This window comes from Joostella sp., from assembly GCF_048266025.1.
Classification (GTDB): Bacteria; Bacteroidota; Bacteroidia; order Flavobacteriales; family Flavobacteriaceae; genus Galbibacter; species Galbibacter atrarenae.
The window spans coordinates 425,460-540,802 of sequence record NZ_JBLXAF010000001.1; the positions used below are offsets into that span (position 1 = coordinate 425,460).

The window sequence follows — 115,343 nt, forward strand, 5'->3', positions numbered from 1 at the left end:
TTTATTTTCTGTAGTTCCGATTTCAACTTCATTACCTTCAATACTGATACGTTTGTTTAAATCTTTCCTTTTATCTTCTGATACTTTAAGATTTTCAGCAACAATCTCCTCATATTGTTCTGGAGTTATATCACTTAAATCTTCATTGTACTTCTCTTTTAGCTGACTCACTAAACCAGCCATTCTTTTGCGGTATTTTTTTTGAGTCTCTAATGTCTCCACCTCATTAACATACTTATCTAAAAACTGAGGTACATTAACTTGTGATGCAGATGGAGTATCTGTTTCAGGAATTATAATATCTACAATATTTGTAAGCGCAACTCCTTCTTCAGCAGTAAAAAACTCAGGTACCCAAGTTGCTTTATCTGCAGTACAGCTTTGCAACATACTCAAAAGTGTAGGTGTTGCTACCACAAAACCGGCTGTTAAACCTATATTTCTAAGTGCTTTTCTTCTATCCATGATATGTTTATTACAAATTCATTTTTTTAAGTTCTTCTACTGCATGATTAGCAGCTCTCGCCGTGAATGCCATATATCCTAAAGATGGATTATGACATGCAGAAGAGGTCATAAAAGCTCCATCGGTTACGTATACATTTGGCACCGCATGTACTTGATTGTATTTATTAAGTACAGAAGTTTTAGGATCTCTACCCATACGAGCAGTTCCCATTTCATGAATTCCTAATCCCATACCTCCAATATCATCGTAAGTTGAAACATCTTTAAACCCAGCAGCTTCTAACATCTCTGCAGCTTGATTTTTCATATCTACACGCATTGCTAGTTCATTTTTACCAAAATCAGCATCAAAAGTTACTGTTGGCAATCCCCACTCATCAAGGATATCATAATTATGATACATACGGTTACTATGCTCTGGAAGTGTTTCTCCAAAAGCTGTCATTCCCATAGTCCATCCACCTGGTTCTAATAAAGCCTTTTTAAGATCTTTACCATAAGAAAGCTCACGGATAGATTCAGACCAATCTCCTCTACTTGCTCCTCCTTGATACCCGTATCCTCTTATAAAATCTTTTTGATCGGTAGAACCTCCTAAGTTTCTAAAACGTGGTATGTAAACTCCGTTAGGTCTTCTTCCTTTATAATATTTATCATGGAATCCATCAAACTTACCGCTAGCACCTACTCTAAAGTGGTGATCCATTAAGTTATGTCCTAATTCGCCACTATCATTCCCCATTCCATCAGGGAATCTATCTGATTTAGATTGCATTAAGATTGATGCAGAGGCAACAGCAGAAGCACATAAGAAAATTACTTTTGCTTTAAACTCCATTGTCTCTTTAGTTTCCGCATCTATAACACGTACTCCTGTTGCTTTTCCAGTTTCAGCATCATACATTACTTCATGTACAATAGAATTTGGACGAAGCGTCATATTTCCTGTTGCTTCTGCAGTTGGCAATGTAGATGAGTTACTGCTAAAGTAAGCCCCAAAAGGACATCCTCTAATACATCTATTTCTATATTGACAAGGACCTCTCCCGTCTCCTTCTTTTGTTCCTTTTGTAATATGAGCTACACGGCCGATAGTGATTTTACGATCTCCGAACTTCTCTTCAATAGAATCTTTAAAGTGATCTTCCACACAGTTTAAATCCATTGGAGGTAAAAACTTTCCATCAGGAAGGATATCCAATCCTAAATTTGTTCCACTTACCCCAATAAACTCTTCAACTTTATCGTACCATGGTTTTATTTCATCGTAACGTATTGGCCAATCTACGGCAATCCCATCTTTAAGGTTTGCTTCAAAATCGATATCTCCCATACGGTAACTCTGTCTACCCCACATAAGAGAACGTCCTCCTACATGATATCCACGCATCCAATCGAAGCGGCGGTCTTCATTGTATGGATGTTTAATGTCATCAACAAAAAAGTGTTCACTAGCTCCACCTACGGTATAACCAGTTCTGTTTTGTTTAAATTTTCTTTCTTTAGTTTCTCTGGAAGCTGCACCTCCATTTGGCATATCCCACGAATCTAAATTAGCAGTTGGATAATCTTCCACATGTTTTACCATACGGCCTCGTTCCAAAACCAATGTTTTTAATCCATTTTCGCAAAGTTCTTTTGCTGCCCATCCACCAGAAACTCCAGTTCCGACAACAATAGCATCGTACTCTTCTTGTGGGGAATTGTAATAAAATGTACTCATTATTTTAGCTTGTTTACAATAGTAGTTCTTCAAATATAAAAATTAATTTTTTACATTAGACGAATATTTTAATTATCAATAAAGCATTTTAACAACATTAACATTATTGATTTAATAATTATTCACACAAATAAATACGAATATGGAGAGAAGAAAGTTTATAACAAATTCAAGCAAAGCAGGACTAGCCATCTCATTTTTAGGCATGTACGCCTGTAAAGAAACTTCCTCCGAAAAGAAAGAATTGAAACAAAATACTCCAGTTTTCGAACCTTTTTTTAAGCTATCGTTAGCACAGTGGTCTCTTCATAAAATGATTCGAGAAGAAAAGTTAAATCCGATGGATTTTGCAAAAAAAGCTAAAGAATTAGGTTTTGAAGGTTTAGAATATGTGAACCAACTTTATAACAAAGAAATCGAAAAACGTGGAAATAATAACAAAGCTATTATCTCTTTAGCCGAAGACTTAAAAAAAATAAGTGATAAAGAAGGGATGCTAAATCAAATTATGATGGTAGATCTTCAAGGAGAAGAAAACCTCCTTTCTACAGCTGATGAAAAGTTAAGAAAGCAAGCTGTTGAAAATCATAAAATATGGATTGATGCTACCGCTATTTTAGAATGTCATTCTATGCGAATTAATTTATTTGGTTCGAATGATGAAAAAATTTGGAAAGAAAAATCTGTAGCTTCTTTAAATGAGCTTTCTGAATATGCATCAGAAAAAAATGTAAATGTTATTGTTGAAAATCACGGAGCTCTTTCTTCTAACGGTGCTTTAATGGCAGAAGTCATGAAAACCGTAAATAGAGATAACTGCGGTACACTTCCTGATTTCGGAAACTTCTGTGTAAGAAGAGAAGATGATAAATTATGGGACGCTCCATGTATTGATCAATATGACATCTATAAAGGAGTGGAAGAATTAATGCCATTTGCAAAAGGAATTAGTGCAAAAACTTTTAACTTTGATGAAAATGGAGACGAAACAACTATCGATTTCTATCGAATGATGAAAATCATTAAAGATGCAGGATTCAAAGGTTTTGTCGGTGTAGAATATGAAGGCGACACGCTATCCGAAGAGAAGGGAATCATTGCCTCAAAAGCACTTTTACTGAAGGTTGCAAAAAAACTAAGCGACACTTCGGTTTCCACAGAAGCATAATTAAATTTAAAATACAATCTCAATATGCAAGCATTGGGATTACTAATAATTACTAACTATAACTATTTAAACGCAAGCTAACATGAACAAAAAAACTCAATTTCAGCTATCCTTTATGATGTTCTTAGAATTCTTCATATGGGGAGGCTGGTTTGTAACGCTAGGAACTTTTCTTGGCAATAACTTAGAAGCTACTGGGGCACAATCTGCCATGGCTTTTTCTACTCAATCTTGGGGTGCAATCATTGCTCCTTTTATAATCGGACTTATTGCAGACCGCTACTTTAATGCTGAAAAAATACTGGGAATACTACACATCATAGGAGCTGTACTTATGTATTTAATGTATCAAAGTACAGATTTTGGAACATTTTATCCGTTTGTACTAGCATATATGATTGCCTATATGCCAACATTAGCACTTGTAAACTCTATTTCCTTTAACCAAATGACCGACCCAGGAAAACAATTCTCTTTCGTTAGAGTTTTTGGGACTATCGGTTGGATTGTAGCTGGAAGTGTTATTAGTTTCTTAGCTTGGGATTCTACAGAGAATATTGCTCAAGGGATGCTTAAAAACACTTTTTTAATGGTAGCAGGAGCTTCAGCTTTACTAGGAATATTCAGTTTTACACTTCCTAAAACGCCACCAACAGCAGACAGAAGTAAAAAGGCAAATGTTTCTGAAATCTTAGGCTTGGATGCCCTTAAACTTTTAAAAGATAGAAACTTTCTGTTATTCTTTATTTCATCGGTACTTATCTGCATTCCATTAGCATTTTATTACCAAAATGCTAGTCCATTTTTAACAGAAATCGAAGTTAAAAACTCAACCTTCAAAATGTCTTTCGGACAAATGTCAGAAGTATTATTTATGTTGTTACTTCCATTTTTCTTTAAAAAATTCGGATTCAAAAAAACAATCTTAGCAGGTATGCTTGCATGGACTATCCGTTATTTATTATTTGCATATGGAGACTCTGGAGAATTAGTATTTATGTTAATCCTCGGAATTGCTCTACACGGATTGTGTTATGACTTCTTCTTTGTATCTGGACAAATATATACTGACTCTAAGGCTGGTGCTAAAAACAAAAGTGCTGCTCAAGGCCTTATTACTTTAGCTACATATGGTATCGGAATGTTAATCGGTTTTGAAATTGCAGGAATGATTTCAGATAAATTCTTAATTGCTGAAGGAACTCACGACTGGTATAGCATCTGGATTTTCCCAGCTGGTTTTGCATTTGCAGTAGCCATTTTATTTGCTATTTTCTTTAAAGACGAAAAAATAGAATATAAAGAACAGTAAAAAGATTTATAACATTTTTTTATATGTTCTTTTCTGAATAGAAAACTATATTACAACCTATTGAAAAAATTAAAAATGAGTAAAAAAATAAGATTAGGAATTTTAGGAGGTGGAGGCGATTCACTTATCGGTGTGCTTCACCGTATCGCTTCTTCAATGTATGATAGCTATCAATTAGTTGGTGGTGTTTTTAATCCGAATTACGATGAAAATATAGGATTTGCCGAACAAATTGGAATTCCAACAAATAGAATTTATAAAGATTTTGATGCCTTAATTGAAGGAGAATTGAAACTTCCAGAAGAAGAGCGCATCCAAGTAGTTTCTATTCTTACACCAAACTTTTTACATTTTCCGATGGCAAAAAAGCTATTAGAATCTGGATTTAATGTTATTTGTGAGAAACCAATGACTACCACTTTTGAAGAGGCTAAAATTCTTCAAGAAACATTAGAAAAAGCGAATACTATTTTTGCTGTAACTTATACATATACTGGTTACCCGATGGTGCGTCAAATGAAAGAAATGATCGCCTCTGGTATTATCGGTAAAGTTCAAAAAGTAGACGTTCAATATTATCAAGGATGGATTAATTCAATCATTCATGATAAAGAAAAAAGAGCAAATACATGGCGTTTAAATCCTGAGAAATCTGGAATTAGCTGTTGTGTTGGAGATATTGGTACGCATGGTTTCGATATGATTGAATATGTAACAGGAATGGAAGTGAAAACCATTCTGGCAGATCTCAATTATTTATATGCAGATAACAAAATGGATATCGACGGAACCATTTTACTTCGCTTAGCGGAAAACGTAAAAGGAGTTCTTAGAACTAGTCAGATTGCTACTGGTGAAGAAAACAACTTTACTGTAAATATATATGGTGAAAAAGGAGGTTTAAAATGGGAACAAGAAAACCCAAATTACCTATACCACCTAACTGATGATGAGCCATTAAGAGTTTTAAAACCAGGACACGCTTACAACAGTGAATTCTCTTTAGATGGAACAAAATTGCCTCCAGGTCACCCAGAAGGGATTTTCGATTCTATGGGGAATATCTATAAAGGTGTTGCTAAAGCCATCAGAAAAGAAAAATACCATCCTGGAGAGTTTCCTACTATGAAGGATGGAGTACGAGGAATGAATTTTATTGAGCGTGCAGTAGCTTCTCATCAACAAGGAAATGTTTGGGTAGAAGTATAAAAACTCCTACACATTCTATTGTTATATTAAGGCTGTGCGTATTTTACTCACAGCCTTATTCATTAAAAAAATCATTTAACGAATAATTTATATCTAAAAAAATCAAAATGAGAAAACTTAGAATGGGAATGGTTGGCGGAGGCATCGGCTCTTTTATGGGAGATGTACACCGTAAAGCCTCTGGATTAGATGGAATGATAGAACTTGTTTGTGGTGCTTTTAATAGTACTTTAGAAAAAACTATCGAATCTGGAAAATCACTATACCTACCTAAAGAAAAATGTTACGGAAGCTTCCAAGAAATGATTCTTGAAGAAAAGAAACTTCCGGAAGGAGAACGTATGGATTTTGTTACCATTGTCACTCCAAACCACTTACATTTTGAGCCCGCAAAAATGGCACTAGAAAATGGATTTCATGTGGTTTGCGACAAACCTATGACACTTACTATCCAAGAAGCACAAATACTAGAGAAACTAGCAAAAGAATCTGGTTTACTATTTGCTTTGACTCATAATTATACCGGAAACGCAATGGTAAAACAAGCCAGAGCTATGGTAACAAATGGAGATCTTGGAGAAATTAGAAAAGTGCAGGTACAATACCTACAAGGATGGATGGCTGCAGAAATTAATAAGGAAGCCAAAATTAAACCATGGCGAGCAGACCCTAAAAAATCTGGAATTGGAGGTTCTTTAGCAGACATTGGAACACATGCAGAAAACTTGGTTTCTTATATTACAAATCAAGAAATTGTAGAAATAGCAGCAGATTTAGGGAGAATTGGAAAAGACCGTGTTTTAGATAACGACGGGAATTTATTGCTAAGAATGGAAGGCGGAGCAAAAGGAACTATGTCTATTTCTCAAGTTGCAACAGGAGAAGAAAATGCACTTATTGTTAAAGTTTACGGTAGTAAAGGAAGCATTGAATGGAACCAAGAAGAAAGCACCAAACTTATAGCAAAATGGATAGATAAGCCACAACAAACCTTCACTCCTGATGGAATTGATATTTATGATAGCGTAAGAGCTACCTCTAGAATCCCAAAAGGGCATCCTGAAGGTTATTTAGAAGCTTTTGGGAACATCTATCGTGCCTTTGCGACACACTTAATGAGTGTATTGGAAAATAAACCTATAGAAAAACCTGATTATCCATCTGTTAGCGATGGTGTAAGAGGAGTACAATTTATTTATGCTGCAGTAAAAAGTGATCAAGAAAATTCAGCATGGACTAAATTAAAACAATAGCTTATATGGTTGATAATTTCTAATTTTAATACATTAAATTTTTTATCAACCTTTTTTCTGGATAAATTGCTTATCCATTAACTAAATCGATTTTATAACATTCAACTAAATACTTCAACAAATGAAAACCATAAAAGGCCCTGCCGTATTCCTAGCGCAGTTTGTAGATAGTAAAGCTCCATTTAATTCATTAGATGGAATTTGTAAATGGGCAGCAGACTTAGGATATAAAGGAATTCAAATTCCTACTACAGAAAAATTCTTAATTGATCTTGATAAAGCCGCGGAAAGCAAAACTTATTGTGATGATTTAAAAGGAAAAATTAATTCTTATGGATTAGAAATCACGGAACTTTCCACGCATTTACAAGGACAATTAGTAGCTGTAAATCCTGCCTACGATATTATGTTTGATAATTTCGCTCCTGATAATGTTAAAAACAATCCTAAGGCGCGTACAGAATGGGCTGTAGACCAAATGAAAAAAGCAGCAAAAGCAAGTAATCATTTAGGGCTAAATGCTCATGCAACATTTTCAGGATCGCTACTTTGGCATACCTTCCATCCATGGCCACAAAGACCACCAGGATTAGTAGAAATGGGATTTGAAGAGCTTGCTAAACGTTGGCTTCCTATTCTTAATGAATTTGACGAACAAGGAGTAGATGTTTGTTACGAAGTGCATCCGGGGGAAGATATTCATGATGGTGACACTTTTGAACGTTTCTTAGAAGCAACTGGAAAGCATAAGCGTGTAAACATACTATATGATCCATCACACTTTGTTCTTCAGCAGTTAGATTACATAGAATACATAGACCACTACCATGAGTTTATAAAGGCATTCCATGTAAAAGATTCCGAATTTAATCCTACAGGAAAAAAAGGAGCTTTTGGAGGTTATAATAACTGGGGAGATCGTGCTGGAAGATATCGCTCTTTAGGGGACGGACAAATAGATTTTAAAAAGATATTTTCTAAACTTACACAATACGGATGTGACGTTTGGGCAGTAATGGAATGGGAATGCTGTATAAAAAGCCCTGAGCAAGGTGCAAGAGAAGGAGCCCCATTTATTCAAAGTCACATTATAGAAGCTACAGAAAAAGTTTTTGATGATTTTGCTGGTGGTGATGTCGATGAAGCTAAACTAAAAAAAATATTAGGAATATAAACACAACTATTTTAAACAAAACGTAATGAAAACTATTAACTATTTATTTATGGCATCTCTCGCAATGATGTCTTGCAAGCAACAAAATAATGAAAAAGCTACTTCTGATACGGTAGCTACTCAAAAAGAAGAAGTCACTAAAGAATCTGATGCTAACAAAGAAGAATGGGTTTCTTTATTCGATGGAAAAAATTACGATTCTTGGCATATGTTCAATGGTGGTGAAGTGAATGATACTTGGTCTATCAAAGATGGTGCAATGGTATTTACACCTGGAGAAAATGCAGGAAATATTGTTACTAATAATGATTACACTAATTTTGAACTTTCTTTAGATTGGAAGATTTCTGAAGGAGGAAACAGTGGTATTTTCTGGGGAGTACAAGAGGGTGAAAAATACAAAGAACCATACCAAACGGGGCCTGAAATTCAGGTATTAGACAATGAAAGACATCCAGATGCTAAAGCAGGAGAAACACACCAAGCGGGTGCTTTATATGATATGATTGCACCAAGTGAAAACGTAGTAAAACCAGCTGGAGAGTGGAACAACTGCGTATTAACAATCAACCATAAAACAAATCAAGGTTCTGTAACTTTAAACGGAACTAAAATCGTAGAATTCCCAGTACATGGTGAGAAATGGGAAGAAATGATAGCGAATTCCAAGTTTAAAGGCTGGGATGGCTTTGGAGTTTCCAAAACTGGAAAAATTGGACTTCAAAACCATGGAAACATCGTTTCATACAGAAATATTAAAATAAAAGAATTAAAATAATGATTAGAAAAATAATCTTAAGCGCTTTAGTTCTTACTGCTATAGCTTCTTGTAATACACCTAAAGAAGAGGAACAGAAAGGAGAAATTCCAGTTACAAAAGAAGAGTCTGAAGTAATTACTTATGAAGAATATTCTGGACAAGAACCAACTACTCCTGAGGAAACAGAGTTCTATGAGCCTATTGTTTCTACAGTAGATCCTACTTCTAAAAGTGGTGCTCCAAGCGATGCCATTATTCTTTTTGATGGAGAAAATTTAGACAACTGGATCAGTTCAAAAGATAGTACAGCAGCAGCATGGACTATTAATAAAGATGGTAGTATGACTGTAAAAGATAAATCTGGAGACATACAAACAAAACAAAACTTTGGAAGCATTCAACTACATATTGAATGGAAGTCGCCTTCAGACATACAAGGTGAGGGGCAACATAGAGCGAACAGTGGTGTATTCCTTCAAAATCTTTACGAAGTTCAGGTGTTAGACAATAATGACAATGACACCTACACAAACGGTCAAGTAGGTTCTATCTATAAGCAAGGAGTTCCCTTAGCAAAAGCATCTGCCCCTACTGGAGATTGGAATAGTTATGACATTATTTACCATGAGCCAGAATTCAACGAAGAAGGTGGTAAAATAAAATCTGCTACGATTACCGTATTACATAATAATGTGCTAATTCAAGATCATACAGAGATAAAAGGAACAACCCCTTATATTGGATGGCCTAAAAATGAAGCACATGGAAAAGGCCCTATCCGTCTTCAAGATCATGGGGATAATAGCCGTGTGAGCTATAGAAATATCTGGGTAAGAGAGTTAAAGTAAATCCATTAGATATTTAAGATAAAACATCTTGTATGGATTTAAATGTTATTATTAAAGTAAAGATCCTCGTAGATTTATTTACGAGGATCTTTATTTTTAAATATCCACAAAAAACTAATTAACAATTAGTTAAGATAAGCACTGAGTTATCGTTTAAAAAACTTAACAACATCATCATTTATCTTTATAAAATAAATTCCTGATCCCAACAAAGAAATATCATATGAAAGAGAATCATCTTCTATTTTATTGATTAGCTTCACACTACTTGTAATATTATTACCTGATATGTCATAAAAGCCAACACTTTCATTATTATATACTGTATCGTTAAATTTCAATGAAATATTTGATTCAGCTGGGTTTGGAAACACAATAAACGAAAGTTTTTCCTTTTCTGCTACTCTATTACTAGATTCGACAACTGATACATTTGTAATAACAAGACTCGCCACTCCGTCATCTCCTATGTTTTCAGTAGTGTAAATAAAATCCTCCTGAACATTATGAACTGTATGATCATCTCCGAAAGTGATATTTTCACCACGTTCAACAGAAGTGAATACAACATCTGCATCTACTTTATGATCATTGAAACCTAACAACTCCATTTTCCTCAATTTACCATCATATGGTAATTTAGAAAAGAAATATGGATCACTTGTTATTTTCTGTACATTATTTCTATTCCTCACTAAGAAAACGGGATAAGAGTTTTTATAGGGTTGTGCCTTTAACTCTAGTCCATCATCTCCTTCAACTTTTTGATAGCTAATAATATTATTTACATTTTTATGAAATTCGTATTTTACAGTTACAGCTTCTTCCTTTTCCCAATTGTCAACAGTATCTACAGTTTTCTCCAATAACTTCTTAGCTAGTATTCGACTTCTAGCATTATTATATGATGATCCTAAAACAAAGAAAATTCTAAAATTAGCAGATTCACCAAAAGAAATAGCATCTTCACCAGAGAGTCTTCTTATATATGTCATTGCGGTATAATCTCTATCAGTAAACCCGTATCTCCATAAATTTTCCTGATCCCTACCATTATTATCATTCCCAACTACTAAAGCAAGCGTTGGCCCTTGACCTTTTTCTCCACTTTTAGAGAAAGCTCCCCATCCACCAGTATTACTAGCTATTCTTTTTCTCCCCAATTTAAAATCAGCAGTAAAACGTGCCCTACCATGATTTGGCTTAGAGAAAAAAGCATATTTTAATCTACTTGTACGAGCTCCTCCCCATGGTACATTTGCCCAGGTTATTTCATCATCTCCAAAATTGTATATTTTATAATCAACCTGTATGATTCCTTCTCCAATATTTTTATATCTGGCATAATACAGTATGTTTGAAGTAAAATTTCTTAACCGAGCGACTTTAGTATGAGCCTGTTGCCCCCAATTAACTACAGTATATGCTTGATTAGCTTCGTCATAATATTCTGCTAGTAATGGTGAAAAAAAAGGCCTTTTCTGTATATTCTGCTGATGAAGATAAACTCCAGATTGATGAATAAACCATTTTTGACCAGTACTATTTTTTTGATTTAAATCTACAGTTACTAATTGCCATACTTCATCTACCCATGGCGCATAATATTGACCAAAATAGCTTGGTTCACGGGGTCCGTCTCTATGCTGTGGAGGAATAGCTTCTCCTATCCCTCTATTTCTTAGTGAGTATATTTGTCCTCCTTTTCCTATCCTCATAGAATAAGATAATGAAGGATACTCTGATGTATATTTTAACTCTGCATGAAATACTGTTTTTTCAGAAAACTTCTTCTCAACAAACCAACTCGAAGGATTATTATAATATTGTTTTGTGAAATTAAATCCATTATCATCAATTTGATCCATCCCTAAATCTGGAAAGACAGACACCAATTCTTCATTTTGATTCTGAGCAATTAATGGTAGTGTCAAAAATAAAACTGTCAGGAAGATTATTAGACGAAAGATTACTAATGAAGGTTTTAAAAATAAATTAGGTTGCTTTAAATACATAATATATTGATTTACAGTGTATGAATGTAAATTTAACTTAAGAAAATAATCACTTCCAATACAATATAGTCTTTATACTATATAATTTTTGCTTAACAACTTATTTTCAATAGAAAGTATTATAAGTTAATTGAAATCGACTACTTTTTTGAGATTTTAATATAGTAAGCTCCTACATTTTTACCCTCAAGATTTGTAAACCAAGTATTAAATCTAATTCGCCCTTTATTTAAACTTCTTTCAAATTTAATAGATATTGAATTATCAGCTATAGGTTTTCTCTCTGAATAGTCCCCTAAAGAAATTCCACCACTTTTAAAATTAAAAGCTTTTCCATTAAAAATTTCATCTCGAATTTGTGTCGCCTCAATTCCGTCTTGTAGCCCAGCATTGATTGGTTTTTTTATATCTAAAGGCCATCTACTAATTTCAATTTCATATGTTCCCTCATCAGCAACATCCAATTCAAAATACCCTTCATAAGCATTTCTTTCTCCTTTTCTTATAAAATTTTGATTCCAAGCAATATGACTATCATGAACATGACTATCGTGGCAAGTAAACTCAACTGGATTTTGATTTTCAGTTCCAACTTTTATTACAGGTACATCATCAAATGATGATGAAATATTAGACCACCATTCTTCATAATACTCTTGAAATTTAGCCACCTTTTCTGGATATTTATCCGATATATCATGCTCTTGTCCTGCATCTTCGGCTATGTTATATAATTCTTCCCTGTTTACCAATCGCCAAGATCCTGACATAACTGAACTATTCTTCCACTTCTCGGGTGTTTGTATCCGTTGGGTATCCGTAATCAAGTAATCTCGACTCAAAGACTTTTCATTTCCATTCAACAAACCTGTAATATTCGTTCCATCCAAATCCCTTTTAGAGATATCTACATTACACAAACTAGCAATTGTTGGTAAAACATCTATATGTGCAGTAAGCTCATTTACATCTTTTCCTCCTTTTATATTTCCATTTGGATATTTTATAAAAAATGGTACTCGATGTCCTCCTTCATACTCACTTGCCTTTGTTCCCCTCATATTAGCATTATACCCATACACTTTCCCATTTTTTACAGTATATCCAGCACTTGTTCCATTATCTGTCATAAAAACAATAATAGTGTTATCCTCTATATTTAAACGTTCTAGCTGATCTTCAAGCCTCTTTAAATTATCGTCTACATTAGTTATCATTCCATAAAAACGCTTCATGCTTTCTGGAATTGGAGCTTCTTTATACAAATCGTAATACTCTTGAGGGACATTAAAGGGTGAATGAGGCGCATTAAGTGCCAAATAACAAAAGAATGGCTTTTCTTTATTATTTTCGATAAAACTCATTGCTTCATTAAACCAAACATCTGTACAATACCCTTCAAATTTTTTCGGTTTCCCATTAACAAAATAAGTGTCATCAAAATAATCATTCTTCCAAATATCTGGTGTTTGCCCAATTCCACCTCCACCATGGTATGCTGCATATTGAAAACCTTTATCCATAGGTCTAGATGGATATGTGTCTCCTAAATGCCATTTCCCAAAGAGTGCTGTTTGATAACCAGCATCGTTCAATACATTTGCCAATGTTTCTTCTTCCTCTCTAAGTAAAGAGTATCCTCCTACAGTATGCCAAACACCAGTTCTATTAGAGTACTTTCCAGTTAATAATCCTGCTCTCGTAGGTGCACACGTAGTTCCTACATGAAAATTTGTTAAGTGTACAGATTCCTCATGAAGTTGATCTATATTTGGTGTTTGTATTATTTCATTTCCATGTGCACCAATATCACCATATCCCTGATCATCTGTCATTACAATAATAACATTGGGTTGCTTTACTGATGTTACTTCTTTTTTTACTTCTGCAGTTTGTTCTTTCTTACATCCAAAACTTACTACAAAAGTAATAACCGCTAAATAGTTGATAAATTTCATATAAAAGTTGGTTTATTCTAAAAATCTATAGGAGTGATTATTAATTTTTTCAAACTTATTTTTTCTGAATCCCCTTCAGCAAACTTAATAGTAATAGTATGTTTTCCTGGTTTATCAAACTTTAACCAACCAAAAGGATATGTTGTATATACTGATGAAGCACTTTGTTCGTTCTGAACAATATACCTTTCACTATTAGCGATATTCCACACTACACGACCTGTTCCTTTGTAATTTAATTCTGTTTGATAGAATCCTGGTTCAAGAACCTCAACTTCAAAAGTTAATTTACTATCATTTACTTTCCAGTCGGTAGCATGTGTGATATGCTTCCACTCTCCAAATTTCTCCATCCATCGTATATCATCAATAGTAGCATTTTCTGCTTCCGCAAACGCTACCGAAATATCTGTTTCCGTAGTAGGATCTATCCCTATAGTTTTGTTTACTTCAATTTCTCCATCGAGATTCAATGAAATAACAGATACAAGTTTACTAGGAGCAGTTGAAGGCAAATTAAAAATTGTCCAATCATTATTTTTACTAAAGGAAATGGACTCTCTCTTATCATCAAAAAGCAGTGTGGCATCTTTTATTTTACTTTTCAACCCAGGTAATGCCAATTTCCCATTTGAAGGCCAGTTATATACTAATAAATTCACTGAACCATCTTTAGCAATCGTTACGTCTCCCCATGGCAATTCATGATTCCATGGAGATGCCTCAGCATTATAAATTACTTGAGGATACTTTTTTAACCAATCTCCTGACTTTCTAAGTGATAAAACCGCCTGCTCTTTTACATTTCCTGTAGGATCTGGACCTATATTTAACATATATGTCCCTCCTCTAGCTACTGTACTTATAATGTTTTCTAAAATCTTTTTTGGAGATTTCCAGTTATTGTCATACCAAGCATAACCCCAAGAATCGTTGGTAACATCTACTGTTTCCCATAGACCATCTATATTCTCTTTAGGAATATTCATGTCCCCTAATGATAAATAATCCCCTAAACCATGTCCAACACGGCCTGAAACCATCGCTTTTGGCTGATTTTTTCTAACTACATCTACTAATTGATCTGCATACTCTTTTTTCATATCTCCTGGAGTATCAAACCAAACAAGTGCGATATCACCATATTCTGTTGTAATTTCTTCTACCTGTGGAAGGCATTTAGTTTTAAAATAATAATCAAACCCTACCTCTTTTCCTTCTGGAGTAGTTTCAGGTCCTCCATTTCCGCCCGGGTAGGTCCAATCTTGATTGTGCGAGTAATAAAAACCAAATCCAATTCCTTCCTTTTTACAGGCTTCAGCTAGCTCTTTCATAGGATCTCTACCAAAAGGTGTAGCATCTACAATATTAAAATCATTCGCTTTAGAATCGTACATTGCGAATCCATCATGGTGCTTACTAGTTACAATAATATATTTCATCCCTGCATCCTTAGCCAATTGTACAATAGCTTCTGCATTAAAATCAACAGGATTAAAAGTCTTCGCTTCTTTCATATAATCTTCAGGAGCGATATCTGCTACTCTAGGATTCATTAGCCATTCACTAATTCCGTAGTAGGTTTTATCATTCCATACGCCTCCCAATTTGGAATACAATCCCCAATGAATAAACATAGCATAATTTCCATCTTTAAATAAAGGAGATACGACTGTTGTTTTATTAGTCTGATTGTCTCCCCACATTTTGTCCATACTTTTTTCTTTTTCCTGAGAAAAAGAAAGACTATACATTAATGTAAATGACAAAAACAATACTTTTCTTAATACTTTCATTCTTTCCAATCTATTTTAGCAGTTCTATTCTCGAGGTTTACCCAAACTTTTGCATACTCAAAATCTCTAGTTAAAACCCATCCATTTTTTTTATAATCTGAGAGCGGTTTACCTAATTTTTTATGATATTCTGGATAATCTATAAAAAATCCATGCTCTGCTTGATAACCCCATGAATAAGAGAAATATGCATATTCTTGAGCTCCTATTAAAAAACAGGCAAGAGGAAATACTATTTCTCTTTTAGCTATAGCTTCTTTCTCTTCCTTTGAGTGTGCCATAAACTCTTTATTAATCCACAAACCTTTTTCACCAGGCCAGCCCTTAAAAATGACCATCTTACCTTTTTTACCAGCAGCTTGCATTGCTTGTATGTCTGCCAACATAGCTTCTTTAGTAGCACTTTTAATAACTCCAAAATGCTCCATCATCGGTGCATCTCCATGCTCATAAAAAGAAGTTCCAAATGTTCCTGCGTCTGTTGTTCTTATTCCATTAAACAGTATCAATTTATCTTGCCCTAATCGCTCCCGAGTTTCTTTCACTAAATAATGAAGTCCTTGATTTATTGCATCATACTTTTCTTGCCCCCATAAATCTATATTAGCAGAAGCATTTACTTGAGGGAAAGCATCCATAAAAACACCATCACAGTTATAATCTGTAACTCCTTTGTATGCAATATCTACCCACCATTTTCTTACTGCAGGATTAGATAAATCATAACGCTTTAAATCTTTACTTTTATAATCTAAATTTCCATTTTTATCTTTTAACCACCATTCTGGATGTTGATTATATGTTTTACTCGCTTTATACATCTTGTAATCTAAAAAAGCATTCCAATAGAATATTACTTTCATATCAGGCTTCGCTAATTTTAAACGTGACGCATCTGTAGCTATCCCTTTTTCCGTATATCCCATCTCTCCTATACCATGTGCTTTTTCTAAACAAATAATATTAGAATGATCAGTTATGAAACTTATTTCATCATCAGATAATAAGCGATTATTGTTTCCAAAATGGAAACAAAGTTGTATCTGATCCCAGGAAAAATCAGGATACTTTTTTTCATTAAACTGACCAATTACCATGCTACTATATAGTAACATGGTAAAGAAAATCAGTCTCAGTTTTAAGGGAAATTTATTACTCATCCAAATATCCTGCATTTTGAACCCAACCACTTTCTTGATTCAAATTAACCTCAGAAGTTGGAATAGGCAACAACCATTCATGATCAGGCCATGGAGCTACTCCATATGCTATATGAGAGTTTCTAAAATCAACCCCATATCCATCTGAATCTTCAGAACTCCAATCTGTTTCAATATCATCAGTTTCTGTTTTCAATCTGTTCGTTCTAATTAGATCAAAACGTCTTTTACACTCACCATGAAACTCTGCTCTTCTTTCTTGCCAAACTGCTTTTCTGAAATCATCCTGAGATAAACTTGATGATAAATCTGCTAGTCCTGCTCTATTTCTAATTTCATTTACAGCACTATATGCCAATGCATCTGCCGCTCCAGCTTCATTAGCAGCTTCTGCATATATTAGCAATGCATCTGCATATCTATAAACTAAAAAGTTATTATTAGTATTTCTAAAACTCGTTCCTGCTTCACCTAAAACAAAGGCCATATCCATGTATTTTCTAAAAGTAGGTTGTAACAAAAATGTGTCTCCATTTGGTGTTGTATATCTTGTTAATAAACCCCAATCTCTTCTTTCATCACCATCTTCAAAAGATCTCCATAAATCTGGTGTTGGAATGAACATTCCTACTCCTGGTGTATTTGGAAATTTCATTTCTGCAATAGTTAAGTCTATTCCTTCATCAGTAAAAGGCATATCACCTGTAGCCGCTCCAAAGAAATTAACTCCATTAGGGTTAGGAAAACACTCTCTTGTTAAGAAAGAACCAAATCCTTCAACATTTACACTAGAAAGCTCTAACATAGATTCTTGAGTAAAAGAATTTTTTTCGTTCCAAGCTACCCCACATGCAGGCACAACGGATGCTCCGTCTACAAAATCTTCCGTAATTAATTCATGAGGCGAATTCATTAAAATCTCCCTAGCTTTATCTCTAGCTAAAGTCCAATTTGAAGCATCTCCTTGCACAAACTCTCCAGCAGAAGTACGTCTCCATCCGGCCCTTGTTTGGTAGACATCTGCAAGGATTACCTTTGCTGTCCATTTTGTAATTCTACCATTATGTAACGCATCTTCACAATTCTCTTCAGCAAACTGAAGGTCAGGAATAATTACATTATTATAAATTTCATCAACATCAGTACGAGGTAATACTATATCATCTTTAGATTCAATCTCTTTCACGATCATCGGAACATCACCATAAGCTCTTACTAAATGAAAGTAAAACAAGGCTCTAAGCGCTCTGGCTTCACCTAGCATCTGCTGCTTTAATACTTCCTCCATTTCAATATCTCCGATATTGTCTATTACTGTATTTGCTCTAGCTATACCCTCCCAGAAATTATTATACTGATCCCAATCATTTAACCATATATGAGATCCATTCAAGGTATGGGTCATAAAATCTCTAAAATTATTTCTATTGGTCTTACTTGCAACATCATCAGTCCCAATATCTACTGCTGGCCACCAACGTCCGTAAGTCGAAAACCCACCTCCATCAGCTAAACTCTTATAAATCCCATCTGTTGCAGTTCTCGCATCAGATTCTGTTTTGAAAAAATTACTCTTTGATATAAACGTAGGTGGATTTTCTTCTAATGAACACGAACTTATCAATACACATATAGCAATTACTAATCCTTTTGTTATTTGTATTTTCATAATTGTCTTTTTTAACTCTTAAAACTTAACATTAACTCCAAACATAAATGTTCTTGGAACTGGATACCCTGCATTATCATGCCCTATGGTTTGTGTACTAGAGCCTGTTAATGAAACATCTGGAGTATACCCTGTATAATCTGATACTATAAAAAGATTATTCCCAGAAGCATAGAATCTCATTCCACTTATCCCCAACTTATCAGTTATATTTCTAGATAAATTATATCCAACTGTTATGTTTTGAAATCTAAAGAATGATGCATCTTCAATATAACGATCACTAAAACGAAAGCTTTGTGCTCCTCTATTACTTGAATCAGGTCTAGGATAAATACTGCTAGGATTTTCTGGAGTCCATGCTTCTGTTACACGCTGTAATTGCTGACCGTCATCAAAAGATAATAGTTGAAAGTTTGTAACATTGGCTATTTCTCCACCGAACTGTGCGTCAAAATATGCACTAATATCAAATTGTTTAAACCTAAATGATGTTTTAAACCCAACCATACCATCTGCTTGAGCTCTACCTATAACATCTTGATCTAATTCATTAATTATCCCATCTCCATTTAAATCCTCATACATTTGCTCTCCTGGTCTAGCTGCAATAGCTCCATTTCCATCTGCATCTGTAATAGGTGTATATGTAGCATTTAAATCTGAGTTGTATAATGTTATTTGCTCTTCTGTAGATAAGCCTTGAAACTCTTCGAAGTCACTAAATTGAGAAATTCCAGCTCTTGAATATCCATAAAAAGCTCCTAGTTCTTCTCCTATAATTAAACGCTGACTTCCTCCTGAAATCCATCCTTGATTATATCCACTTTCAATATAATCTTGATTTAAATCATCGATTTTTGTTTTTCCTGTAGAATAGTTAACCCCAATGTCCCAGCTCACATTGTCTGTTCTTATTAAAGATGCATTTAAAGCTACTTCTATTCCATTCGTTTTCAACTTACCAAAATTTTCAGTATAAACTGTAAAGCCAGAATGTGCAGGTATTTTATTCCCTACAACCAGTAAATTATCTGTCACTTTGTTATAATAATCAAACGTACCAGTTAATCTAGAATTCCAGAAACCAAAATCCAATCCTACATTAAGCTGTGAAGTTCTTTCCCACTGTAAATCATTATTTGGTAATTGACTTACATAAAAAACTGGACTTAATGTCTCTGTTCCCCCTAAATTAAAAGGATATTGATCTGCGCTTAATTGATTTAATGATTGATATGGCTGAATTGCCTGATTACCAGATTCTCCATAACTCAATCTCAATTTCATTGTTGAGACTACTTCTGAATCTTTTAAGAAATCCTCTTGATCTAACTTATATGCTAATGCAGCTGCTGGAAAAAATCCGTATTTGTTGTTTGCTGCAAATTTTGAAGATCCATCATACCTACCAGTTAGCGTTAGCAATATTTTGCTTTTATAATTTAAATTTACCCTTCCAAAAAAAGACAACAGCTTAGAATCTGTGTATCCTACTTGGTCTGGGTCATTAAATGCTGCTGTATGTGGCGCATAAAACGTTAAGATATCATTTGAAAATCCAGCATTAGATATACGTAAGGAATTATTCTCTCTATATTCGTAAGACTGCCCTAATAAAGCTGAAAACTGAAAGTTATCACCAAAGTTATAATCAAAATTAAGCGTATTCGTATTTGTAAGGAAGTCTAAGCTTGACCTCATTGATCTAGCAACTCCACCTCTACTAATGTTAGGTGGAAAAATATCTTTTTGATAAAAATCTTGATCTGCATTTCTTCCTTGATAAGACAATACTGTTTTAAAAGAAATATTATCATTGAAATTAAACTTTCCAAATACATTACCATTGAACTCACTTACTTTATTGAAGTAATTATTTCCTTCAATGGCTGTTTGTGGTGTATATGACTCTACTCCATCAACATCCAACGCTGCATCTTCTCCAACCGTAGGCGCTGTTCTTAAAGCACGCATAATAACACTATTAGTTCCGTTTACGGTATTAAAATTTGTATTTGTACTTTGTTGGTTAGATTCTAATCTCGAAAAACTTAAACGTGCACCAAACTCTAGTGACTTACTAACTTTAGCGTCTAAGTTTAATCTTGCAGAAATTCTATCAAAATCTGTTTCCCTAACAATTCCATCAACATCATAATAGTTTAATGAGAATAAGTAACGTAAGTTCTCTTTTCCCCCACTTATTTTTAAATTATTATTAATCGTTTGTCCTTGCTGAAACACATAATCTTGCCAATCGTATGTTTCATGTTCACCTTGAAGTGCTATTTGATAGTTAAGTTCTTCATCCTCTGTTACAGAATTAGAATTTCTTTTTGCAGTATACCTATTAATCCAATATTCATTGGCATTCATCAAATCAATCTTTCTAGGAAGATTAGATACCCCATATTCTGTTTCAAATTCAACAACTCCTTGCCCAGTTTTACCTCTTTTGGTAGTAATAATAATAACTCCATTGGCTCCTCTAGACCCATATACAGCAGTAGCTGATGCATCTTTTAAAACCTCCATAGATGCAATATCTGATGGGTTTATGGTAGATAATGGACTAATCTGCCCACCTTGTTCTGTATCAGAATCCAAAGCACCTAAAGCTGTATTATCCATTGGCACTCCATCTATTACATATAAAGGAGCAGAACCTCTCAAAGAGCTAATTCCTCGAATCCTAACATTCGCTCCAGCTCCTGGAACACCAGAACTTTGCGTTACTAAAACCCCAGATGCTCTTCCTGCTAATGCTTGATCCACAGATACTGTAGATGCATTGGTTATATCTTCTGCTTTTACCGTAGAAACAGACCCTGTTAAGTCACTCTTTTTTACAGACCCGTATCCGATAACAACAACTTCATCTAACTCATTTAAATCTTCTTCTAAAACAATAGTTACCTTTTGAGTTCCAGAAACAGACACCTCTTTTGTAATATATGATATATAGGATACAACTAAAGTACCACTCCCGTTAGGGACATTAATACTGAAGTTTCCATCAAAATCCGTAACAACTCCATTTTTAGTCCCTTTTAAATGAACTGTAGCTCCTGGCAATGGTGTATTGTTAACGTCAAGAACAACTCCTTGAACTTGATTTTGTAGGTTAATTACTAAATCCTCTTCTATCTCTATTGATTTCATGGCTGTATTCGCTGATCCCTTACTATAAAATAGTAACATACAAGCAATTAGCAACACATGTAAAAACGAATTATTTCGCTTCACTCTTGCTGTAGTTTCTCTCATAATTTAGTTATATAGTTTTGTTTGATTTTGATTTTATCACTATAAAAAATCAGTCATAAAATGATCTCTTGAAAAATAAAAGTCTTAAGTACTGAAAATAAATAACAATAATTAAGTAAACTTACTCAAGAACAAAGGCTGTTTCCACCAAAAAAATAACATAATGTTGTACTTTTTTTGCTCTTTATGAGTTTAAATAAATTAAAAAAGCACAAATAACGATTTCGTAGTTAAGTAACAACATTCATTTAAGTAGGACGAAGAGATAGATTTTAACCTGAAACAGGTTCCAAATTGAAAAGCAAAAAAAAGCAACCCATGATGGATTGCTTTTAATTAAAATTTAATACCTATTCTATCAAATTGATTAGGTTGTATATTATATTCGCTTAGTCGTAATTCTACTACTTTTTTAAATGATTTGGTAGATTATTAATTTCACCGCAACAGACCTGTTCCATCACTTGCCTTAATTCTGTTTTTAAAAGAGATATAGCGTGGTCTCCTCCTTCTTCTCCCATTGCTGCTACACTATACATAAAGAGCCTTCCTAAGAAAGTAAAAGATGCACCACTAGCTATTGTTCTAGCGATATCAGGACCTGAACGAATTCCACTATCCATCATTACAGTAATCTGGTCGCCATACTTTTCTGCAATTCTTGTAAGAGGCCTAATAGTAGATTCCCCTGCATCGAGTTGTCTCCCGCCATGATTAGAAACAATAATACCATCAAAGCCCATTTTAATGGCTAACTCAGCATCAGACTCTGTAGCTACACCCTTTAAAACCAACTTCCCTTTCCACATATCTCGGATTGGTTTAATTTTCTCTTCATTCAATCTCCCTGAAAAGGTTTTATCCATAAACTTCCCAAGTTGTTTCAGATTTAATCCTTCAGGTGTATAAGGCTTTAAAGTCTCAAAAGTTGGCTGTCCATGCTTCAATGTTTCAAATGCCCAACGAGGTTTTTTAAATACTTCAATTATATTTTTAACAGACATTTTTGGTGGCATTGCTAAGCCATTTCTAATATCGCGAGGTCGAAATCCAAAAGTTGGCACATCACATAAAACAACTAGAACAGGACACTCTGCATCTGCTGCTCTTTTAATTATATCATCCCTCAAGGCATCTTCAGCAGGATGATAAAGTTGAAACCATGCTTGTCCTTCCGTAAGCTCTGCTATTCTTTCAATACTAGCGGTAGTTACCGTACTTAAAATAAAAGGAATATTATGTTTGAACGCAGATTTCGCCAAGATTTCAGGAGCATTTGGCCACATAAGTCCTTGCAGGCCTACTGGAGAAATCCCGAAGGGAGCATCATATTCATGGCCAAATAATGTTGTTTTTAATGTTGAATCTGTATAATTATCGAGATAATAGGGTTGCAATTCAATATCTCTAATTTGAGAAGTGTTTTTATGCAGGTTTACATCTTCATTACATCCGCCATCTAAGTATTCAAAAGCAAATTTTGGCATTCGCTTTTTTGCTCTATTTCTAAGATCATCTGCAGAAGGGTATCTACTATCTACTTTAATTTCTACTTTTTTCATTTCTACTATAATTTAAAAATGTGATCCATTAGTCTCCATTTCTCATTCGGTTTAGAATTAGGTAGAGCCTTTTGGTATTTCCACATCAAATCTTCCCACTTCTTTACAATCGCTTTTGGCTCTTTCAGTTTAGATTCTTCATAAGCAACCTCATCGACCACTTCCATAATCATAAAAAGTCTGTTTTCTACTGAATAGATATCCATAGTAGAAATTCCAGATTCTTTAATATCATCTAGTATTTCTGGCCATACTTCCTTATGATAAGCCTTATATTCTTCTATTAAATTAGGATCTTCATTTAAGTCTAAAGCAAAACAATATCTTTTCATAACTCATTAATTATTACTGATGAATCTTTTTCCGTAGAAACAAATTACTAAAAAGCATATTAAAGGGAGTACAAATGAAAAGTTCACCTCAGAAACACCCATTATTGTTGTGTCATTAACCCCATTTCCAGCGATATCAATTATCATCCCTTGAAACTTAGGCATCAACGCACCTCCTACAATAGCCATTACTAATCCTGCCGCGCCAATTTTGGAACTTTCTTCATCCAAACCATCTAATGCAATTCCATATATTGTAGGGAACATAACAGACATAAAAAATGAAAGCGACACTAAGCAATATAATCCAATAATTCCTTCAATATAGATGGTTCCTAAAGAAGCTATTATTGCAAACAAAGCAAATAACATTAATAATTTTCCAGCTGAGATATATTTGAGCATATATGTTCCTACGGCTCTACCCACTAAGAAAAGTATGAATGCAATAAACTGATAATTTGCTGCATCACTAGAGCTTATACCAATTGCTTCTGCATATTGATATATATAAGTCCAACACATTATTTGTGCTCCCACATAAAATACTTGTGCTATAACTCCAAATACATATTTTTTATTCTTAGAAAGCGATATAAATGTTTTTCTAAGACTTAATTTACCTTCTTCATTATTTACTTGCGGCATTTTAACTGCCAACAATAAAATAAAAAGGAACAAAACAACAAGTCCTAAAATTACATATGGATTTCTTATTACAATCAGATCGGCTGTTCTAATTTGAGTTTTCTCTAGCACATCTAAAGCTGAGAAATTATCGATATCATCTGATTTCAATTTTTTAAGCACAAAATGTTGTGCTACCAAGAGTCCTCCAATTAAACCAACAGGATTAAATGCCTGCGCCAAGTTTAACCGCTGGGTTGCCGTTCTTGGATCTCCCATTGATAAAATATAAGGATTGGCAGTAGTTTCTAAGAATGCTAATCCGAAAGTAAGCACATATAGTCCTAAACAAAAAAACCAAAATTGCTCCGTAATTGCAGCTGGATAAAATAGAAGTGCTCCAACTCCATAAAGAAAAAGGCCTAATAAAACTCCCGATTTATAAGAGTACTTCCTTACAAAAATAGCCGCAGGCAATGCCATACAAAAGTAACCTCCGTAAAAAGCCATTTGCACCCAAGCTGCTTCAGAATTAGTTAATTCTAAAACTTTTTTGAACGCCTGAACCATTGGATCTGTAACCGCATTCGCAAAACCCCATAAGGCAAATAAAGAAGTAATTAGTATAAATGGAACTAACACTTCTTTGGAAACAACCTTAGGTTTGTTATTATCTTTATCGCTCATATATTTTATTTAATGTAATGCTCTATCTAAATGTGTATAACCTCCATCAACATGGAAAATCTGACCTGTAGTATGGCTAGATTTTGATGAAATTAAAAATACAACTGCATTTGCAATCTCTTCAGTTGTTGTCATTCTATTTTCCAACGGTATTTTTCGTGTAATAGATTCTATTTTCTCCTTCGGTTTATCAAAAGTATTAATCCACTTTTCATACAAAGGTGTATAGCATTCTGCCACTACAACGGCATTTACCCTTATTTTATATGGAAGTAATTCTACTGCCCATTCTCTTGTTAAAGCATTTCTCCCTCCATTTGCCGCAGCATACCCCGAAGTTCCTCCTTGGCCTGTCTCAGCAGTTTTTGAACCTATATTTACAATAGCTCCAAAAGATTCTTTTAAATAAGGTAATGCATATTGAGCCATTAAATAATAATGAACAACGTTGCGCTTTAAAGATGTTATAAACTCCTCATGAGACCCATTCTCCAAACCTATACTATCATTCACTCCAGCATTATTGACCAAGCCATCAATTCTACCGAACTTTTCTACAGTTCTCTCTACAGCAAGTTTACACTGTTCAGGATCCGTCAATTCAGCAAATGCATAATAGGCTTTCCCCCCAGCCTTTTCTATTCGCTCTACAGCAGATAAAACATTCTCTTTATTTCTACCTACAATAACTGGAATTGCTCCCTCTTCTGCCAACACATTACAGATACCGTTACCGATACCTTTTGAGCCTCCAGTAACAATTATTACTTTATTTTCAAGATTCAAATCCATAATAAACTTTTATTATTATTCTTTCCACATTGCTCCATCTGGAAAAGTATAAGCTTCCAACGAATCTTCTTTCATTGTGATACTATATCCTGGCATTTTTGGCGGCATATAAGCTCCATCCTTAATAACTACAGGTTCTAAAAAATGCTCATGTAAATGATCTACAAACTCTATAATTCTATCTTCTAAAGAACCGCTAATCGAAATAAAATCTAACATTGACAAATGCTGCACATACTCACACAAACCTACTCCTCCAGCATGTGGACATACAGGAATCTTAAATTTAGCTGCCATTAACATAATAGCCAAATTCTCGTTTACTCCTCCAACTCTACAACTATCAATTTGGCAAATTCCAATTGCCGATGCCTGCATAAGCTGCTTGAATATAACTCTATTTTGACAATGCTCACCTGTAGCAACTTTTATTGGACTGACTGCTTTTGCTATTTTTGCATGACCTAAAATATCATCTGGACTTGTTGGTTCTTCAATCCACCAAGGGTTAAATACCTTTAAAGATTCCATATTAGTTATAGCTTCATCTACATCCCATTTTTGGTTTGCATCCATCATCAGCTTTAAATCGTCTCCAATTTCTTCTCGAATAATTTTAGCTCTACGCATATCATCTTGAAGATTAGATCCTACTTTTATTTTCATATGCTTAAAGCCTTCTTCTTTAGCTTCCTTGCACAATTTTCGCATCTTTTCATCAGAATACCCCAACCATCCTGCTGATGTTGTATAAGCAGGATAACCTTCCTTTAATAAGTAATCTATTCTTTCTTGCTTCGTTGCTTCTTTTTCTTTCAGTAATGCTAATCCTTCTTCTGGAGAGATAGCATCTGAGATATATGTAAAATCAATACATTTTATTAATTCTTCTGGAGACATATCTGCAAGCAATTTCCATAACGGTTTCTCTGCCGCTTTTGCATATAAGTCCCAAACGGCATTTACAATTGCTCCAGTAGCTAAATGAATAACTCCTTTTTCTGGCCCTAACCATCTTAACTGACTATCTCCAGTAATCATTCTCCAAAAACCAGCCATATCATCTGTAAACTCTTTTAGTTCTTTACCTTTTACTAAAGGAGCTAAAGAGTTTATTGCAGCAGCACAGAGTTCGTTCCCTCTACCTATGGTAAAGGTTAGTCCGTGCCCTTCTATTTCTTTATTGGTTTTTAAGATTACGTAAGCAGCCGAATAATCTGGATCTGGATTCATTGCATCCGATCCGTCTAAAGATTTACTTGTTGGAAAACGAACGTCTTTTACTATTACATCTGAAATATAAATACCTTTATACATAACTCTAAATATTCATTTAAAACAAATGTAGTAAGCTATCTATATGCTATCAACTTAACAAATCGCAAGTAATGATACTTTTTTTGCCTAAATAAGAAAATCATCGGTGTTTCTTAACAAATTCTGAAGGAGACATTTTTTTAATCTTTTTAAATTGTCTGTTAAAATTAGAAATATTACTAAAACCACTTTCATAGCATACCGATATTACCTTGTGTTTTTCTTCTATCAACAATTTACATGCATAACCAATACGAATCTCATTTAAATAAGTAGTAAAAGTTTTTCTATGAATCCTTTTAAAATACCTACTAAATGCTGAAGAATTCATATAAGCGACTTCAGCAACATCCTTGGAACTAATCGGTTTATTAAAATTATTAAATATATATTCATATATTTTTTTAAGGTTTTGGTTTTCTCTTTCATTAAAAGAACTTAAAAAACCCCTACTTGATAAGGATTTCGCATCATCTTCATTTGAAAGATTATTTAATATTTCTAATAGTTTTAATAATTTACAAAATAAGGTTAATTCCTTATTTTCATCAAGTTCCTTTATTAATGAAAGTGTCTTTGTATTAACACTAGAAAATACCAATCCAGATTCTGCCCTTTCAATTAGATCATGAATCTGTTTTATCTCTGAAGCCTCTAGGAAAGCATCACCTAAAAAATCTTTTTTAAAGTGTATCGATATTGCATCTGCAAACATTTCTGAATCTTCATTGTAATACTCTTCATCATTTAACCACATATGCGGCAAGTTTTTCCCTATTAAAACCACTTCCCCTTCTTGAAATTTATCAATACTATCCCCTATAAAACGAGTACCTGTACTTTTTAAAATTAAAACCAGTTCTAGTTCTGGATGGTAATGCCACACTTTTAAGAAATGCTTATGAGTATTTCTCGTTACAGAAAATGATTGATATTGTGTACTCGCCCTATTTAAAAAATGCAACTTCATAATGATAATATTCTATAAGTAAGCTTTAAATATAGCAAAAAATATACAATATTATTTGTAAGTTACTGTGGTGAGCAAAAAAAATACAAACGCAAGTATATTATAATGTAGAATAACGGAAACACACCAACTAATTTTGGATACTTTATAAATCAGTTGCCAATTTAAAACATCATGGAAATAAAAAAAATTCTTGTAGCGAATAGAGGAGAAATTGCCATCCGAATTTTCAGAGCTTGTGTAGAAATAGGCATAAAGACTGTTGGAGTTTTTACCTTTGAAGATAGGTACTCCTTACATAGATACAAGGCAGATGAATGTTACCAAATAGGAAGTAATACAGAGCCTTTAAAGCCTTATCTAAATATAAATGAAATTATAAGAGTTGCATTAGAAAATGATGTAGATGCCATTCATCCAGGATATGGTTTTCTGTCTGAAAACTCAACGTTTGCAGAAAAATGCAAAGAAAATGGGATTATTTTTATTGGCCCAGATGTTTCTGTTTTAAAATCACTTGGCGACAAAATTGCTGCAAAAAAAATCGCAATTGATAATGATGTCCCAATAATTAAAAGTAATGTAGCTCCATTAGAATCTATTGAAATTGCTAAAGACGAAGCAAAAAAAATAGGATACCCAATTATGCTAAAGGCTGCTTCTGGAGGAGGAGGAAGAGGAATGCGAGTAATCCGTGATGAATTATCTCTCTCTGCAGCTTTTAAAGAAGCAAAAAGAGAATCGTTAAATGCCTTTGGAGATGACACTGTCTTTTTAGAAAAATATGTTGAAAACCCTAAGCATATTGAAGTACAAATTGTAGCGGATAACCATGGTAACATGATACACTTATATGAGAGAGATTGCTCTGTACAACGACGGTACCAAAAGGTTATAGAGTTTGCCCCTTCTTATGGATTAAGTGAAAGCACAAAAAATAGTTTATACACATATGCCCTTAAAATCTGTAAAGCAGTTAACTACAACAATATAGGTACCGTAGAATTTCTAGTTGATGACGATGGTAGCATCTACTTTATTGAAGTAAACCCTAGAGTTCAGGTAGAACATACTGTTACCGAAATGGTAACAAATATTGACCTTATAAAGACTCAAATTTTTGTAGCAGGAGGCTATAAATTATCTGATAAACAAATAAAAATTAAAGATCAAAACGCTGTAAATATAAGTGGATTTGCCCTACAGTGTAGAATTACTACAGAAGATCCAACAAATGATTTTAAACCAGATTATGGAGTAGTAACGACTTTTAGAAGTGCTGGTGGATTCGGAATCAGGTTAGATTCTGGTAGCATCTATCAAGGAGTTAATATTTCTCCATTTTTCGACTCCATGCTTGTAAAAGTTTCTGCGAGGAGCAGAACACTAGATGGTGCTTGTAGAAAAATGCGTAGAACGCTCGCTGAGTTTAGAATAAGAGGTGTTAAAACTAACATCGCTTTTTTAGATAATATACTTACACACCCTACCTTCCGAAGGGGAGAAGTTACCGTAAACTTTATAAAAAGCGAGCCTTCATTATTAGAGTTCAAAGAACCTAGAAATAGAGCTAATAAATTACTAAACTTTTTAGGGGAAGTTACTGTAAATGGGAATCCAGATATTAAAAGAAAAGATGATAATATAGTATTTAGCGAACCTATAATTCCCGAATATCAGAAGGGAAAAACATTTCCAAAAGGAACGAAGAACCTATTAACAGAATTGGGACCAGAAAAGTTCTCTACGTGGTTGAAAAACGAAAAAAAGATCCATTATACGGATACTACTATGCGAGATGCGCATCAAAGCTTATTAGCAACAAGGATGCGTACCCTAGACATGATGAAAGTTGCAGAAGGATACGCTAAAAACAATCCTGAAATTTTCAGTATGGAAGTATGGGGAGGCGCTACTTTTGATGTTTCGATGAGGTTTTTAAATGAAAATCCTTGGGAACGCCTAAAGTTATTGAGAGAAGCAATGCCAAATCATTTACTTCAAATGCTATTAAGAGGGTCTAATGCAGTTGGATATACCGCATATCCAGATAACTTAATTGCTAAATTTGTTGAGCAGTCATGGGAAACAGGAATTGATATTTTTAGAATTTTCGATTCATTAAACTGGATGAAGTCTATGGCACCATGTATAGAACATGTAAGAACTCGAACCAAGGGCTTAGCAGAAGGTACTATTTGTTACACTGGAGATATTTTAGATGTCGAAAAAACAAAATACAATCTTGCTTACTACATCCAATTAGCAAAAGATATTGAAAATGCAGGAGCACATATATTAGCCATCAAAGATATGGCTGGATTACTTAAACCGTATGCGGCTTACGAGCTAGTTAGCGCTTTAAAAACAGAGATTTCTATCCCAATCCATCTACACACACATGACACCTCATCAATTCAATCTTCAACATACTTAAAAGCAATTGAAGCAGGCGTAGATATTATAGATGTTGCATTAGGAAGTATGTCTGGATTAACCTCCCAACCAAACTTTAATTCTGTTGTAGAAATGTTGAAATTCCATGAGAGGGAGAATAAAATGAATACTGAAAAGTTAGCAGAATACTCTAATTATTGGGAGGCTGTAAGAAAATATTATTATCCATTTGAAGCAGGGCTTAAAGCAGGAAGTGGAGATGTATATACCCATGAAATTCCTGGTGGTCAATATTCCAATTTAAAGGGACAAGCAACTTCACTAGGGCTGGAAAACAAATTTACTGAAGTTACAGACATGTATGCCAAAGTAAATACACTCTTTGGCGATATTATAAAAGTTACTCCTAGCTCAAAAGTAGTTGGAGACATGGCTCAATTTATGATAAGCAACAATCTCCAGCCAGCAGATATTTTAGAAAAAGGAGATTCATTAGCTTTTCCTGCATCTGTAATTGGCTTTTTTAAAGGAGATTTAGGACAACCACTAGGAGGTTTTCCTAAAAAGCTACAGGATATCATCTTAAAAGGGCAAAAACCAATAGTTGATAGACCCAATACTCACTTAGCCCCAATTGATTTTGATAAAGAGTTTACTGCCTTTAAAAATCTCTACGGAAAAGGGATGGGAAGAGAGCTTGAAATTACAGATTTCCTATCGTTTCTATTATACCCTAAAGTATTTATAGAAGCTTATAATAAGCATATTAAATATGGAAATGTAAAGAATATCCCAACAAAAAATTTCTTCTACGGAATGGAAGAAGGAGAAGAGATTTTAATAGAACTAGATAGAGGAAAAACCATTCTTGTTTCTTTAATGATAAAAAGTAAACCTGATGAATCTGGAAATGTAAATTTATATTTCAAGGTAAACGGTCAACTTCGAAATATTCTAATAAAAAACAATAGTATTAAGGTTGATAAAAAAGAAAATATTAAGGCTATTAAAGATAATGAAATAGGAGCACCATTACAGGGAATGCTATCCACTATACTTGTAAAAAAAGGAGATAAAGTAACAAAAAATCAACCTCTGTTTATTATAGAAGCAATGAAAATGGAAACAACTACAATTGCTCCATTTGATGGAACTATTAAAGAGATTGTCTTAGATGATGCTAGCTTAGTTAATTCAGACGATCTAGTATTAATTATAGAATAATTTAATCAAGAAAATTATTCCTTAAAATAAAAGCGACTAACACTATAAAATATGTTAGTCGCTTTTTATAGAAAATAATTATACTACCAATTTGGATTCTGTTCAATCTCCGGATTGGTATTAATTTATCCCTGTGGAATAGGAAAATACTCATGCTTAGGCAACACTAAAAATTCTTTCCCTACTTTCTTTTAACAATTCAACATAATCATTTTTGCCAAGGAACTTGTCCTTCAAGTTGAATATTCTTCATCAATAGAATATTTAGCTCTTTAAATTTTTCAAATTCTGTCTCAATTACATTGTTTGACTCTAAAGGATCATTTGCTAAGTTATATAACTCATAAGATTGAAATGGATTATTTTGTAATAACTTCCAATCCCCTTTTCTTATTGCAACAATAGTTTGCCCTCCATAGCTTGTCCCTCCTTCTCTTCTACTAAAATAAAACTCTCGATTTCGATCAACTTTGTATTCTTCATTAATCAATTCCTCAAAAAATCCTACTCCTTCAATTCCCTCAATATCATATGTTACCCCTGCGGCTCTTAGTATAGTAGGGAATAGATCCATTGACATGTGATTTGTTCTTGAGACTCTCCCTGATCGTATCTTACCTTTCCAACTTATACCTGTTGGAACTTTCAATCCTCCTTCATACATACTCTGTTTACCTCCTCTTAAAGGGCCATTGTTAGCTTTACTTGGCAAATGTCCTCCATTATCACTTGTAAAAACTATTATTGTATTAGAAAATAATTCATTAGTCTTTAAAGATTCTATTACTTTACCAATACCATGATCCATGTGTTCAATAAAAGCGACAAGTTTTGCTCTAGCATTATCAATATTCCCTTCACGCTCATATACTCTATTTAACCAACTATCTGGAGGTTGAACTGGAAAATGAGGCGCATTATATGCTAAGTATAAAAAAAATGGTTTCTTTTTGTTTTGTCTTCCTATATAATCAATAGCCCAGTCTGTAAAAAGTTCCGTAGCATGACCTTTTGGGTCGATAACATTATTATTTTCATACATATAGTTAATACCATGTCTACGATGTTTCCAATAATCATCCATCATATCACCTAACCATCCCTTAAAATAGTCAAAACCCCTTTCGTTAGGCAAATTAGGACTCTCTAGCCCTAAATGCCATTTCCCCACTATAGCAGTATTATACCCCTCATCTTTTAATCTTTGAGATAATAATGTTGCTTTCGGAGATAAGTAACCCCAATTATCATCTTCACTTGTCCTAATAACACCAGGTACACCTACATTCCCTTGGTACCTCCCTGTCAATAAAGCTGCTCGAGTAGGAGAACAAACTGAACTATTTGCATAAAAGTTGTCAAACCTAATTCCATTATATATAATACTATCTATATTAGGCGTTCTAAGATCCTTTGTTCCATAATAAGAAACATCATGATATCCTTGATCATCCGTGCAAATAAGCAAAATATTAGGCCTTGCTTGTGAATAAAGCACATTCATACCACTCAGTACAAATAGGAAAGAAAATAATTTAAATAGTATCATTTTATCTCCCTTCCCTATCCTTAAGTTGATCATCTCCAATAATTAAATTAGATTGATGCTCTTTGACAACATTTTTAATAATATTTATAATCTCCATATTCTGGGAGGCAATATTATACTTTTCTGATGGATCATGACTCAGATTATACAATAACGGTGGATTGTGCATTTCCCTCTCTCCAAACTGCCCATATTCTCCTTCTGTTATAAAGTGAGCTTTATAATCTCCATGTCTTACAGCATATAATTCGGTACCGCGATAATAAAAAACATCTTCCCGCTCTGAGGGAAATCTATTAAAAAGCGTTTTTGATAGGTCTACACCATCCATAACCCTATCTTGAGGAATTGGTATACCTGCGATGCTACTGAATGTATTAAAAAGGTCCATTGTAGTTCCAATAGATTGAATAACACCAGGTTTAATATTGCTTGGTCCCCAAAACACACAAGGCTCTCTCATTCCTCCTTCCCAAGTCATTCCCTTCCCTCCTTTAAGCAATCCTGCACTTCCTCCATTTTCATCAAAAACTAACCATGGTCCATTATCTGAAGTAAAAACAACAATGGTGTTTTCATCAAGTCCTTCTTCTTTTAATGTTTTTATAATCTCACCTATTCCATTATCTATTTCTTCAACAACATCACCATATAAACCCCTACTACTTGTTCCTAAAAACTCTTCTGATGCAAATAAGGGAATGTGCGGCAAATTATGTGCTAAGTATATAAAAAAAGGATTGTCTTTATTTTTCTTTATAAATGAAATTGCTTCCTCTGAGTAACGTTTTGTAATGGTATGCTGATTCGCTGGACGTTCAATAATCTCTTCATTTCTCATTAGAGGAACATTAAAATTCTCTATTTCTGAATTTTTAGAACCTGCCAAAACAGCTCTCTGCTCTTCTTTTGAAGTAAACGTTCCTTCAAAATTCATATCATTAGAATATGGAATTCCAAAATAATAGTCAAAACCATTATTTGTTGGTAAATACTGTTTTTTATGACCTAAGTGCCACTTCCCAATGCAAGCTGTTGCATAGTCAGCATTTTTAAGTTGCTCTGCCAATGTTATTTCAGAAGCAGGTAATCCGTTTTTAGAATCTGGAAATAAAACACGTTCAGGTCTGCTTGTCATTCCACTACGTATTGGCAATCTTCCTGTAAGTAATGCTGCTCTACTGGGTGTACATACACTAGAACCAACATAAAAATTTGTCCACTTTTGACCTTCCAAAGCCATTTGATCTAAATTTGGAGTCTGTATTGTTGGGTGTCCATATATTCCTAAATCACCATAACCTAAATCATCGGCAAAAATAATGATGAAATTTGTTTTAGTGTTTACAGATGATTGTGCAGCAAGCTGCCCATATACAAATAATGATAATACAAAAAATTTGAAAATATATCTTGTCATTCTAAATGTCTTAAAAATATTAGTATCCTTCATTTTGCGTGATTTGTGGGTTTGAGTCTATTTCTATTTGTGGAATTGCAAAAATCTTATGAAAATCTTGCGCACTCTTTCCTCGTTTTTGTGCTTCTGATATAAACACTCCATGGCGTATCTGATCCTCTCTTCTTTTCCCTTCAAAGAAAAATTCCTTTTGTCTTTCGATTAAAATAAATTCCCTTAAACTCTCTTTACTGAAATTTCCTAACTCAATAGAACTTACTTTTGATCTATTTCTGATTTGATTTAATAAATCTATTGATTCTTGATTTGGTCCATTAACTTCATTTAATGCCTCTGCTCTTGACAATAAAATGTCAGCATATCTTACAACAGGAATGTCATTACTTGCAGCTGCTCCAGCTGAGTTGGGATCAAATTCATACTTTAGTGGTAAAGATTGATCATTTCCTAGTAATGAAATAAAGCTACCACTTACATTAGTATATTCGGTAACTATAAGTTCTCTTCTCTCATCACTTTGATCAAAAGACTCAACAAAATCATCAAACATATATGTCTTCGCTGCAAATACATTATTATTAGAGTAAGGTAAAGGATAATCTGTAGGAAATATTAACGCATTAATATTCTGACTCGCAGCAGGCGCTACTTTGGGCATTGCCCATAAAATTTCACTATTCCCTTCATTACTTAAACTAAATACATCTCTATAATTAGCTTCTAATTTATATGTCCCTAATTTCATTATATCATCAGTTATATCTAAAACATCATTCCATCTTTTAGTATTTAGATAAAACTTAGTCAAAATAGCTAAAGCAGCTCCTTTTGTTGCTTTTCCATAAGCATCAGATTTTATTGGTAATTTTTCAGATGCAGCAATTAATTCGCTTTCAATAAACTCTTTAAGTTCTTTCTCTGAAGCTCTTGGAATCAAAACAGGATCTGAGGATGATTTATACAAAGGAACTGTTCCAAACAAATTATATAATTCAGAGTAACTCCACCCCCTTATGAAATTTGCCTGTGCTGTGATGGACTCTTTGAAGCTTAAAGTGAATATGTCGTTATTAATATTATCCAAAACAATATTAGCATCTCTGTTAGCCTGATATAAATCGGTCCATATCCCTAAAACATATCTATGATTACTATCCCAAGAAAAATCTGTCAATGCAGTAAACCAAACCTCTATACTTCCTCCTCTATTCCAAACCTCACCGGATGTCATGCCAGATAGATAGTGATACGCTACATAACCATCGAAACTCTCAAGGTTAGCATTAGAATATGCTGCATTTAAAGAAGATTGTATTCCACTTTCGCTTGTTAAAACTGTATCCGGGGTTAGTTCAGAATATACAGTTTCATCAAGTGTGTCTTCACAGGCTAAAATGAAAAAGAATCCCATTAAAGCAATAATTTTATATATATTATTTTTCATATTTATTAATTTAAAATCCAACATTTATTCCAAACAAGAAGGTTCTTGATATTGGATAGCTACTATAATCTACTTTTACATTGCTACCTCCTAACGAATTGGCTTCAGGATCAAATCCAGAATAATCAGTTATAGTTGCTAAATTCTGACCAGTTACATATACTCTAAGAGATTTAAAAACATCTATACTATCCATTGAAAAACTATATGCTATTTGCACACTTTTTAATCTAAAATAAGAGGCGTTCTGTAGTACCAAACTATTTACCTTACCTCCCCCGTATGCGAATGGATCAACTCCAGACGGCCATTTTGTATCTGTATTTTCTGGAGTCCATCTATCTATAACTTGCTCTGTTATTCTATTCCTTCTAAAATTTGCGGGATACATACTTTCAATAACATTTATATTTAATAAATCTGCTTTTTCTTGACCCAGCATAAAAACATCTAACTGCCAATTCTTAAATGAAAATGAATTTTGAATCCCATATGTAAAATCAGGAAAAGGATCTCCTATAATTGTCTGATCTGCTGGAGAAATAACATCATCACCATTAATATCTACAAATTTTGGATACCCTGGTTGAGCATTTGGTTGTGCAGAGCTAGCTATGTCGTCTCCTTGTTGAAATAATCCATCAACTTCATATCCGTAATAAGATGCAAGTGGCGATCCTACCTTTATAATTGATGTATTCCCTACATCTTGAATATTACCAGTAACTATTTCTTCTAATCCACCTAAATCTTTCACTTCATTTTTTATTGCTGAAAAGTTTAAAGATGTACTCCATTTAAAATTATCCGACAAGATGTTTGTTGTATTTAAAAGAACTTCTACTCCTTTATTTTCCATCTCTCCAATATTTGTTAAAATGGATTCATATCCAGAGGCTACTGGCAAAGGAAGATTGAAAAGCATATCTTTTGTAGTCTTTATAAAATAATCTAAGGTAGCGGATACCCTATTATTAAACATCCCAACATCTAGCCCTACATTAAATTGAGAAGTAGTTTCCCATTTCAAATCAGGATTTGCAATTCTAGATGGAATTACGCTACTAACAACTGTATTATTATACACTGCATTTGGCCCTGTTGTGAAAGTTGACTGAGAAGCATAGTTTCCAATTTCTTGATTTCCTGTTTCTCCCCAACTTGCTCTTAGTTTTAAGTTATTAAAAACTTCAGGAATAAACTCTTCTTCTGCTAATTTCCAACCTAGAGCAAATGAAGGAAAATATCCATATTTATTATTTTTTCCAAATCTAGATGAGCCATCCGCCCTAAGAGAAGCAGTGATTAAAAATTTATTATATAGACTATAATTCACACGCCCTAGATAGGATAATAGACTGTTATTATTTTTATAACTTGTTAATTCATCATTCCCTGTATCTCCTAAGCCTAAATTATCAGTTCCTATAACATCAGAAGGAAAAGAACTAATAGTCCCTGAAAACATCCTTGAGGTAAAATTTTGATATGTAACACCTCCAAGAGCATTAATTATATGATTCTCATTAAACTCCTTACTATAACTCATCGTAAACTCTATAAGTTCATTAGAACGTTCCAATGTTGATATATTAGCAATCCCATCTAATGATTCTCCTCTAAGGGTTTGAGTCGAATTATACAAATCTCTTCGGGATGTCTGCCTATCTGAACCTACATTTATCTTAGCACTTAAATCACCTGTTAATTGAAAATTTAAATATATGTTACCAAAGGTTCTGTTTGTCTCATTCAAGCTACTAACACCATCTATTATACTGAGAGGATTATTAATCGTTAAGTTAGATGATTGATTGTAGTTACCCTCAGAATCATATATTGGTTCAGTTGGATCATAAAGCAATGCACTATAAATCGGACCTCCTTCCTCATTATTATTAATACCATCCAAACTACTATTATCTTTAACTAAACTTGTATTAAAATTAACACCCATTTTGATATACTCTCCGAAGTTTCTCTCTAAATTGAATCGAGCTATATATTTTTCTATACCTGTGTTTTTGACTACTCCATCTTGATCGTAGTAATTTAATGAAGTGAAAAATGTAGTTTTTTCATCTCCTCCAGATGCTGATATGTCGTGATTCATCACAAAAGCAGTTCGATATATCTCATCTTGCCAATCAGTCCCTTTTCCTATCTTCTGAATATCTTCATCAGTAAAAATAATTCCATCTCCTGACGCAACTGAAATATCATTCATACCATTAATGTAATCTGTAGTATTCAATACATCTATTTTCTTGGCTATGTCTTGAAAACCTGTATATTGACTGTAATTAACATTAACACGTCCTTCTCTTCCTTTTTTTGTTGTAATTAAGATTACTCCATTTGCTCCTCTAGAACCATAAATAGCAGTAGATGATGCATCTTTCAAAATCTCAATAGATTCAATGTCATTAGGATTAATAGAGTTCAATGGATTTCTGGGGCTTTCATTTGAACCAAGTTGAACATCTCCTGATGAACCTGATAACGGTGGACTATTATCAATCGGAAAACCATCAATAACATACAACGGCTCATTACCCGCATTAATGGAACTTGCACCCCTTACTCTTATTGATAATCCTCCTCCAGGCTCTGCGCTACTCTGTGTAATCTGAACACCTGCCGCACGCCCTTGCATCATTTGATCTACTGATGCATTAGCACCTGGATTTAAGTCTTTTGCTTTTAAAGAAGATACGGCTCCTGTTAAGTCAGTCTTTTTTTGCGTTCCGTAACCAATTACCACGACCTCATCTAGAGCGGCTGCACTTTCCTCTATGGTGATTGTTATACTATTTTGTCCATTTAACGGAACCTCTTTTGTAGTAAATCCAATATATGAAACTACCAAAGTAGCATCTCCACTAGATACATTTAAAGAAAAGTTACCATCAAAATCTGTTTGTGTTCCATTTGAAGTTCCCTTTTCTAAAACATTCGCTCCTGGTAAAGGCGTTCCATTATTATCGAGTATTTGTCCTAAAACCTCAAACTCTTGTTCAAACTTTACTCCAATGTTATTAGAAATATTATTTTGAGTGGTTGTTTTTTTAAGTAGTATTTTACGATCTAGTATTTCGAATTTCACATTCTGTCCAATAAAAATTTTCTTTAATACATCTTCTATAGATACCTTTTTAAGCTTAATAGATACTTTCTTATTCAAGTCTACTACATCGGAATTAAAAATGAATTTGAACTCTGTTCTAGCTTCAACCTCATGAATAGCTGCTCCTACGCTACTATTCTCTATGTCTAAGGTTATTTTTGTCTTTTGAGAATAAGTATTATTTGCCTGCAAAGTGAAAATCATTGCAAAAAGAAACAAAATAGATAGCTTCATTTTTAAATCAAGGTTGTAAGTCCGAGAGTTTAAAACCCTCAACTTTAATAGTTTTTTCATAATTTTGAATTGTTAGCGTTGATTAATAATTTATTAGTCACGTAATTAAATCGGGGGATGTGGCCGCATTCCCTGATTTTTAATAGTAAAGTGACTAACTTTAAAAAAATGGTTTTTGATTAGTTTTTCTTCATAAAAGCATCGTTAATTAATTACTATTTTATTTTCAATTACTTTATATTCTATACTATATACTTTGCTGAAATAGTTGAACACCTGTTCTATAGATTCATACTCAGTCTCAATTGTTGCATTAAAATGTTCTTCATCTAAAACCTTATTATTATTAATAATTACCACATTATAACTTCGCTCTAAAGCCTTAATTATATTTTTAAAAGGTTCTTTCTTGAAAATTAAATTACCCTGTACCCAAGAAGTATATATAGAAGTATCAACTTTATCTTTAACAATTGCTTTATCTGTTCTATCAAAAGATCCTCTTTCTCCAGGCTGCAATTTAAATTCATCCTTTTTACTTGTACTATTATTTTGAGCAAGGCTTACAGATCCACTAACTAATACCACTTCAGTTGTTTTATTCTCAGTATAGTTTTTAACATTAAATTCTGTACCGTAGACCTTAATATCAACTCCATTGGCTTGCACATAAAATGGTTTTTGGTGATTATGACTAACTACAAAAAAAGCTTCACCTTCTAAGAAAACACGACGCTCATTAGTATTATTAAACTTGGTAGGAAACTTTATCGAGCTCCCTGAATTTAACTTTACACGAGTACCATCTGCTAATATTAAGTCATATTTTTTTCCGTATGGAATAGTTAATTTATTGTAAACTAACGTTTCGTCATATTCAACCTTATTGCTATACGAGAGTTTATTACCATCACTATTTGCAAGCGTTTGCCCTTTATTACCTTTAATATCTATTTGAGCTCCATTTTTTATGCTTTTCACCTCACCATTTGCTAACTGGAGTGTGATTTCTCCTTCTCTAGGAGATATTGTTTGTTCTAAATCATCTGAATAAAAATTACTTTTAAACATAAGTCCAGCACCAATTATAAATATTACTACAGCAGCATATTTAAGAAAGGACGTCATGTTCAAAAAGCGCTGCTTTCTTTTTTCCTTTCGTACATCACTTAAAAAATTATTTTTTATTTTCTTTAAATCAGGTTGATTCATTGCTACAGCTATTGCAAAATGTGTTTCCACATATGTTTTAAATACATTAACATTATTACCCTTTTCAATCCATTCATGAAGCATATCCAATTCTATAGAGTTTGCAGAATTGTTAAGGAATTTTGAAATAATATCTTCTATATCCGAAGGAATCATTTTAAGTATTTATTTATTATTACAGCTAAAAAATTAAATACCCTTACTTTTTTCACATAAAAATTATCAAATTCACTTTTATTAACGTAGATTTATTTCTCCAAACTAAATAAACAATGATTTATAATAACTATAGTCTTTTTATAAAAGGATTAAAAAAAGGAGATGAAAAGGCTTATGAATTTTTAATTGATAACTATTACCGAAAAATATATGCATATGCTGTAAGCTTAATTAACGATAAAACTATTGCTGAGGATATTGTACAAAATGTATTATTAAAGACCTGGCAATACCGAAAAAAGCTAGATGCCTCTTTGTCTATTCAAAGTTTTTTATATAAATCTGTTTATAATGAATTTGTTAATACATATCAGAAAAGTAAAGCAACTACTTATTTACATTATAAATATTTAGAAAACTTAGAAGAAATTACAACAAGTGTTGACGATAATAAGATTGAATATTTCTTTAAAATAGTAACGAAGGAAATTGAAAAACTACCTCCAAAATGCAAAAACATTTTCATGTTAAGTAAAGTCGATGGTCTTACAAATATCGAAATCGCAGAATATTTAGATATATCTATAAAAACAGTGGAAGCACAAATAACAAAGGCTTATTGTGTGCTTAGAGGAAAGCTAGGGGATCAATATAAGTCTGTTCTGTTTATATATATTCCAAAAAAATAAACCGCTTATAATTAGATATAAGCGGTTTAAAATATTACAATATGTTTTAAGAATTATATCTCTGTAACTCTCAAAGTATTTACCATTCCTTTTTCTTTAATTGGCATTGCTGCAAGGCTAATCATCATATCTCCTTTATCTAGGAATCCTTTTTCGCAAGCTATCTTATTCACATCTTCAATAGTTTGATCTGTACTTACAAACTTATCATAATAGAAAGCTTTAACCCCCCATAGAAGACTAAGTTGAGTTACAATTCTAGTATTCGATGTAAATACTAAAATATGCGCTTTTGGTCTCCAAGCAGAAATTTGAAAAGCTGTATATCCACTATTTGTTAATGTAGAAATAACTTTTGCATTAATTTCATTTGCCATAGTTGCTGCATGGAAACAAACAGATTTTGTAATATATCTTTTTGTTTTGATATGTGGTGGCTCTTGAGGCACCTTAATTAATGGAGAATGCTCTACACTATCAATAATACTTGACATTTTCTCAATTACTTGAACAGGATACGCTCCTACAGAAGTCTCTCCAGAAAGCATTACAGCATCTGCTCCATCCATTACTGAATTGGCAACATCATTAACCTCTGCTCTAGTTGGAGTCAAGCTAGAAATCATTGTCTCCATCATTTGGGTAGCAATAATTACTGGAATTCTCGCTTTCTTAGCTCTAAGCACTAATTGTTTCTGTACTAATGGAACTTCTTGAGCAGGAATTTCTACACCAAGGTCACCACGTGCAACCATTAATCCGTCACAATAAGCAACAATTTTATCTATATTTTCTACAGCTTCAGGTTTTTCAATCTTAGCTATAATCGGAATTTTTTGATCTGTATGTTCAGCAATCAACTTCTTAAGATCCATCAAATCTTCGCTATTACGAACAAAAGATAAAGCCAGCCAATCTACATCTTGCTTTACTGCAAAAATAGCGTCCTCAATATCCTTTTTTGTAAGTGCTGGTAAAGAGATATCTGTATTAGGAAGATTAACTCCTTTTTTAGATCTCAATGGCCCTCCTTGAATAACTTTTGCTGTTACCTCTGCTTTTTTATCAGTAGCTATAACTTCAAACATTAATTTCCCGTCATCAAGTAAAATACGTTCTCCTGGTTTTACATCTCTAGGAAATTCTTTATAATTCATATAAACACGCTTCGCATCTCCTTCAAAAGCTTTTCCTGTAACGAAAGTCAATTCATCTCCAGGAGATACAATTACGTCTTCTTTCATCACCCCAACACGAAGTTTAGGTCCTTGAAGATCAGCAAGAATAGCGGTGTTATAATTAAATTCTTTATTTAAAGAGCGAATCATATCGATACGTTCTTTTACATCGTCATAGTTGGCATGTGAAAAGTTAATTCTGAAAACATTAACCCCTGCTTCAATCATGTCTTTTAAGACCTCCTTGGTACTTGTGGCGGGACCAAGCGTTGCTACAATTTTTGTCTTTTTTCTATTAGGCATTCGTTAGAAAAATTAAGTTATTTTTAGATTTTAGTTGTTGTGCTTCTACTTTATAAGCGGTAATAATTCCTGGTATTTTTTTGAGCTTCACCAATACCTTTATTTCATCCCTATAGGGTCCATCTTCATCAATCTTAAGGAAATAATCCGCTTTACTATATTCTGGAATGAAAAAGAAACGCTTCACTGATTTTTTTTCAGCAAAAAGACTTACTTCAGTCCCAATTTGTTCTATATTAATTCTATTTTTTATTAAACTCCAAGACACTTCATTTACATCATCATACGATTTAAATACAGAAGTATTTACTCGTTCTGCTATGTTCACATCAGTTTTAAGTCTGCGTAAATTTATTTTAAATTCAGAATTTAAAAAATAAGCAAGCCTATAATCGTCTAAGGAACCGTGGATAGCGATTAAAGTATATGAGTGTTCATAAAAATCATCTAAAAGTTTATAGATAGCCATAAATGAGTTTACACGGAATTGTAAATATATAATTATAACTCTGACTTAGCAACTTTTAAGTACTTGATTGCATTGATTTTAAAACGAAAACGTTATAGTACTGCTTATGAAGTTTCCTCAATTTTATGCTGTAAAGCATAATAAGCTCTTTTTGATGCACTTTCTTCCGCTTTTTTCTTAGAAGTTGCTCTAGCTTTAGAAATTATTTTTTTGTCGATATAGAGTTTTACAGCAAAATGTTTTAAGTCATCATTTCCATTATCTTCATATGTATCAAAAAGAAATACTTTCTTTTCTTTCTGACACCACTCAATAATTAAACTCTTATAACTTATTATTTTACCCTCTAAATTTTCGATATCAACATAGGGTTTTACAACACATTTTTTTATAAAACGTTCGCAATAATGATACCCTCTATCTAGGAAAATAGCACCTACCAATGCTTCAAAAACATTCCCATGGATATTATCCCCGAAGTGTTCGTTTGGAATCTTACTTTTTACGAATTTAATAAGGTTTAAATCCTTTCCTAATTCGTTAAGATGCTCTCTGCTGACAATTTTAGAACGCATTTTGGTAAGATATCCCTCATCTCCTTCTGGAACCTCATTGTATAGATAATGAGATATGATAGAACCGAGCATAGTATCCCCTAGAAACTCTAAACGTTCGTAATTAAGAGGCAATCCCTTATCGTCTTTTAAATTAATAGAACGATGTGTAAAAGCTTTTTTATAAAGCGCTATATTTTTGGGTTTGAAACCTAATATCCGATGAATTTCTAAAAAAAAATCCCCGTCATCTTGTGATCGGGAATTTAATATTTTTCGAATGATTTTCATTCAGTAGGATTGATATCTAATCTAGCTTTTTAAATACTACACAAGCATTGTGTCCACCAAAACCAAAAGTATTACTCATTGCAACTTTAACTTCTCTCTTCTGTGCTTTATTTAAAGTTAAATTAAGCTTAGGATCGATGTTCTCATCTACTGTTGAGTGATTTATTGTAGGAGGAACTACGCTGTTTTCAATTGCTAAAATAGAGGCAATAGCTTCTACAGCTCCAGCAGCACCCAATAAGTGTCCTGTCATAGATTTTGTAGAGTTGATGTTTATATCGTAAGCATATTCTCCAAATACTTTACCAATCGCTTTAAGTTCTGCAACATCGCCTAGCGGCGTTGAAGTACCATGCGTATTAATTGCATCGACATCCTCTGGTTTTAAACCAGCATTCTCCAAGCAATTTTTCATAACAGCTACAACTCCAATACCTTCTGGATGTGGTGCTGTCATGTGGTAAGCATCAGAAGATAAACCTCCACCAACAACTTCTGCATAAATTTTTGCTCCACGAGCAATTGCGTGTTCATATTCTTCAAGTACTAACGCTCCAGATCCTTCTCCTAGCACAAAACCATCTCGATTTGCATCGAAAGGTCTAGATGCCGCCTGAGGGTCATCGTTTCTAGTACTCATTGCATGCATCGCATTAAATCCTCCCATTCCGGCTGCTGTAACAGCTGCCTCAGAACCTCCAGTTATAACAACATCGGTTGTTCCTAAACGAATAGAATTAAGCGCATCGATAATAGCATTTGCCGACGACGCACATGCAGATACAGTAGTATAATTAGGCCCCATGAAACCATGTTTTATGGAAATTAATCCGGGCGCAATGTCTGCAATCATTTTTGGGATAAAGAAAGGATTAAACCTTGGAGTTCCATCTCCATTAGCATAATTAGTTACCTCTTCTTGAAAAGTTTCTAATCCGCCAATTCCTGCTCCCCAAATAACACCTACTCTATACTTATTCACCTTATCGATGTCAAGTCCAGAATCTTTTAAGGCCTCATCTGCCGTAACCATGGCATACTGAGCAAAACGGTCCATACGACGCGCTTCCTTTCTGTCTATATAGTTTGTAGGGTCAAAATTCTTTAACTCACAGGCGAATTGTGTTTTGAATTTGGACGCATCGAAATGGGTTACTGGAGCAGCTCCACTAACGCCGTTCAAAAGACTGTTCCAATATTCATCTACAGTATTCCCTATGGGTGTTAATGCTCCTAGTCCTGTTACTACAACTCGCTTTAATTTCATCTGAATATTTTTTATTCTGATAAATAATAAATAAAAATAAAGATTTACCAAAAAAATTTATTCACGCAATATAGCATGAATAAATTTTTTGGTCTATCTTTTTATAAAAACGTTTACTTTGCTTCGTCGATATACTTTACTGCTTGACCAACAGTAGCAATGTTTTCAGCTTGATCGTCTGGAATTTGGATATCAAATTCTTTTTCGAATTCCATGATTAATTCCACAGTGTCTAATGAGTCCGCGCCTAAATCGTTAGTGAAGCTTGCTTCTGGCACAACCTCATTCTCATCTACACCTAATTTGTCTACGATAATCGCTTTTACTCTTGATGCAATGTCTGACATAATTTTTTTGTTTTAAAATTTAATTGTTCGCAAAAATAAAAAACTTTACTTTAAAAAAACGTTTTGAAGCTAAAATGTGCTTTTAAAGTTCATATTTTTTAATTCAAGTATTCTATTTTTACCTTCATATTGTTAATATTTATCCTTTTTTTTGCCTATAATTAAAATAATTACATCCTATGAAAAGCATCGTTATATTAGCCTCTGGCTCCGGAACCAATGCCGAAAATATCATTAAATACTTTGAGGATTCTAAGACTGCTTCCGTCACTATGATTTTATCAAATAAAAAAGAGGCAAAAGTTCTAGATCGAGCAACAATATACGGAAAAAGTGCCATTTCTTTCAATAAAACTGCTTTTACAAATGGTCATATCGTCAACTTCTTGTCAATTTTGAAACCAGATTTAATAGTTTTAGCTGGATTTTTATGGAAAGTACCTTCAGACATAATAAAAGCTTTCCCTAACAAGATTATAAATATCCACCCTGCATTATTACCAAAATATGGAGGCAAAGGAATGTATGGAATGCATGTTCATGAAGCTGTTGTAGCAAATAAAGAGACAACTTCTGGAATTACTATACATTATGTAAATGAAAATTATGACGAAGGAAATATTATCTTTCAAGAAAGTGTAGCGATTACTCCAAATGATAATGCGGAAGATGTAGCGCATAAAATTCATCAATTAGAATACATGTATTTTCCAAAAATTATTGAAAAAGTACTAAATGACTAAACAAGACGTTTATATATATACTGATGGTTCCTCTAGAGGAAATCCTGGTCCTGGTGGCTACGGAATTGTTATGGAATGGGTAGGGAAACCCTATAAAAAGGAATTTTCTCAAGGTTTTAGAAAAACAACTAACAACCGTATGGAACTAATGGCTGTTATAGAAGCTTTAAAAAAACTTAAAAAGAATAACATTGCCATAAAAGTGTTCTCCGATTCTAAATATGTTGTTGATGCTGTAGAAAAAGGATGGGTTTTTGGATGGGAGAAGAAAAAATTTAAGGACAAAAAGAATCCTGACTTATGGAAAGAATTTTTAATTGAATACCGAAAGCAGAAAGTTAGCTTTCAATGGATAAAAGGTCATAATAACCATCCCCAAAATGAACGTTGTGACTTTCTTGCCGTAGAGGCTTCAAAAAAACCAAACCTACCAGCAGATTTGGCCTATGAAAGCACTACCTCATAAAACAATATAACCTACACTCCCTCTATGAAACTTCTATTTGTTATTTGCTTTCTACTAATCGTTTTTTCCTCCTATTGCCAAGAACAAGAATGGGAATTAAAAAGAAATACAAATAATATCCAAGTATATACCCGTGAACTCGATTCAACAAAAATCAACGAATACAAAGCAATTCTAAAAGTAAATACTTCCTTAGAAAAAGTTTTAGAAGTTCTTACCGACGGTAATGGTCTAAAAAATTGGAATTATAAAACCCCAGAAAGTGAATTGATTGCTAAAATATCGGAGACAGAATTTATAGTATGGATGCAGAACGATCTTCCTTGGCCTATTAGCGATCGTGATAATATCTCTAGAGTCACCATTAATCAAGTTAGTGAAGAAGTATATAAAATAGATATTTCTCCTGCGGACAGCACCTACATAAAGGCTAATAAAAATGTAATCCGAATGGATAATTTTAAAGGGAATTGGCTTATAAGAAATGTAGATAAAAACACCGTCGAAATCACGCAGCAAATGTATGGCGACCCCAATGGGAATCTTCCAGCATGGCTAATTAACAGTATTCTTACTACATTTCCATATCATTCTTTTGAAAAACTAAAAGGGATACTCGAAAACTAAGCTTATATTTGCAAAAAAATTATTGCATGGGCAAACTACTAATAGTTGGAAGTGTAGCTTTTGACGCTATTGAAACTCCTTTTGGTAAAACAGATAAAATTCTTGGTGGAGCAGCTCCGTTTATTGGTTTAGCGGCTTCACAATTTAATGTAGAAAGCGCTATTGTTTCTGTTGTTGGGAATGACTTCCCACAGGAGTATCTAGATCTTTTTTCTGATAAAAAAATAGACATCAGCGGGATTGAAGTTGTTAAAGACGGAAAAACTTTCTTTTGGAAAGGGAAATACCACAACGACCTAAATTCTCGTGATACGCTTGAAACACAACTTAATGTGTTAGCTGATTTCAATCCTATAGTTCCAGAAAATTTTAAAGATGCTGAAGTTTTGATGTTAGGAAATCTAAATCCTTCCGTCCAATTAAGTGTTATAGAACAAATGGAAGTAAAACCGAAGCTTATCGTTTTAGACACTATGAACTTCTGGATGGATATTGCATTAGAAGAATTAAAAGAGGTGATTACGAAAGTGGATGTTATTACTATTAATGACGAAGAAGCAAGACAGTTATCTGGTGAATACTCATTAGTAAAAGCTGCTGAAAAAATCCATAGTATGGGTCCAAAATATGTAGTAATTAAAAAAGGAGAACACGGAGCTTTACTTTTCCATAACGGAAAAATATTCTTCGCTCCTGCTTTACCTTTAGAAGAAGTATTTGATCCGACTGGTGCTGGAGATACTTTTGCAGGTGGTTTTTCTGGGTATATTGCAAAAACGGATGATTATTCTTTTGAAAATATGAAAACCGCAATTATTCACGGTTCTAATCTAGCTTCTTTTAACGTAGAGAAATTTGGAACTGAAAGACTACAAAGCGTAACAAGTAAAGAAATATATAACAGGCTCCAACAATTTAAGAGTCTTACACAATTTGATATTAAACTTACATAAAGAAACCACTGCCCTGAAATAATTTCGGGGTTTTTTATTAGATAAGATAGATTATAATGAGTGACGCTATTAAACACGAATGTGGAATTGCCTTAGTAAGGCTATTGAAACCATTAGAATACTACAAAGAAAAATATGGTACTGCATTTTATGGTATAAATAAAATGTACCTAATGATGGAAAAGCAACATAACAGAGGTCAAGATGGCGCTGGTTTTGCAAGCATCAAATTAAATATGCAGCCTGGAGAAAGATATATGAGTAGAGTGCGCTCTAACCAATCGCAGCCTATTCAAGATATTTTCAAGCAGATAAACACACGTATAAACGACGAGTTAAAAGACAATCCAGAATACAGCGAAAGTATCGATTTACAAAAACGTAATATCCCATACATCGGAGAAGTTATGTTAGGGCACGTTCGCTACGGTACTTTTGGAAAAAATAGTATTGAAAGTGTACACCCATTTATCAGACAGAACAACTGGATGCATAGAAATCTAATTGTGGCTGGTAACTTCAATATGACCAATGTTAATGAGTTGTTTTCTAACCTTATTCGCATCGGTCAGCATCCTAAAGAAAAAGCAGATACGGTTACTGTAATGGAAAAAATAGGTCATTTTTTAGATGATGCTGTTTCGAAATTATATAAGGATATTAAAAAAGAAGGTTTCAATAAAATGGAAGCTTCACCACTTATTGCAGAACGTTTAAATGTTGCTAAAATATTAAAAAAGGCAGCTAAAAATTTTGATGGAGGTTATGCAATGGCTGGACTTATTGGTCATGGTGACGCATTTGTACTTAGAGACCCTGCTGGAATCCGTCCTGCATATTATTACCAAGATGATGAAGTTGTAGTTGTGGCTTCAGAAAGACCTGTGATCCAAACAGTATTTAATGTTAATTTCGATTCCATTAAAGAACTTGGACCTGGAAGAGCAATCATTATCAAAAAAGACGGTTCTACAAATACTAAGAAGATATTAGAGCCCCTAGAAAGAAAAGCATGTTCTTTTGAGCGCATCTATTTTTCTAGAGGAAGTGATGCTGAAATATATCAAGAGCGTAAAAATTTAGGTCGTTTTCTACTTCCAAAGATTTTAAAATCTATTGATGAAGATATTGAAAATACTGTATTTTCATACATTCCTAATACTGCAGAAACATCATTTTACGGAATGGTAAAAGCTGCTCAAGATTTCTTAAATGATAAAAAAGAACAAGAAATCTTAAAAGAAGGAGCAAACCTTACAAGCGAGCGCTTACATGAAATTCTTTCTAAAAGACCTAGAATTGAAAAAGTAGCTATAAAAGACGCGAAACTTCGTACTTTTATTACGGAAGACAGTAGTCGAGATGATTTAGTGACTCACGTTTATGATGTTACTTATGGCTCTGTAAAACCTACCGATAATTTAGTTATTATCGATGATAGTATTGTAAGAGGAACTACTTTAAAAAAGAGCATCCTTAGAATTCTTGATAGGTTAAATCCTAAAAAAATAATTGTAGTTTCTTCTGCTCCGCAAATTCGTTACCCAGACTGCTATGGTATTGACATGGCAAGAATGGAAGGACTTATTGCCTTTAAAGCAGCATTAGCGCTTCATGAGGATCGAGGAACTATTGGAATCGTAGAGGAAATCTATAAAAACTGTATCGATCAGGTGAATTTACCAGATACAGAGGTTAAAAATGCTGTTCAAGCTTTTTATGATCCTTTTACAGATGAAGAGATTTCAAATAAGATTTCTGAACTTCTTTCTCCTGAAGGAATTAAAGCAGAAGTACAAATAATATATCAAACTGTTGAAAACCTACATAAAGCCTGTCCTAAAAATTTAGGAGACTGGTACTTCACTGGAGATTACCCTACTCCAGGAGGAAATAGAGTTGTTAATAGAGCTTTTATCAATTTTTACGAAGGAGTTCAAGGACGAGCATATTAACAATAAAAGTGCATTTAAACGTTAAAAACAGTAATTTAACTGATTATTAACTTATAAATACGTAATAAAACCTATATTTGTTAATACCATAGCATAAGTAGGTTAAGTTCATGGTAAGATTTGGGGCAAAAAGGGCGGATTAATTTCCGCCCTTTTTATTTTCAATTATTTCCAAATTAAAACTTCAGAAATAGCAATTAAAAAACGCCTGCTTCCGCAGACGTTTTTTCAATAGTATCTTAATCTTATTTAGGATCACTTAGAACTATAATAATTCCCATCCCTTACGGTATGTCCCAGTAACCCATTTGTTAGCATCTTCATAATTTGTTACGCGCATATTCTCGCCGTCCCACATTATTTTCTTTCTACCTGGGTAATCATAAGGCGCCCAATCTCCAACCTTCTTACCTGGCTTTAAAACCTTATACTGGAAAGCTTTTATAGCGAGATTCCCCATAAGAACAGCCTCCGTTAAAGGACCTGCATAAGAAAAAGGTGAAGATGTCTCTACTCCTTTTAAACATCCATCTACAAAATTATTATAATGACCGCCAATAGCACCATCTACTCTTTTAAGACTAGGTTTTGGGAAAGCACCAACTTTATCTTTATAATGATTTAAGATTCTAGGGTTTTCTGAATATGCATCTGTTACTAAGATTCCCTTTTCCCCATAAAAAATAGAACCTCCACCAGCATCACCAATAGTTTCCCCTTCTTGCAATTCTTCAGGAATTTTTGGCATTATTCCACCATCATACCAATTAACATCTATTTGACCATGAGCTTCTGTATCAAATTTTAATCTCACAATAGAAGAAGGAGGACATGCCTCATCATAATTTGCTTCTATAAAATCTCCAGACCAAACCGTTGTACAACTAGCTTCAGCTTCTGTTGGATATCCAAGTTTTAGCGTTCTGAAAGGTGTTTCTAGAATATGGCAACCCATATCGCCTAAAGCTCCAGTTCCAAAGTCCCACCAACCTCGCCATTTAAATGGCAAATAAGCAGAATTATATGGTCTGAATTCCGCAGGCCCTAGCCATTGATTCCAATCTAAAGTATCTGGAACAGGCTCCCCTTCTGGACTATTTTTTAATCCTTGTGGCCATACAGGTCTATTTGTCCAACAATCAACTTTAATAATCTTACCTATAACGCCGGCCTCAATCCATTCTTGCGTTGTTCTAGCGCCATCCGAAGAACTTCCTTGATTCCCCATTTGGGTTACAATACCTTGCTCTTTCGTGATTTTCGACATTAATCGAGCTTCAGCAATGGTATGCGTTAAAGGTTTCTCTACATAAGCATGTTTCTTAGCTTGCATAAAAGGAACTGCAACTGTAGCATGATTATGATCTGGCGTAGCGACCATAATTCCATCAATATCCTTTAAATGATTATCGTAGACCTTCCTAAAATCACGATAGATTTTAGCTTTAGGATGCTCTGAAAAAGTTTTCTTAGCCCTTACATCATCAACATCACAAAGGGATACAAATTTTACTTTTCCTGTTTTATGAAGATTTCTAACGACCGCTTCACCACGGCCTCCTACACCAATTCCTGCTAAATAGAGCGTATCACTTGGTGCGGTATGAATCCCTCCCATTACATGAGATGGAATGATATAAAGTGCACTTCCGGCGGCTGCAGTGTTCTTAATAAAGTTTCTTCGTTTCATTTCTAAATAGTTAGTATTTTATTGGTTAATGAAAAATAAAGGCAAAAAGTTACGTAAAAAATTTTGAAGTAAAATCAATGGAATGAATGGATTTTTTCCATAATTTTGGAATATGTCCAATAAAGATTTTATTAAAGGTAGAGGCGCTCAACTAAACGTACATAATAAGTTTCAGAAATTATCTTACGAAACTAGAGATGATTTCTTAGAGTATTGCCGTTTAGAGGGTGAAGTAGCAGATAAAAACAAAACAAGCTACTTAGAAGTATTCCCAAAAACAATAGTAAATAAAGTAACGAGTCCAGACGTTGGAATGAGTTACTCTATGAATGCATATCAAGGATGCGAACATGGTTGCATCTACTGTTATGCTAGAAATTCTCATGAATATTGGGGCTATAGTGCTGGATTAGATTTTGAACGTAAAATATTAGTAAAAAAGAATGCACCACAACTTTTAGAAGAGAAACTTCTTAGCAGGAACTGGAAGGCAAAAACTATTGTTATGTCTGGAAATACAGACTGTTATCAGCCAGCAGAACAAAGCTATCAAATAACTCGAAAATGCTTAGAAGTGTTTTTAAAATATAAACACCCAGTAGCTATTATTACTAAGAATGCTTTTATAAAAAGAGATTTAGATCTTTTAAAAGAGCTTACTTCTGAAGGACTTATTGCTGTTAATATTTCAATCACTTCTTTGAGTGAAGAGACCAGAAGAATTTTAGAGCCACGAACCACAAGCATTAAAAAAAGATTGGAAACTGTAAAACTATTAAGTGACCACAACATCCCTGTTAATGTAATGATAGCTCCAATAATACCAGCTATTAACAGTCATGAAATTTTACCGTTAGCTAAGGCTGTTAGCGAAAACGGAGCAAAATCTATTGCTTTTACGATGGTGCGTCTTAATGGAGCTATTGGGGAACTTTTTACCGACTGGATTAAAAAGACGCTCCCAGATAGTGCTGATAAAGTTTTAAATCAAATTGCGGAATGTCACGGCGGAAGCTTGAACGACAGCAGATATGGCGTAAGGAAAACAGGAGAAGGGAAGATTGCTGAACAAATACACAACCTTATTAGAATAGCACGGCATACCTACTTTAAAGATAAAGAATTACCTAAATTAAACCATAGTTTGTTCGAAATGCAACGTCATAAAACTAAATATAGTGGCAATGGGCAAACAAGTTTATTCTAAATAATCATTTATTACAGTTAGGAAAATTAAAATTCTTTCAGAAATAAAAAAATCGGCTTTATGAATATTTCACAAAGCCGATTTTCTCAAAAACGAACTTAAGTATATTATTTAAACTGGTGACACATCATCTAGTTTTTCAATAACTTCTTCTTTTTTACTTCTGAATTTAAACTTTATTAAATATACAATGTAAAATAAAAGTGGAACAATAATTAGCGTTAAGAAAGTAGCTATAAATAGTCCGAAAATTACTGTCCAAGCTAGAGGTCCCCAGAAAATTACGTTATCTCCTCCCATATAAATGTCAGGGTTAAAATTGGTAAACAAGGAGAAGAAATCAATATTCAACCCAATTGCTAAAGGAATTAATCCTAAAATGGTAGTAATTGCCGTAAGTAAAACTGGACGCAACCTTGCTCTTCCAGACATTACTAATACTTCTTTCATGTCTTCTTTAGGAAGAATATCATCATTTTCAGTTAATCCTAATCTTATTTTTCTTCTATCGATAAGAATCTGGGCATAATCGAGTAATACAACTCCATTATTAACCACAATTCCGGCCAGCGAAATAATTCCCATCATTGTCATCATAATAACAAACGACCAACCCGTAACCATTAATCCTCCAAAAACTCCTATAAAACTCAAGAAGATAGCTAACATAATAATAGTTGGTTTAGAAATAGAGCTAAACTGAAAAATTAAAATCAGCATAATAAGTCCTAATCCTGAAAAGAAAGCACCCATTAAGAAATTCATTTGCTTTTGTTGCTCTTCTAACTGACCAGTATAATCAATATAAATCTCATTTGGAGCATCAAAATTATTCATCTCCTTTTGGATCTTCCCTACAACAGCACCGGCATCAGTATAACCTGGAGCTAATCCAGAATACACGGTAACCACACGCTTTAAATCCCTATGCTTAATAGCACTAAAAGAAGAGGTGTTTTTATGTTTTGAAACAGCAGAAACAGGAATCTCCTTTATTTGTCCAGACGCCTGATCACGAAATATTATATTCTGATCGAAAAGTGCACTCTGATTGTATCTTAAATCTTCATTGAAACGAACATAAATATCGTAATCATCTCCATCTTCTTTATAAATCCCAGCTTTTTCACCAAAAATAGAACGACGCAATTGATTCCCTACTTGACCAACAGCAACTCCAAGTTCTCCCGCTTTTTGTCTGTCAACTTCAACAACCATTGCAGGTTTGTCTTTATTTACATCGATCTTAAGCTCTTCAACTCCGGCTACATTTCTAGTGTTGATATAATCACGCATTTTTTCAGCAGTAACAATTAACTCATCATAATCTTCACCACTTAATTCTATATTAATTGGATATCCTGTAGGAGGTCCATTAGCATCTTTTTCAACAGAAATAGCAATTCCTGGGAAAACACCTTTTAGTGCTTCTTGAACTTTCTTACGAAGCACCTCACTATCTTTTCCACGACGATATTTATACTCGCGCATAGTCGCGGTAATCTTTCCTTTGTGCGGCATTTCTGCACTAGAACCTCCATCTGTTTGTGGGTTTCCAGCTCCTTCTCCTACTTGAGAAACAGCAGATTCTACCATATAATTATAATCACCATCCATGTATTCATCAGCATTTAAAACTGCATAAACACGCTTCTCAATTTCTTTTGTGATGGCATTTGTTTTGTCGATATCTGTTCCCTGCGGATATTCGATATAAACTATAATCTGGTTTGGCTTATTATCTGGGAAAAACTCAACCTTCGTTCTCCCACTTCCTAAAGAAGCACCAAATAACATAAACACAACTATTAACAAAGCAAAAGTAGCCGTCACATAAATTCCAGGTCTCCACCCTTGAAGAGACTTTTTTAAGAAGTTCTGATACTTATTCTCTAACCAAGTCAATGTGTGTTTTTGGAAATAATCTGCAGATCCTTTTAACCAATATCTATAAATCCAGAACATTATAGCAGTAAAGATCATTAATGTACCAATACCACGAATAGTTCCTCCAAATATTAGTATCAGTATTCCTGGAATTCCTAAAATTATGCTCAACCTAATTAGTTGTTTTCTTGTAAGCCTTTTCTCTGCAGTATCCATAAACTGAGATACCAACATCGAGTTCATAAAAATAGCAACTACAAGAGATGAACCAAGTACAACAGAAAGCGTAATCGGGAAATATTTCATAAACTCTCCCATTACTCCAGGCCACATTCCTAATGGAATAAAAGCGGCAACAGTTGTTGCTGTAGAAATAATAATAGGGAAAGCAATCTCTCCTATTCCTTTTTTAGCAGCTTCTATTCGAGACATTTTCTCTTCATCCATCAATCGGTAAACGTTCTCTACAACAACGATTCCGTTATCCACTAACATCCCCAGACCCATAATAAGTCCGAAAAGAATCATGGTGTTTAAAGTGTATCCTAATGCTTGTAAAATCATAAACGACATAAACATCGACATCGGGATTGCAAACCCTACAAAGAGTGCGTTTCGGAATCCTAAGAAGAACATTAACACTCCTACAACTAATATAATCCCGAAGATGATATTGTTTACAAGGTCATTTACCTGATTTAATGTTTGTGACGATTGATCGTTTGCTACTGTAATCGATAAATCTGGTGGATAATAACTTTTCTTAGCAGTTTTTATAATTTCTTGAATCTGCTCAGAAGCCTCAATCATGTTTTTTCCAGCTCGCTTTTTTACATCGAGCATAACTACACTTTTTCCAAATTCTCGAGCAAACGTAGTCTTATCTTCTTCTTTAAAAGTTACTTCAGCAATATCTCTTAAATAAACAACTCCATCTTGAGATTTTACTACAAAATTATCAAGCTCTTTCGGGTCTTCAACTTCCCCTAAAATTCGAATTGTTCTACGTTGCCCGCTGGTGATCATATTCCCTGCAGACATCGTAACGTTTCCATTACGAATCGTATTTAACACATCGTCAAAGCTAATTTTAGCAGCCATCATTTTATAAACATCAACAGCTACCTCAACTTCTTTCTCTTGAGCTCCACGAATATCTACTTGCTTAATCTCTGGAAGTTCTTCAATTTTATCTTCAAGGTATTCACCAAATTCTTTTAATTTATCAACAGGATAATCTCCCTGAATATTGATATTTAAAATTGGCATCTCTTCAGACAAGTTAAGATCAAATACATTTGGCTCTACCTTTGCATCATTAAATACTGGCCAATCTTCGCCAGCTTTTTCAGCATCTACCTCATCTTTAACTTTTTGCTTTGCAGCTTCTACCGCAATATCTTCATCAAACTCAACAGTAATAATAGAATAATCCTCTTGAGAAGTAGAAAGAATCTCAACAACATTACTTACGTTTTTCAACTCATCCTCTAACGGATCTGTAATTAAACGTTCTATATCTTCGGCAGTATTCCCTGGATAAGGAGTACTGATGTAAATCTTAGTTTCTTTTACTTCGGGAAACGACTCACGAGGCATTCCGAAATATGCGGAAACCCCCAAGGCAAGAACAATCGCTATCATTACATAGATAGTGGTTTTGTTCTCGATAGCCCAAGACGAAAGCCCAAATTCTTTATCGGCGTTTTTATTAATTTTACTCATGGACTATTGCTTTAATATTTGAACGTTTTGTCCTTCTTGAACACTACGTGCACCTTCTTTTATAATATGATCTCCGGCTTTTATTCCTTCTAGAATCTCTACTAAATCTCCTTGTGTTTTTCCTGTTTGAATAATCGACTGATGCACTTCAGCTTCATTACTCCCATTGATATTTGTAGCGATATACACATATTGATTTCCTTCTGAATTTTCTGAAATAACACTTTGAGGAATTAAGAAAGCATTTTCACTAGTATAATCGTTAATAACAACCTTAGCCGTTAAGTTTGGCTTTATCAACCCATCTTTATTAGGAACTCCAACTTCAATTTTAAAAGAGCGGTTATTTGGATTGATGTAATTACTTACTTGTCTAATTTCTGTATCAATCTTTTTGTTGATTACTGGAAAATCAGCAATTACTTTAGTCCCTTTTTCTATACTAGCTAAATATTTTTCTGGAACCTCAGATTCGATATACATATTACTTAAACTTACAATACGCATTAAAGGTGTTCCCATAGAAACATTACTTCCTTGATCTGACATTATTTCTTCAATTGTTCCTGAAAATGGAGCTACAACAGTTGCTTTAGCCAACTGACTCTCCAATTGAGAAACAGCACTTTTATTAGACTCATATTGTGTTTCAGCCTGTAAATACTGAATCTCTGAACCAATATTCTGCTCCCATAATCTTTTCTGACGCTCATACGTTGTTTGCGATAAGCTCTCTTGTGCTTTTAATTGTGCTAATTGAGCTCCAAGACCACCTTCGTCAATTCTAGCTAAAACTTGCCCTTTCTTTACTTCTTGTCCTTCTTTCACTAAAACTTGTTGAAGTGCACCAGAATATTCAGCATTTATAATAATATTCTCTTTAGTACTTACACTTCCTTGTAATTCTATATAATGATTAAAAAGAGAATCTTTTGCTACAAAAGTAGTCACCAAAGCATAGTTTTTTGTTGTATCTAGCTTTTTCACTGCTTGATTAAGTGCTTTTAAATCTGCACTTAAAGCATCGTGTTCTGCATTTACCTGTTCACGCTTTGCCTTTATCTGCTCTAAATTTCCGCTTTCTATAACGTCTTCTACAGATTTATTATCGCCTCCACAAGAAGCCAAAATCAAGGCTGTTAATATGATTAAATATGTTTGTTTCATCTTTTTTTGATTTATTTTTTTGCTGATTCGTTTCTTGTTGATAATTGAGGTGTGTTTAAAACAGTTTCTAATGTTGCCTTCGTTTCAATCACGTCCAGCATAGAATTTATATATTCTTGCTGCGCGGTATACAACTGAGTTTGCGCTTGTCTTAAGTCAAAACTTGTGGTAATACCCTCTCTATATTTTATTAAGTTCTTTTTTTCAATACGCTCTGCAAGTCCTAAATTACTTTCTGCTGTATGGTAATTTTCAATAGCAAACTTATAATTACTCTTCGCTCTATCAAGATCTAAATTAATCTGTTGCTTGGCTTGAATAAAATCTGTTTTAGATTGATCTAATGCTATTTTTGCTTGCTGCGTTCTTGCACTTCTTTGTAGGGAGCTAAAAATAGGAATATTCATACTCAACCCTAATATCGAAGACTGGAACCATGAAGTTTCATTTTCAAAAAATATAAAGTCATTATCATAAGCGGCAGTACCGTAGTTTATAAATCCGTTTATAGTTGGCAATGCTTTACTTTTTTCAAGCTTTACTTCCAATTCTCTTTGCTCCGTTAGATTTTTTGCGATTCTATAATCTACATTATCTTCAAAATCAAATGAAGTTTCCGTTAATGCTAGGCTTACACTTTCTATTGTCAAAGTCTCTAAGCTATCCTCTAAATTTACCTCTGCATCTACAGGAATTCCAAGTGCTAAATTTAGCATCTGCTTCGCTATAGATTCCATTCTCTTGGAATTACTTAACTGGTTTTGAATTTGTGCTGTTGTAATCTGTAGCTGCTCTACATCTTCCTCTTCAGCAAAACCATTATCATACATAGCTTGTGCCTCATTAAGGTTATCTTTTAAGGTAACAAGGTTTTTCTCAAAAATAGCAACACTCTCCTCGGTTAACAAAACACCACCGTAAGCATTGATCACTCCTTTTCTAACCTCTAAAAGAGTTTTCTCATTAGCATTTTCATTGTAATCAACAAAAACTTTAGCTGCTTGAAGTCCTACCAAGTATGAACCGTCAAAAATAAGCTGTGTTAATGTCCCTGTGAGCGACATGTTCTGTTTTGTTCCAAAAGTTACTGGCACAAAAGTTCCAGGCTCAGCACCAGCAATCTCACCAGGAATAAGAGTTACAGGCTGCTTTATTTGATTCTGATAATCTACAGCTCCATTTATTTGAGGAAGACCAGCGGCTGTAGTTTCCCATTTTTTCTTTAAAGATATTGCAATGTCACGCCTAGAGTTTATTGCTGTATAACTACTATCTAAAGCAAAATTTATAGCCTCTTCCATAGAAAAACTATATTTTTTTTCTTGAGAGAATCCCAACGTAGTAATTAGTAGCAATATGGCGATGATATAATATTTTCTCATCGTTTAATTTTTGTTTTCGTTAATAAATTCATTTAAAATAGTTAGTCCTTTATCCGTGGCAATGCCTCGAATATGGTATTCTAGAAATTTGGTCCCTAGCTCATCAGTCTTGTATATATTAACGGGGAAAATTTCTGTATCTTTTATCCCCACCATTCCGCTAAAATAAATTCGAGAAATAAAGTCTACATCTAATTCTTTACGGTACATTCCAAGATCCACCCCCTTTTTGATGTTACCTGACACGCTTTCTTTCATTACCTCAAACTGCTTTAGAATAAGTCTATCATATATTCTCGGGTAATATTTTTTTAATTGAAATTGTGCGGACGACTTCTTATCTCTTAAATAATCACTCGTGAATTTTTTTATATGAAATAGCTCCTCGATAGGATTAGGAGCTGCTTCACAGATAAATTCAATACCACTACAAATCGATTCAAATATATAAAAAGCGGTAGCCTCTACTAATGCTGTTTTTGTTTTGAAATGTTGATATATTGTCTTTTTAGACATCCCCAATTCATCAGCAATATCATCCATCGTAACGCTTTTAAAGCCTAGGCTTAAAAACATCTCTGTTGCTTTATCAAGTATTTTTTCTTTCATAATTGGGTGCAAATATAATACAGGAAACTTTAAAAACAATAAAAGTTTCCAAAGTATTACAATTATTTAACTTCGAAATTAAATTGGCATTTTTTTTAATTATGGTATTTTAGCCGAAAATTGATTCTATGTTATCTATCGAAGCCTATAGAGACACTTTTATTAGTCATCTTGAGGAAGCATTTGTTACGAAAGAGCCCGTAAATTTATACGAGCCTATCAATTACATTTTAAATATAGGAGGGAAACGTTTACGTCCAATCCTAACTTTAATGACCGCAGATATATTTGGAAAAAACTATAAGGATGCGATTCATGCTGCAATGGCGATAGAGATGTTTCATAATTTCTCCTTAGTTCATGATGATATTATGGACGATGCTCCACTGCGAAGAGGAAAAGAAACTGTACATGAAAAATGGGATCTAAATACAGGGATTCTTTCTGGAGATGCCATGCTTATTGTTGCGTATCAATTTTTTGAAAATTATAAACCTGAAACTTTTCAGAAGCTAGCTAAACTATTCAGTAAAACTGCTATTGAAGTTTGCGAAGGTCAGCAGTACGATGTTGATTTTGAAACTCGAGACGATGTTACCATCGAAGAATATATAAAAATGATCACCTATAAAACGGCAGTACTTGTTGGTGCAGCGATGAAAATGGGTGCAATAATAGCAGATTCTAACGAACAAGAAGCGCAGGCTATTTATGATTTCGGTCTTAATTTAGGAATTGCTTTTCAGCTAAAAGACGATTATTTAGATGCCTTTGGAGATCCAAAAACATTTGGAAAACAAGTTGGTGGCGATATTATAGAAAATAAGAAAACTTATTTATACTTAAAAACACTCGAGCATTTAACAGCAGAAGAGGCGCAGCAATTGCACCACCTGTATTCTATTAGTCCAAACGAAGCTTCTAATAAAATCCAAACGGTAAAAGAGCTTATGGTTTCAAGCAAAGCTGCAGAAGCTACATTAGAAGCCATCGAAGATTACACCGATAAAGCGTTAGAGATACTCAATAAACTATCTATTGATGACACTAAAAAAGATGCACTAAGAGATTTTGCAAACATGCTTATGGGAAGAGTAGTGTAACAGCTATTCTACATAAGGCACTTTTTGAGTATGAATTTCTGGAGTTTTTATAAGAACAGGAATAGTTTCTGTTGTTTCAACAATAGCAACAACTTCGATCCCGATATGAATTCCATATAAATTATCTGGATTTTTGATTCCTATAAAATACTTTTCTTTTGGCACTTCTTTAACCTGAATTATCCCAGACTTATAATTTTCACGAGTTCCATCCAAAGAAAAAGTAAAGTCTTCATTATTTCTGAATAGCATTGCCTGCTCTTTATTTAACAAGTACACATCACAAATATGAGCTCCAGGAGGCGCTTGTAAATTTGTTACTGCTGATGATATAGAACTTACTTCTGTATCTAAATATTTTGAAAGTTCTGAAGCCAAACTAAAAGTACCTACCGTTTTATTAATCGCTTCTTTATCACGATCTGCGGTAAGCACATAAAACCATTCTCTAGTATTTTCTGGTAGATAGACTGGAAAAACAACTCTATCTTTTCCGCCTTTAACAAGCTTATTTGACTTACTATTGAGATAAAACTGCTCTTTTTGGATAGTTTCTGTTGTAAGCTTACTCACCTCTTTTAATTCCGTTTTTTCAGGACCGTAAGTTGTATCGTAAACTGTTCTATATGCAATTGTAGCTGGTTTTTTACCTTGAGAATCTATGTTTACTTGTACAGAAAATGTCAACTCTTTATTAGAATCATTATCAAAACTCAATTTATAAATACTTTTTTCAGAAATAGCCATTGACCTTTTTAATGACTTAAAATTATCTTCAGAAAAGACTGTATTACTATCATTTAATGAACTAAAAGTGAAATCAGCTATTTTCTTTCCTTTAATTTTCTTGATATTAAAGCTTACCACATCTCCCTCTTGAGCAGCTATCAAAAAGCTTTTTTCTGAATCACTTTCTAAAACTACAACTTCATTGATATTAGTCTGACTGTAAATTACATTCAGAAATAAAAACAAAAAATAAGGCAACAATTTCATTCTTTAGATTTTAGCTAAAAGTAAATATTTTACACTAATTCAATAACATAGAAAATAAAAAACTTAATCTAATAAATATCTTACCCCTAGAAACCCTCGAATTCCTTGATTTGGCCCGTACACATAAGATGGATCGAAAGTAAGTGCATACGGATTATCTGGTGTAGGCTGTACATTTCCTTGTGCATCAAAAACTACATTTTTATCGAAAGGATCTTCAGCACGAGCTATTATAAAAGGATTCCCTTTGTTTGGTGTCCAATTCAATATATTTTTTATACCTCCGTAAATTTCAAAGTTTTTAAATCCATCATAAGTAAATTGTATATTCTGAATACTCCAAACAGGAGAATACTCCTTTCGGGGATCTAAATCTCCCAATAACGGCAATCGCATTGGGCCATAAACATTGCCCGTATAATCGATGTTTAAGTTCCATGGCATTATTTTATAGGAAACTCCCCAAGTTCCAGAAAATTGTTCCGTTAGAATCTGCCGAGTAGTAATACCATTTTCAGTTTGTGATACATTCATAAAAGTAGCTCCTAAGTTTACTTTTATTCCATTATAAAAAACCACATCTGCATTAGCACTTACTCCAGCACTTACAGCATACCCATCTAAATTATCATAAATAATTTCATTAGGATTTGTATCGTAATCAGGTAAAATCATATTTGTAAAATAGGTGTACCAAGCTGACAGATCTAAACCTATAAAACTATTATTATCGGTATAAATCTTCTTCAAATAATTAATATTAATATTATACGATTGTTCTGGCTTAAGTTCTTCTTCAATAATCACATCTCTCGCTCCTGTTAGTGCAGCATGTTCTTCAGTAAAAAGATTAACGACTCTAAAACCAGTTCCTGCATTCAATCTTAAGATATCATTTTCAGAAAGGCTCCATTTATAGGCCATCCGAGGTGTAAATATATTTCCGTGACGAGAATCATAATCGTATCGCATCCCTAAAAGGAGTGTATGCTTGGCAGATAATTCTATTTCATCCTGAATAAAAACTCCTGGAATCGTAACTTCATCAGGATTATTTTTGTCTACTTCTGCTGTTGCAGACGTATTATCATCATAAAAATTATATCTTAAAGCAGCTCCAAAGAGCAAATCATGATTTTTTATTTTTTTATCCCAAGCAAGTTGACCAAATGCTATGCGCTGCTGCGCTAAATAAGGAGTGTCTCCATAAACGGAATTCTGATCATGGTCTGTATAAGAAAAGGTGAACAGCATTTTTTCTGAAAAAGGGAGCTGGTATTTTCCTAAAAACTCCCATCGAGAAGTGTAAATACTTTCTCCATAAATTTCATCGCCACCTCTGTACGCTGGTGTCCATTGCAATTCCCCTCCCCATCTGTCTTCATAAAAATAGCGTGCCGCTAGTGAAAAAAGTCGATTGGCTTTTCTTTTAAAATCCCATTTTTGAAATAAAGAGATTCGGTCTTGCAAAGTGAGGTCTGTAAAATTATCGTTGTTATTATCTATAGTCTGATTGAAGTTAAAATAATTAGCACCTAGCAAAAAAGATGTTTTTTCTCCCAACAGCGCTTTATATCCAACATCTAAATTAAATTCCCCCCACGAAGTACCAAAAGTATCTACCGTAAGTTTGGGGGCATATTGTGGTGTTTTGGTTATTATATTTATGAGTCCGCCAACCGCTTGACTCCCGTACAAAGAAGAAGCTGGCCCTTTTACAATCTCCATTCTTTCTATTAAAGAATTCGGTATTCCGGAGAGCCCATATACAGAAGACAATCCACTTACAATTGGCATCCCATCAATTAAAATCATTGTATATGGCCCTTCAAGTCCATTAATATGAATATCACCTGTATTACAAATATTGCAATTGAGTTGAGGCCTAACTCCATTTACATTCTGTAGCGCTTCAAAAACATTTGCGGTAGGATTCTTTTTAAAAAAAGCAGGTTTATAAACCTCTACAGGAACTGGAGTTTCCATTCTACTTACAGGTTTTAGAGTTCCTGTGATAACAACCTCATCTAAACTAGAATCCGCCTTCAAATTAAAATTAATGGTTATAGTATTTCCATTAATTTTAATTTCCTTCCTTTCAGTAGAAAAACCAGTATAAGAAGCAATAACTGTATATGTTCCATTTTTTAATTCTGAAATTTCAAAAAAACCATTTTCATCTGTAATGGTTCCTTTCTCACTTCCTTTAAGATACACATTAGCAAACGCCAAGACCTCATCATTAGAAATTACTCGACCTTTAATCTGTTGAGCAGATCCAGAAGTAATTAAAAATAAAACACTCACGAAAGTAAAAACTACATTTTTCATGTAAACAGAATTAATTTTTAGACAAACCTAAAAATTTGTTTTTAATTAAAAAAATGTATTTTTGTATAAACTAAAAAAATGACACTTTCAGAAGAGGATTATATAAAAGCTATTTATCATTTATCAAAAGATGACCAGAAAGGCGTATCCACCAATGCTATTGCTGCACAAATGGAAACGAAGGCATCTTCTGTGACAGATATGATAAAGCGGCTTGCGGAGAAAAAAGTTGTTCATTATAAAAAATACCAAGGAGCTCGTTTAACCGAAGAAGGAAAAACATATGCTGCAAAAATTATACGTAAACACCGATTGTGGGAGTTTTTTTTAGTTGAAAAGCTTAATTTTTCTTGGGATGAAGTTCATGATATTGCTGAAGAATTAGAGCATATTAAAAGTGATAAACTTATTGAAAAGCTAGACATATTCTTAGATTTCCCTCGGATTGATCCTCACGGAGATCCAATTCCTGATAAGGATGGGAATATTAAAAAAGTTGAAAAAGTATTATTATCATCAGCACAAAATGGTGATAAGGGGATTGTTGTTGGAGTAAAAGATTCATCCTCAGATTTCCTAAGGTACTTAGACAAATTACACATCTCTTTAGGAGAAGAAATCACTATTATAAACAAAGAACCGTTTGATAATTCAGTACAAATAAAATTAAATTCCACGGAGATTAATATCTCTGCATTGACCGCCAATAACATATACCTAAAAATTAAATAATAAGCCATGTTTAACGATATCGTTGCCTTTTTTAAAGAAATAGACCCTGTTTTAGCTGCATTTTATGCCACTTTATTTACTTGGGGATTAACTGCTTTAGGAGCTTCACTTGTGTTTTTCTTCAAAAAAATGAACAGACGCCTCTTTGATGGAATGTTAGGATTTACTGGTGGTGTAATGGTTGCAGCAAGTTTTTGGAGTTTATTGGCTCCAGGAATTGAAATGAGTCCAGGAGAAGGGTTTGTTAAAACCATTCCTGCAGTTATTGGTTTTGGACTAGGAGCTTTATTCATTTTTGCTTTGGATAAAATATTACCTCATTTACATGTGAATTTTAAAATGAGCGAGAAGGAAGGTATTAAAACTCCTTGGCATAAATCGGTGTTATTAACGCTGGCAATTACGATGCATAACATCCCAGAAGGATTAGCAATTGGAGTTTTATTTGGCGGTGTTGCTGCCGGAATTCCAGAAGCTTCTATTGAAGGCGCAGTAATTTTAGCACTTGGTATTGGAATTCAGAATTTGCCTGAAGGATTCGCTGTTGCGATGCCTTTACGAGGTTTAGGACTTAGCAGATGGAAAAGTTTTAATTTCGGACAATTATCTGCTATTGTAGAACCGATTGCAGCTGTACTTGGTGCTTGGGCTGTACTCACATTTGAGCCGATTTTACCATATGCACTTTGCTTTGCAGCTGGTGCAATGATTTTTGTTGTAGTCGAAGAAGTGGTTCCTGAATCTCAACAAGCAAACCATACCGATATTTCTACCTTAGGTTTTATAGGTGGTTTTATTATAATGATGACATTAGATGTGGCGTTGGGGTAAAATTATTTCGCTGATGAAGTATGGTCGCTAATAATAAGCCATTGATTATCAAACTTACGCCAAACCAAGGTAAAATAACCACTAAGATCTCCGATAGTTCTTTTTAAATGAAAAGAACCTATAACTTGAGCAACTCCTTCTTTTACTTGCTGAATTTTAATCACTTCAAAAGTAAGTTTCCCCATTGCAGTTGTATCAGGATAACTTCTAAGATAGCGATCTTTAGTAGCTTCCCATCCAAAAAGAGGACCAGAGGAACCAGAAAAAGCTAAGTCTTCAGATTTCCAATACCCTTCCATAAAAGCAGGGATATCTCCACGATTCCAAGCTTCTTCTTGCTTATTAAAAACTTCAAGAATTTGGGTTTTATTAATTTCTGAAAGCTTTTCTTGAGCAGAAGACAAGAAAAACGAACAACAAACGAGAAGTAGTAAAAGGGAATTTTTCATTTGAATAATAATTTTAAGAGTACAAAATAATACTTTTCTAAGTAATAAAAATCGTTTATTATCAATTAATCTAATAAATCTAAGGTACTTTCCATTGTATATAAAGTAGGCCATTCTTGAACTTGTGCTTCTTCATAAACAGCTAACAACCGAACTTTAAATTCATCCAAAAGTCCATGTACTAAAATATACTTAACAGCTTCATCAAAAGACTTCGCCATACTCTTATAAAAAGCATCTTGTTTTAACTGCTTTTCTCTATTATATGTCTGAGCAATTTCCAAATTAAACCACATCACATCGGCCACCATAATAGGGTTTACTCCTAAATCTATAAAGTGTTTTATATGCTTTTGAGCTACAGACCTCCTTGCTCTTGGTTTTCGTCTAGAAACTGGGAAATATTCATTTGCAATTTTAGCTTTACATTGATCAATAAGCTTATCTTCCTTCGGATTAAAAACAAAATCATAATAAACCTTCACCTCCTTAAAGCGTGTATATAACTCTAAAACCTGCGTTTCTAGATCTTCCTTTTTTAAGGTGCTTAAGTATTTTTTTAAATCACGTTTAGACATAACTTACTGAGAAAAATAAGATTTAAAATTAATGTAATTATCCTTCAGAAGAATAATTACTTCAATATTTTAATATGCTTACCAAAAAAACAAATAATCTTAATGGCAACCACAGTCGCCATCTCCGCAACCTCCACTTGATTTTTTCCCTAGCAAAGAATTGAGTTTTTTAGGGAATACAAACTTCAACACTAGATAAGCAACAGCTAGTAATAATACAATATAAACGATAAGACTCTGAAGATCCATTTCTATACTATTTAAGCAATTGATATGCAATTAAAGCTACAACATAAGCAAATCCTGTCATAAATACTAATTGTGCAACTGGCCATTTCCATGTGTTCGTTTCTCGTTTTACAATGGCTAATGTACTCATACATTGCATTGCAAAAGCATAGAACAATAATAATGAAACCCCGGAAGCTAAATTAAATAAAGGCTCTCCAGTTACAGGATTTGTTTCTGCAGCCATTCTATTTTTAATAGTTTCTTCTTCATCGCTACCAACGCTATAAATGGTAGCCAGTGTTCCAACAAAAACCTCTCTTGCAGCAAACGAGCTGATCAATGCAATTCCTATTTTCCAATCGTACCCCAAAGGTAAAATAACAGGCTCGATAGCTTTTCCTGCTATTCCGATATAAGAATGACGGAGTTTGTAAGATGCTATTTTTGTTGAAAGCTCTTCTGGTGATATTTCTTGTGAAGATGTTTCTGAAGTGATAATTTCTGCTGCATTATCAAACTCCTCAGAAGGACCATTGGACGCTAAAAACCATAAAACAATCGAAATAGCTAATATGATTTTACCTGCTCCAAAAATAAAACTCTTTGTTTTTTCAATAACCGTAATCGCAACATTCTTAAATAATGGCAGTTTATAACTAGGCATTTCAACAACAAAAAATGTCTTATTTCTAATCTTCAATATTTTATTAAGCAACCAAGCTGAAAAAACAGCCGTTCCGAAGCCTATTAAATATAACAACATCAATGTAACTCCTTGCAAATTCATCCCTAAAAAGCGATCATTTGGAATTACTAAAGAGATAATAATAAGATAAACTGGTAATCTAGCGGAACACGTTGTAAAGGGAGTCACCAAAATGGTAATCAACCTTTCCTTCCAATTCTCTATATTTCGAGTTGCCATTACAGCAGGAATTGCACACGCAGTACCAGATATTAGAGGAACTACACTTTTCCCGCTCAAACCAAACTTACGCATTATCTTATCCATTAAGAATACAACCCTACTCATATAACCAGATTCTTCTAAAATGGATATGAAAAGGAATAAAAATGCAATCTGCGGAATGAAAATAACGATACCTCCCAACCCAGGAATAATCCCTTCAGCTAATAAGTTTGTAAGTGATCCCGGCGGAAGTGTTTCTTTTGCCCATTCACTAAAAGAGGCAAATGTGGCATCTATAAAATCCATTGGATAGCTACTCCAATCGTAAATAGCTTGAAAAATTGTAAGTAAGATTAAGAAGAAAATTACATATCCCCACACTTTGTGAGTAAGAATCCGATCTAAAGAAGCTCGGAAACCTTTTGCGGCATTTTCATCTTTTTTATACCCTTCTTTTAAAACTCCATTTATAAATTGGTAACGCAGCACCGTTTCTTTATGCTGCATTCTTTTTAGATCTGAAGTGGATTTAGTTGAAAAATTAGAAGCATCTTGAACCAATTTTCTGTCTAAGCTTACAAAATTGACATCTTGCGTAATTACCAACCATAATTTGTAAATATCTTGTTTTGGAAAAGCGGCTTTTAACCCTCCAAAATATTCAACATCAATAACAGTTGTATCTACACAAGGCTCAATAGAAATTGACTTATAATTTGTTATAAGTTCTTTAATCTTATCGATTCCAATTTTCTTACGGGTACTTACAACCGCAATTTTTGTGTTAAGACGCTCCTCTAATATTTTGGTATCTAAAGTAATTCCACGGCGCTCCATTCTGTCGGCCATATTAATCACCAAAATAGTGGGAATCTTTAAATCTTTAATCTGAGTAAAAAGAAGCAAATTTCGCTTCAAATTCTCCACATCTGTTATAACAACAGCAACATCAGGAAAATCTTTATCATTCTTATTTAAAAGTAGCTCTATTACTACATTCTCATCCAGAGAATTTGCATTTAAGCTATACGTCCCTGGCAAGTCAATAATATGAGCTTTAACTCCTCTTGGAAGCTTACAAACTCCCTCTTTTTTTTCTACAGTAATTCCAGGATAGTTACCTACTTTTTGATTCAATCCTGTTAACTGATTAAATACTGAAGTCTTTCCTGTGTTTGGATTCCCTATGAGGGCAACATTAATCTGCTTACTCATAAAGCTTTATTTTCTATAATATCTACTTCGATTTGCAGTGCAGTTTCACGACGAATTGCTAAGAAGGAACCATTAATATTTAAATACAATGGGTCTCTAAAAGGCGCAATCTGCAGTAACTCTACTTCGTTACCTGGCAAACAGCCCATTTCTAGTAATTTAATAGGAATAATATCCGTAGAAAACTCTTTAATTATGGCGCGTTCGCCTCTTTTTAAATGTGCAATCGTCAATTTCAAATCTTATTTAGATTCATTTTAAGTAAGCAAAAGTAACATAAAAATTGAGTTTGAGGAAATAATTTAATAGATGTTTAAGAACAAGGAAGTTAAATTTTAGCAATTAAAATTAAAAAAGTCAGTGACGAATAATTCAGAGGAGAATTTTACGACATAAAATTAGCGATGCTTTTAGAAGACTTTAAATCTATTTTATGAAAAAAACATAAGAATTTAGCTACTTTAGATAAAAGTATTGTCGCTAAAAGACAGTCTTTAAACGAACCAAAAAAACAACAACATGAAAAACATAATAATATTGTGCGTATTGTCACTAGGCGTTTTTAGTTGCAATACCATTCCAAAAGGAGCAGAAGCTGTTAAACCCTTTGATAAGGCAAAATATTTAGGTAAATGGTATGAGATTGCTCGTTTGGATTTTAAATTCGAAGAAGGCCTAAATAACACTACCGCTAATTATTCTTTAAATGACAATGGAACTATAAAAGTTGTAAATCGAGGTTATGATTACGAAGAAGAGGAATGGACAGAGTCCACAGGGAAAGCCAAATTTGTAGGCGACGATAATGTGGCAAAATTAAAGGTATCTTTTTTTGGACCTTTCTACGCTGGATACAATGTTATTGCCATTGACGATAATTACAAATACGCTTTGGTTGCTGGAAAAAATTTAGATTATCTATGGATTCTATCTAGAGAAACTACAATTCCAGAAAATGTTAAAAACGAGTATTTAAAAAAAGCTCAGGAAATTGGATATAACACCGCCGATTTAATTTGGGTAGAACATAATAAAGCAGAATAGAATTACAGCTCTTTGAAAGGAGTATAAAACCAAAATATTTATGGTTTCTGCTCCTTATATTCTTCTTTTAAAACAGCTATATCATGAAGTAATTTTTGGATATCTTCTTGTTTGGTACCGTCATAATAGCCTCTAATTTTTTTCTCCTTATCAACCAAAACAAAGTTCTCAGTATGAATCATATCAAAAGGACCACCGTCTCCAATTGTTTTCACCGCTAGGTAACTTTTTCTGGCGAGCTCATATATTTGTTTTTTATCGCCAGTAACCATATTCCATTTACTATCTACAACCCCTTTTTCTAGAGCATACTCTTTTAGTCGAGGTACAGAGTCAATTTCTGGAGTTACAGAATGAGACAAAAGCATAACATCAGGATCATCTAAAATCTCCTTTTGTATGATGGCCATATTATCTGTCATTTTCGGACAAATAGTAAGACAGGTAGTAAAAAAGAAATCTGCTACATATATTTTATCTTTATAAGTAGCTTCAGTAATAGTATCTCCATTCTGATTGATTAATTTGAATGGAGCTATTGTATGATATTTTCTGATATATTGAATTGAAGAATCAACAAGCTCTGCATTTACCATTGAAGGCTCATAAACAGGAAGCCTCTCTTTTGGCTTTAAGGCCTGATATATTAAGCTCACAATAATTACCGAAAGGATAAATAGGGTAATAAAAAAATATTTGAATTTGCTAAAAAACTGTAGCATACAATGGCTTATTTTATGGTTGCAAAAATACAATATAAGCTAGGAAAAGCTATATTTTTATCATAAAACAGTCATAAAAACTTCGCCTTACTACATTTTGATTGTGGTAAGTAGATGGAAAACATTACTTTTGTGCGATTTGAAAATGAAACCTAATTTATGAGTCCAATTTTAGTTAAGGCTATTCAACTTTTATTAAGTTTATCTATACTTATTGTTTTACACGAGCTCGGTCACTTTATACCAGCCAAAATATTTAAAACTCGTGTTGAGAAATTCTATCTATTTTTTGATGTAAAGTTTTCCCTATTAAAAAAGAAAATAGGAGAAACAGAATACGGTATCGGGTGGCTTCCATTAGGAGGTTATGTAAAGATCTCTGGTATGATAGACGAGAGCATGGACAAAGAGCAGATGGCACAACCACCTCAACCATGGGAATTCCGTTCTAAACCAGCTTGGCAACGTCTTATTATCATGCTAGGAGGAGTTACCGTAAACCTAATTCTAGGTTTCTTTATCTATGCCATGGTATTATACGTTTGGGGAAGTAATGAAGTTTCTCAAGATTCTTATCCTAATGGTTTTGCTGTAGCTGAACAATTAGAGCCTTATGGCTTTAAAAATGGTGATAAAATATTAAATATTGATGGTAAAAAACCTGAAAATATTTTAGATGTGAGTCGTTTACTGCTTGTAAGAGGAGTTGAAGAAATAGAAGTAAAACACGTAGACGGTAAAAAAGAAGTACTTAGTCTTCCAGATACTTTAGGAACTTACCTATATACAGAAGGAGCAGTTCGACCACTTACACCAAGAATAAACCCTGTAATAGATAGTGTTATTCCAGATAGCCCAGCAGATTTAAGTGGATTGAAGTCGAATGACAGAATTGTTTCTGTAAACGGAAATGCTGTTACTTTTTGGGATGAGTTTACTACCAAAGTAAAAAATGCAGACAACAACGCGATAAGTTTAGTTATAGAAAGAAACAAAGTAACAGATACGATCTCTGTAACTCCATCTGAAACTAATACAATAGGAGTTTATCCTAAATCTCACCTTACAGAAAAGGATATTATTAAGAAAGAATACACTTTTGCAGAAGCAATTCCTGCAGGAATTAACTACGGATATTGGACACTTAGGGATTATATCAGCTCAATGAAGTTTCTTTTTACGAAAAAAGGAGCTACAGAAGTGGGTGGTTTTGGAACCATTGCAAAGCTATTTCCTGACACTTGGGACTGGCAAGGATTTTGGATGTCGACGGCCTTTATATCTATTATTCTGGCATTTATGAATATCCTTCCTATCCCTGCTTTGGATGGAGGACATGTAATGTTCCTCTTATATGAGATGATTACTGGAAGGAAGCCAAGTGAAAAGTTTTTGGAATATGCACAAATGATTGGTTTTTTTATATTAATTGCCTTACTTTTGTACGCGAACGGAAACGATGTATATAAAGCGATTTTCGAATAAAATAAAAAAGTTTATTTTTTATTTGGTGTAAAGAAAAAAACATATATATTTGCATCCGCAAAAAGAAACAAAAAGCTTCTCAAGCAAGCACTAACAAAGGCTTAGAAGCATATAAAAATAAATTCCTCCTTAGCTCAGTTGGTTAGAGCATCTGACTGTTAATCAGAGGGTCCTTGGTTCGAGCCCAAGAGGGGGAGCATTTAAACCCAGTAAAGCATTAGTTTTACTGGGTTTTCTGTTTTTATAAATAATTTTTATCCGAAAACTACATTACATTCCCTTTTTTCAGAATCTACTCATTTTCTATTTATTATGCTTTTCGATATCAAGAAAAAAATAATTCGTAGTTTTAAAAAATAAAGAATCAAAAGTCTAATAATATATGATTGCTAATCATAAAAATGGATATAATCAATTATTGTCATTTGAAACGGAGAACATAAACCCGTAATAAGTTACCACTCATGTTACCAAGCAATATACCGATAAACCCTTTTTCTTCTCCTAATTCAAAATTCGAAAATAAAACATATAATCAGCCCATACTAATTATATTAAAAAGAGCTGATTATTTTAAGGTACGGGGAACGATTAACAAACACCAAGCCTTATTATCATTTGAAAAATGTATTTTCAAACATGAAATCTCCTTTGAAATTGATGGAGAATTTCCATTGGGCTTATTTTTCCGCTTTTCTGGTTGTGTTATTGACTCCATGGATGTGTCAACAATTATTTCAAAAAGAATTAACTTATTCTTTTTTAGTTGCTATGTAAAAAGGCTTCATGGAAAGAACCCTTCTTTTACAAGAATAACAATACAGAATTGTATTGGTGAATTCTTACTTAATGGCTTTAAAAGCGCAGATATTAGTTACACAAAAGAAAATATATTCCCGAAGGTATGGCTCCAGATCCTGGCTACTCATCGCGATTTAACGAAAACAAAAACATCATATCATATCGACAATGTTGAAAATATAAATTTTCACTCTAACATTCTAGAAGACGCTCCCAAAAAATCACGTATTGAAAGAAAGAGAAATGAAGCAATAAAAGATTATAAAATTAGGTTTGTTCCTTCATTGGATTTTATTACATCAATCAGCATTTCTTTAACTATAGACTATAAAGAGGATGGTATTGCAAACGATTTCTCTATAACTTCTTCTTGCCTAAAGAGCATTACCTTAAGAGGAAAACTTATGGGTAAATTAAAGATAGAAGATTCAATTATAGACAACATCTATATGCATAACTTTACCGCAGATCAAAATTTTAGATTATTTCAAGTAAAATCTTTCGTTATGAAAAGCGGAAACTTTGAAATACATAAATCTTTTTTAGACGAATCATGGTTCTACGGTGTTAGATTTGATAGTTACAATATCGTCTCCTTTTATAGATCAAATTTAGCTAATACCAAATTCACTTCTACAGTTTTTCAATCAAAAGGGTTAGATTACGAAGTATTTAAATCCTTAAAAAATGTTCATTATCCAAATGAACGAAATGACTCTTATCAAAGAGATCAGTATGAGCTATTTTTACAATTAAAAATGGCTTTATTGAAAACGGGAAACACTTTCGAGTCTCAAAGAATGCAAAGGATTGCTTTTAATTCATTAGAAAAGGTCAACCACCTGAATTTCGAAGACCGCACTATATTAAGACTTAATAGATGGACTAATATGCATGGTACTCAGCCTAAAAATGCATTCTTTCTATTTTTTGGTTTCACTTTCCTACTTTATGTTATTTATCTTGAAACACTAGGGCTGCATATTAATGTAAATAATGATTTTGATTGGAAATTAATAGGACACTACTTTTCATTTATAAACATTGCGCATAAACTCAACTTTTTAGTCGAAAAAGATTCCCTAACTGGTGCATCAATGATAGTAGACTTTATCAATCGAATTTTAGCTGGATACCTAATATACCAATTTATATCTGCTTTTAGAAAGTTTGGAAAAAAGTAATTTTTGATAAACAATCCTACGAAGAAAATGCGAATAATAAATCACTTAAAAACATTAAAAATTTAGTAGACACTCTTCTACTCATTAGGGTTTGTCCGCTATAAAATTCATAGCACATATCTTAATATGATATATATGAATACTTTTGAATGATGAAAATTTTTCTAGTCCCTTTAAAATAAGCTTTCAACAGACTTTTTAATCATCAAAAAGAACATTACTAAGTTGTATATAAAAAATCTTAAAATCATATCCTAAAACACACTTTAATTATGACCACCGACCTAATTCAGCACTTAATTAATGTAAAAATTTATGCAGACTATAAGCGTTCAAAGTTAGATTCTTTTGAGCTTTTCATTAGCTATATTGATGACGGGAATAATTTGAGTGATTTGGAAAAAGAAACCACATTATTTGTAGATGACGATTTCGAACCATCTACGGAGGAAATACATCAATTTAAAAACCAACCTGAAAGAAATTATATCGAAGAGTATATAAATATGATTAAATATAAAATTGAACAGATATTAGACTATCATAATACACCTATACCCAATTTATTTGAAATCAATAAAATAGTAGATTATGTGAGATCTATCGAAGGATTAGAAGCCTTCCTCAACTTAAAAGACAAACAAACTCTTATCGACGAATATATAGTTATTATTAAAAGTAATCATCCTGATAAATTTATCGAATCTTTGACTACAGTTGAAAATGATTTAAATAATTTCCCATTATTAACTAATCCACACCCAAATATTTTTCCATCCATAAGGGGATATAAGATCTTTTCTGAATTTCAAGAGAAATTTATCAAACACGAACATGCCGATTATAGCTTCATATATAGAAGAATGATTAGTGATAAACTTATTGTGTTTGATTTGGGTGATCAGGCATATAGAAATTGGCTTTATCAAAGCTTTGATATCGACATCAACAAAACAAAGACATTCAAAGAAGTAGACCTATCCGATCCATCAAAGAGAGATCGAATTTATTTTGAATTAAAGCGGAAGTATAATTAGATTTTAAAAGTTGTACCCAAATGGTACAAAAAAGTACCAATCTCGGTACAGTTCACATAAGACTTTTGTTCACATAAAAAACAAGTCTTATGAAAACAGTACAATTTATTCAATTTTCCCCAGAAGAGCTAGAAACGCGAATCACTAAAATATTAAAAGCTATTTTAAAGCCTGAGGATTCGCTTAATACGAAAGAGCCCAACAATCCTTTCCTAACACGACAAGAGGTTGCTGAGATGCTTAAAATCAACCTCAGTACGGTTCATAATTGGACTAAACAGGGTAAACTCATCCCATACGGCATAGGTAATAGGGTTTACTACAAATTTTCAGATATCGAAAAGGCAATTATTAAGCTTAAATAGTAATTGCCATGAGAGTAGATATTAAGAAAAAGGAGTTTTATGTTAATCTCCCAAATAATCTTTACAAGGATTTAAGTAAGTTAGTTATTGGTAAGAAAGAGATAAGTATAGAGTACTGCGCCTTTTTAATCCATTTGATTATTTATAAAAGCAAGGTCAATTCTTATGTAGGCTTAAGCTCTAAAAGGTTACAACAGTACGATTACACTAGAAACAAAATAAGATACAGTTACAATCAGCAGTTAACCTTTTTAGAAAAAAACGGTTTTATTAAAATAAAAAATCACATAAACAACATAAGTAGCAAACAAAACAGATGCAAGCAATATAAGCTAAGTGAAAAATATTTCGCGCATTTTCTTGAATTACAAAATAAAAGAACATTCCAAAACAAACATATAGTTAACAAACATGCGAAAGAGCGGAATAAAAGAACATTAAATGCAGAGGAAAGAACTAAACATCTAACTAAATGGATAGATTCACCTTTATGGTCTATTGATAGGTCAAATGCTTTAGAGTATGTTAAATCTAATTTTGATGATAGTGATTTCGAACGAAAAGTACTTCGTATCAGATATATTGAAAATTTTGAATCAGAGTTAAATAACTATTCAAGAGAAGGTAAAGATGATAGACTACACTCGTTGTTCACAAGGATACCTTCAGACCTAAAACAGTTCATCAAATTTAATAATGAAAACATGGTGGAAGTAGATATTAAAAGTTCACAACCAATTATTGCAAGTCTTATTCTCGATAAAATAGTCAAACCATTTAATGGGAACAAACTGAGTCATAATGAACTTAAAAGAGAAATTAATATCCAGCTAAAAAAGATGATAGACAATAAACAACAATATAAGATAAATATAAACAGAATAAGTGAGGAGATCACTACTATCTTATTAAATCCTTCCAAACCGATTGATTTTACTGAAACTGAACGATTCATTAAATTAATCAGACAGCATGATATATATGAATATGTTGGAAAGGAATTAATAAAAGACAAAAACGTTATTTGGACAGAGAATAATAGATATTGCACATATTTATACAATGAATCTAAAAAAATTCAAGAAATCCATTCTTTTGAAACATTAAGGGAATGCGGGAAAAAAATAACTATTAATGCCCTATATTCATCAACAAAATCTTATGGAATTAAAGCAGTAAATTCATTTAAAAGACTATTTCCTAATGTAATGAGCATCCTTGATTGCTTTAAAATAGACAAAAGTTCACACTTACCTATATTCATGCAACAAGTTGAGGCAAAATGCGTTTTAGATTATTGCGCAAAAAAGATTTCTAGGAAACACCCTGAAGTACTTCTGATTACGAGACATGATAGTATATCAACAACTGAAAACCAAGGAAACCTACTAAAGATTAAGATGGAAATACTATTGAAAGATTATTTTAGTTTTTCACCTGTCACAATTCTTAAACAATGGTAAATTATTATATTTACCAATTAAGTTTGCATAAAATAATTTTTTAATGAAAAAGATATTATTTGAAATAAGACGACTCTGTCTATTTCTCAATTATATCTATCACATAAATATCTTTAGGATATACGACAATATAGAAGATATTTAAAAACACAACCGCCAAACATCATCGAGAAAGTTAAAATGGTTAACAATAAAATTATCAGCGTAGTTTTACCTGCTTATAATGCAGAAAAGACATTAATTAATACATTTCAAGAAATACCTTTGGATATTGTTGACAACATAATTCTAACGGATGATAAAAGCATAGATAATACAGTCGCAATAGCAAAAAAACTAGGAATTAAAAACATAATCCAACATAAAAGAAATTCAGGCTATGGAGCAAATCAAAAAACTTGTTACAACAAAGCCCTAGAACTAAATTCTGACATAGTCATAATGCTCCATCCAGATTATCAATATTCTCCAAAATTAATTAAACCGATTATATACATGATACTATCAGGACATTACGACGTAATATTAGGAAGCAGAATTATAAGTACGGGCGCATTAAAAGGCGGTATGCCTATATACAAGTACATATTTAACCGAGCACTAACTCTATTTCAAAATATTTTATTGGGTCAAAAACTATCAGAATACCATACAGGATACAGAGCTTTTACTAAGGAAGTTTTAGAAAGTATAAATTTTAATTCAAATTCAAATGATTTTATTTTTGACAACGAAATACTCTCACAAATCATATATAAAAAATTTATAATCGGTGAGATTTCATGTCCAGTGAAATACGAAAAAGATTCTTCATCAATTAATTTCAAAAGAAGTGTAATCTATGGATTTGGGGTAATAAGAGTAAGTATCTTATATTTTCTATCAAAACATTTTTATTTTAAATCAAAAATATTTATTTTTGAAAACAATACCTAAACCTATGAATAAAAAAGTATTACTAGCTTTAAGCGCCTTAGTAGGTGGTTCAGCTATTGCAAACGATAATGTTTCAAAAGTAGAAATTGAGAATCCTGAAGATTCTGGAAATACAATATCTTACGAAAACTCCTCTCTTGCTAAGAAAAAATCATTCGTTTTAAAAGTTAACTTCAATGATTTAGACAAAAGCATGGCATGTATGCATTCAAGTCATTCAAGCCACTCAAGTCATTCAAGCCACTCAAGTCACTCTTCTCACAGATCATCCTCATTTGTATAAATTTATATAATGAGCTTAAGAGTTTCAAAAGACATGTACAGCCTTAAATCCGTCAAAGACACTATTTACTGGCTATCCAATGACTATGCTATAAACCTTAGTCATGATGACAAACAATACATTATAAAGGCAGATACAGAAGATGATCATTTTTCAAAAGTATTTCTTACTACCCTAAACGATTATTCCTTAAGAGATCTAATCACCCAAGAAACCAAAGACATAAAAACCCTAGTAGTTACAAAAGCATTTTATCCAGACCTTATTCATTTCAATACTATTGGGAATTTTGACGACCCAGTAAACATGGATAACAATGAAACAAAGTAAATATCGAAAGGAGTTTAGAAGCTTTAAAAATGAAGAGTTTTATGATGATTATAAAAATAATTTTTCATTACTCCCATTTAACTTTAAAAGACTTGATTCAGGCAGAGAGCTTTTAATAAATTTTATTGGCGACTTTTTAATTGTACCAAATGGCTCAGTTAAAAAGATTCTTAGCAAAGACAGGAATGTAATTTCAGTTGAACTCTACAGAAATTTATTATCTAATAATTTTATTCATGATTCACTCTCATTAAAGAACTTAGATGTATTAGCCAATAGGTACAGAGCAAAAAAATCAAATGCTTTAAACTTTGCAACATTACATATTTTTGTTATAACATTGAGATGTGAACACACCTGCAAGTATTGTCAAGTATCTAGGGTATCTGAAAACAAAGATGAATTCGATTTTAAAGAAGAGAAACTTTTTAAAGGGATTGACTTAATGCTGAACTCCCCTGAACAAAACATAACTATGGAGTTTCAAGGAGGGGAAGCACTTTTAGCTTTTGATCAGATAAAAAAAGCTATCTCATACACTAAAAAGGAAAATGAAAAATTTAATAAGAATATCAATTATGTAATTTGCACTAATCTAGCACCTATAAATGAAGAAATTCTCTATTACTGTAAAGAAAATAAGGTACTGGTATCTTCCTCTTTAGATGGACATGAATATTTACATAATAAAAATAGACCAAAAAAAGGTAGAGATAGTCACCAATTAGCAATAAAAGGAATTGAACTATCAAAAGAAATAGTAGGTCAGGAAAACATCTCTGCACTTATGACAACAACAGTCGAATCCTTAAAGTTCCCAATTGAAATAATTAATCAATACAGAACATTGGGTTTTAACTCAGTGTTCCTAAGACCTATCTCTCCATATGGGTTTGCTATTAAAGGAAAAAATAAATACTATCATACTGAAGAATTTCTGGAATTTTATGAAAAAGGTTTAGATTATATAATTGATTTAAATAAAAAAGGGGAAGATTTTAGAGAAGTATACAGCTCTATCATTCTAAAAAAATTATTAACTGCATACAGTGAAAATTATGTTGATTTAATGTCTCCGAGTGGACTAATAAATAGCGTAATAGTTTACGATTATAATGGCAATGTTTATGTAAGTGACGAAGCTAGGATGCTTGCACAAATGAAAGATGAAAAGTTTTGTTTAGGTACAGTGGATAATACTTGGGAAGAATTACTTTCTAGCAAAGTTATTGACGAAATTGCAGATAGTGGTGTTAATGATTATCTGGCAGGCTGTGACACATGTGCTTACAACATATATTGTGGAGCAGACCCAGTTCATCACCACGCCACTCAAGGTGATATATATGGATATAGACCTACTAGCTCTTTTTGCAAGAGAAATATGGGTGTATTCGATATCATATTTAAAAAAATTGATGAAGATAATGATGCTCTAGAAATTTTTAGTAAATGGGTAAAGAATGGTTGAAGAAAGAAAGTTAACTTGGAAGGGGAAAAATTTAGTTAATCCTATAAGTTTGTTTGTTGGCAAAGTCATTAATGTTATAACTAGCTCCTATGGAATTCAAATTAAATTAGAAGGTAGAAATCTTATTAATGGAACAAACCACACTTTATTGCTCTCTGAAATAGAGACAAATATTAATTACTCAGTTTCTATACTTAAGAACCTTAACCATATTGAAGAAGGGGATATTCTATTAGTAAAAGAAAACAACATAAGGTCTCTATTTAGAAAAAACAGCAATAATAATTCGATATTCGCAACCATTAGATGTAATAGTAATTGCCTGATGTGCTCACAACCTCCATTAGATATTGATGACACTAAAGAAAACTACATAATTTGGGATTATGCGATTGAGTTAATGCCTGAAGAATTAGAGTTTATTGGTTTTACAGGTGGAGAACCTACTCTTCTTGAAGAATACTTAATTTTATTAATAAATAAGCTTTTGATTAGATATCCTAACATAATCATCGATATTTTATCAAATGGAAGACTCCAAGCCACTAATGATTACTGTAAAGTACTTGAAAAAATAATTGACCCTAAAAGAGTAGTATTTGCGATTCCCTTATATTCTGATATCTATAATATACATGATTACATTGTTCAATCTAAAGATGCTTTCTACCAAACAATATTAGGTATTCATAACATGGCAGAATTAGGTTTCTTAATAGAAATCAGAGTTGTATTACACAAAATATCAATAGAAAGACTAGAAGAGCTTGCTAAGTATATACATAAAAATTTTCCTTTTATCTACCACATAACCTTTATGGGGCTTGAAATAATTGGATACACAAAAGCCAACAAGGATGTTCTAATTATTGATGATATAAATCACACAAATCAAATACTAGAAAAGGCAGTTCTTTATTTAGATAAATGGAACTATAACACCTCAATATACAACACACCCCTTTGTCATTTACCGACCAACCTAAGAAAGTACGCGAAACAATCTATTTCAGATTGGAAAAACAGCTTTCATAATGAATGTACATCTTGCCTGCTTAAAAGTGAATGTGCTGGATTTTTCTCATGGAATATCAAAAATTCACATGTAAAACCAATAACTGAAGTTGAGGTTTAATATATCCATAATTTTAATAATCATAACAATTATTGCACTACCTTTCATGGTAGGTATCAATAAAATTTTCTTTGGTTTCGAGTATGAAGATGCATTTGTTAGCTCTTTTGTAGCTTCACAGGATAATCCTCTTGACTATTCTGATAATTATAGAACTCAGGGTTGCCACAAACTTATAGACAATAAGTGTTATATAAAAAAAACATACACAGGGCATTATATAACCTATTCTTTATTTTTAAAAATTTGGGATAAAATATTCAAAATAAACCCATATTATCTTCACAGAATAGGTAATCTTATATTATATGTTTTTACTGTTATATTCTCTGTGTTTATCATAAAATCAAAAAGACCAAGGAGTGATTTAAATAATCTTATTTATTTCTTTATTTTACTTTCGACTTCTATCCCATCTATTTACGTTTTAAACAGCTCCTTAATTGAAAATATTTCAATCTCGATAAATATCTTAACTATTGTCTTTATCTATATTGAATCATTTGAGAGAAGAAGTCTTAATAAGGTTATAATAATCATATTACTATCTATCTCAATAATAATAAAAAGAGAGAACCTAATAATGTTACCTCTTTTAGCATTGATTCTTAGATATAATGATTTAAAGAAAAAAGAAATTATTCTATCATTTTCTTTTCTCATAATTTCACAAACTATAATTAATCCATTTTATACTGAATTTATTGAAGCTGAACAACTTGAAAAAGCAACATTTTCCATTGACTATTTAATCTTTCAGTTACCACAATATCTAAAAACGTTTATATCATATAATGGATTCCTGAACTTCTCACTAGCATTAATTATATTAACAAGACCTACATTAAAAACTTTTTATTTTATTGCTTTATTCTTCGCTTTCATAATATTATACAGCTTTCATTACAGGAGTCAATATGCAATAGAAGATCATAGTATATCTCTATTTGAAACATATAGATACATGACTAACACAACCCCTTTATTACTTGGAGCTATGTTATTTTCAAAGAATAGAGAACTACTAACAATGAAGGCATTAATGCTCTTCATTTTCATATTTAGTTATGTGAATTCATATATCAAAATGGAAGATTTTATTAATGAGGAAATAAGAAATTATCATTTAATAAATGAACGTATTGAAGATTCAATTAAACTAGAGGAAAATGCATTAATAATAGATAATTTTGTTCTCGTTACATTATTGAATTTGAAACATAAAAAAAATATAGACGTACTTCAATATGAAAACAGAAACCTATCGAGGATAGATACCTTTAAATACGCAAAAATATACCTAATAAATAGATTTAAATTAATTGATACCTCCTCAATAACTAAAAGAGGTATTCTCCTAAAAAAAATACCCCACTTTTCAATTGATAAGACTGATGTGTATGAAATAACAATTAAAGAAAAGGATCCTCTTTAATTACTTAAATTGCGACTAGAATAACAGCAAGGTATAAAAACACAAGAAACTTCAATGAAAACTCATAAAAGAGAAGATGCACTAGGTACCATACATATAATTGAAGTATACATTCTTAAAAGGAAATTACTCACTATTAAAGGAGAGGGTGATAAAAATAAGATTTTAACCTAAACAGATTTTAGCTTTTTTTCTTTCAAACTATCATTCATCTCCATCATTTCAAAGTTCTTAGCTGCTTGTATACTTAATTCAAAATTCTCTTTGTCAATGTATCTATAAAAATTTCTTTCTGTTTCATGTCCTGTTATCTCCATTATCATTGGAGTACTCCATCCTTCTTTGCCATAAAAGTTTGTTGCAAATGATCGTCTACAGGAATGGTTTTGGATTAATTTCCACTTTGGGTAATTACCCAATTTCCCATTATACCTTCCTCTAGTAATCTCATTTATTTCAGCAGCTTTACATACTTCTTTCATTCCTTTGGATAAAGCGGTTCTATTGCTTTTCTCGTTCTCGCTTAAATTTGGAGGAAACGCCCCATCATACTTTTTAAGTATTCCTTTAACTTTATAATGTATTGGAATGTTAACTTTTTTACCTGTTTTAAATTGTTTTATTGAGATAAAATTAATCCCCTGTATTTCAATAATATCTTTCTTCTGCATTCTAAACAAGTCTGATATTCTTTGACCTGTATAGCATCCTATTACTAACCAGTCTTTACATATACCCAACTTAGCATTACTCACATTAGCCTCTATGATTCTATCTATCTCATCTAATGTTAGGTAGACTACTATAGTATCGTCTTCAAACCCTTTGATTTTTCGATATTCAACATTAACAGGCAGTCTTTTACTTTCAGCATCTCCAACAATTGTTTTGAGTCTTTTTGCAAATCTACCAGTAGTATTTATTGACAAGCCTTTAATGTCTGTTATATATTCTAAAAATGAAGAACAAAGTCCTAAATCTACATCTTTCAAATAAAGTTTCCTTCCCGAATAATCTTGAAATTCTTTTATATGCCTAGCAAAGTTTACATACTTATTAATAGTCTCTTGCTTATATTTCTTTTTAACTCCATTTCTAATAAAAGTTTTTGACTTTAATTCTTCAGCATAAAATTTAGAATATTCTACAAGTAACTCTCTATCAACAGGTATTCCTTCATTAAAATATACATCAATGAGAGATTTAAGCCATTTACTAGATAAACCATGAGAATTCTCATTACTTGACTTTTCAATATTAAGAATTTCATTTTCGATATGACTCTCTAACTCCTTTAATGAATTGTGAAGCTCCTTATTACTCTCTGAATTTTTTTTAGGAAATCCCTTTTTATAATCCCAATTTTCAGCTCTTAAAATTGATAATCCAGTAGATAATCTTACATCAAGATTCTTACCTTTAAATAATCTAATATAAATTTTAGACTTTTCTTTAGGTTTATATGGATAAAACTTAATAGTAGCCATTGAACAAAGTATTATTTTAGGACAAATCTACATTTTTTATCCGAACTTTTATCCGAATTTTATTCAATTACATTAAATACAGTTAAATCTAAATCAATTACACAAAACCATAAAACCCTTATTTACTGCTTATTTAGATATGATAGAAATTAAATAAATATATTTATGCTCTCCAAGAGGGGGAGCAAATTCAAATCCAGTCTATTCAAAATAGGCTGGATTTTTTGCTTTATAGCGTTTTCTGATCTTAAAAAACATTTATCAACCTTTCATAAGAACAAAATTGTATATATAATTGATTGCACTTATCTTAGTTTAATTTTTTCTTAGAAACAATAAATCATGGATTGGATAGAATTGACTATATCAATAATTGCAGCTATTGGGTTATTCACTCATAGCCTGGAAAGCTTTTCTAAAAATTTGCAATCGCAGACTGGAGACAAGCTTAAATCTTTTTTATTGAAAGCTTCCAACTCTAAAGCTCGCTCTTTTTTATTAGGATTTGCTGCTACAGCTGTCGTTCAATCTAGCAGCGCTGTGATTTCTATTGTAGTTTCTTTTGTGGACGCAGGGGTTATTTTATTTGAAAGCTCCTTACCAATTCTATTAGGGAGTAATTTAGGAACTACTGTAACAGCATGGCTCGTTTCTTTTAAATTAGAAATGCTAGGAACAATATTAATTGCTCTTGGCTTTATAATGGGATATTTCCCTAATAAAATAAAATTGATTTCTAAGCCAATCTTTTACCTAGGACTCATTCTTTTTAGCTTAGAACTTATTAGCGCAAACTTAGCTCCTATAAAAGACAGTCCTAGATTAATAGAATTTCTAAGCTACGCATCTAATCCATTTATAGGAATCTTATTTGGAATTATAATTACAGCTGCGTGTCAATCTAGCTCCGTTACCGTTGGCTTAGTAATTATATTAAGTTCGCAAGGTGTAATCGAATTAGATAGCGCTATAGGTATTATTGTAGGTTCTAACGTTGGAACTACTACAACTGCCTTTTTGGCCTCTCTAAAGCTTGGCAAAATGGCCAAACAAACCGCCCTAGCCAATCTTTGCTTTAATTCTATCGGTGTTTTAATTTATTTACCCTTCCATAAGGTGTTCGAGAATCTTATTTTGAGTATAACACCAAACATTACTTTTCAAGTTGCTTACGCTCATTTGATATTTAACCTTGGCATAGGCCTCATCTTACTACCTTTTACTGGTTATTTTGCTAAATTATTTAAACCTAAAACAGAAGATCTTGCCACTTAGAAGATTAATGATTTTTAATAAAAGCCTCATAAACAAAAAAGAGCAACTTAAAAGTTGCTCTTTTTTTATCCTGTAATAACAATTCAGGAAATTAATTTTTATATAATTTATTTTAGACTATTAAAAGTATCTGTATAATCTCCTTTAATTGTTACAGTTCCGTTTTTAGTTACTTTTCCGTAAACCGTAATCGAAGATCCACTTCCTAAAAACTCTAATGTAGCGCCGTTATTTAAAATCATATTTCCGTACACAACTAAGCTTCCTTCTATCTGTAAAACACCGTTATTATTAACAATTAATGCATTGTATGGAGCTTCTGTTGTTCCTTGAGCTAAAGTCCCTTTAACTAAGAATGTACCATCACTATTTACATTAACTCCTTTGTTTACCGCAAGAGCCCCACAAAAAATAAGACTTGCTTTAGAGTTTACATTAACCCCCATTAAACTAGCCGATCCATTATAAGCTTCATCTTTATTAGAATTAACATTTAACCAGTAGCCTCCTTGATAAGCTGGATAATCAGAACATACTATATTACTTCCTGAATCTGGCTTAGTAACTGCTTTGAGAATTTTCAATCCTCCTTTACCATCAGCAACAAAAATAAAATCATCATCGCTCTTTACATAATTTGCAGATCCTTCTAGATTTAATGTCCCAATAGTTGTTAGATCGCTTACGCTATTATTTATAGTATAAACTGAAACTCCTCCTGCTCCATTTGCTGTAAAGATGTGTTTATCATCTACTGAAACAGCATTTGTAACAACATCATTTGGATCTATATTTTCCTCAGAATCAACTTCAGGAATTTCGATGGTTGTTACCTTAGACCCGTTGCTTAATTTATAGATTCCTAAACCATTAAAACCTTCAGAAACTAGAACATTGTTATCATAAAAATCAATAGTACGTTTTGCTTCAGCTACATCTTGACTTGTTGAAAAACTTTTTGTCTCATTTAAGTTACTAGTGTTGTAAACATGAATTCCCTCTGTTCCACTCAACACAACAATTTTACTATCATAACTTTCAACAGCTCTCAAGTCATCTAAAGGAGCATCTTCATCTAGTTGTTGTGTGCTAATATTATACTTTCCTAAAATTCCATTATCACCTGAAACTCCGAAAATACCATCAGCATTAGCAACTACACCAGTAGCAACATACCCAGGCATGTCCATTAAAGTTAAATTATCAGTAGGAATTCCATCTTGAAGTTGCATTTTAATTAAAAATGCAGGGTTTGAATCATCGCTACTCATAGATGGATTTGCTCCAGCAATATATAGTGCGTTTTGATAATAATCTATCGAACTAATGTCTGTCTCTGGAAATATAGCCTGTAATACTACTGTAGGTGTTAATGGGTTAGAGATATCGATCACATCTATGGCCCCCATATATGCATCTCCTTCTACATTATATGATACATAAGCGTAGTTTCCGTTAATTTCAACGTGCGTAGCTCTTAATACAGTTCCATTATATACTGGAGCTGAGACTTCTGCTACCTCAACAAGAGGAAGATCATTAGCTTCCATATCTTTTGCAGCTAGAATATTTGATCTCTTCCCAGCAGTTTCTTCTGGATTTTCTAAAGGAGCTCCTTTTACTCTTACAACTCCTGCATGTTCAAAATTAACGCGATTTGTAAGATTATCGCTATTTAAAATGACATTTGTTTGTTCCGGTTCTTGTATATTTGAACTGTCATCATCAGACTGACAACCTATAAACGAAACAGTGAATATTAGTACGATTATGCGTGCAATTTTCTTCATTTGATTCTTATATTTTACATACATATTTTGGGGTGCGAATTTAATCATAAAAAATTGAATTTTAGCACTTTAATTTTGACAAATTAGTACCTTGTATTGAAAATTGCAAATTTAAAACCTAATGGTTCAAACCAACATCTATAAAAAAACCATTTTATCAATAGTAATAGTCATTTTTCTGGTATCTATTTCTGCAATTGTAGGATGGGTTTTCAATATTGAATCGTTGACAGAAGTTATCTCTGGACTTCCATCAATGAAATTTAATACTGCCATATCTTTCTTACTGCTATCTTTAATTATCTATTGTATTCAGCAAAAAAAAAGTACAACTTTAGTTTATGTGCTAAATACACTCCTTTTTTTAATATGTAGCCTTACATTATTCCAAGATATTAGCGGTGTTGATTTAAAAATAGATCAATTATTTATAGCCGACAATAAAGGAGAAATGCTTGGAAAGCCAACTCCTGGTAGAATGTCTATGGCTACCTCGCTGTCTTTTATACTCCTTAGTTTATCTTTATTTTCTATTGTTGGAAAAAATCAGACCTTTAAAAAAATAGCGGCTTATTTACCTCATGTAGTTACTTTTTTTGCCTTTTTAGCTATTATAGGATATTTCTTTGAAATTTCTACTATTGATAAAATCACCTTTATTTCTTCTATGGCAATTCATACTGCAATTGGATTTCTAATTGCCAGTATAGCCATTTCTCTGATATTCCCATATTATGGAATTACAGAACTTTTTACAGGAAGAAAAATTGGAAATATGGTTATGCGAAAACTATTTTTCAAGCTAACATTTATAACACTTGCCGTTTCTTACATCATACTATTATGCTATAGAAAAGGATATTTTGCACCTGACTTCTCAATCACCATTCTGGGTGTTTCTTTTATTGCAATAGCGCTATTAATACTTATTCTAGTTGTTAATTCTATGAATGAGCTCGAAGAAGATAGAACTAAAATCGAAGAAGAGCTACATATAACATCAACTTATTTAAATGCTACTCCAGACCCCATAATTATAGTAGACAGGAATTTAAAAATACATCTTTCTAACTCGTTAATGGAAAAGGTGTTTGGATATAGCGAATCAGACTTAGCCGGAGAAAATATAAGTGTATTAATTCATGAAGACGATCATGAAAAACACAGCCTTCATATAGAAAATTACATCGAACAACAGAAAAGTAAAAACCATAATATTTCAGAAACTGGCAAACCCAATCACACCTCAATGATTGAGCTAAAGGCTCTACGGAAAAATGGAAATGAAGCTCCTGTAGAGATGACTCTCAATACTATCTGGACTAAAAACGGAGTTATAACTTTAGTTGCTTTTAGAGATATTTCTCGTAGAATTTTAGCAGAAGAACAGTTTAAAGCTGCGAAAGAAAAAGTACTTACTGCACTAGATGCTTCAATTATTGGAATATGGGATTTAGATGTGGTAAATTCCAAAATAGAATGGGATGAAACCATGTACAAACTTTATGGTGTACACTCAGAAGACACAGAAATCTCTTTAGATCTTTGGAAGGAAACTTTACACCCAGATGATGTTGATCGCGTATTAAACCTATTTAATGACGCCTTAGCCAACAAAGCTACCTACGACACTTTTTTTAGAATTATTTGGCCAGACAAATCAATCCACTACATTCGAGCTAAGGGGTCGCTTCATAGAAACTCTAAAAATGAACCTATCAGAATGTCTGGTACAAATTGGGATATTACAGCTCAAAAAGAATCCCAATTAGCACTTGAAAACAGTATAAAGCAAAACAAACTGTTTATTGAAGAGGCTCCTTCTGCAATCGCCATGTTTGATAATAATATGATTTATCAAGCTGCATCAAAAAAATGGCTAGAAGATTATGGAATCACTGAAAATATTATAGGGAAATCTCATTATGAAATATTCCCTGATATAGAAAAGAAATGGAAAAAAATACATCAAAAATGCTTACAAGGAGCTATTGATACTTGTGACGAAGCTCTATATGAAAAGGCAGATGGCACAAAACAATGGATTACTTGGAAAATAAAACCATGGTATAAAAAAGAAGATGAGATTGGTGGATTATTAATGTATACCGCAAATATTACTCAATTTAAGGTAAACATTTTAGAGCGACTTAGATTGCAAGATATGTTGAATCAATCTAATGAAGTAGCAAAAATAGGGAGTTGGGAATACGATAGGGAAAAAGATGACATGACATGGAGTGATATTACTAAAAAAATACATGAAGTGCCAGAAAATTATGTTCCAACAAGAAATAATTCGTTTAAATTTTACCAAAAAGAAGATACTGAAAAGCTTCGTATAGCTACCGATAATGCTTTAGAAAAAGGGATCCCTTTTGATTTAGAGCTTCGCTTTGTAACGGCTAAGTCCAATAAAAAATGGGTTCGCATTGTTGGTCGCACTAAAAGTTTTGATAAAAACACTAGAGTTTATGGAATTGTTCAAGATATAAGTACTATCAAAGCTTATGAGGCGTCGTTAATTGTTGCAAAACAAAAAGCCGAAAAAGCAAATAGATCGAAGTCAGAGTTCTTAGCAAATATGAGTCATGAAATTCGTACACCTTTAAATGGAATTATAGGTTTTACTGATTTATTGATGAAAACCAATTTATCTGACAGTCAAGAAAAGTATATGCACACTGTTTATAACTCTGCAAATCATTTGCTGGATATTATAAATGATATTCTAGACTTTTCTAAAATCGAAGCTGGTAAATTGGAGTTAAACATAGAAAAGGTAGATCTTTTAGAACTATGTAGCCAGACAATAGATATTATTAAACATCAAGCACACGAGAAAAAGTTAGAGGTTTTATTAGACATCTCAACAACTATCGATCGATTTATATACACAGATCCAATTCGCCTTCGCCAAATTTTAACTAATCTCTTAGGAAATGCTGTAAAGTTTACGCATCAAGGGGAAGTAGAATTAGAGGTTCGTTGTGTCCCTGACCCATTGGATAGCGAAAAAAAGAAATATCTCTTCTCAATTAGAGATACTGGCGTTGGAATCGCCGCTAGCAATCTTGCAAAAGTTTTTAAAGCTTTTGACCAGGAAGATGCCTCTACAACTCGAAAATATGGAGGTACAGGACTTGGATTAACAATAAGCAACCGCTTGTTAGAATTTATGGATAGCAAGCTAGAGGTTAAAAGTAAATTAGGACAAGGAAGTACTTTCTCTTTTGCTATTGATTTTAAAACTGAAAAAGGTGAATATGAAAATATTTTAACTGAATATGAAACAGTACACAAAGTATTAATTGTTGATGATAATGACAACAATCGAACAATTCTTAAAGAAATGCTTCGAGTAAACAACATAACCTATGCAGCTGCCTCTAATGGGGTTGAAGCACTAGAAATATTAGAAGATAAAAATGATTTCAACCTATTAATTATCGACTTTAATATGCCTTATTTAAACGGGATTGAAGTTATAGACCATATTAGAAATAGTTTCAAAATAGATAGTGACCAACTCCCTATAATGTTACTTCATAGCTCAGTAGACGACGAGTTCCTGAATAAGGCATGTAAAGAGCTCAAAGTACAGTTTAATATTACAAAACCAATTCTATTTCATCAATTATATAATGTCATTAATCGGATTGAAAAACCTAACAAAGCAGAAGAGATTGCTGTTACTAGCAATGAAATGTTATTAGAAGATATAGCTCCATCAATTCTAATTGCTGAAGATAATCCAGTTAATAAATTATTAGCCCGAACATTAATGCAGCGAATTTTACCTAAATCTACCGTTATTGAAGCTGATAATGGTAAAGAGGCTGTAGCGCTATTCACGGAAAATAAAGTTGATTTAATATTTATGGATATCCAAATGCCTATTATGAGTGGTTTCGAGGCTACTAAAGAAATCCGAGCTATAGAAAAAGGGAAGTCTCGTGTCCCTATAATCGCTTTAACGGCACGATCAATGAAAGGAGAGAAAGACCGATGTATAAAACATGGAATGGATGAGTATGTGTTAAAACCTGTTGTTTTTAATACAATAAAAAGAGTGTTAATTGATTATTTGAAAAAATAAAGAAACATTATAATATTTTTTTTGCTCAATTCTTATTTATAACCTAACTTTTATTAAGCATCAATCGCAATACGAAATGTCAAAACATTTAAACATCCTTTTTATAACTAATGATCCATCTGAGTTGGATCAATTTTTATTAATATCAGAGAATTTTGATTGGAACATAGTGTCTGCTTTTGATAGCTTTAAAGCAATTCAAAAAATAAAAGAGAATCACGATTACGATGCTCTTATAATAAATCATGCTATAGCCCCGCTAGATCCAATTCAGCTTACAGATTATTTATCTATTGAGTTAAATCTAGATATCCCAGCAATACTTATTACAGAAAACAACACTCCGAAAAGTCTAAATAATGAAGCGCATTTTTACGTATTAAAAAAGCCATTAACAAAAAAAGATATCGACCTTATGTTTTTCTTTATTAGCGAGTCCCTAGGAACTTCAAATAAAGACATAAAGCCATACTCTCTTAATTATTTAAAACAATTATCAGATAACGATCCAGTATTCATCTTAGAATCACTACAAATTTTTAAAGATTCTGTAAATGAAAAAATCAACGAATTAAAACAAGTCGTAAAAGACGCTGAATTTAAAGAAGCGCGAGAAATTGCTCATAATATTAAACCTTCATTTGAAATACTAGAAAATGATTACTGTAGAGTGATTTGTGATAAGATATGTTATGAAACCGAAGATCAAGAAATCTCTTTTTTAGCTGAAAAACTAAATCAAGAATACACAAAAATTGTAAAAGAATTAAAAAAGGAATTCCCCGAGATTAAATGAAAAAGAAAATATTAATTATTGAAGACAATCCAATGATTGTAAAATCACTGGAATTTAAATTAACAAAAGACGGTTACCAAGTAGTTATTGCAAGCGACGGAAGAAAAGCGCTAGATATATTAAAAAAAGATTCTTTTCAACTTGTAATAACAGACCTTATGCTGCCCTTTATTAAAGGAACAGAACTCATTGAACACATAAAAGAAAACATCCCAGATTTACCTATTATTGTACTATCCACCTCAAACCAAGAAGAAATAATTATGGATGCCTTTAAAATGGGAGTTAATGATTTTATAACAAAACCTTTCAGTCCAAATGAATTATCATTAAGGGTGAAAAGAACGATAGAAAAAAATTAATTTTTTTGAATCAACTAGAAAACATAATAAATGATTGGCCATGGATATTAAAAGTAAATGTATTTTTTATATCCGTGTTTTTAGTATTAATAATTACTGGTATAGTTTTTCTCACTTATTTAAGAGTTTATAAAAATCGCCGTGAAAAATTTAAGCTCCTATACCAAGAAGAAGCAGATCATTTTTTAAATAATTACATGTTTAATGATGATTTTGATATTAAAAATGAAGTTGAAAATTTTAAAACCAAACATTTAAACACCTCCTTAAAAAAGAAAATAACGATTCGACAAATTTTAATCTATAATGAGAATTTTACTGGAGAATCTTCTGTTCTTATAAAAAGAATTTTCAAAGAATTAGAATTAGATGTATTTGTTTTTAACATCTTAAAAAAAGGCGCTTGGTATAATAAAGCACGTGCAATATATATCCTTTCAGAGTTGTTTGTTGTTAAACCAAAACTTATATCTCCCTTTCTAAACGCTAAACAAGAGGAAGTTAGAGAGCAAGCAATCTATTATTTCTTAAAAACTGCCACAGACAATCCATTAGCTTTTTTTAAAAATTTAAAAGCCGAATTAACCCTTTGGGAACTTATTTATATTGAAGACAGTATAAAACATGTATATGAAGGTAAAACTCCTGATTTTGCTGAATGGCTTAACCATGATTTAATAACTGTTATAATTTTCTCTATCCGAATGATTAAACATTTTAATCAATTTGAGAATATCCCAAAAATAACTCCTTTTCTTGATCATGAGAATGCTCTTATACGAAAGGAAACCATTAAAACGCTCTATATGCTAAATTATGATTCTTTATTGGAGAAGGTTATCCCTACGTTTAAGTCAGAAAAAGAAATCGTAAAGAAAGAAATTATAAAAGCAATTCAAGCAGTAGGAGGTATGGAGCAGTTAAAAAGTATTGAACCATATATCTATAGTAACGAAAAAGTAGAACTTACTTACTTGCAGATAGAAAAGAATTTTTTAATTAATTAAAAAGCAAAAGATATCGTTAATATAAACCAGATAATAGAATTTGTTAGTTGGTCATTCCTAATTTACGGAATAATAGTTTGTTCTGGCTATATCTTTTCGGCTATGTTTTCCTTTTTTGAAATTAGAGATTATAAAAGAAAGTACAATCTAAAAGATGAAGTTGCTTTATTACAATCAACAAACCTTCCGTCAATTTCGATACTCGCACCCGCTTTTAATGAAGAAAAAAATATTGTAGAAAATATAAGGTCGCTTCTCACCATCAATTATCCTTCCTATGAAATAGTAATTATTAATGACGGAAGTAAAGACAAAACATTAGAACAACTCATAAAAAGTTTCCATTTAGTTGAAGACGATTCACTATACTTTAATTTCATTCCAACTAAAGAAATAAAAAAAGTATATAAGTCTAAAAGTAAGTCTTTTAAAAACCTCAAAGTGATTGATAAGGAAAATGGTGGTAAATCTGATGCATTAAATTCAGGTATTAATATCTGCAAACATGACATTATAACGAGTATTGATGTTGATTGTATCTTGGAGAGTAATGCTTTATTAAAATTAATAAAACCCTTTTTAAACGACAAAAATAAGGTAATAGCTTCTGGAGGAATTATACGTATAGCAAACTCTTGCATTATTGAAGATGGTAAAATTATAGAGGTAAAATTGCCTAATAAATTTATAGCAAGAGCACAAGTTATTGAATATTTCAGAGCGTTTCTTATGGGGAGAATGGCATGGTCTCGAATGGATGGACTACTTCTTATTTCTGGAGCTTTTGGAATGTTTGATAAAAATACCGTTATGGAAGCTGGCGGATATAATACAAATACCGTCGGGGAAGATATGGAGCTCTTGGTTCGTATGCGAAGAATGATGCTAAAAAGGAAGGAAAAATATACTGTTGGATTTATACCAGACCCTTTATGTTGGACAGAAGTTCCCCAAGATTGGAAAGTACTTCATCGACAACGTAATAGATGGACTCGAGGTACCGCAGAAACATTATGGCTCCACAGAGCTATGATTTTTAATCCAAAATATAAGGTTTTAGGAATGTTAAGCACCCCTTATTGGCTGTTCTTTGAGTGGCTCGCCCCATTAATAGAATTCATTGGGATATTGTTTTTTATTGCCTTATTATGCTTCGGTCATATCGAATGGAAGTTTGCATTAAGCTTTTTCTTGGTTTCTTATTGCTTTGGCATTCTATACTCAATTACAGCATTACTATTTGAAGAATATTCTTTTCAACAATATAAAAGAACAGATTATTTATATAAATTAATTATCACAGCATGTTTGGAACCAATTTTTTACCATCCATTCATACTTTGGGCATCTTTAAAAGGTAATATTGACTTAATAAGAGGACGAAAATCTTGGGGAGCCATGAACAGATCTGGATTAAGAAATTCAACAAAATAAAAACGATATAAATTAAGATATTATTCAAAATGAATCATCCTATAATTACAAATAATTTTGGAGGCCTCTATTTATATAAAAAAGCGCTATGCCTTTTTATCTGTCTCTCTACGGTTTTTATTTCGCTTGCTCAAGAAGATAAAACTAGTGACGAACTTTTTGTTATGGCTAGAAAAGAAGCTTTTGATAATGAAAATTATGACGAAGCTATCCGCTTAATGAAAATTGCTACTGAAAAAACACCCGATTATGCTGATTTAAATATCTTTTTAGGAAGACTTTACACTTGGACAGATCAAACAGAAAAAGCAAGGCCTATTCTAAAAGAAGCGTATTTAAACAATAAAAATTATGAGGATGCAGCAATTGCTTATGCAAGTTTAGAATACTGGAATGGCAACCCATCTGAAGCGTTAGCTATTGTTAATGCATCTTTAGAGCACAATCAAGATTCTGAAGATTTATTATTACTGAAGTCTAAAATTTTAATGGATTTAAAAGAGTACCAACAAGCTAATAACACGCTAAATACAGTACTAGAAAACAATCCTAAATCTACTGAAGCTCGATCTTTAATGCAAAATGTAAGAAAAGAATCTGCTAAAAATGAAATCGGTGTTTCTTACGATTTTGTCTATTTTGACGAACGTTTTGATAAACCATGGCATCTGGCAAGTGTAGATTATTCAAGACAAACAAAATATGGTTCGATAATAAGTCGTTTTAATTATGCCAATCGCTTTGGAACAGGGAGTACACAATTCGAATTAGATTTATACCCTAGAATATCAAATACCTTTTACGCCTATGTAAATGGAGGAATTTCTAGTGATAAAGGCGTTTTCCCAGAATACAAAGCTGGATTTTCATTATTTGCAAACCTTCCTGCTGCCTTTGAAATAGATGCAGGTTTTAGAGTTTTATTTTTTTCTGATGAAACCTGGATTTATACGGGATCTATTGGAAAATATTATAAAAATTATTGGTTTAATTTCAGGACATACCTCACGCCATCAGATAGTGGTGTTTCCAATTCATATGCCTTAACAGTAAGGTATTATACGGGAGGTGCAGATGATTTTTTCAGTGTGAAAGTTGGAACTGGCTTTTCTCCTGATGATGCCACAAACAATATATTATTGAACAGCAATACACAACTTAATTCTACAAACGTCTCACTAGAATACAGGAAACTCATTAAGAAAACTCATGTTATTTTTGCTCGTGGAACTTATGAGAACATAGAGTATGCAACAGATTCTAGAGGAAATCAATACACAATAGGAATAGGATATATAAAGAGGTTTTAAGAAGATAAGGTCTTCCTTTTGAATTAAAAAAAGCTACACCTTAAAAAAAGTGTAGCTTTTTAATTACTAACTAATCAATAAAAACAAATAAAACTATCTTCAAAGACTCTACAACCAAAGTAATGGGTGTCGAATCGGCATATTTCTAATTATCTCTTGCTTTTTGTAATCAGCTTTTAGCGATTTCCATAACAAGAGGTATTCTTGATTCTTAAAAGCTAAACCTCCAAATAAAAACGACGAATGTTGAACAGGCCAATCCTCCCAATACATTACGTCTTTTTGATAAGGCCAGATGGATTTATCATTTACAAAAGGGGACATAAATTCTAATCCTAATTGAATGTTTTTACCATCATTGGTCGTATACTCAAAAAGGTTATTATCAGAACCTGAAAGTACTTGGCAAATAGCCGTCATCGCATCTAAAGTAAATAAAGAATACCCATAAGGCTTGGTTCTTTCCAACTCCTGAGGAAAGCCTCCATTTTTATCCATTTGCTGTGGGAGCAAGGTGTTTTTATACATTTCTGAACAATAATCCAAGACCTCTTTGTTACTTGTTAATTCAGCAAAAACAGCAGCTTGCATTGCCCAACATACACTATGATTATTCCCATGATCTCTTTCTGCAATTCCATATGGGTGTGTTGTAATCCAATTTAAATAACTAGAAAACCAATCCTTAATCTTATAAAGCGTTTCTGAATCAATTAAATTGTTAGCCTCCAATACCATAACTGCTTTTGCAACCTCCATTAAATGAATGGTATCTATAATTCCAATCCCCCTTCCTGTTACTTTTCCTGAAATGGCTTGGGCATATAATAAACTCGGATTCATAAAAGTATCTTCATCTATAAACCAAGCTTTTAAATGCGGAATTAATTTCTTTATATACTTAGGGTTTTTAGTAATAATATATGCAGAAGCCAAAGTTCCAGAAATATCATTAAAGCGGATCATCACCTCTCTGTGGGCTGTGAAATTATCTGGATTTGTCAACCCATCCTTTCTAATGTAGGGCCCTTTAGGGTTATTAGGATCTGGCCACCAGTAATCTCCTTCAGAATAAAAATCATGAACTCCACCTGCACTTCGATCAGAAACAAAAGAAGTGACCGTAATCGGTTTCGCTTCCAAATACTTTTCAGCTTTGGTTAGAATCCGTTCTTTTTCGATGGAAACAACATCAAAATATGATGTTTGCTGCGCCTCTGCTCCAAAAAAAAGCAACAGCAGCATCGCAACACACACACTTCTTATTTTGTAATTAATATTTATAACCATCGTTTAATTTTATTCTCTACCGAGCCTATTCACCTTCAAAATAATACGGAGACTCCTACTAAAGTCCCATTTTTTGCATTCTTAATAATGCCTCAAGGAAATAATAATCTCCGTAATTAATCGGTCCATCGATTTCATCTTTTTTAGGCCAATTTCCCGTGCTGTGCTTTAAAATAAAAGGAGCATCTACAGTAGCTTCCAAAAGATATTCTGGAGTTTCTAATACATCTAATACTTTAACGGCATAATTTTTATACTTCTCATCTTTTGTATAACCATACAATTCTAAGAATGCAGAAGCAATAATTGTTCCTGCAGAAACATCTCTAGGTGCATTTGGAATAGCTGGATCATTAAAATCCCAATATGGAATTCCATCTTTAGGAAGGTTTTTATTCTCTAGATAAAACTTTGAAATTGCTTCAGCTTGCGCCAAGTATTTAGGGTTTTTAGTATATCTGTATGTCATTGTATACCCATAAATACCCCATGCTTGACCACGAGCCCAAGCAGATTCATCTGCATAACCTTGGTGAGTTACTTTTTCTTTCACCTGACCATTAATTGTATCATAATCCACTACGTGGTACGAGCTATTATCTTCTCTGAAATGATTTTTAAGCGTTGTATTTGCATGATTATCTGCAATTCTATAGTATGTACTATCTCCAGAGAATTTTGTGGCTTCAAACAGAAGTTCTAAATTCATCATATTATCTATAATCACTGGATATTCCCAATTTGGGCTCCAATCCCAAGATCGAATGGCTCCTACATTTTCATTATACCTGCTTGAAAGTGTTTTTGCTGTTTGCACAACCACATCTTTATACTCCTGATTGTCTTCGACTTGCAGAGCACTTCCATAACTACAGAATATTTTAAATCCAGTATCATGTGTTCCATCATCAAACTTCTCCTTTTCGATGAACTTTGTCCAAACAAGTGCTTGATCTTTATACTTAAAATTATCTGTTAACTGATAAATTTTCCAAAGACTTCCTGGGAAAAAGCCAGAAGTCCAATCTTTTGATGGAACTCCGCGAACGCCCTCTTCTTTAGAGTAACTTCTTGGAATAGCTAACGAATCTGGTTTGTACTCCAATAACTTCTGATATCTTATCCTCAATAGAGAATCGTTATCAATAGAGGCAACTTCCGTAGAAGTTACCTCTTTATTTTTACCATCTTTACAGCTTATCACTGTAAGAGCTAATAAGCTAAAGGCTATAATGCTCGTTTTTTTAATCATGAATTCTATTTTTTTAATATCCTGTATTATTAGGTTGTAAATTAGGATTTCTTTCTAATTCATCAGCTGGAAGCGGGAATAAATAATCACGAGAAGCATCAAAATTTGGCTGTGGATCTAAGCTTCCTGTACTAAATACTTCGTTTCCTAGCTTTCTTCTTTTGATATCATACCATCTTTTAAATTCAAATGCTAACTCCCATTTTCTTTCTTCTAAAACCATATCTCTAAATGCATCTTTAGACAATCCAGACATTGCATCCTCTGGGAAACCAGTAGCATTTGGATTTCCATTTCTCGCTCTTGTACGTACTCTGTTTACATAAGAAGTTGCTTCAGCAGAACCAGGACTTGTTTCATTTAAAGCTTCAGCAGCAATAAGTAAAACTTCAGCATAACGCATTAATGGATAATTAAAGCTTGTTGTACGCCCATTACTATCTCCGGTAGCTCCAATAAATCTAGTGTACTTAGCTATATAAGCACTTGCAACATTTCTAGAATCAAAATCAGGGAACTTAGTAAAAGGTTCTACAACCCCATTAAATATTCCTGTAGTATCTAAACTTACTGCCTTTCTGTAATCTCTACCATCCCAAGTATTATAAACACCTATTTTCGGAACTGTAACAGACCAACCACCGCCAATATCTCCACGTTCGTTAGCTCTTATCCCTGTAAGTGCTCCTGTATAATCTCGTCCAGTATCTCCATCACTTTGACCATTGTAAGCTAATTGAAGTAATACTTCACTTTGACTTCCTTGTTTATCTGCATTAAATAGATCTTGAAAATCATTTTCTAAACCTAAACCAAACTTTCCTTCATTATCAATTACATATTTAGCTTCTTTATAAGCCATTTCATAATTTTCCATCGTTAAATAAACAGATGCTAAATATGCCGCAGCTGTTGCTTTAGATGGTAATGATTTATTAGATTGTTGCTCTGGCAAATATGTTTTAGCCTCTTGAAGGTCTGCTATAATTTTGGTATAAACTTCTGCAGCAGTAGACTTTTCGATATTCTTAAAGTCATCAAAGGTTTCTACTGTAACCGTATTTTCTAAGTAAGGAATATCTCCAAAAAGACGTACTAAATGGAAATAAGCATATGCTCTAAAAAAATTAGCTTGTGCTCTTATTGGATCTATTTGAGCTGGCGAATCACTTAGATTAGATGATGCTGAAATTGCTTCATTACAACCTGCAATAATTTGGTATGATTTAGGCCAAAATTCTGAAACCATTCCATTATCTGCATTCATTGTAAAATTATCTACTTCTTTTCTTCTTGCTGAAGTACCTTGATCTCCAATAGAAACCATATCTCCTCTAACCATAATAGAAAGTGAGAGCTTTCTTCCCCAGTATGCCTCGGTTGCCATATTTCCTATGGCTCCATTTACTAAAGACTGAATATCATCTGGTGACTGCACGAATCCATCTGGAGAAAGTGTACCTAGTGGCTCTTCCTCAAGATCTGAACAGCTAGCTAATACTAATGTCATTAGTAAAACTAAATATTTGAAATTTTTCATTTTATAAAGTTTTTAATATTAGAATTTTAGATTTAAAGAAAGTGTCAGAGATCGTATATTAGGATAACTACCATAGTCAAACCCTTTATTTACGTTACCATTCTGACTCCCTTGGCTTCGGTAACTTGCCTCAGGATCTGTTCCAGGAAAATCGGTAAACGTTAGTAAATTCTGTCCGCTTATTCCGAATCTAATCCCTTGCATTCCTAATTTCTCTACCGCTCTAGCAGGTAAATTATACCCCAACGATAAGTTTTTAAGGCGTACATAACCACCATCATAAACAAACCTAGAAGTAACACGCTTTTCACGAACTGCCGCAGAAGGCACATCTGTATCTGTGTTTGTAGGAGTCCAAGCATTTAGAACTTCCGTAGTGGCATTAGACTCCCCAGAAGCCAATTCTAATAAAGTATAACTAAATATATCTCCTCCAACTGCTGCTTGAAAAAAGATATTTAAATCGAAGTCTTTATAGGTGAAGTTATTATTAAAACCTGCAGTCCAATCTTGATTTGGATCACCTATAATTTTTCTATCATCTGTGTTAATAACACCATCTCCATTAAGGTCTGTAAAAAGTTCATCTCCAGCTCCACTTCCTTCATAACCTGCAATACCCGCTGGAAGCGTACCTCCCTGATTTACTCCTTGATATTCATATCCATAAAAAACACCAACAGGCTCTCCTTCTCTTAACACATGAGTTTGGTTTTGTAAGAAAGATCCTGGAGAAGAATCTAAAAATATATCAGCTCCATCTATTAATTTTGAAACTTCATTTTTATTCTTTGCCCAGTTAAATTCTGATGTCCATGTAAAATTATCCTTAATAATGTTCTTAGTTACTAAGCTAATTTCAATCCCTTTATTGTTGATCTCCCCAACATTTTTTAAGGCTGCTAATGTTAACAGTCCAAAATATTCTGGTGCTGAAGTATCCCCTAGAATAACATCTTTGGTATCTATATTATAAAGGTCAATAGAACCACTTACTCTATTGTTTGCAAATCCAAAGTCTAATCCTAAATTAGTTTGATAAGAAGATTCCCATTTTAAATCTGGATTAGCTAACTGATCTGGAACTACAGCACTTGTAATTTCATCTCCTGGTGCTGAATAAATGGACTCATAAAATGCTAAAGATTGATATGGCTGAATAGATGGATTCCCTGTAACACCATAACTAGCTCTAAGTTTTAAATTAGATAAAACCTCGCTGTCTTTAAGAAAACCTTCATTAGAAATTGTCCAACCAATTGCTCCGGATGGAAATATTGCATATTTATTATTCTTAGCGAAATTTGACGAACCATCTCGTCTCACCGTAAAGGTTAATAAATATTTATCATCATGAGTAAAATTTAACCTCCCATATTGAGAAACTATCTCGCTTTGAATATTTGCTGAAGTTGGTTTTTGAGCATTGGCTCCAGCTTCCAAATTATAATAAGAAATACTATTACTAATAAGATCACGAGTTTCAGCTCCAAAAGATAGAGATTTCTCCTTCTGATAAGAATAACCAACTAATGCTGTGAAATTATTCTTTCCGAACTCTTTATTATATGTTAAGTAATTTTCGGAAAGTATGTTTGTTGATTTTGTTGTATTAAGACTTGCAATTCCTCCTGCTCCGCCTGCTGTAGAAAGTAAAGTAGAAGGTTTAAACACACCTCTCATACTATTTGTAGTACTATAACCAAAGGTCGTTTTAAATGACAATCCATTAATTATTTCATATTCAGCAAAGAAATTCGCTCGATAATCATCTACAGTAGAATCATCTTGCGTTTCTCTGGCAATAGCAACAGGATTATCAAAAGCATCACCAACAGGATTCGTAGTATTATTTCCATTTTCATCTTGGATAGGGGTATCTGGTGCAAAACGATATGCTAAAGAAATAACATCTCCTTCTTGCGCTCCTCCAGATCCAGCTTGACTTGACACACCATCTTTATTTCCACGATTTCCAAATCCACTAAAACCAAGTTTTAATTTATCTGTCATCTGAACGTCTATATTACTCAAGAAAGAAAAACGCTCATAACCAGAATTGATAACAACACCTTCTTGGTTAAAATAATTTCCTGATACATAATAATTAATTTTATCTGATCCACCAGAAAATGACAATTGATTATTAGACACCCCTCCAGATCTAAATATCTGATCTTGGTAATCTATATCTGCTGGTCCTTGAACATAACTAGGACTAATTGCTTGCCTAAACGCTCCGAATTGATCTGCATTTAATAAATCCAATTGATTGGAAACATTCTGTACTGAATAGGAGGTATTTAATTCGATTTGCATCTTTCCGCTTCTACCTTTTTTGGTAGTTACCAAAATAACCCCTCCAGAACCTCTGGAACCATAAATAGCAGTTGCAGAGGCATCTTTTAACACCTCGATCGACTTAATATCTGCTTGTTGTGGCATTTGTACTCCTACAAACCCATCTACTACAATTAAAGCTGCACTACTTGCTCCAATAGATGTATTACCTCTAACACGCACAGAAATTGGCGCTCCAGGTTCACCCCCATTGTTAGATTGAACAACAACCCCCGCAGCACGACCTTGTAAAGCTTGCTCTGCATTTAAAACAGGGAATGCATCCAATTCTTCAGCTTTTACTGAAGAAACAGATCCTGTTATGTCACTCTTCTTTTGTGTTCCATAACCTACCACCACAACTTCATCGAGCTGCGATACGTCTTCTTTTAAAATTACTTTTACTGTTGATTGATTACCAACTGTTACTTTTTCTGTAGTAAAACCAATATAGCTAAATACTAATACAGCACTATTAGATGCTACATTGATTTCAAAATTACCATCGAAATCGGTTACTACTCCGGCATTTACACCTTCAATAGTTACCGAAACCCCTGGCAACGGTTCTCCTCTCTCTGTTTGAACAATACCAGATACCACTTTCTGAAGTATCGGATTTTCAAAATCTGAGCCTTTTACGAATAATGATAAGCAACAAAAAAGCCCTAATAAGAGCATCTTTTTACCTACCAAAACTTTAAATAAGCTTTGTTTTTTCATGTCTGAGTTATGTATAATTGTTAGTTTATGTCCTACAATAATACAAAATGAAAGTTATCATACAATCGATTGTATGATTTTTTCGATAAAAAACATTCAAAAAAATACGCATATACCAAAAAACAACTGTTATTATTGACAACCTCATAATTTAAAAGTTAATTCAACTTTTAAATCTTCAGAAACATACTGTGTTTTTAACTAAACTCTTTTAGTAGAATCTCTTTTAATAAGAGTTGGGTTTAGTGTAATTGTCTTAGCTAAAACATCATCTCCTTCATCCTTTATACTGTCAATTAAAAGATTACAGGCTATTTTACCGATATCGTAGCCAGACTGGTCTACCGTTGTTAAAGAAGGCTCAATGGCTTCAGATATTGGCTCATTACTGAAACCAACTACTGCTATATCATTTGGAATAGATTTTCCTACTGACTTTAAATATTTCATCGCACCGATGGCTGCCACATCATTTGCAGAAAAAATACCATCTAAATTTTTATTTTCACTCAAAAGCTTCTCTGCAGCTTCATATCCATCCTTTTCATTTAAAGCGGAAGTATGCACTAGTTTAGAATTAAAAGGAATGTCATTCGCTTTTAAAGCTTCTTTATACCCTTTTAATCTTCCCTTATATATATTTAAAGATTTAGGACCAGCAATATGACCAATGTTTTTACAACCAACTTCAATTAAATGTGAAGTAGCCTCAAAAGAGGCTTTATAATCATCAATCAATACCTTACTGTTTTTCCCGCCAGGAATACATCTATCAAAAAAAACTAAAGGAATATTTCCTAATGAAAACCTATCTAAATGGTTGCTTTCTGAAGTTTCCATAGACACAGAAATTAACACTCCATCCACACGATTAGAAATTAGATTTCCTACAATTCTTTTTTCTCTTTCCAACTGCTCCATAGATTGTGCAATAACAACATTGTAACCGTGAGTATATGCAGCTTCCTCAATACCAGCAATTGTAGATGAGAAAAAATGACGGGAAATTCTAGGTACAATTACTCCAATAGTATTAGACCTACTTTTTCTTAAGTTTGATGCTAAAAGATTTCTTTGATACCCAATTTCTTTTGCCTTTTTTAGAACCTTTTCCTTAGTAGCTTTTGTAACTAAATTACTATTATTTAAAGCTCTTGAAACAGTGGAACTATCTATATTTAATAGCCTTGCTATTTCGTGTATCGTAGGCTTATTTTTCTTCATCTATTTAAAAATTTATAAACTCATAAGTCAACAATAATAACAAGAGCTCGACAGATCTTGAAAGTACAGTCACCTTTTTTATGATTCAAAAGCAAAATATGTTTAACAACACAAATTAAAGCGAATTTCATATAAATCAGAGAATTTAATTGACAAAAATGAAAAAAACATCGGTTTTAGGATAAAATTAAGAATTCAGTATCACAAACTTATGTCATTTAATTGCAATCGATTGTATATTTTTTTATATTTGTTTTTATACGTTAAGAAATAAATTATAAAAAATTGAATAATGATTTATAGCAAAAGATATGCTTCTAGTCCTAATGAAGTTAAGCAGATGGACACCACGCAATTAAGAGATACTTTCTTAATTAACGATCTAATGAAGGAGAATGAGATTAGTTTAACATATTCTCACTATGACAGATATATAGCAGGGTCGGCAGTTCCTAAAAAAGAGTTGAAATTAGAAACTGTAGATTTATTAAAGTCTGAATATTTTCTTGAAAGAAGAGAATTAGGAATTATAAATGTTGGAGAAAAAGGAGAAGTTTCTGTAGATGGTGAAGTATACACACTAGAACATAAAGAAGCTTTATATGTAGGTAGAGGAAAGAAAGATGTTGTGTTTAAAAGTAGCGATGCTAACAATCCCGCTAAATTCTATTTCAATTCTGCACCTGCACATAAAGAGCTACCAACTAAAAAGGTTGGAATGCAAGAAGCTAATAAATTAGAATTAGGTTCTTTAGAAACTGCAAATCATCGTACTGTTAACCAATTGATAATTGGAGGTATTGTAGAAACTTGCCAGTTACAAATGGGGCTTACAGAACTTAAACCTGGAAGCGTTTGGAACACTATGCCTGCACACGTTCACGATAGAAGAATGGAGGTTTACTTTTATTTAGATATTCCTGAAGAGCAAGCTGTTTGCCATTTCATGGGTGAGCCACAAGAAACTAGACACGTATGGATGCACAACCATCAAGCAATAATTTCACCGCCTTGGTCTATCCACTCTGGTTCTGGAACTTCAAATTACAGCTTTATTTGGGGTATGGCAGGAGAAAATTTAGATTATGCTGATATGGATGTTGCAAAAATTAAAGAATTAAGATAGATGAGCTTATCGTTATTTAACTTAGAAGGAAAAGTTGCATTAATAACTGGTGCTACCCACGGATTGGGTATGGCAATGGCAATGCAGCTTGGAAAAGCAGGAGCTACTATTGTTATAAATGGCAACTCTTCACAGCAAAAAATAGATGATGCTATTAAAGAGTATCAAAACGAGAATATAAAAGTTTTTGGTTATAAATTTGACGTTACAAATGAAGCCGATGTATCTAAAGCAATCTCTTCCATTGAAAAAGAAGTGGGCGCTATTGATATCCTTGTGAACAATGCGGGTATTATTAAGAGAATCCCATTAGAAACAATGGAAGTAGAGGATTTTAGAGAGGTTATCGATGTAGATCTTGTTGCTCCTTTTATTGTATCGAAACATGTTGTAAAAGGAATGATAGAGAGAAAAAGCGGTAAGATTATCAATATCTGCTCTATGATGACAGAGCTTGGTAGAAACACTGTTGGTGCCTATGCAGCTGCCAAAGGAGGTTTAAAAATGCTGACTAAAAACATGGCTACAGAATGGGCTAAACACAACATCCAAGTTAACGGGATTGGACCTGGTTATTTTGCAACTTCGCAAACGGCTCCGATTCGTGTTGATGGACATCCGTTTAATGATTTTATAATCAATAGAACTCCTGCTGCAAAATGGGGAGCTCCAGAAGATCTTGGTGGAGCAGCTATATTTTTAGCATCTCAGGCTAGTAATTTTGTAAACGGACACATTTTATATGTTGATGGTGGAATTTTAGCTACAATAGGAAAACCTGCTAACGAAAACTAAACCAACCATGAAAACTTTAATATATTCCCTTACTATATTAGCAATCATTCTTTCTTCGTGCAGTGAAGAGCAAAACATAATTACTGTAGAAAACAAGCTTGCTATCAACAGAACGAACGAAACTGTTGAGGTAAGACTTAGCGATTTGAAGCAGAATGCTACCAACGGAGTTAATAGCTGGAGAATTCGTGATATTGAAGAAGGTAAAGAAGTTACTTCTCAATTAATAGACGAAGATAATGATGGTAAATGGGATCTAATTATATTCCAACCTTCAATAGAAGCTTCTTCAAAAAAGGAGTTTCAGATTTACCCAGTAACAGAAGAAGTAAGTAAAGACACTACCTCATATTGCTATTCTCGTTTTGTGCCAGAACGTACAGACGATTATGCATGGGAAAATAATAAGGTTGCATTTAGAACTTACGGTCCTGTTGCTCAAAAAATGGTAGAAGATAGCGTTCCTGGAGGTACACTTTCTAGCGGAATTGATGCTTGGCTTAAGCGCGTTGATTACCCTATCATTAACAAATGGTATAAAAAGACCGTTACTGGCAAAGGGTCTTATCATAAAGACACTGGTGAAGGTTTAGATAATTTCCATGTTGGAAAAAGTCGTGGGATTGGTGGAATAGCTAAAAAAGTAGATACCACTTATTACCTTTCTAAAAATTTCTCTTCTTGGAAAACGATTACCAATGGCCCAATTAGAACAAGTTTTGTTTTAACTTATAAAGATTGGGACGCAGACGGAAATGTTATTTCAGAAGAAAAGCATATTTCTCTAGATTATGGTCAAAATCTATCAAGATTTGAACTCCACATTGATGGTGTAAACTCTATTTCAACAGGAATTACACTTCATCAACAGAAGGGAGTTACGAATACCAATAAAGAAGAGGGATGGATGAGCTATTGGGAACCACATGGAGATTCAGAATTGGGTCTTGGTGTTGTTACTGATAAAGATAATATTATCGAGTTTGAAAAATATATCACCTCTAAAAAAGACGAAAGTAATCTTTATGCTGAGTTAAATCTTGAGCAAGGAAAAGTTGTTTATTATGCTGGCTTTGGATGGAAAAAGAGCAAACAATTTAAAAACCAAAAAGAATGGGAAGCCTATCTTTCTGACTTTTCTAAAAAACTCCAGACTCCATTATTAGTTTCTTTGAATTAAGAAAAGCTAGTTAAATATATAAATTGAACAAAAAACTTGGGCATTTCCCAAGTTTTTTGTGTTATAAAACCCACAGCTAAAGAAAAGTGGATCAGCAATAATACTTCCTGAAGGATAAAGGAATAAAATTAGTTACCTTTAAAAACTTCGCTTAATATCTCATATGATTTCAAACGCGCCTGATGGTCATAAATATGAGAAACAGCTATAATTTCTTTCACTCCTGTACTCTCTACAAACTTAGAAAGCTCCGTATTGATTGTATCTTTAGAGCCAATAAATGTAAAATACATCATATTTTTTATCATCGCTTCTTGCTCCATCGTCCAAACACCTTCCATAGAATCAATAGGCGCTGGTAATGGTCTACGCGTATTGGTAATTATTCCCATTGCAAATTGATACAAACTTGTAGCCAAACGCTCTGCTTCTTCATCTGTTTCTGCAGCAATAACATTTACACAAGCCATAGGATATGGTGTTTTATTTTCTTCAGAAGCCTTAAAACCTTCTGCATATAAATCGAGTGCATTAAATAGTTGTGCAGGTGCAAAGTGACTCGCAAACGCATAAGGAAGTCCTTTTTCAGCAGCTAATTGCGCACTAAAAGTACTCGATCCTAATAAATAAATAGGAATATCTAACCCTTCTCCAGGAATGGCACGCACTTTAGAATGCTGATTTTCTGAAGAGAAAAACTGTTGCAATTCTTCAATATCCTTAGGGAAATCTTGAACACTCTCTTGCTTTCCTCGTCTTAGCGCTTGGGCAGTAAGCTGATCTGTTCCCGGAGCTCTTCCTAAGCCTAAATCTATTCTATTAGGGTATAAAGTTGCCAATGTTCCAAACTGCTCAGCAACAATAAGCGGCGCATGATTTGGTAACATTACCCCACCAGAACCAATCCGTATCGAAGAAGTTCCTTGAGCCAAATAACCTAATAAAACTACCGTAGCTGAACTTACAAGGCTTTCCATATTATGATGCTCGGAAACCCAAAATCTATGATAGCCATATTTTTCAGTATGCTGTGCTAAATCTAAACTATTTTCCATTGCTTGAATAGGAGTATTCCCTTGAGCAACGGGAACTAAATCGAGTACAGAGAATTTTGTGTCTTGTAATATATTTTTAGTCATTTAATAATCAATTTTTATTTCAAAGCGTATTATAAATGGTCGATAAATCTATCATTACTTACAAATAACACCTTACATTCCTTAATTTGTAATCGGGCGAAAGGTACGCTCCATAGATTTTGTATCCCCTACAACGTCTTCTATCTGTTTTAATAAATACTGAAGATGTGCTCTAGAAACTTTATCAGACACACTTGGCAAAAGGTTATTAATCCTTCTTTCAAGATTTATCAAATTGTTTAAAGCTAGCGACCGAATATCTGTATTCGATGTCTTTTCTTCTGAAAGTTTTGCCATTAACCCCGCCAACGGTCCTTGCGCCTCTTCAGGCTTATACAAGGCAATCATATCCGATACATAAGTTTTCTGAAGTTTACGCTCATAATCATTAGGATTATAAAACATATCCAAATCGCTCCAAATATAACTACTAACATCATTTAGATATTCTTCTGGTGTATATGGATCATTAAAATTATACCTGTCAGCAATAAAAGAAATTCTACTCATTCTACTACCTCCCAAAAGTGTCATCATAAGACTTTCCATCATTTCGGTTGTAGGACTTTTAGCATTCGGCTCTTCTATTTTATTTAAAATTTCATCATTTAACAGCCATGTAGGCTCATTAAAAACATACTTATTGATAAATAACAGTGCCTCCTTTTGCTTCGCTTTAGAAACAGGCCTATACACGTCCCCATCTTCAATATTAGATTTTGGAGTAACATAAATTCCTCCTATGCTTTTTACTACATGGAATAAATAATTACTGTATTGTTTTACCACATCGGTATATATTTCATCCAAATCGTTATAATTCCCTCCAGACTCCTCTTTTGTCCATTGAATTAAATTTGGAACTACCCGCTTTAAGTTTTCAATTCCGTAGAAAGAAGCTACCATTGCATTATCACCTAAATCTTCAGTTTGAGAACGAGGATCAAAATCGCGCCCTTCGCCACCAAACCAAAGTCTAGAATTCTTAGAAATACTATCGATCACCATTGCGTTCAATTTCTCATTTTCCTCTTCTGAAGAAAGGCTGTCTTTAAACTGGGAATACCCCCATTGGATTGCCCATTTATCGTAATCTCCAATTCTTGGCATTAAATTTTCAACGGAAATACTATCCTCTGGCTGTGCTACATAATTAAAACGAGCATAATCCATAATAGAACTTGTGTGTCCGTTTTTAGTTAGCCAATCGTTGTCTCTTAATCGCTCAACGGGAGTTGCATAACTAGCACCCATGTTATGACGAAGCCCAAGCGTATGCCCAACTTCGTGTGAGGACACAAAACGGATAAGCTCTCCCATCAACTCATCATCGAAAGTCATTTTTCTAGCTCTTTCATCGACAGCTCCTGCCTGAATTAAGTACCAATTATGAAGTAAATTCATTAAATTATGATACCAACCCATATGACTTTCTAATATTTCTCCACTTCGAGGGTCAATAATATTAGGCCCGTATGCATTTTTTGAAGGTGAAGCAAAATATCGCAAAACTGAGAACCGAGCATCTTCCAAACTCATGGAGTCATTTCCCACAGGCCACTCTTTCCCTACAATGGCATTTTTAAAACCAGCCTGTTCAAATGCTTCTTGCCAATCGTTAATTCCCTGAATAAGATAAGGACGCCATTTTTTAGGGGTTGCAGGGTCTATATAATAAACTATTTTCTTTTTAGGTTCTACTAATTCACCACGCTTCCACTTTTCAAAATCTTCGGGTTTTGGCTCTAAGCGCCAACGGTGTATGTATACATTTTTATCAACCTTTTGTTGATCATCACCATATAAAAAATATGAGCTAGCAAAATACCCAACCCGAGGATCGTAAAATCGCTTCTTCATAGGCTCTTTCGGTAATAAAATAAATGAATTATTCAACTCTAAAGTAACAACTCCAGATAATGCCGCTGCGGGCAAACTTTTCTTATCATTGTGCGAAACACTAGCATTGTAGGTCTTAACCGTTTTTACCTCAGTATTTATAGGGTAGCTATTTATTGCAGAGATATAAGACCTGTCTTTTTCTAATGAAGTAAGATTGTAGATTTCCTTCCGACCAGAACTCAATGCCAAAAGATTATTTTCACTATTTATAAAATCTGTAACGTTAATAACAGACGTAGAATTATCCTTATTTCGTGCTTTTACATCAAAAGCTTCCAAAATTGGAGTGACATTAGAGTTATTTACAGCCTTAGCAATAGCATCTTCTTCATTAGCCTGACTGACAAATGTAGAAACTCTAAGAAATATTTTATTTGCAGGGCCTTTTTCAAAGAAAATAGTTTTTTCACCTATTTCTTCACCACCATAATTCCCAGCGCCTCCAGGAGTTTTTATAAATCGAGTTACTACCAATATCTCACGATTTAGTAAACTATCTGGAATCTCGAAATAATAATCTTCGTTTACTTTATGAACTATAAAGAGCCCTTTCTTAGTTTCTGAATCCTCCGGAATCACTTCAGCATAAGGAGCAGTTGGCTCGAATGACATTCCTTTTGCATCAGAAGATTGAGATCCCTTTTGAGATCCACAGGAAACAAAAAACAACATCAGAAGAACAAAGTATATACTTTTTTGAAAAATATGCTTTTTCATATATAATGCATTCAAATTAAAAAATAAATATGTAATAAAAATATTACACAACTGCATTACAATATCTTGTAGGTAATTATAGGTATCTTAAAGATATAAAAATTGAAATAAATACTTCTTATTGATTAGGAATGAGTTAACACTTAAAGTACAAGCTTAACAGATTATTAGGAAACTAAGTTATTGTTCGATAACTTTACTATAACCAACTCATCTAATTTTAGTTTTTGTGAAATTAAAATATTCACTTTTATCAATCCTATTTCTTGGTCTTGCTTACGGACTAAAGGCACAAGAAAAAAAACTAGACACTATTTCTACAGAAACTGGAAACATTACTAAGTACCCCGATAAAATAACCCTTCGCTTAGGTCTTACAAACGATAGTAATTCATACCAATTAACAGATCCATCTGACGATTTTTCTATTACTATTGGTCCAAATCAACGATTGCGCTCTAATATTTCATTGCTTTTTCGCTTTATAGAGATAAACGTTGGTTACACCCCTGCATTCTTAAAGTTTAATGATGATGACGATGAAAATGGAAAAACAACATATTTTAATTTAGGAACTCGCTTCTATTACAAAAAATGGATGCAAAATCTTGAATACAGCAAGACAAAAGGATTTTATGTAGATGTAAGTGATCTAAATATTGGTGAAGAGAATGTGATTTTCCCTGATTTTAAAGTAACAAGAATTGGCGGAAACACATCTTATATTTTCAATGAAAATTTTTCTTTCAGAACTATTTTCAAACAAAACGAATGGCAAAAAAGTAGCGCTGGTAGCTTCGTGCCTACACTGAGTTATTATTATTCTGAAATTTCTAACGAGTCATCAAGTAAAGATAAGGTTTTTGATATCACTATTGGACCATCTTATTTTTACAATTGGGTTATAAACAAACGGTTTATTGTTACATCTGGTTTGCTTTTAGGGATTGGCTATAGTCACACTACATCAAAATCTAACAATGAAAAAACAACGTCTGATGGGTTAAATTATCAAGCAGATTTAACGCTTGGTTTAGGATATAATATAGCAAACTTCTTTACCGGAATAAACATCAATTCTCAATCTTTTAATCACAATACTGATGGTGATTACAAATTATCTGATCAACATGCGTATGCAGAATTTCATATTGGTTATCGTTTTAATGCACCTAAAAAAGTACTCGATAAAATGAACAAGCTACAGAAAAAAGTAGGGCTATAAAAAAACAGCTACTCCAAAAATGGAATAGCTGTCTTTATTATTTTATAAGAATAATGCTAGCTTATTATTTCTTAGCTGCATATAATTCTGCTACTTTATCCCAATTAATTACATTAAAAAATGCAGAGATATAATCAGGACGTTTGTTTTGGTAGTTTAAGTAATAAGCGTGCTCCCAAACATCCAATCCTAAAATTGGATCTCCACCACAACCAACACCTGTCATAAGCGAGTTGTCTTGGTTTGGAGTAGAACAAACTTCTACTTTTCCTCCTTTATGAACACATAACCATGCCCATCCTGAACCAAATCTTGTTCCTGCAGCAGCTGTAAAAGCTTCTTTAAATTTATCGAAAGAACCAAAAGCTGCATCAATTGCTGCTGCTAATTCTCCTGTTGGTTTTCCTCCTCCGTTTGGAGACATTACTCCCCAGAAAAGACTGTGGTTAAAGAAACCACCACCGTTATTTCTAACAGCTCCATTGTCCATATCAAGATTTTTAAGGATCTCTTCGATAGATTTTCCTTCTAAATCTGTACCTTCAATAGCAGCATTTAATTTTGATGTATATCCTTGGTGATGCTTCGTATGGTGAATTTCCATAGTTCTTGCATCAATATGTGGTTCTAAAGCGTCGTATGCGTACGGTAATTTTGGTAAATCAAAAGCCATTTTTATCTTTTTTTAGTTAATATTATTCGTTCTTCAAATTTAATAAAAAGCTATCGAAAACATGGTAATTATTTGTTAATAACTCATAGAGTTTCCCTATTTTGCAATAAACTTTTTATGTTGAATTCTGCGCCTTTTCAAATATATAATGCTTCAGCTGGTTCGGGTAAAACCTTTACCCTTGTGAAAAAATACCTAAATATTCTTTTAGGATCTAAAAATCTTCATGCCTTCAAACAAGTATTAGCCATTACATTTACCAATAAAGCAGTGAATGAAATGAAAGAACGTGTGCTTACAAGTCTTCATGCTTTTTCAGAAGAAAGTATTTTAAACAACCCAACACCTCTTTTTAATATTATTGCTGAAGAACTCTCTATTTCTCATGAAGAATTACACCTACGAGCAAAAAGAGTACTTACCAAAATCCTTCATAATTACGCATTTTTTGATATCGTTACAATTGATAAGTTCAACCATCGATTGTTAAGAACCTTTGCTTTTGATCTTAAACTTCCTACAAACTTCGAAGTTTCTCTAGACGAAAAAACGCTAATTAATGAAGCTGTAGACAACTTAATTTATCAGGCAGGGGAAGATAAAATACTTACAGAAATACTTATAGATTTCGCTTTAGAAAAAACTGATAATGATAAAAGTTGGGACGTTGCTAGAGATCTTAAAGAGATTGCAAAACTACTTTCCAAAGAAGAATATATAGAACACATTAAACTTTTGAAAGGTAAGAGTCTTGAAGATTTTAAAAATCTAGGCAAGCAGCTAAAAGAAATGATAAATCAGCAAGAAGAAGATATCACAACTATAGCTACTTCGCTCTTAGAAACTTTTACTAAAAAAGGACTTGAAATAACAGATTTTACTGGAAAATACCTTCCTGGTTTTTTACAAAAAATTGTATCTAAAAACTACACATCAATAAAATTCAATGCAAAGTGGCAGGAAAAAATAGCAACCGATCCTTTGTACCCAAAAAGAGTGAATTTAGGAACTACCACTACAATAGATAATTTACAACCGCGCATTGCAGAAGACTTTCAAAATATAAAAACTGGATTTTTCCGATTAGAGTTTCTAAATAATTTTTATAAAAATTTAGTTCCATTATCACTCTTAAGCGCTATTAATGCAGAGCTTATCAAAATTAAAGAAGAACGAAACCTCCTATTGATTTCGGAATTCAATAGGCTTATTTCTTCCGCAATTGCAAATCAGCCTGCACCTTTT

The 115,343-nt window shown here is 33.0% G+C and carries 89 protein-coding genes and 1 tRNA gene (2 of these 90 cut by a window edge); 43 read left to right on the forward strand and 47 right to left on the reverse strand.

What is annotated here, in order from left to right; genetic code table 11:
- Positions 1–465 carry the 5' portion of a gluconate 2-dehydrogenase subunit 3 family protein gene (locus ACN0TY_RS01805; protein ID WP_236957364.1) on the reverse strand. The gene continues 183 nt to the left of window position 1, outside the view, so 465 of the gene's 648 nt are visible here — the first part of the coding sequence; its start codon is at positions 463–465; the stop codon falls past the left edge of the window.
- A 10-nt stretch (positions 466–475) separates the two neighbouring features.
- A complete protein-coding gene (locus ACN0TY_RS01810; RefSeq protein ID WP_417443129.1) occupies positions 476–2,191 on the reverse strand; it encodes a GMC oxidoreductase in 1,716 nt (571 codons plus the stop codon).
- Between the two features lie 142 nt (positions 2,192–2,333).
- Here ACN0TY_RS01810 and ACN0TY_RS01815 point away from each other — a divergent pair, with 142 nt between their 5' ends.
- The 7 genes from ACN0TY_RS01815 to ACN0TY_RS01845 all read left to right on the forward strand — a co-directional run bounded on the left by ACN0TY_RS01815 (position 2,334) and on the right by ACN0TY_RS01845 (position 9,915).
- Positions 2,334–3,359 carry a sugar phosphate isomerase/epimerase family protein gene (locus ACN0TY_RS01815; RefSeq protein WP_417443130.1) on the forward strand — a complete coding sequence of 342 codons (1,026 nt, stop codon included), beginning with the start codon at positions 2,334–2,336 and terminating at the stop codon, positions 3,357–3,359.
- Between the two features lie 82 nt (positions 3,360–3,441).
- A complete protein-coding gene (locus tag ACN0TY_RS01820; RefSeq protein WP_417443131.1) occupies positions 3,442–4,671 on the forward strand; it encodes a nucleoside permease in 1,230 nt (409 codons plus the stop codon).
- Between the two features lie 75 nt (positions 4,672–4,746).
- Positions 4,747–5,880, forward strand: coding sequence for a Gfo/Idh/MocA family protein (locus ACN0TY_RS01825; RefSeq protein ID WP_236957368.1), 1,134 nt, complete (start codon positions 4,747–4,749; stop codon positions 5,878–5,880).
- A gap of 107 nt (positions 5,881–5,987) precedes the next feature.
- The gene (locus ACN0TY_RS01830) at positions 5,988–7,133 is read left to right on the forward strand and encodes a Gfo/Idh/MocA family protein (RefSeq protein WP_417443132.1); all 1,146 of its coding nucleotides are present in this window, start codon (positions 5,988–5,990) and stop codon (positions 7,131–7,133) included.
- A gap of 121 nt (positions 7,134–7,254) precedes the next feature.
- Positions 7,255–8,307, forward strand: coding sequence for a sugar phosphate isomerase/epimerase family protein (locus tag ACN0TY_RS01835; protein WP_236957370.1), 1,053 nt, complete (start codon positions 7,255–7,257; stop codon positions 8,305–8,307).
- Positions 8,308–8,332: 25 nt separating this feature from the next.
- Positions 8,333–9,085 carry a 3-keto-disaccharide hydrolase gene (locus ACN0TY_RS01840; RefSeq protein WP_417443133.1) on the forward strand — a complete coding sequence of 251 codons (753 nt, stop codon included), beginning with the start codon at positions 8,333–8,335 and terminating at the stop codon, positions 9,083–9,085.
- A 2-nt stretch (positions 9,086–9,087) separates the two neighbouring features.
- Positions 9,088–9,915, forward strand: a complete 828-nt coding sequence (locus ACN0TY_RS01845) for a 3-keto-disaccharide hydrolase (RefSeq protein ID WP_417443694.1) — start codon at positions 9,088–9,090, stop codon at positions 9,913–9,915.
- A gap of 146 nt (positions 9,916–10,061) precedes the next feature.
- On the opposite strand, the gene ACN0TY_RS01850 is transcribed toward ACN0TY_RS01845, so the two are convergent.
- From ACN0TY_RS01850 to ACN0TY_RS01905, 12 genes are all read right to left on the reverse strand, one after another.
- Complete coding sequence (locus tag ACN0TY_RS01850; protein WP_417443134.1) at positions 10,062–11,849, reverse strand: T9SS type A sorting domain-containing protein; 1,788 nt, start codon at positions 11,847–11,849, stop codon at positions 10,062–10,064.
- Between the two features lie 221 nt (positions 11,850–12,070).
- Positions 12,071–13,888: an arylsulfatase gene (locus ACN0TY_RS01855; protein WP_417443135.1), complete on the reverse strand. Its 1,818-nt coding sequence runs from the start codon at positions 13,886–13,888 to the stop codon at positions 12,071–12,073.
- A 17-nt stretch (positions 13,889–13,905) separates the two neighbouring features.
- Entirely contained in the window at positions 13,906–15,684 is a 1,779-nt protein-coding gene (locus ACN0TY_RS01860) for an alpha-L-fucosidase (RefSeq protein ID WP_417443136.1), read from the reverse strand.
- A complete protein-coding gene (locus ACN0TY_RS01865) occupies positions 15,681–16,844 on the reverse strand; it encodes a putative glycoside hydrolase (protein ID WP_417443137.1) in 1,164 nt (387 codons plus the stop codon). Before ACN0TY_RS01865 ends, ACN0TY_RS01860 begins: the two co-directional genes overlap by 4 nt.
- Positions 16,837–18,513 carry a RagB/SusD family nutrient uptake outer membrane protein gene (locus ACN0TY_RS01870; protein ID WP_417443138.1) on the reverse strand — a complete coding sequence of 559 codons (1,677 nt, stop codon included), beginning with the start codon at positions 18,511–18,513 and terminating at the stop codon, positions 16,837–16,839. The genes ACN0TY_RS01865 and ACN0TY_RS01870 overlap by 8 nt, the downstream gene beginning before the upstream one ends.
- 18 nt (positions 18,514–18,531) lie before the next feature.
- On the reverse strand, positions 18,532–21,783 hold the full coding sequence (locus ACN0TY_RS01875; RefSeq protein ID WP_417443139.1) for a SusC/RagA family TonB-linked outer membrane protein: 3,252 nt from the start codon (positions 21,781–21,783) through the stop codon (positions 18,532–18,534).
- 404 nt (positions 21,784–22,187) lie between these two features.
- Positions 22,188–23,345, reverse strand: coding sequence for an alpha-hydroxy acid oxidase (locus tag ACN0TY_RS01880; protein WP_417443140.1), 1,158 nt, complete (start codon positions 23,343–23,345; stop codon positions 22,188–22,190).
- Between the two features lie 5 nt (positions 23,346–23,350).
- Positions 23,351–23,677 (reverse strand): L-rhamnose mutarotase, encoded by a 327-nt coding sequence (locus ACN0TY_RS01885; protein ID WP_417443141.1) that lies wholly within the window; start codon positions 23,675–23,677, stop codon positions 23,351–23,353.
- Positions 23,678–23,683: 6 nt separating this feature from the next.
- Positions 23,684–24,991 carry an L-fucose:H+ symporter permease gene (gene fucP, locus ACN0TY_RS01890; RefSeq protein WP_417443142.1) on the reverse strand — a complete coding sequence of 436 codons (1,308 nt, stop codon included), beginning with the start codon at positions 24,989–24,991 and terminating at the stop codon, positions 23,684–23,686.
- A 9-nt stretch (positions 24,992–25,000) separates the two neighbouring features.
- Positions 25,001–25,783: an SDR family oxidoreductase gene (locus tag ACN0TY_RS01895; RefSeq protein WP_417443143.1), complete on the reverse strand. Its 783-nt coding sequence runs from the start codon at positions 25,781–25,783 to the stop codon at positions 25,001–25,003.
- 15 nt (positions 25,784–25,798) lie between these two features.
- The gene (locus ACN0TY_RS01900; protein ID WP_417443144.1) at positions 25,799–27,100 is read right to left on the reverse strand and encodes an L-fuconate dehydratase; all 1,302 of its coding nucleotides are present in this window, start codon (positions 27,098–27,100) and stop codon (positions 25,799–25,801) included.
- 100 nt (positions 27,101–27,200) lie between these two features.
- Positions 27,201–28,070, reverse strand: a complete 870-nt coding sequence (locus ACN0TY_RS01905; RefSeq protein WP_417443145.1) for an AraC family transcriptional regulator — start codon at positions 28,068–28,070, stop codon at positions 27,201–27,203.
- Positions 28,071–28,244: 174 nt separating this feature from the next.
- Here ACN0TY_RS01905 and ACN0TY_RS01910 point away from each other — a divergent pair, with 174 nt between their 5' ends.
- Positions 28,245–31,691, forward strand: a complete 3,447-nt coding sequence (locus ACN0TY_RS01910; RefSeq protein WP_417443146.1) for a pyruvate carboxylase — start codon at positions 28,245–28,247, stop codon at positions 31,689–31,691.
- A 208-nt stretch (positions 31,692–31,899) separates the two neighbouring features.
- Here ACN0TY_RS01910 and ACN0TY_RS01915 read toward each other — a convergent pair whose 3' ends face one another.
- The 5 genes from ACN0TY_RS01915 to ACN0TY_RS01935 all read right to left on the reverse strand — a co-directional run bounded on the left by ACN0TY_RS01915 (position 31,900) and on the right by ACN0TY_RS01935 (position 40,833).
- Positions 31,900–33,273: a sulfatase gene (locus ACN0TY_RS01915; RefSeq protein ID WP_417443147.1), complete on the reverse strand. Its 1,374-nt coding sequence runs from the start codon at positions 33,271–33,273 to the stop codon at positions 31,900–31,902.
- On the reverse strand, positions 33,242–34,693 hold the full coding sequence (locus tag ACN0TY_RS01920; protein WP_417443148.1) for a sulfatase: 1,452 nt from the start codon (positions 34,691–34,693) through the stop codon (positions 33,242–33,244). Before ACN0TY_RS01920 ends, ACN0TY_RS01915 begins: the two co-directional genes overlap by 32 nt.
- On the reverse strand, positions 34,680–36,104 hold the full coding sequence (locus tag ACN0TY_RS01925) for a RagB/SusD family nutrient uptake outer membrane protein (RefSeq protein WP_417443149.1): 1,425 nt from the start codon (positions 36,102–36,104) through the stop codon (positions 34,680–34,682). The genes ACN0TY_RS01920 and ACN0TY_RS01925 overlap by 14 nt, the downstream gene beginning before the upstream one ends.
- 10 nt (positions 36,105–36,114) lie before the next feature.
- The gene (locus ACN0TY_RS01930) at positions 36,115–39,525 is read right to left on the reverse strand and encodes a TonB-dependent receptor (RefSeq protein WP_417443150.1); all 3,411 of its coding nucleotides are present in this window, start codon (positions 39,523–39,525) and stop codon (positions 36,115–36,117) included.
- A gap of 144 nt (positions 39,526–39,669) precedes the next feature.
- Entirely contained in the window at positions 39,670–40,833 is a 1,164-nt protein-coding gene (locus ACN0TY_RS01935) for a FecR family protein (RefSeq protein WP_417443151.1), read from the reverse strand.
- Positions 40,834–40,949: 116 nt separating this feature from the next.
- On the opposite strand from ACN0TY_RS01935, the gene ACN0TY_RS01940 reads away from it, so the two are divergent.
- Positions 40,950–41,525 carry an RNA polymerase sigma factor gene (locus ACN0TY_RS01940; protein ID WP_417443152.1) on the forward strand — a complete coding sequence of 192 codons (576 nt, stop codon included), beginning with the start codon at positions 40,950–40,952 and terminating at the stop codon, positions 41,523–41,525.
- A 53-nt stretch (positions 41,526–41,578) separates the two neighbouring features.
- Here the strand turns inward: ACN0TY_RS01940 and pyk are convergent, their stop codons facing one another.
- The 5 genes from pyk to ACN0TY_RS01965 form a co-directional block, all read right to left on the reverse strand.
- Positions 41,579–43,006 carry a pyruvate kinase gene (pyk, locus tag ACN0TY_RS01945; protein ID WP_236957381.1) on the reverse strand — a complete coding sequence of 476 codons (1,428 nt, stop codon included), beginning with the start codon at positions 43,004–43,006 and terminating at the stop codon, positions 41,579–41,581.
- On the reverse strand, positions 42,999–43,475 hold the full coding sequence (locus tag ACN0TY_RS01950) for an IPExxxVDY family protein (protein WP_236957382.1): 477 nt from the start codon (positions 43,473–43,475) through the stop codon (positions 42,999–43,001). The genes pyk and ACN0TY_RS01950 overlap by 8 nt, the downstream gene beginning before the upstream one ends.
- Positions 43,476–43,579: 104 nt before the next feature.
- The gene (gene rnc, locus ACN0TY_RS01955) at positions 43,580–44,320 is read right to left on the reverse strand and encodes a ribonuclease III (RefSeq protein WP_236957383.1); all 741 of its coding nucleotides are present in this window, start codon (positions 44,318–44,320) and stop codon (positions 43,580–43,582) included.
- A 16-nt stretch (positions 44,321–44,336) separates the two neighbouring features.
- Positions 44,337–45,587 carry a beta-ketoacyl-ACP synthase II gene (gene fabF / locus ACN0TY_RS01960; protein ID WP_236957384.1) on the reverse strand — a complete coding sequence of 417 codons (1,251 nt, stop codon included), beginning with the start codon at positions 45,585–45,587 and terminating at the stop codon, positions 44,337–44,339.
- Between the two features lie 113 nt (positions 45,588–45,700).
- Positions 45,701–45,934 carry an acyl carrier protein gene (locus ACN0TY_RS01965; RefSeq protein WP_236957385.1) on the reverse strand — a complete coding sequence of 78 codons (234 nt, stop codon included), beginning with the start codon at positions 45,932–45,934 and terminating at the stop codon, positions 45,701–45,703.
- Between the two features lie 179 nt (positions 45,935–46,113).
- Here ACN0TY_RS01965 and ACN0TY_RS01970 point away from each other — a divergent pair, with 179 nt between their 5' ends.
- Genes ACN0TY_RS01970 through ACN0TY_RS01990 form a run of 5 tightly spaced genes read left to right on the forward strand, consistent with a single transcriptional unit; the run spans position 46,114 to position 50,678 of the window.
- The gene (locus ACN0TY_RS01970; RefSeq protein WP_417443153.1) at positions 46,114–46,677 is read left to right on the forward strand and encodes a phosphoribosylglycinamide formyltransferase; all 564 of its coding nucleotides are present in this window, start codon (positions 46,114–46,116) and stop codon (positions 46,675–46,677) included.
- The gene (gene rnhA, locus ACN0TY_RS01975; protein WP_236957387.1) at positions 46,670–47,143 is read left to right on the forward strand and encodes a ribonuclease HI; all 474 of its coding nucleotides are present in this window, start codon (positions 46,670–46,672) and stop codon (positions 47,141–47,143) included. The genes ACN0TY_RS01970 and rnhA overlap by 8 nt, the downstream gene beginning before the upstream one ends.
- A 24-nt stretch (positions 47,144–47,167) precedes the next feature.
- Positions 47,168–47,770 carry an START domain-containing protein gene (locus ACN0TY_RS01980; RefSeq protein ID WP_417443154.1) on the forward strand — a complete coding sequence of 201 codons (603 nt, stop codon included), beginning with the start codon at positions 47,168–47,170 and terminating at the stop codon, positions 47,768–47,770.
- Between the two features lie 26 nt (positions 47,771–47,796).
- Entirely contained in the window at positions 47,797–48,723 is a 927-nt protein-coding gene (locus ACN0TY_RS01985) for a PfkB family carbohydrate kinase (protein ID WP_236957389.1), read from the forward strand.
- A 56-nt stretch (positions 48,724–48,779) separates the two neighbouring features.
- Positions 48,780–50,678 (forward strand): amidophosphoribosyltransferase, encoded by a 1,899-nt coding sequence (locus ACN0TY_RS01990; RefSeq protein WP_236957390.1) that lies wholly within the window; start codon positions 48,780–48,782, stop codon positions 50,676–50,678.
- Between the two features lie 265 nt (positions 50,679–50,943).
- Here ACN0TY_RS01990 and ACN0TY_RS01995 read toward each other — a convergent pair whose 3' ends face one another.
- Positions 50,944–52,368 carry a Gfo/Idh/MocA family protein gene (locus tag ACN0TY_RS01995; RefSeq protein ID WP_417443155.1) on the reverse strand — a complete coding sequence of 475 codons (1,425 nt, stop codon included), beginning with the start codon at positions 52,366–52,368 and terminating at the stop codon, positions 50,944–50,946.
- Between the two features lie 112 nt (positions 52,369–52,480).
- Between ACN0TY_RS01995 and ACN0TY_RS02000 the strand changes: the two genes are divergently transcribed.
- Entirely contained in the window at positions 52,481–53,575 is a 1,095-nt protein-coding gene (locus tag ACN0TY_RS02000) for a PA0069 family radical SAM protein (RefSeq protein ID WP_417443156.1), read from the forward strand.
- 111 nt (positions 53,576–53,686) lie between these two features.
- Here ACN0TY_RS02000 and ACN0TY_RS02005 read toward each other — a convergent pair whose 3' ends face one another.
- The 4 genes from ACN0TY_RS02005 to ACN0TY_RS02020 are packed head-to-tail and all read right to left on the reverse strand — an operon-like array spanning position 53,687 to position 60,345.
- Positions 53,687–57,187: an efflux RND transporter permease subunit gene (locus ACN0TY_RS02005; RefSeq protein WP_417443157.1), complete on the reverse strand. Its 3,501-nt coding sequence runs from the start codon at positions 57,185–57,187 to the stop codon at positions 53,687–53,689.
- A gap of 3 nt (positions 57,188–57,190) precedes the next feature.
- The gene (locus tag ACN0TY_RS02010; RefSeq protein ID WP_417443158.1) at positions 57,191–58,354 is read right to left on the reverse strand and encodes an efflux RND transporter periplasmic adaptor subunit; all 1,164 of its coding nucleotides are present in this window, start codon (positions 58,352–58,354) and stop codon (positions 57,191–57,193) included.
- A gap of 11 nt (positions 58,355–58,365) precedes the next feature.
- The gene (locus ACN0TY_RS02015; RefSeq protein WP_236957395.1) at positions 58,366–59,736 is read right to left on the reverse strand and encodes a TolC family protein; all 1,371 of its coding nucleotides are present in this window, start codon (positions 59,734–59,736) and stop codon (positions 58,366–58,368) included.
- A 3-nt stretch (positions 59,737–59,739) separates the two neighbouring features.
- Positions 59,740–60,345 (reverse strand): TetR/AcrR family transcriptional regulator, encoded by a 606-nt coding sequence (locus ACN0TY_RS02020; RefSeq protein ID WP_417443159.1) that lies wholly within the window; start codon positions 60,343–60,345, stop codon positions 59,740–59,742.
- A 128-nt stretch (positions 60,346–60,473) separates the two neighbouring features.
- On the opposite strand from ACN0TY_RS02020, the gene ACN0TY_RS02025 reads away from it, so the two are divergent.
- Positions 60,474–61,448 carry a polyprenyl synthetase family protein gene (locus ACN0TY_RS02025; RefSeq protein WP_417443160.1) on the forward strand — a complete coding sequence of 325 codons (975 nt, stop codon included), beginning with the start codon at positions 60,474–60,476 and terminating at the stop codon, positions 61,446–61,448.
- Positions 61,449–61,451: 3 nt separating this feature from the next.
- On the opposite strand, the gene ACN0TY_RS02030 is transcribed toward ACN0TY_RS02025, so the two are convergent.
- Together ACN0TY_RS02030 and ACN0TY_RS02035 are read right to left on the reverse strand one after the other, a co-directional pair.
- Positions 61,452–62,444 carry a hypothetical protein gene (locus ACN0TY_RS02030; RefSeq protein ID WP_417443161.1) on the reverse strand — a complete coding sequence of 331 codons (993 nt, stop codon included), beginning with the start codon at positions 62,442–62,444 and terminating at the stop codon, positions 61,452–61,454.
- Between the two features lie 63 nt (positions 62,445–62,507).
- Complete coding sequence (locus tag ACN0TY_RS02035; RefSeq protein WP_417443162.1) at positions 62,508–64,775, reverse strand: TonB-dependent receptor; 2,268 nt, start codon at positions 64,773–64,775, stop codon at positions 62,508–62,510.
- 78 nt (positions 64,776–64,853) lie between these two features.
- Here ACN0TY_RS02035 and ACN0TY_RS02040 point away from each other — a divergent pair, with 78 nt between their 5' ends.
- Positions 64,854–65,507 (forward strand): metal-dependent transcriptional regulator, encoded by a 654-nt coding sequence (locus ACN0TY_RS02040; protein ID WP_417443163.1) that lies wholly within the window; start codon positions 64,854–64,856, stop codon positions 65,505–65,507.
- A 6-nt stretch (positions 65,508–65,513) separates the two neighbouring features.
- Positions 65,514–66,338: a ZIP family metal transporter gene (locus ACN0TY_RS02045; protein ID WP_417443164.1), complete on the forward strand. Its 825-nt coding sequence runs from the start codon at positions 65,514–65,516 to the stop codon at positions 66,336–66,338.
- Between the two features lie 2 nt (positions 66,339–66,340).
- Here the strand turns inward: ACN0TY_RS02045 and ACN0TY_RS02050 are convergent, their stop codons facing one another.
- The 5 genes from ACN0TY_RS02050 to ACN0TY_RS02070 all read right to left on the reverse strand — a co-directional run bounded on the left by ACN0TY_RS02050 (position 66,341) and on the right by ACN0TY_RS02070 (position 69,960).
- Positions 66,341–66,787: a YybH family protein gene (locus ACN0TY_RS02050; RefSeq protein ID WP_417443165.1), complete on the reverse strand. Its 447-nt coding sequence runs from the start codon at positions 66,785–66,787 to the stop codon at positions 66,341–66,343.
- A gap of 65 nt (positions 66,788–66,852) precedes the next feature.
- Positions 66,853–67,365: a DUF6155 family protein gene (locus ACN0TY_RS02055; RefSeq protein ID WP_236957405.1), complete on the reverse strand. Its 513-nt coding sequence runs from the start codon at positions 67,363–67,365 to the stop codon at positions 66,853–66,855.
- Positions 67,366–67,464: 99 nt separating this feature from the next.
- Entirely contained in the window at positions 67,465–67,614 is a 150-nt protein-coding gene (locus ACN0TY_RS02060) for a FeoB-associated Cys-rich membrane protein (RefSeq protein WP_236957406.1), read from the reverse strand.
- A 7-nt stretch (positions 67,615–67,621) separates the two neighbouring features.
- The gene (gene feoB / locus ACN0TY_RS02065; RefSeq protein ID WP_417443166.1) at positions 67,622–69,721 is read right to left on the reverse strand and encodes a ferrous iron transport protein B; all 2,100 of its coding nucleotides are present in this window, start codon (positions 69,719–69,721) and stop codon (positions 67,622–67,624) included.
- Complete coding sequence (locus ACN0TY_RS02070) at positions 69,718–69,960, reverse strand: FeoA family protein (protein WP_236957408.1); 243 nt, start codon at positions 69,958–69,960, stop codon at positions 69,718–69,720. The genes feoB and ACN0TY_RS02070 overlap by 4 nt, the downstream gene beginning before the upstream one ends.
- A gap of 280 nt (positions 69,961–70,240) precedes the next feature.
- Here ACN0TY_RS02070 and ACN0TY_RS02075 point away from each other — a divergent pair, with 280 nt between their 5' ends.
- Positions 70,241–70,765 carry a lipocalin family protein gene (locus tag ACN0TY_RS02075; protein WP_417443167.1) on the forward strand — a complete coding sequence of 175 codons (525 nt, stop codon included), beginning with the start codon at positions 70,241–70,243 and terminating at the stop codon, positions 70,763–70,765.
- A 38-nt stretch (positions 70,766–70,803) separates the two neighbouring features.
- Here the strand turns inward: ACN0TY_RS02075 and ACN0TY_RS02080 are convergent, their stop codons facing one another.
- Positions 70,804–71,487: an SCO family protein gene (locus tag ACN0TY_RS02080; RefSeq protein WP_417443168.1), complete on the reverse strand. Its 684-nt coding sequence runs from the start codon at positions 71,485–71,487 to the stop codon at positions 70,804–70,806.
- A gap of 159 nt (positions 71,488–71,646) precedes the next feature.
- On the opposite strand from ACN0TY_RS02080, the gene rseP reads away from it, so the two are divergent.
- From rseP to ACN0TY_RS02140, 12 genes are all read left to right on the forward strand, one after another.
- A complete protein-coding gene (gene rseP / locus ACN0TY_RS02085) occupies positions 71,647–72,972 on the forward strand; it encodes an RIP metalloprotease RseP (protein ID WP_236957411.1) in 1,326 nt (441 codons plus the stop codon).
- Between the two features lie 123 nt (positions 72,973–73,095).
- Positions 73,096–73,169 (forward strand) — tRNA-Asn (locus tag ACN0TY_RS02090).
- Between the two features lie 267 nt (positions 73,170–73,436).
- Positions 73,437–74,957: a hypothetical protein gene (locus ACN0TY_RS02095; protein WP_417443169.1), complete on the forward strand. Its 1,521-nt coding sequence runs from the start codon at positions 73,437–73,439 to the stop codon at positions 74,955–74,957.
- A 272-nt stretch (positions 74,958–75,229) separates the two neighbouring features.
- Positions 75,230–75,994, forward strand: coding sequence for a hypothetical protein (locus ACN0TY_RS02100; RefSeq protein ID WP_417443170.1), 765 nt, complete (start codon positions 75,230–75,232; stop codon positions 75,992–75,994).
- 89 nt (positions 75,995–76,083) lie between these two features.
- Entirely contained in the window at positions 76,084–76,359 is a 276-nt protein-coding gene (locus tag ACN0TY_RS02105) for a helix-turn-helix domain-containing protein (RefSeq protein ID WP_417443171.1), read from the forward strand.
- 8 nt (positions 76,360–76,367) lie between these two features.
- Positions 76,368–77,822, forward strand: a complete 1,455-nt coding sequence (locus ACN0TY_RS02110; RefSeq protein WP_417443172.1) for a hypothetical protein — start codon at positions 76,368–76,370, stop codon at positions 77,820–77,822.
- 180 nt (positions 77,823–78,002) lie between these two features.
- Positions 78,003–78,758 carry a glycosyltransferase family 2 protein gene (locus ACN0TY_RS02115; RefSeq protein ID WP_417443173.1) on the forward strand — a complete coding sequence of 252 codons (756 nt, stop codon included), beginning with the start codon at positions 78,003–78,005 and terminating at the stop codon, positions 78,756–78,758.
- Positions 78,742–79,041, forward strand: coding sequence for a hypothetical protein (locus ACN0TY_RS02120; protein WP_417443174.1), 300 nt, complete (start codon positions 78,742–78,744; stop codon positions 79,039–79,041). Before ACN0TY_RS02115 ends, ACN0TY_RS02120 begins: the two co-directional genes overlap by 17 nt.
- Positions 79,042–79,050: 9 nt before the next feature.
- The gene (gene hxsD / locus ACN0TY_RS02125; RefSeq protein ID WP_417443175.1) at positions 79,051–79,371 is read left to right on the forward strand and encodes a His-Xaa-Ser system protein HxsD; all 321 of its coding nucleotides are present in this window, start codon (positions 79,051–79,053) and stop codon (positions 79,369–79,371) included.
- Entirely contained in the window at positions 79,358–80,842 is a 1,485-nt protein-coding gene (hxsB, locus tag ACN0TY_RS02130) for a His-Xaa-Ser system radical SAM maturase HxsB (protein ID WP_417443176.1), read from the forward strand. Before hxsD ends, hxsB begins: the two co-directional genes overlap by 14 nt.
- Positions 80,835–81,977, forward strand: coding sequence for a His-Xaa-Ser system radical SAM maturase HxsC (hxsC, locus tag ACN0TY_RS02135; RefSeq protein ID WP_417443177.1), 1,143 nt, complete (start codon positions 80,835–80,837; stop codon positions 81,975–81,977). The genes hxsB and hxsC overlap by 8 nt, the downstream gene beginning before the upstream one ends.
- A complete protein-coding gene (locus ACN0TY_RS02140) occupies positions 81,967–83,412 on the forward strand; it encodes a hypothetical protein (protein ID WP_417443178.1) in 1,446 nt (481 codons plus the stop codon). Before hxsC ends, ACN0TY_RS02140 begins: the two co-directional genes overlap by 11 nt.
- 170 nt (positions 83,413–83,582) lie before the next feature.
- On the opposite strand, the gene ACN0TY_RS02145 is transcribed toward ACN0TY_RS02140, so the two are convergent.
- The gene (locus tag ACN0TY_RS02145) at positions 83,583–84,899 is read right to left on the reverse strand and encodes a tyrosine-type recombinase/integrase (RefSeq protein WP_417443179.1); all 1,317 of its coding nucleotides are present in this window, start codon (positions 84,897–84,899) and stop codon (positions 83,583–83,585) included.
- A gap of 342 nt (positions 84,900–85,241) precedes the next feature.
- On the opposite strand from ACN0TY_RS02145, the gene ACN0TY_RS02150 reads away from it, so the two are divergent.
- Positions 85,242–86,174 (forward strand): Na/Pi cotransporter family protein, encoded by a 933-nt coding sequence (locus tag ACN0TY_RS02150; protein ID WP_417443180.1) that lies wholly within the window; start codon positions 85,242–85,244, stop codon positions 86,172–86,174.
- A gap of 107 nt (positions 86,175–86,281) precedes the next feature.
- Here ACN0TY_RS02150 and ACN0TY_RS02155 read toward each other — a convergent pair whose 3' ends face one another.
- A complete protein-coding gene (locus ACN0TY_RS02155) occupies positions 86,282–87,964 on the reverse strand; it encodes a hypothetical protein (protein WP_417443181.1) in 1,683 nt (560 codons plus the stop codon).
- Positions 87,965–88,085: 121 nt separating this feature from the next.
- Here ACN0TY_RS02155 and ACN0TY_RS02160 point away from each other — a divergent pair, with 121 nt between their 5' ends.
- From ACN0TY_RS02160 to ACN0TY_RS02185, 6 genes are all read left to right on the forward strand, one after another.
- Complete coding sequence (locus ACN0TY_RS02160) at positions 88,086–92,063, forward strand: response regulator (protein ID WP_417443182.1); 3,978 nt, start codon at positions 88,086–88,088, stop codon at positions 92,061–92,063.
- Between the two features lie 76 nt (positions 92,064–92,139).
- Entirely contained in the window at positions 92,140–92,859 is a 720-nt protein-coding gene (locus ACN0TY_RS02165) for an Hpt domain-containing protein (protein WP_417443183.1), read from the forward strand.
- A complete protein-coding gene (locus ACN0TY_RS02170; protein WP_236957416.1) occupies positions 92,856–93,221 on the forward strand; it encodes a response regulator transcription factor in 366 nt (121 codons plus the stop codon). The genes ACN0TY_RS02165 and ACN0TY_RS02170 overlap by 4 nt, the downstream gene beginning before the upstream one ends.
- A gap of 5 nt (positions 93,222–93,226) precedes the next feature.
- Positions 93,227–94,228, forward strand: a complete 1,002-nt coding sequence (locus ACN0TY_RS02175) for a hypothetical protein (protein ID WP_417443184.1) — start codon at positions 93,227–93,229, stop codon at positions 94,226–94,228.
- 102 nt (positions 94,229–94,330) lie between these two features.
- Positions 94,331–95,662 carry a glycosyltransferase family 2 protein gene (locus tag ACN0TY_RS02180; protein ID WP_417443185.1) on the forward strand — a complete coding sequence of 444 codons (1,332 nt, stop codon included), beginning with the start codon at positions 94,331–94,333 and terminating at the stop codon, positions 95,660–95,662.
- Between the two features lie 29 nt (positions 95,663–95,691).
- Positions 95,692–96,972 (forward strand): YaiO family outer membrane beta-barrel protein, encoded by a 1,281-nt coding sequence (locus ACN0TY_RS02185; protein WP_417443186.1) that lies wholly within the window; start codon positions 95,692–95,694, stop codon positions 96,970–96,972.
- A gap of 108 nt (positions 96,973–97,080) precedes the next feature.
- On the opposite strand, the gene ACN0TY_RS02190 is transcribed toward ACN0TY_RS02185, so the two are convergent.
- From ACN0TY_RS02190 to ACN0TY_RS02210, 5 genes are all read right to left on the reverse strand, one after another.
- Positions 97,081–98,262, reverse strand: a complete 1,182-nt coding sequence (locus tag ACN0TY_RS02190) for an alginate lyase family protein (protein WP_417443187.1) — start codon at positions 98,260–98,262, stop codon at positions 97,081–97,083.
- Positions 98,263–98,320: 58 nt separating this feature from the next.
- Complete coding sequence (locus ACN0TY_RS02195; protein WP_417443188.1) at positions 98,321–99,514, reverse strand: glycoside hydrolase family 88 protein; 1,194 nt, start codon at positions 99,512–99,514, stop codon at positions 98,321–98,323.
- 13 nt (positions 99,515–99,527) lie between these two features.
- Positions 99,528–101,054 (reverse strand): RagB/SusD family nutrient uptake outer membrane protein, encoded by a 1,527-nt coding sequence (locus ACN0TY_RS02200; RefSeq protein ID WP_417443189.1) that lies wholly within the window; start codon positions 101,052–101,054, stop codon positions 99,528–99,530.
- 18 nt (positions 101,055–101,072) lie between these two features.
- A complete protein-coding gene (locus ACN0TY_RS02205; protein WP_417443190.1) occupies positions 101,073–104,117 on the reverse strand; it encodes a SusC/RagA family TonB-linked outer membrane protein in 3,045 nt (1,014 codons plus the stop codon).
- A gap of 201 nt (positions 104,118–104,318) precedes the next feature.
- Positions 104,319–105,341, reverse strand: coding sequence for a LacI family DNA-binding transcriptional regulator (locus ACN0TY_RS02210; RefSeq protein ID WP_236957424.1), 1,023 nt, complete (start codon positions 105,339–105,341; stop codon positions 104,319–104,321).
- A gap of 292 nt (positions 105,342–105,633) precedes the next feature.
- On the opposite strand from ACN0TY_RS02210, the gene kduI reads away from it, so the two are divergent.
- The 3 genes from kduI to ACN0TY_RS02225 are packed head-to-tail and all read left to right on the forward strand — an operon-like array spanning position 105,634 to position 108,442.
- Complete coding sequence (gene kduI / locus ACN0TY_RS02215) at positions 105,634–106,467, forward strand: 5-dehydro-4-deoxy-D-glucuronate isomerase (protein ID WP_236957425.1); 834 nt, start codon at positions 105,634–105,636, stop codon at positions 106,465–106,467.
- A complete protein-coding gene (locus tag ACN0TY_RS02220; RefSeq protein ID WP_417443191.1) occupies positions 106,468–107,262 on the forward strand; it encodes a gluconate 5-dehydrogenase in 795 nt (264 codons plus the stop codon).
- Positions 107,263–107,269: 7 nt separating this feature from the next.
- Positions 107,270–108,442: a DUF4861 domain-containing protein gene (locus tag ACN0TY_RS02225; protein ID WP_417443192.1), complete on the forward strand. Its 1,173-nt coding sequence runs from the start codon at positions 107,270–107,272 to the stop codon at positions 108,440–108,442.
- Between the two features lie 128 nt (positions 108,443–108,570).
- On the opposite strand, the gene ACN0TY_RS02230 is transcribed toward ACN0TY_RS02225, so the two are convergent.
- Positions 108,571–109,581: an LLM class flavin-dependent oxidoreductase gene (locus ACN0TY_RS02230; RefSeq protein WP_417443193.1), complete on the reverse strand. Its 1,011-nt coding sequence runs from the start codon at positions 109,579–109,581 to the stop codon at positions 108,571–108,573.
- A gap of 81 nt (positions 109,582–109,662) precedes the next feature.
- Complete coding sequence (locus ACN0TY_RS02235) at positions 109,663–112,200, reverse strand: zinc-dependent metalloprotease (RefSeq protein ID WP_417443194.1); 2,538 nt, start codon at positions 112,198–112,200, stop codon at positions 109,663–109,665.
- Between the two features lie 229 nt (positions 112,201–112,429).
- Between ACN0TY_RS02235 and ACN0TY_RS02240 the strand changes: the two genes are divergently transcribed.
- Positions 112,430–113,425, forward strand: a complete 996-nt coding sequence (locus ACN0TY_RS02240) for a DUF4421 family protein (RefSeq protein ID WP_417443195.1) — start codon at positions 112,430–112,432, stop codon at positions 113,423–113,425.
- A gap of 64 nt (positions 113,426–113,489) precedes the next feature.
- Here ACN0TY_RS02240 and ACN0TY_RS02245 read toward each other — a convergent pair whose 3' ends face one another.
- Positions 113,490–114,098: a superoxide dismutase gene (locus ACN0TY_RS02245; RefSeq protein WP_417443196.1), complete on the reverse strand. Its 609-nt coding sequence runs from the start codon at positions 114,096–114,098 to the stop codon at positions 113,490–113,492.
- A gap of 183 nt (positions 114,099–114,281) precedes the next feature.
- On the opposite strand from ACN0TY_RS02245, the gene ACN0TY_RS02250 reads away from it, so the two are divergent.
- A protein-coding gene (locus tag ACN0TY_RS02250) for a UvrD-helicase domain-containing protein (RefSeq protein WP_417443197.1) crosses the window boundary here: on the forward strand, positions 114,282–115,343 show its beginning. 2,001 nt of this gene lie beyond the right edge of the window; 1,062 of the gene's 3,063 nt are visible here — the first part of the coding sequence; the start codon lies at positions 114,282–114,284; the stop codon falls past the right edge of the window.

Excerpts from the sequence above, each read along its gene's own strand:
- ACN0TY_RS02245 (WP_417443196.1), bottom strand. The coding sequence starts at position 114,098 with ATGGCTTTTGATTTACCAAAATTACCGTACGCATACGACGCTTTAGAA.
- ACN0TY_RS02030 (WP_417443161.1), bottom strand. The coding sequence starts at position 62,444 with ATGAAATTGTTGCCTTATTTTTTGTTTTTATTTCTGAATGTAATTTAC.
- ACN0TY_RS02210 (WP_236957424.1), bottom strand. The coding sequence starts at position 105,341 with ATGAAGAAAAATAAGCCTACGATACACGAAATAGCAAGGCTATTAAAT.
- ACN0TY_RS01995 (WP_417443155.1), bottom strand. The coding sequence starts at position 52,368 with ATGAAACGAAGAAACTTTATTAAGAACACTGCAGCCGCCGGAAGTGCA.
- ACN0TY_RS01830 (WP_417443132.1), top strand. The coding sequence starts at position 5,988 with ATGAGAAAACTTAGAATGGGAATGGTTGGCGGAGGCATCGGCTCTTTT.
- ACN0TY_RS01905 (WP_417443145.1), bottom strand. The coding sequence starts at position 28,070 with ATGAAGTTGCATTTTTTAAATAGGGCGAGTACACAATATCAATCATTT.
- ACN0TY_RS01990 (WP_236957390.1), top strand. The coding sequence starts at position 48,780 with ATGAGTGACGCTATTAAACACGAATGTGGAATTGCCTTAGTAAGGCTA.
- ACN0TY_RS01900 (WP_417443144.1), bottom strand. The coding sequence starts at position 27,100 with ATGTATAAAGGTATTTATATTTCAGATGTAATAGTAAAAGACGTTCGT.
- hxsC (WP_417443177.1), top strand. The coding sequence starts at position 80,835 with ATGGTTGAAGAAAGAAAGTTAACTTGGAAGGGGAAAAATTTAGTTAAT.
- ACN0TY_RS01965 (WP_236957385.1), bottom strand. The coding sequence starts at position 45,934 with ATGTCAGACATTGCATCAAGAGTAAAAGCGATTATCGTAGACAAATTA.
- ACN0TY_RS02110 (WP_417443172.1), top strand. The coding sequence starts at position 76,368 with ATGAGAGTAGATATTAAGAAAAAGGAGTTTTATGTTAATCTCCCAAAT.
- feoB (WP_417443166.1), bottom strand. The coding sequence starts at position 69,721 with ATGAGTAAGCAGATTAATGTTGCCCTCATAGGGAATCCAAACACAGGA.
- ACN0TY_RS02075 (WP_417443167.1), top strand. The coding sequence starts at position 70,241 with ATGAAAAACATAATAATATTGTGCGTATTGTCACTAGGCGTTTTTAGT.
- ACN0TY_RS01875 (WP_417443139.1), bottom strand. The coding sequence starts at position 21,783 with ATGAGAGAAACTACAGCAAGAGTGAAGCGAAATAATTCGTTTTTACAT.
- ACN0TY_RS02105 (WP_417443171.1), top strand. The coding sequence starts at position 76,084 with ATGAAAACAGTACAATTTATTCAATTTTCCCCAGAAGAGCTAGAAACG.
- ACN0TY_RS02010 (WP_417443158.1), bottom strand. The coding sequence starts at position 58,354 with ATGAAACAAACATATTTAATCATATTAACAGCCTTGATTTTGGCTTCT.
- ACN0TY_RS02015 (WP_236957395.1), bottom strand. The coding sequence starts at position 59,736 with ATGAGAAAATATTATATCATCGCCATATTGCTACTAATTACTACGTTG.
- ACN0TY_RS02040 (WP_417443163.1), top strand. The coding sequence starts at position 64,854 with ATGACACTTTCAGAAGAGGATTATATAAAAGCTATTTATCATTTATCA.
- ACN0TY_RS01920 (WP_417443148.1), bottom strand. The coding sequence starts at position 34,693 with ATGAAGGATACTAATATTTTTAAGACATTTAGAATGACAAGATATATT.
- ACN0TY_RS01825 (WP_236957368.1), top strand. The coding sequence starts at position 4,747 with ATGAGTAAAAAAATAAGATTAGGAATTTTAGGAGGTGGAGGCGATTCA.
- ACN0TY_RS01880 (WP_417443140.1), bottom strand. The coding sequence starts at position 23,345 with ATGAAAAAAGTAGAAATTAAAGTAGATAGTAGATACCCTTCTGCAGAT.
- ACN0TY_RS01860 (WP_417443136.1), bottom strand. The coding sequence starts at position 15,684 with ATGAAAGTATTAAGAAAAGTATTGTTTTTGTCATTTACATTAATGTAT.
- ACN0TY_RS02055 (WP_236957405.1), bottom strand. The coding sequence starts at position 67,365 with ATGTCTAAACGTGATTTAAAAAAATACTTAAGCACCTTAAAAAAGGAA.
- rnc (WP_236957383.1), bottom strand. The coding sequence starts at position 44,320 with ATGAAAATCATTCGAAAAATATTAAATTCCCGATCACAAGATGACGGG.
- fabF (WP_236957384.1), bottom strand. The coding sequence starts at position 45,587 with ATGAAATTAAAGCGAGTTGTAGTAACAGGACTAGGAGCATTAACACCC.
- ACN0TY_RS02115 (WP_417443173.1), top strand. The coding sequence starts at position 78,003 with ATGGTTAACAATAAAATTATCAGCGTAGTTTTACCTGCTTATAATGCA.
- ACN0TY_RS01925 (WP_417443149.1), bottom strand. The coding sequence starts at position 36,104 with ATGAAAAATAATATATATAAAATTATTGCTTTAATGGGATTCTTTTTC.
- ACN0TY_RS01930 (WP_417443150.1), bottom strand. The coding sequence starts at position 39,525 with ATGAAAAAACTATTAAAGTTGAGGGTTTTAAACTCTCGGACTTACAAC.
- ACN0TY_RS01950 (WP_236957382.1), bottom strand. The coding sequence starts at position 43,475 with ATGGCTATCTATAAACTTTTAGATGATTTTTATGAACACTCATATACT.
- ACN0TY_RS02100 (WP_417443170.1), top strand. The coding sequence starts at position 75,230 with ATGACCACCGACCTAATTCAGCACTTAATTAATGTAAAAATTTATGCA.
- ACN0TY_RS02095 (WP_417443169.1), top strand. The coding sequence starts at position 73,437 with ATGTTACCAAGCAATATACCGATAAACCCTTTTTCTTCTCCTAATTCA.
- ACN0TY_RS02045 (WP_417443164.1), top strand. The coding sequence starts at position 65,514 with ATGTTTAACGATATCGTTGCCTTTTTTAAAGAAATAGACCCTGTTTTA.
- ACN0TY_RS02000 (WP_417443156.1), top strand. The coding sequence starts at position 52,481 with ATGTCCAATAAAGATTTTATTAAAGGTAGAGGCGCTCAACTAAACGTA.
- hxsB (WP_417443176.1), top strand. The coding sequence starts at position 79,358 with ATGAAACAAAGTAAATATCGAAAGGAGTTTAGAAGCTTTAAAAATGAA.
- ACN0TY_RS02155 (WP_417443181.1), bottom strand. The coding sequence starts at position 87,964 with ATGAAGAAAATTGCACGCATAATCGTACTAATATTCACTGTTTCGTTT.
- kduI (WP_236957425.1), top strand. The coding sequence starts at position 105,634 with ATGATTTATAGCAAAAGATATGCTTCTAGTCCTAATGAAGTTAAGCAG.
- ACN0TY_RS01980 (WP_417443154.1), top strand. The coding sequence starts at position 47,168 with ATGAAACTTCTATTTGTTATTTGCTTTCTACTAATCGTTTTTTCCTCC.
- pyk (WP_236957381.1), bottom strand. The coding sequence starts at position 43,006 with ATGCCTAATAGAAAAAAGACAAAAATTGTAGCAACGCTTGGTCCCGCC.
- ACN0TY_RS01970 (WP_417443153.1), top strand. The coding sequence starts at position 46,114 with ATGAAAAGCATCGTTATATTAGCCTCTGGCTCCGGAACCAATGCCGAA.
- ACN0TY_RS01855 (WP_417443135.1), bottom strand. The coding sequence starts at position 13,888 with ATGAAATTTATCAACTATTTAGCGGTTATTACTTTTGTAGTAAGTTTT.
- ACN0TY_RS02235 (WP_417443194.1), bottom strand. The coding sequence starts at position 112,200 with ATGAAAAAGCATATTTTTCAAAAAAGTATATACTTTGTTCTTCTGATG.
- ACN0TY_RS01895 (WP_417443143.1), bottom strand. The coding sequence starts at position 25,783 with ATGGATTTGAATCTTGAAAATAAAGTAATAATTGTTACTGGAGGCTCA.
- ACN0TY_RS02190 (WP_417443187.1), bottom strand. The coding sequence starts at position 98,262 with ATGGTTATAAATATTAATTACAAAATAAGAAGTGTGTGTGTTGCGATG.
- ACN0TY_RS02195 (WP_417443188.1), bottom strand. The coding sequence starts at position 99,514 with ATGATTAAAAAAACGAGCATTATAGCCTTTAGCTTATTAGCTCTTACA.
- ACN0TY_RS02170 (WP_236957416.1), top strand. The coding sequence starts at position 92,856 with ATGAAAAAGAAAATATTAATTATTGAAGACAATCCAATGATTGTAAAA.
- ACN0TY_RS02150 (WP_417443180.1), top strand. The coding sequence starts at position 85,242 with ATGGATTGGATAGAATTGACTATATCAATAATTGCAGCTATTGGGTTA.
- ACN0TY_RS01835 (WP_236957370.1), top strand. The coding sequence starts at position 7,255 with ATGAAAACCATAAAAGGCCCTGCCGTATTCCTAGCGCAGTTTGTAGAT.
- rseP (WP_236957411.1), top strand. The coding sequence starts at position 71,647 with ATGAGTCCAATTTTAGTTAAGGCTATTCAACTTTTATTAAGTTTATCT.
- ACN0TY_RS02035 (WP_417443162.1), bottom strand. The coding sequence starts at position 64,775 with ATGAAAAATGTAGTTTTTACTTTCGTGAGTGTTTTATTTTTAATTACT.
- ACN0TY_RS02220 (WP_417443191.1), top strand. The coding sequence starts at position 106,468 with ATGAGCTTATCGTTATTTAACTTAGAAGGAAAAGTTGCATTAATAACT.
- ACN0TY_RS02185 (WP_417443186.1), top strand. The coding sequence starts at position 95,692 with ATGAATCATCCTATAATTACAAATAATTTTGGAGGCCTCTATTTATAT.
- ACN0TY_RS02060 (WP_236957406.1), bottom strand. The coding sequence starts at position 67,614 with ATGGATCTTCAGAGTCTTATCGTTTATATTGTATTATTACTAGCTGTT.
- ACN0TY_RS02025 (WP_417443160.1), top strand. The coding sequence starts at position 60,474 with ATGTTATCTATCGAAGCCTATAGAGACACTTTTATTAGTCATCTTGAG.
- ACN0TY_RS01820 (WP_417443131.1), top strand. The coding sequence starts at position 3,442 with ATGAACAAAAAAACTCAATTTCAGCTATCCTTTATGATGTTCTTAGAA.
- ACN0TY_RS02230 (WP_417443193.1), bottom strand. The coding sequence starts at position 109,581 with ATGACTAAAAATATATTACAAGACACAAAATTCTCTGTACTCGATTTA.
- ACN0TY_RS01870 (WP_417443138.1), bottom strand. The coding sequence starts at position 18,513 with ATGAAAATACAAATAACAAAAGGATTAGTAATTGCTATATGTGTATTG.
- fucP (WP_417443142.1), bottom strand. The coding sequence starts at position 24,991 with ATGAGCGATAAAGATAATAACAAACCTAAGGTTGTTTCCAAAGAAGTG.
- ACN0TY_RS01940 (WP_417443152.1), top strand. The coding sequence starts at position 40,950 with ATGATTTATAATAACTATAGTCTTTTTATAAAAGGATTAAAAAAAGGA.
- ACN0TY_RS02180 (WP_417443185.1), top strand. The coding sequence starts at position 94,331 with ATGTTTTCCTTTTTTGAAATTAGAGATTATAAAAGAAAGTACAATCTA.
- ACN0TY_RS01840 (WP_417443133.1), top strand. The coding sequence starts at position 8,333 with ATGAAAACTATTAACTATTTATTTATGGCATCTCTCGCAATGATGTCT.
- ACN0TY_RS01915 (WP_417443147.1), bottom strand. The coding sequence starts at position 33,273 with ATGATCAACTTAAGGATAGGGAAGGGAGATAAAATGATACTATTTAAA.
- ACN0TY_RS02160 (WP_417443182.1), top strand. The coding sequence starts at position 88,086 with ATGGTTCAAACCAACATCTATAAAAAAACCATTTTATCAATAGTAATA.
- ACN0TY_RS02200 (WP_417443189.1), bottom strand. The coding sequence starts at position 101,054 with ATGAAAAATTTCAAATATTTAGTTTTACTAATGACATTAGTATTAGCT.
- ACN0TY_RS02165 (WP_417443183.1), top strand. The coding sequence starts at position 92,140 with ATGTCAAAACATTTAAACATCCTTTTTATAACTAATGATCCATCTGAG.
- ACN0TY_RS02050 (WP_417443165.1), bottom strand. The coding sequence starts at position 66,787 with ATGAAAAATTCCCTTTTACTACTTCTCGTTTGTTGTTCGTTTTTCTTG.
- ACN0TY_RS01865 (WP_417443137.1), bottom strand. The coding sequence starts at position 16,844 with ATGAGTAATAAATTTCCCTTAAAACTGAGACTGATTTTCTTTACCATG.
- ACN0TY_RS01985 (WP_236957389.1), top strand. The coding sequence starts at position 47,797 with ATGGGCAAACTACTAATAGTTGGAAGTGTAGCTTTTGACGCTATTGAA.
- ACN0TY_RS02225 (WP_417443192.1), top strand. The coding sequence starts at position 107,270 with ATGAAAACTTTAATATATTCCCTTACTATATTAGCAATCATTCTTTCT.
- ACN0TY_RS01935 (WP_417443151.1), bottom strand. The coding sequence starts at position 40,833 with ATGATTCCTTCGGATATAGAAGATATTATTTCAAAATTCCTTAACAAT.
- ACN0TY_RS01815 (WP_417443130.1), top strand. The coding sequence starts at position 2,334 with ATGGAGAGAAGAAAGTTTATAACAAATTCAAGCAAAGCAGGACTAGCC.
- ACN0TY_RS02080 (WP_417443168.1), bottom strand. The coding sequence starts at position 71,487 with ATGCTACAGTTTTTTAGCAAATTCAAATATTTTTTTATTACCCTATTT.
- ACN0TY_RS02005 (WP_417443157.1), bottom strand. The coding sequence starts at position 57,187 with ATGAGTAAAATTAATAAAAACGCCGATAAAGAATTTGGGCTTTCGTCT.
- ACN0TY_RS01910 (WP_417443146.1), top strand. The coding sequence starts at position 28,245 with ATGGAAATAAAAAAAATTCTTGTAGCGAATAGAGGAGAAATTGCCATC.
- rnhA (WP_236957387.1), top strand. The coding sequence starts at position 46,670 with ATGACTAAACAAGACGTTTATATATATACTGATGGTTCCTCTAGAGGA.
- ACN0TY_RS02205 (WP_417443190.1), bottom strand. The coding sequence starts at position 104,117 with ATGAAAAAACAAAGCTTATTTAAAGTTTTGGTAGGTAAAAAGATGCTC.
- ACN0TY_RS02145 (WP_417443179.1), bottom strand. The coding sequence starts at position 84,899 with ATGGCTACTATTAAGTTTTATCCATATAAACCTAAAGAAAAGTCTAAA.
- ACN0TY_RS01885 (WP_417443141.1), bottom strand. The coding sequence starts at position 23,677 with ATGAAAAGATATTGTTTTGCTTTAGACTTAAATGAAGATCCTAATTTA.
- ACN0TY_RS01810 (WP_417443129.1), bottom strand. The coding sequence starts at position 2,191 with ATGAGTACATTTTATTACAATTCCCCACAAGAAGAGTACGATGCTATT.
- ACN0TY_RS02020 (WP_417443159.1), bottom strand. The coding sequence starts at position 60,345 with ATGAAAGAAAAAATACTTGATAAAGCAACAGAGATGTTTTTAAGCCTA.
- hxsD (WP_417443175.1), top strand. The coding sequence starts at position 79,051 with ATGAGCTTAAGAGTTTCAAAAGACATGTACAGCCTTAAATCCGTCAAA.